This is a genomic window from Rhodococcus sp. GQ147 (assembly GCF_059759155.1).
The window spans coordinates 170,239-285,581 of record NZ_JCAXDU010000002.1 but is presented as its reverse complement, the minus strand read 5'-3'; the positions used below and the strand labels follow the sequence as shown (position 1 = coordinate 285,581).

Here is a 115,343-nt window from a genome sequence, read left to right as displayed (position 1 = left end):
CTGTGCGAAGGGGTCTCCGCGCCGGTCCTCGCGGCCCTCTACTCCGCCGAGAACGGTTTCCGGTACGGCCCGACCGCGCCGGTCTCGCCGGTCGGCGCCCGCGGCCCGGGACAGTTCATGCCCGGCACCTGGGACCAGTACGGCAAGGACGCCGACGGTGACGGCAAGGCCGACGTCCTCGGCATCGCCGACCCGGTCATGGCGTCGGGCAACCTCCTGTGCGACAACTACAAGCTCATCGACGACTGGAAGAAGCGCGGACTGGTCGAAGGCGACACCCTCGATCTGACCCTCGCGGCCTACAACGCCGGCGTCGGCGCGGTGAAGCGCTCGGGTGGCATGCCGTCCGGTCATCCCGACTACGAGAACCAGACGAAGCCCTACGTCGCGAAGATCCGCGCGACCGAGCACGTCTTCGCCCGCATGCTCTCGCCGTTCCTGGGTCTGGGCATCGGAGGCGGAGCCGGCGACGTCGGTAATCGCATCGTCGACCTTGCCTTCAAGTACCTCGGCCTGCCGTACGTCTGGGGTGGCGGCAATATCAACGGGCCGTCCGGCGGCGGTTTCGACTGCTCCGGCCTGACGTCGTACGCGGTCTTCGCCGCGACGGGCATCACGCTGCCGCGCACGTCCGAGACACAGTGGCACATCGGCACCGAGGTGCCGCTGTACGCGGCGCGCCCCGGCGACCTGCTGTTCGGCAACTGGCAGGCCGGCGGACCCGGTCACGTCGCCATCTACATCGGTGGCGGGCAGATGGTGCACGCACCCACCACCGGCGACGTCGTGCGGGTGGGGCCGGTCTTCCCCGACATGAAGGCGCGGCGCATCTTCTGACACCTTCCGTGAACACGCGAAAGGCCCGACCGAGAGAATCCGGTCGGGCCTTTCGGCTGCAGAGGGGACTGCCGCGGTGCGGCACTCGGCGATCAGCCGCGGTAAGGTTCCGCGCTCACCAGTGTCACCTTCATGGTGTTGCCGTTGGGCAGCGTGTACTCGCGGGTCTCGCCGACCTTCGCGTCGATCAGGGCGCCACCGAGGGGCGAGCTGGGGGAGTAGGTCTCGAGCTCGCTGTTGCGGGCACCTTCTTCGCGGGTCGCGATCAAGAACGTCTCCGTGTCGGTCTCGTCGCCGGCGTAGTAGACGGTGACGACGGAACCGGGGAGGGCCACGCCCGACTCGGTCGGAGCGACGCCGACCTTGGCGGTGCCCAGCAGCTCCTGGAGCTGACGGATACGGGCTTCCTGCTGGCCCTGCTCCTCGCGGGCCGCGTGGTAGCCGCCGTTCTCCTTGAGGTCGCCTTCCTCGCGACGCTCGTTGATCTCGGCGGCGATGACAGGACGATTCGCGATGAGCTGGTCCAGCTCGGCCTTGAGCCGGTCGTACGACTCCTGCGTCAGCCAGGTCACCTGGGTCTCGGTCATCCTCGATCACTTCCTTCGGGTTGGAGCCCCCGGCTCCGTGGACAAGTCGTGCACATGCAACGACCGCGACAGCACGACCCCCGTCGTCCCCCCTGGTTGTCAGGCTGAACGGAAGTCGTACTGTCTGTTGATGCTCTTATGCAGCAATACACGGCCCCAAAGGGTGGAACCGTGTATCCGGCTATTTTAGCATCACTATCGTCGCTGCTCCGGAAAAGCGCAGGAAGCCGCTGGTCGCGGTAGATTCCTAGGGTGCGCGGAGGTAGTCGGGAGCCTCGGTGCTGCAGCCGTAGGTATCGCCCATTCCGGGGCGTTGTGACGTCTTGACCGTGGATGTCAGCACGACCGTCTGCGAATCGGACGCCGGGATGAGGACCTCGCGCCGTCCGGTCTCGCTGCCGTCCTTCGACCGCGCCCGGATGATGCAGACAGCATCCTCGGACGGATCGTCCCGCGTGACCTTGAGCTGGATGTCGATGGTGCTGTCGTCGATGATCTCGAAGGCGAGGACCTCCGACTCGATCGGAGCCGAGTTGTTCTGGAACAGCACGAACGCCACGACGAGCCCGGCGAGCAGACCGGCGATGGTGAAACCCCAGCGCTTGCCGCGTGTCGACACGCGGGGCCCGGGGTACCGGGAGGAGGGGTACCGGTCGGTGGGCAGGGTGTTGCTCATCACTTTGCTTTCACAGCGGAACGATGGATCGGGCGTCGCCGCAGGGTCACGGCTGACGTCGGAATTATCAGGTGGAACTATAGAGGACGGATCCGTAGCGACCGCGACGCGGGCGCAGGGTCGGTTCCGGCGAAGCAGACGACGTGAGGTGGAGGAATACACGTGAGCGGACTACGGCTCATGGCCGTGCACGCCCATCCCGACGACGAGTCGAGCAAGGGCGCGGCCACGATGGCCCGGTACTCGGCCGAGGGACACGAGGTCCTGGTGGTCACGCTCACGGGCGGAGAGCGCGGCGACATCCTGAACCCCGCCATGGACGTGCCCGGCATTCGCGAACGCATGAGCGAGGTGCGTCAGGAGGAGATGGCCGAGGCCGCCCGCATCCTCGGGGTGCGGCACCAGTGGCTCGGCTTCGTCGACTCCGGACTGCCCGAGGGCGACCCCAAGCCTCCGCTGCCGGAGGGCTGCTTCGCTGCGATCCCGCTCGACGAACCGGTCCGCCGGCTCGTGCAGTCGGTGCGCGAGTTCCGCCCCCACGTCATGACCACCTACGACGAGAACGGTGGCTACCCGCATCCCGACCACATCCGGTGCCACGAGGTGTCGGTCGCGGCCTACGAAGCGGCCGCGGATCCGGATTTCCATCCCGAGCTGGGCGAGCCCTGGGCGGTGAGCAAGCTCTACTATTCGCACGGTTTCATCCGTAAGCGGCTCGAGCTGTTCCGCGAGGAGTACGAGCGTCGCGGGGAGCCGTTCCCGATGGAGCAGTGGCTCAACAAGTGGCGCACCGAGCAGGGCGACATCATGGGGCGCGTGACCACCCAGATCACCTGTGGCGACTACTTCCCGAAGCGCGACGACGCGCTGCGGGCCCACGCCACCCAGATCGACCCCAACGGATCCTTCTTCGCGGTGCCGTTGGACATCCAGCAGAAGGTGTGGCCGACCGAGGAGTTCGAGTTGGCCAAGACCCGCGTGAGCACGGTACTTCCCGAGACGGATCTGTTCGCGGGCATCGAGGACGGACAGGGCAAATGACGATAGGCACGCTCGCGGTCGATGTTCTGGCCGTCGAGATTCTGGCCCAGGAGCCGACCGGCCCCGAGTTCGGCAAGGCGTCTCCGCTCGGACTGGCCATCGTGGTGGTCCTGCTGGTCGCGACCGCTCTGCTGATCTGGAACATGAACAAGCGGCTGAAGAAGCTGCCCGAGAACTTCCAGCCGGAGCATCCCGAACCCGACCAGGCCGTGGACGACGGCACGCTGCCGGGTGCGATGCCCGGCGGAGCCGAGGAGAAGGCCGGCGGCACGAAGGCCACCGGTCCGGAACGTCCGGAACCCACCAAGGGAAGCTGACGACCGGCCGTCACCGGCGGTGCTCCTTCCGTAGCGTGGGGGCATGGCGAACCGACTGGCCGACGCCCTGAGCCCTTATCTGAGGCAGCACGCCGACAATCCGGTCCACTGGCAGGAATGGGGCGACGTCGCGCTCGCGGAGGCGCGCGAGCGCGACGTGCCGATCCTGCTGTCGATCGGGTACGCGGCCTGCCACTGGTGTCACGTCATGGCACACGAGTCGTTCGAGGACGAGGCCACGGCCGCTGTCATGAACGAGAACTTCGTGTGCATCAAGGTCGACCGTGAGGAACGGCCGGACATCGACGCGGTCTACATGAACGCGACCGTCGCCATGGCCGGTCAGGGCGGATGGCCGATGACCTGCTTCCTCACCCCCGACGGCTCGCCTTTCTACTGCGGCACGTATTACCCGAACACGCCGCGCGGCGGCATGCCGTCTTTCGTCCAACTTCTCGAGGCCATCACCCAGACCTGGCGCAACCGGCGCGATGAGGTCTCGCAGGCCGCCGACGCCGTGGCCACCGAACTCCGTCGCAGCAGCGGGGGACTGCCCGTCGGGGAGGCCGCTGTCGAGGCGGTCCTGCTCGACGCGGCGGCCGCTGCGATCGCCACCGACGAGGATCGCGAACACGGCGGCTTCGGGGGCGCACCCAAGTTCCCGCCGTCCAACCTGCTCGAGGGCCTGCTGCGCGGATACGAGCGCACGCGCTCCGCCGACACGCTCGGTCTCGTCGAGCGCACGACCGACGCGATGGCGCGAGGTGGGATCTACGACCAGCTCGGTGGCGGTTTCGCCCGCTACAGCGTCGACTCCGCCTGGACGGTGCCGCACTTCGAGAAGATGCTCTACGACAACGCGCTGCTCCTACGGCTGTACGCGCACCTCGCGCGGGTGACCGGCGCGGAACTGCCGACGCGGGTCACCCGGGAGACCGCCGAATTCCTGCTGCGCGACCTGCTCACCACCGACGGCGGATTCGCCTCGGCGCTCGACGCCGACACGGACGGGGTCGAGGGCCTGACCTACGTGTGGACCCCCGATCAGCTCGTCGAGGTGCTCGGCGCGGACGACGGCCGGTGGGCCGCGGAGGCCTTCACCGTCACTCCCGGCGGAACCTTCGAACACGGCACCTCGGTGTTGCAGCTGCTCGACGAGCCCGACGATCCGGCCCGTCTCGCCGACGTGCGGGCACGCCTGTTCGCGGCCCGGCAGGATCGCGCGCAACCCGGACGCGACGACAAGGTCGTCACCGCGTGGAACGGCTTCGCGATCACCGCACTGGCAGAGGCCGGCATCGCACTGGGCGAACCCGCCTGGATCGACGCGGCGGCGAGGTGCGCGCGGTTCCTGCTCGACCGGCACCTCGTCGATGGACGACTGCGCCGCGCGTCGCTCGGAGGTGTCGTCGGATCTCCGGTGGGCGTGCTCGAGGACTACGGAGCACTCGTCACCGCGCTGCTCGCCGTCCATCAGGGGACCGGGGATCGGAGCTGGGTCGAGCGCGCGCGAGAACTCGCCGACGTCGCGCTCACGCAGTTCGCGGATCCGGAACGTCCCGGGAGCTGGTTCGACACCGCGCACGACGCCGAATCGCTGGTCGCCCGGCCGCGCGATCCGGTCGACGGGGCGACGCCGTCGGGGGCGTCGCTGATCGCCGAGGCGTTGCTCGGTCTGTCCGCGCTGGTGCACGACGACCCCCGCTACGCCGATGCCGCCGCGCTGTCGCTGTCGGCGGCCTCGATCCTGCTCGAGAAAGCGCCGCGTGCCGGAGGGCACTGGCTGACCGTGGCCGAGGCGTCGGTGCGCGGTCCGCTGCAGGTCGCCGTCGCGGGTGGCGGCGCACTCCTCGACCTCGCGCGCCGGCTCGCACCGGGGGGAGCGATCGTGGTGGGCGGCGAACCCGACTCGTCGCCGCTGCTCGATGGTCGGCCGCTCGTCGACGGAGCATCCGCGGCCTACGTGTGCCGGGGCTTCGTGTGCGATCGGCCGGTGACGACGGAGACGGATCTGCGCGAGGTGCTCGCCGCGCCCTGACTCGTCGGGGCCAAGCGGTGCCAGGGGCGGTGAATCGGTGCGCTCGGTCCTCTACTTCGAGGGTCTAGCTGCTCACGGCGGCTGCGACCGCGACGTTCGGCGACTCGATGCCGTTCTGATCGAACGCCTCGAGCACCGCGCGGGTGAGACTGCGGCGGATCGCCCACTGCTTCCCGGCGCGCACGCGCACGGTCAGCCGCAGCGTCACCGCACCCGCCGTCACGGAGTTGACCCCGAGCAGTTCGGGCTTCTCCAGGACGTCGGGTGCGATGTCCTCGCGTTCGACGCCGTCGAGTACGGCCCGCAGGGCGATCTGGCAGGCGCGGTCGACATTGGAGGTCGGTGCGATGGGTACGTCGATCACGGAGACCGCGTGGCCCTGGCTCATGTTGCCGACGCGCAGGATCTCGCCGTTGCGGCAGAACCACAGGGTGCCGTCGATGTCGCGGACGGTCGTCACGCGCAGGCCGACCGACTCGACGGTGCCCACCGCGTCGCCGAGGTCCACCACGTCGCCCACACCGTACTGGTCCTCGAGCAGCATGAACATGCCCGAGATGAAGTCCCGCACGAGGTTCTGCGCACCGAAACCAAGAGCAACGCCGGCGATACCGGCCGAGGCGATGAACGGCGCGACGTTGAAGCCGAGCGTGTCGAGCGTCTGCAGCACCACCCAGACGAGCACGACGACCGACACACCGGACTTGAATACCGAGCCGATCGTCTGGGCACGCTGGATCCGGCGTTCGCGCGCGTAGGGATCACCGATGGCGCGTTCGGCGCGTTCCTGCAGCGGTGCGAGGAACGATCGGCGGGGCTTGCCGGATTTCTCACGCGGCTTCGTCATGCGGTCGATCAGTCGGTGGAGGACGAAGCGGAGCACGATCGCGACGACGATGTAACTCACGATCGCGAGCGGCCGGTGGATCAGCCAGTCCCTGTTGGTCTCGGTCAGTTCGAAGGCGAGCAACGGAATAGACATCCCCCGCGAGTCTACAAACGGGTGCCGGAGGCTTCAGGTGGTGTGAGAAGTTGCACGAAGCGGTCGGTGAGGTTTCAACCGAGAATCACGAGCCACACCGCTATCGCGTGACACAGTGCCGCGATGACCGTGGCCGCGTGAAAGAACTCGTGGTGCCCGAACGTCGCGGGCCACGGATCGGGCCAGCGGGTCGCGTAGAGGATCGCTCCTCCGCTGTAGAACAGCCCTCCGACCAGCAGGAGCAGCATGGGAGCGAGACCGACTTCGGCGACCAGCTGTCCGGCAACGGGCACGATGGCCCATCCGAGCAGCAGATACAGCGGCACACCGACCCAGCGCGGCGCCGTAGGCCACAGCATCTTCAGGGCCACGCCCGCCAGCGCGCCCGCCCACACGACGATCAGCAGCGGTCGCCCGGACTCCGGGGGCAGGGCGAGTGTCGCGAACGGGGTGTAGCTGCCGGCGATGAACACGAAGATCATCGAATGGTCGGCGCGCTTCATCCACACGCGGGACCGGGGCCCCCAGTTCAGGCGGTGGTAGAGCGCGCTGACGCCGAACACACCGCACACGGTGAGGCTGTAGATCGTCGCGGGGAGTACGGCGTCCGGGCGGTCGGCGAGGAAGGCGGCGGCCGAGACGAGGGTGACGCCGGCGATGACGGCCACACCGAAGGCCCAGGCGTGGATCCATCCGCGCATCCGCGGTTTGACGGGTAGTTCCTCGAGGCCGAGTGCCGTCATGCGTGCGCTCCTCTCGGTACCGATCAGTAACCTACGCACCCGTAGGTTTGTTCCGTCGTCACGTTACAGCCCGTGAGGGCGCTCCGGGAGACTCTGTGACCACCGACGCGACCGTCCGTACGCCTGGGCGTAATGTGACTCGCGTGGTGATGACGGGGTGAGCGTCCGCGGACTGCTGTACCGGCTCTACGAGCGCAGGCTGCTGAAGGAACTCGACGGAGCACGGCATCCGCGACACGTCGCGGTCATGTGCGACGGCAATCGGCGTTGGGCGCGCGAGAACGGCTTCACCGACGTCAGTCACGGCCACCGCGAAGGTGCCAAGAAGATCGCCGAGCTGCTGAGCTGGTGCGACGCGGCCGGTATCGAGACGGCGACGATCTACCTGCTGTCCACCGAGAACCTCCGGCGCGACCCGGAGGAGCTCGATGCTCTGCTCGAGATCATCTCCGACGTGGTGGAGGAGATCTCCGCGCCCGGCCAGAACTGGGGCGTGAAGATCGTCGGCACCACCGACCTGCTCCCGGCCGACCACGCCAAGCGGCTGCACGAGGCCGCGGCCGGCACCGCGGGCCGGACGGGCACGCACGTCAACGTCGCCGTCGGGTACGGCGGTCGCCAGGAGATCGTCGACGCGGTGCAGTCGCTCCTGCGGGTGCGCTACGCGCAGGGGTTGCGTGGCGAAGAGCTCGTCGAGTCCGTGACGGTCGACGGTGTCGACAGCCACCTCTACACGTCCGGTCAACCCGATCCGGACCTCGTGATCCGTACCTCCGGCGAGCAGCGACTGTCCGGATTCCTGCTCTGGCAGTCCGCCTACTCGGAGATCTGGTTCACCGAGGCGTACTGGCCCGAGTTCCGCCGGGTCGACTTCCTGCGCGCGCTGCGCGACTACGCCGCCCGGCACCGCCGGTTCGGCGCCTGACGGCACCCGCCGGTTCGGCGCCTGACGGCGCCCGCCGGTTCGGCGCCTGGAACAGGGCCGAGCGGCGGGGCGCGTCAGAGCTTGCGCAACCGGAGCCGGTTGATGGCGTGATCCGAGTCCTTGCGCAGGACCAGGGTCGCGCGGGGACGCGTCGGCAGGATGTTCTCCACCAGGTTCGGCAGGTTGATCGAGTGCCAGATCTCCTTCGCGGCACTCATCGCGTCCCGGTCCGACAGGTTCGCGTAGTGGTGGAAGTGCGCCTCGGGATCCGCGAAGGACGTCTTACGCAGCGCGAGAAAGCGTTCCACGTACCACTTCTCGATGTCCTCGATACGCGCGTCGACGTAGATCGAGAAGTCGAACAGGTCGGAGACCATCAACCGCGGACCGGTCTGCAGCACGTTCAGGCCCTCGATGATGAGGATGTCCGGCTGCCGCACGATGTGGTACTGACCCGGGATGATGTCGTACGAGATGTGGGAGTAGATCGGCGCCGCAACCTCTTTCGCTCCCGACTTGACCTCGGTGACGAACCGCAGCAGTTTGCGCCGGTCGTAGCTCTCGGGAAAACCCTTGCGGTGCATGATGTTGCGCCGCACCAGTTCCTTGGTGGGGTAGAGGAACCCGTCGGTGGTCACGAGATCCACCCGCGGGTGATGGTCCCAGCGTGCCAGCAACGCCTGCAGCACACGGGCCGTGGTGGACTTGCCGACCGCCACCGAACCGGCCACACCGATCACGAACGGCACCTGCTGGTCGGGATGCTTCTCCCCGAGGAAGGTCGCGGTCGCGGCGAACAACCGCTGCTTCGCTGCGACCTGCAGGTGGATCAACCGGGCGAGGGGGAGATACACCTCCGCGACCTCCGCGAGGTCGATCTGCTCGCCCAGGCCCCGAAGCCCGATGAGTTCGTCCTCGGTGAGGACGAGGGGAGTCGACTTCCGCAGCGTCCGCCACTGCTTGCGGTCGAACTCGACATACGGGCTCGGTTCGTTCAGACGAGCCATCGGCACGGCTTCCCGGTGGCGCGGCGGATGCGGCGTTGCATGTCCATGTAACGGATTGTGCTCGCTGACACAGGAGGATGCCTCCCCGGGGTCCCCACCCCGGCGGGTTCTCCCGTGTCGGGTCGCCGACGAGCGACTACGCTCGGCCGGTATGGGAGCCGACGACTTCGTGAACGAATATCTGCTGCTGGGCCTGGCTTTCGACCGGCTCGAGGACGGGTACGTCGACGCCTACACCGGCGATCCCGCGCTGCGGCGGAAGGTCGAGAACGCCCCGACCCCCGATTCCCGTGATCTATCACACACCGCGCGACGCCTGCGGGACGAACTTCCCGGTGCGGCACTGTCCGACGAGCGCACCCGTTTCCTCGACGTGCATCTGCGCGCCCTCGACTGCTCGGCCCGCAAGTTCGCGGGGGAGGAGATCGGTTTCGTCGACGAGGTCGAGGCATACTTCGACGTCCGCATCGCGCCCGGCGACGAGGACACCTACCGCGACGCGCACCGTCGCCTCGATGCGTTGCTGCCCGGCACCGGATCGCTCACCGAACGGATGCAGGCCCACCGCAAGTCCGATGTGATCCCCGCCGATCGTCTCGCCGAATGCGTCGACGCGTTCTCGAGCGCTCTACGGGAGAAGGTGCGGGCGGTCTACCCATTGCCCGACACCGAGCGTGTCGAGTACGAGATCGTCGGCGACAAGCCGTGGTCGGGCTTCAACTACTACCTCGGCGACTACCGTTCGCGGGTCGCGATCAACTCCGATCTCGAACAGACGATGGCGCACCTGCCGCGGCTGATCGCGCACGAGGCGTATCCCGGGCACCACACCGAGCACTGCCGCAAGGAGGCCGGTCTCGTCGCCGGCGGTCAGGCCGAGCAGACGTTGTTCCTCGTCAATACCCCGCAGTGCCTCATGGCGGAAGGGCTCGCCGATCTTGCGCTCGAAGCGATCGTCGGCCCGGGCTGGGGGGAGTGGGCGCAGGACATCTACGCCGATCTCGGGCTCCGGTTCGACGGCGAACTGGCCGAGCAACTGTCCGAGGCGTCCGAGCAGTTGCTCTCGGTGCGGCAGGACGCCGCGCTGCTGCTCCACGACCGCGGGCGCAGCCACGACGAGGTCGTGGAATTCCTGCAGCGCTGGTCGCTGTCGAGCCCCGAACGTGCCCGGCAGTCGCTGCGGTTCCTGTCGTCGCCGTTGTGGCGCGCCTATATCAGCACCTATGTGGAGGGCTACCGGCTCCTCGGCAGCTGGCTCGGGCAGGTTCCGGCCGGAGCCGAGCGCGCCGACCGTTTCCGGCGCCTGCTCGACGAACCCCTGGTGCCCAGCAGCCTGCGGTGAACCGCAGGTCGCTCGGGGACCGGCTTCCGGAGCGGTGGACGGCCTTCGTAGACTGGAGGACGTATCCCTGACGTCCTCTGCTTGGAGAAACCTCGATGACCGCTGCGCCCGGCGCCGACGTGAACACTGCCGCACTGAACGACCTCGATCCCGAGGTCGCCGAGGCCATGGCCGGCGAGCTGTCGCGTCAGCGCGACACGCTCGAGATGATCGCGTCGGAGAACTTCGTGCCGCGCGCCGTCCTCCAGGCCCAGGGCAGCGTCCTGACCAACAAGTACGCCGAGGGTTACCCCGGTCGTCGCTACTACGGCGGCTGCGAGAACGTCGACGTCGTCGAGGACCTCGCCCGTAACCGCGCCAAGGAGCTCTTCGGCGCCGATTTCGCGAACGTGCAGCCGCACTCGGGTGCGCAGGCGAACGCGGCGGTGCTCATGGCGCTGATGACCCCCGGCGAGAAGCTGCTCGGTCTCGACCTCGCGCACGGCGGCCACCTCACGCACGGCATGAAGCTCAACTTCTCCGGCAAGCTGTACGACGTCGCGTCCTACGGGGTCAGCAAGGACGACCACCGCATCGACATGGACGAGGTCCGCGACATCGCGCTGCGCGAGAAGCCGAAGGTCATCGTCGCCGGCTGGTCCGCCTACCCGCGCCACGAGGACTTCGCCGCTTTCCGCTCCATCGCCGACGAGGTCGGTGCCTACCTGTGGGTCGACATGGCGCACTTCGCCGGTCTGGTCGCCGCAGGCCTGCACCCGTCGCCGGTGCCCTACGCCGACGTCGTCTCCACCACCGTGCACAAGACCCTCGGTGGCCCGCGTTCCGGCCTGATCCTCGCCAAGCAGGAATGGGCGAAGAAGATCAACTCGGCCGTCTTCCCCGGTCAGCAGGGCGGACCGCTCATGCACGCGATCGCCGCGAAGGCCGTCGCGCTGAAGATCGCCGCGAGCGACGAGTTCAAGGACCGCCAGCGGCGCACCCTCTCCGGTGCCCGGATCATCGCCGACCGCCTGTCGCAGTCCGACGTCGCCGACAAGGGCATCTCGGTGCTCACCGGTGGCACCGACGTGCACCTGGTCCTGGTCGACCTGCGCAACTCGCAGCTCGACGGCCAGCAAGGTGAGGACGCCCTCCACGAGGTCGGCATCACCGTCAACCGCAACGCCGTGCCGTTCGATCCGCGTCCCCCGATGGTCACCTCGGGCCTGCGCATCGGCACCCCGGCGCTCGCGACCCGCGGTTTCGGCGACGAGCAGTTCACCGAGGTCGCCGAGATCATCGCGCAGACGCTCGTCGGTGGCGCCGACGCCGAGTCGCTGCGGACCCGCGTGAGCGCCCTGGCACAGTCCGTGCCGCTGTACGAGGGCCTCGAGGACTGGCGTCTGATCTGACGGCTTCCTACTGTCGCCGACCGGCCCGCACCGATCTCCGGTGCGGGCCGGTCGGCGTATCAGGGGTCGAGACATCCCACCGTAGGGCTGGTTAGGGTAGCCTACGCATGCCGACACTGTCGGTGCCCGCACGCGTACCCCGAACAGCAGAAGGAAGTCGCATGGCCATCCCGAGCATCGATCCGTACGAGTTGCCTACCAGCGACGAGATTCCCGCTGCTCGGGTGGACTGGATGATCGATACGTCCCGCTGTGCACTGCTGATCCACGACATGCAGAAGTACTTCATCGACGCCTACCGGCGCGATGCCGAACCCCTCGCGACCGTGGTGCCCAACATCGTCCGCCTCCGCGAGGCGTGCCTGGCCGCCGGTATCCCCGTCGTCTACACGATGCAGCCCGGCGACCAGCATCCGTCGCGTCGCGGCATCCTTGCCGACTTCTGGGGCGTCGGGCTGAGCACCGGCCGCGACACCGAGGTCATCGACGAACTGACCCCCGGCCCGGACGACATCCAGGTCACCAAGTGGCGCTACTCGGCGTTCCAGCGCACCGACTTCCGTCAGCTGCTCGCGCACAACGGCCGCGACCAGCTCATCGTCACCGGCGTCTACGCACACATGGGCTGTATGCTCAGCGCCGCCGACGCCTTCATGAGCGACGTCGCGCCGTTCATGGCCCTCGACGCCACCGCCGACTTCTCCCGCGACGAGCACCTCATGGCGCTCCAGTACGTCGCCAAGCGGGTCGGCCGGGTCGAGACCACGGACGCGCTGATCGAGTCGATTACCGCGTCAGCGCGTCGCCGCGACCGCGAGACCGAAGAACTCACCGCATCGCTGCGCTGACCGGCACGGTCCGAGAATCGGGAACTTCAGCACATGCAGCGAATTCTTCTGTCCGGCAAGATCCATCGCGCGACCGTCACCCACGCCGATCTGCACTACGTCGGATCGGTGACGATCGACCGCGACCAACTCTCACCGCGCTGACGCGGGAAGCGATTTCGGTGTTCTCGACGTCGCCGGGCGCTGTCGAGAACACCGAAATCGTCCGGATCGTCTAGGTGGTGCCGCGACGACGCGCCTCGAGCGTCTCGACGGCCTGCTCGCGCAGCAGCCGCAGGCGGGCCAGCGGGCGATCGGACTCGGGGCTGCGCCAGTAGCCCGACGCGTCGAGCATCGGCTTGGCGATGCCGAGTCGCTTCGACACGGCGCGCAGTTCCTTCACGATCGATGCCTCGCCGGCGATCCACATCCAGCCCTCACCGCCGCGCGGCGCACCCGACTCGACGGCCTCGGCGAGCACGGTGGCGTCGGAGACTCCGGGACGACGGTGCACCCACCTCACGCCCGCGAGATCGGACTGTTCCTCCTGCGGACCGTCGACCAGCGCGAAGACGTGCATCGGCACCGTGCCACCGTAGGTCTCGACGAAGCGCCCCAGTGCGGGTAGTGCGGTCTCGTCGCCGGCGAGCAGCCACCAGTCGGCGCCCTGCGGCGGGATGATCGCGACCTTGGGTCCCGCGAGGTGGAGCACGCTGCCGGGTTCGGCGGTGCGGGCCCAGTTACCGGCGGGGCCGTGTCCGTGCAGGACGAAGTCCAGATCGAGCTCCCCGGCCACGGGATCGAAGCGACGCACCGTGTAGGCGCGGGCCACGGGTGCGGGCTTGCGGGGCCAGTGCAGGTGCCCGTCGTGCTGTTCGGGCAGGGCAGGGGTCTCGCTGCCGGGTTCGGGCAGGAAGATCTTGACGTAGTCGTCGGCACCCTCGGTGGTGAACGCCGGGGCATCGTAGTCGCCGCTGCGGAAGGCACCGAGCTGCTCGCCGCCCAGGGTGATCCGACGCATCCGCGGTGTCACGTCCACCGCGCGGAGCACGGTCAGGCGCCGCAGGACGATGGGCAGGGAGACGCGGGTCGGGGGCGTCGTCACCGGCATGGTGAGCTCCTTCCGGACGGGACCGGCCGGACAATTCGGGCGGGCGCGTCGCTGCTGGTATGGTTAGGCGGCCCTAACTATATCCGGACGGAGGGGCGGATCCGAGGGGGCGGGTCCAGGAATGCCGAGGAGTACCCGTGGAATCGATCGTGCCTCTGCCGTTGACCGCTGCCCAGGCGGGAATGTGGTTCGCGCAGACGATCGACCCCTCGAACGCGACACTCGTCACCGGGCACTTCCTCGAGATCGACGGCGCCATGGATCCGGACGTGCTCGCCCGCGCCGTCCACACGGTCTTCGACGAATCCGCCGGACTGCGCGCCCGGATCGCCGTCGTCGACGAGGTGCCCGTCCAGTTCCCCGGTGCCCATCCGGCGCCGGAGATCGAGGTCACCGACCTCACCGCCGACGCCGATCCGCGGCGGACGGCCGTCGACACGATGCGCGCGATCCTGCGCGTGCCGATGGATCCGACGGCCGAAGCCGGCATCGGCGCCCGGGTGTTCGTCCTCGGACCGGACCGTGTCCTGCTGTTCCTGCGCGCCCACCACGCCTTGCTCGACGTCTACGGCTACAGCCTGATCGAACGCCGCATCGTCGCCGTGTACACCGCACTCGTGCGCGGCAAGGACGTCCCGCCCGCGACCTTCGGCTCCGTCGAGCAGGTCGTCGCCGAGGACGAGGAGTACCGCAGCGGCGAGCGCATCGTCGCCGACCGCGACTTCTGGACCGAGACGCTGCATGGTGCACCCGACGCGCTCGGCCTCGCGGAGACCGCGGTGCCGGCCGCGTCCTCGCTCGCCCGCGCGGTGGTCACCGAATCGGTGCAGGTCCCCGGGGACGTCGCCGAGGCGCTCGACGTAGCGGCACGCCGCGCCGGGGTGGGCTGGCCCGACCTCGTCACCGCCGCGACCGCCGCCTATCTCGGCCGGGTCACCGCGGTCCGCGACGTGGTGCTCGGCTTCCCGGCCATGAACCGGATGGGCAGCGTCGCCGCGAAGGTGCTCACCACCGCCGTCAATGTCGTGCCCCTCCGCATCGAGGTCGCTCCGGAGGCGAGTCTCGCGGCGCTCGCCGCCGACGTGCGCGCCACCGTCGCTGCGCAGGGACGCCACAGTCGCTACCGGGGCGAGGACATCCACCGCGACCTGCGTCTGCCCGCGACCAGTCCCGGTCCGGTGGGTCCGACGGTCAACATCAAGCCGTTCGGCGACACCGTGCGATTCGGCGACGCGACCGCCACCGTGCACTCGCTCGCGCGCGGTCCCGTCCACGACCTCGCGGTGGTCGCCCGTCGTGTCGACAGCACCCGCGCACTCGAACTGACCCTCGACGCCGACGCCGACCGGTACACCGCCGAGGAGGTCGCCGGTCACGCCGCGGCCATCGCGCGACTGCTCACCTTCGCCGCCCGGGAGGACGCGGACGAACGTCCTCTCGCCCACGCCGACCTGCTGAACCCGGATTTCCGCGCCGATCTCGAATCCCGTTGGCACGGAATCGTATCCGAGTCTGTCGCGCCCGACGCGATGGATCTGTTCGACGCGCAGGTGGCCGCCGCCGGTGCCGCACCCGCGCTCGTCGCGGGCGCCGACCGTCTCACCTACGCCGAACTCGACGCGCGCATCGGTGCCGTCGCAGGCGAACTCGCACGGGCTGGTGCGCGGTGCGAGGTGACGGTCGCGCTCGCCCTGCCACGCACCGCCGACATGGTGGTCGCGCTCCTCGCCGTGCTGCGGACGGGCGCGGCGTACCTGCCGCTCGATCCCGCCTTCCCCGCCGAGCGACTCGAGTACATGCTCGACGACGCGCGACCGGCGATCCTGCTCACCACCGACGACTTCGCCGACCGTCTCGGTGCATCGACCCCGGACGCCACGGCGGTCTTCCGTGACGGCGTCCTGCACTGGCGCGGCGACGTCCCCGTCGGCACCACGCCTTCCGAGCGAGTCGTGCCCGACCAGTCGGCATATGTCATCTACACCTCGGGTTCGACCGGCCGGCCGAAGGGTGTCGTGCTCTCGCGCGGCGCACTCGCCCGCTTCGTCGACGCCGCGACCGATCTCGCCGGAATCGGCACGCACACTCGGCTTCTCGCCCTGACCACCCTGTCGTTCGACATCTCGGTGCTCGAACTGATCGTGCCGCTGTGCCGCGGCGGGGCCGTCGTGCTCGCGGGCGACGACGAGGCGCGCGATCCGGCGGCCCTGGCCGCGCTCGCCGCCACCGAGTCGGTGGACTGCATCCAGGCCACCCCGTCGCTGTGGGGCGCGATCGTCGAACACGACGGTCTGGATCTCGCCGGTACGGGCGTGCTTGTGGGCGGCGAGGGCCTGCCCGCCGTCCTGGCCGGAACCCTCGCTGCGCGAGCGTGTTCGGTCGTCAACATGTACGGCCCCACCGAGGCGACGGTGTGGTGCACCTCCGCTCCGGTCGCGCCGGATCTGCCGTGGACCGGGTCGGTGGGCCGCCCCTATCCGGGAACCGGTGTGCGCGTGCTCGACCGGCAGTTGCAGCCCGTGCCGGTCGGCGCGGCCGGTGAGCTGTACGTCGTGGGGCAGCAGCTCGCGCGCGGCTACCGCGGCCGCCCCGACCTCACCGCGGCCCGCTTCGTCGCCGATCCCTTCGGCGCCGGCCGGATGTACCGCACGGGCGATCTCGTGCGCTGGACCGCCGACGGCACCCTGCAGTATCTCGGACGCGGCGACGACCAGGTCAAGGTCCGCGGACACCGCATCGAACTCGGTGAGATCGAGACCGCCGCAGCGCAATTCGCCGGCGTGGCGCAGGCCGTCGTGGTCGCCCGGCCCGACGCCACCGGTGCGGCCCGCCTCGTGGGCTACGTGACCGGCACCGACGTCGACACCGCAGCACTGCACGACTTCCTCCGCACACGTCTGCCCGAGTACATGGTGCCGTCGCTGACGGTCGTGCTCGACGAGTTCCCGCTCACCGCGAACCTCAAGGTCGACCGCAAGGCACTGCCCACCCCGGAGATCGGCGCCCCCGACACCGGTCGCGATCCCGAGACCGCCACCGAACACACCCTCGCCGGTGTCTTCGCCGACCTGCTCGGACTCCCGGCCGTCGGTGTCGACGCCGACTTCTTCACCCTCGGCGGAACGTCGCTGTCCGCCACCCGTCTCGTCGCCCGGATCCGCTCGGCGCTGGACGTCGAGGTGTCGCTGCGCGACGTCTTCGACGCTCCCACCGTGGCCGAATTGGCCGTGGTGGTCGACGGCGCGAGCCCGGCACGTCCCCGCTTCGTTGCAGGACCGCGACCGGCGCGGATCCCGCTGTCGTCGGCCCAGCAGCGCCTGTGGTTCCTCGACCGTGCCCAGGGACCGTCGCCGACCTACAACATCCCCTTCGCCCTCGAACTGCGCGGCCGGCTCGACGCCGTCCTGCTCGACCGTGCGCTGGTGCACGTCGTCGCCCGGCACGAGGTGCTGCGCACCGTCGTCGACGTCGTCGACGGTGAGCCCGTGCAGGTCGTCGCCGACACGCCGTCGACGGTCCTGCAGGTCGCGGAGGCGCGCGACGGGAATGCCACGGCACTTCTCGACGCGGCCGCGCGGGCATCCTTCGACCTCGGACAAGACCGTCCGTTCCGTGCGCATCTCGTGCGACGCGCACCGGATGACGCGGTGCTGCTGCTCGTCGTGCATCACATCGCCGGCGACGAGTGGTCGGCCGAGACGGTCTTCGCCGACCTCGCCGCCGCCTACGCCGATCTCTCGGCGGGTCGTGTGCCCGACGACGCGCCGCGTCCCCAGTACGCGGACTTCGCGGTGTGGCAGCGTGGTCTCGCCGACGACCCCGCCGCCGCCGTGCTCCGCGACCGCGACCTCGCGTTCTGGTGCTCCACCCTTGCCGGAGCACCGGAGGAACTCGCCCTGCCACACGACCGTCCGCGACCCGCGGTGCCGAACTACCGCGGTGGCGAGGTGCACGTGCAGGTGGATTCGGAACTGTCTGCGGCCCTGCGGGGTACGTGTTCCCGTTCCGGGACGAGCATGTTCATGCTCACCCACGCCGCCGTGGCCGTCCTGTTCACCGCGCTCGGGGCGGGCGACGACATCGTGCTCGGCGCGCCCGTCGCGGGTCGCGCCGACAGCGGACTCGAGGACGTCGTCGGATTCTTCGTCGACACCATCGCCCTGCGCACCGATCTGTCCGGCGATCCCGATACCGCCGAGATTCTGACGCGCGTACGGCACGCCGACCTCGCCGCCCTGGCCCACCAGGAGGTGCCCTTCGACGAGGTGGTCGACGCCGTCGGTGTCACCCCGTCGCTCGCGCGGCACCCGCTCTTCCAGACGGTGGTGCAGTACCGCACCGAACCGGTCGTCCCGCAGATCGGCGACACCACCGCGACCGTGTCGTATCTGTCCACCGGCACGTCGAAGTTCGATCTCACCGTCGACTTCGTCGACGCGGCCGACGGCCTGTCGATCCGCTTCGAGTACGCCGAGGACCTCTACGACCGTACGAGCGTACGGACCCTCGGGCAGCGTCTGCTGTCGGTGCTCGCGGCCTTCGCCGACCCCGAACCGCGACACCTCTCATCGATCGACGTGCGCACCGACGAAGAGCGCGCCGCCGACACCGTCGCGACGGTGCCCGCCACCACGCAGCTGCTGCCGGACCTGCTCGCGGCGGCCTTCGCCGCCCGCCCGGATCACCCGGCGCTCGTGTTCGGCACCGAGACGTCGAGCTATCGGGAATTCGGGGCGCGCGTGCACCGTTCGGCTCGCGCGCTCGCCGAACGGGGTGTCGGGCCCGGCAGTGTCGTCGCGGTCGCGGCGGCACGGTCCGACGCCGCCGTGGTGGCGCTGGCCGCCGTCGTGGTCTCCGGTGCCGCCTACCTGCCCGTCGACCTGTCGTACCCGCCGGCGCGCATCGAGTTCATGCTCACCGACGCCGCACCCGATCTCGTGCTTGTGGATACGGAAGGCGCCGTGCCCGGAGAGGCACCGGAGCTGACCCTCGCCGCACTGGCCGAAGCGGCGCAAGGCTACTCGGACGCACCGATCACCGACCTCGACCGCAGCCGCCCGCTGCATCCGGCGGACGGGTCGTACGTCGTATACACCTCCGGTTCGACGGGTGTGCCCAAGGGTGTCGTCGGAACCGCTGCGGCGCTGGCGAACCGGTTGGTCTGGCAGGCGGCACGCGTCCGCCCGGCCGGCGACGACGTGCGCCTGGCCAAGAGCTCGCTGAGCTTCATCGACGGATCCACCGAGCTGTTCGCCGGTCTGCTCTCCGGTGCGACGATGGTCCTCGCCGACGACGCCGCCTCCCGTGACGCCGAGGCCCTCGCCGATCTCGTCGTCCGGCACCGCGTCCGGATGCTCACCGCGGTGCCGAGCCTCGCCGAGACCCTCGCCGCCCTGCGCCCCGAGGCCGCGGAACTCGTCGACACGTGGTTCCTCAGTGGAGAACCCCTCGGCACGAGCGTGATCGCGGCACTGCCGGGCGCACGGGTGATCAACTCGTACGGTTCATCGGAGGTCGCCGGCGACGTCACGATCTGGACGGCGCCGGGCCCCGACGTCGACCGCGTCCGCATCGGTGCCCCAGTCGACGGCGTGACCGCGCGCATCCTCGACCGGCACCTGCGTCCCGTCCCGGACGGGGTGACCGGCGAACTCTACGTCGGGGGAGTGCAGTCCGCCCGCGGCTATCTCGGCCGCCCGGATCTGACCGCGGCGCGGTTCGTCGCCGACCCCACCGGCAGCGGCACCCGGCTCTTCCGCACCGGGGACCTGGTGCGGCGCAACGCCTCCGGAGAACTCGAGTTCGTCTCGCGCGCCGACCACCAGCTGAGCCTGCGCGGTTTCCGCATCGAACCCGGCGAGGTCGAAGACACATTGCTGCGGCACCCGGCGGTGACCGCGGCCCTCGTCACCGTGCGCCCGTCGGCGTCCGGGACCGATCTGCTCGTCGGTTACGTCGTCGCCGATCCGGCCGCGCCGCGTCCGGCGGCCATCGACCTGCAGGACCATCTGCGGACCGTGGTGCCGGACTACATGATTCCCGCGGTCTTCGACGTGCTCGACGCCATGCCGACCCTGCCCAACGGCAAGGTCGACTGCGCGGCTCTGCCCGATCCCGCACAGAGCCACAGCACGCGCGAGGCGACCGACGACGAACGCGTCGTGTGCGAGGTGCTCGCCGAACTCCTCGGTGTCCGCCAGGTGGGCCCCGACGACGACTTTTTCGCCCTCGGCGGCAATTCGCTCCTCGCGACACGTCTGTCCGCGGCGCTGCGCATGCGCACCGGCCGGAACCCGTCGATCCGCGACATCTTCGATCTGCGCACCCCCGCGCGACTCGCGGCGACGGTCCCGGCCACCGCCGTCGGACCCGAACTCGTGCGCCGCGACCACGCCGATCTCGTCCCGATGTCGGCGGCGCAGCGCCGGCTGTGGTTCCTCTTCCGCCTCGAGGGCGCGTCGGCGACCTACAACATCCCGTACACGATGCGGCTGCGCGGCGCGCTCGACGTCGACGCTCTGCGGGGTGCCCTGCAGCACCTGATCGCCGGGCACGACACGCTGCGCACGGTGTTCACCGAGCCGGACGAGGGCGACGTCGAGCAGATCGGCTACCAGCGGGTGCTGCCCGCCGAGGACTGCACCGTCGACCTGCGGATCGTCGACGCCGCCCCGGCGGATCTCGACGTGCTGCTCACCGAGGAGGCGGGCCGTCCGTTCGATCTCGCCCACGACCTGCCGATCCGCGCGACGCTCGTGCGCACCGCTCCCGACGACGCGCGCCTGTTGGTGCTCGTGCACCACATCGCCGCCGACGAGTGGTCCGCCACGCCGCTCGTCGCCGACCTGTCCGCCTGGTACGCGCACCTGACCACCGGGGCACCCGCGCCTGCGCCGCTGCCGGTGCAGTACCGGGACTTCACTCTCTGGCAGGACGAACGTCTCGGTACCGGGGACGAGTCTCTGCGTGAGGTCCAGACCGAGTACTGGGCACGCGTCCTCGACGGCGCACCCGAGGAACTCGCCGTTCCGCACGACCGGCCGCGCGGGGCCGTCAGCAGTTACCGCGGCGGCGCGGTCCCGTTCACCGTCGACCCGCGCACCCGGGAAGCACTCGCCGACATCGCCGCCGAATCCGGCGCGACGATGTTCATGCTCACCCACGCGGTCGTCGCAGTACTGCTGCGCGCGCACGGCGCCGGGGACGACATCGTCCTCGGCACTCCCGTCGCGGGTCGTCCCGACGCCGCCCTCGACCGGATCGTCGGCTTCTTCGTCAACACGCTCGTGCTGCGCACCGATCTGTCCGGCGACCCCACCCTCCGCGACCTGCTCACGCGGGTCCGGGAGGTGGACCTCGACGCCTATGCTCACCAGGACCTGCCGTTCGAGGTGCTCGTCGAACGACTCGCCCCGGCACGGTCGCTCGCACGCCAGCCGCTGTTCCAGATCATGGTGCAGTACCGCGACCGCCTCGACGAGATCCGCATGCCCGGACTCGACGCCGAACCGGTCTTCGTCGAGACCGGCACGTCGAAGTTCGACCTGACCTTCGACCTCGCCGAGACCGACGACGGCGGGATCCGCGGTCGCATCGAGTACGCGACCGACCTGTTCGACCGCGGCACCGTAGACGGATTCGTGCAGCGACTCACGGCTCTGCTGGCGGAGATCGCGGCGAATCCGGATGCCTCGCTGTCGCAGTTGAGCGTGCTCACCGTCGACGACCGGAAGGCATTGGTGGCAGCGGAGATCGGCACGGTCCGAGACGACGGTCCCGATCGCACGGTCCCCGAGCTGTTCTCGCAGCAGGTCGCTGCGACACCGGATGCCCTCGCGCTCGTCGACGACGCCACCGGACGGCGGTGGACCTACGCCGAACTCGACCGTGCCGTCGCCGCTCTGGCCGGGCATCTGCGTGCCGTTCCCGGAGTAGGAATGGATGCCGTCGTGGCCGTGGCGATTCCGCGCAGCACCGCTCTCGTGATCGCCCTCCTTGCGATCCACCGCGTCGGTGCGGCCTATCTGCCGCTCGACGAGAACTATCCCGCCGAGCGACTCGCGTACATGCTCTCCGACGCGCAGCCCGTCGCGGTCGTGGCGGCCGCCGGTGTGGCGATGACCTTCGACTCCGGTGTGCCGGTGCTCGAGGTCGACGAATCCGGTTCCGTCGGAACCGATCCCGCAGATCCGGTCGCAGCACCGACCGTGATGCCCCTCGACTGCGCGGCGTACGTGCTCTACACCTCCGGATCCACCGGAACCCCGAAGGGTGTCGTCGTCGGCCATCGCGCCGTGGCCAACCGGCTGCGGTGGATGCAGGACGAATACGGTCTCACCGCCGAGGATCGGGTGCTGCAGAAGACCCCGTCCGGATTCGACGTGTCGGTGTGGGAGTTCTTCTGGCCGCTGATCACCGGCGCCACGCTCGTCGTCGCGACCGCCGACGGTCACCGCGACCCGCATTATCTGCGCGATGTGATCGCCCGGCAGTCGATCACCACGGCGCACTTCGTGCCGTCGATGCTCGCGGCGTTGCTCGACGTGCTCGCCGCCGAGCAGGACCGGGCACTGCGCCTGACCCGGGTGATCTGCAGTGGTGAGGCGCTGACCGCCGACCATCGCGACCGCTTCCACACCCTCGTCGACGCCGAACTGCACAACCTCTACGGCCCCACCGAGGCGGCCGTCGACGTCACCGCGGCACCGATTCCGGCGCAGGACATTCCGTGGGTCCCGATCGGACGGCCGATCGACAACACCCGCGCCCTCGTCCTCGACGAGCGGCTCCGGTCCGTGGCGCCGGGCGTCGTCGGCGAGTTGTATCTCGGCGGTGTCCAGCTCGCCCGCGGCTACCACCGGCGCGCGGGCCTGACGGCGGGCCGGTTCGTCGCCGACCCCTACAGCGACGCGGGGGAGCGGCTCTACCGCACCGGCGACCTCGTGCGGTGGCGCGACCGGGGCGCGGGCCTCGAACTCGACTACATCGGCCGCGCCGACGGGCAGGTCAAACTCCGCGGCCTGCGCATCGAACTCGGGGAGATCGAGGCGACGCTGGTCGCGCATCCGAACGTCGCGCAGAGCGCCGTCGTGGTGCGCGACGGCATGCTCGCCGGCTACGTGGTGCCCCTGTCCGGGCGCACCGTCGAACCGGCCGATCTACTCGCGCACGCCGCGACCTCCCTGCCCGATCACATGGTCCCGGTGACCGTGACCGTGCTCGAGGTACTGCCGCTCGGACCGAACGGCAAACTCGATCGCAGGGCACTTCCCGATCCGCAACCGACCGCGACGACGCGCCGCGACCCGGAGACCCCCGCCGAGGCCACACTGTGTGAATTGTTCGAGGAGGCACTGCGTCTCGACGTCGTCGGACCGGACGACGACTTCTTCGCGCTCGGTGGCGACAGCATCGTCTCGATGCAGGTCGTCACGGCCGCGCGCCGCAAGGGCATCGAATTCGGCCCGCGCGAGATCTTCCGGTGGCGCACCCCGGCCGGTCTCGCCGCCGTCGCGCAGTTCGCCGAGGCGGCTGTTGCTCAATTCGCCGAGACGGCTGTTGCTCATTTCGCCGAGACGGCGGGGCAGCCGGCCGGTCTCGTGGACGATCGGGAGCCGGGCCCGGTGCCCGTGCCGCCGGCCGTGCACGCACTGCGAGAGATCGGTGCAGAGCCGGCCGGAGCCGCACTCGTGTTCGCCGTCGACACCCCGGCGGACGAGGAGAAGGCGACGGGTGCCGTGCGCACGGTGGTCGCCGCTCACGATGCGCTGCGCATGCGGCTCACCCGCGTGGCCTCGGTGCTGTGGTCGCTCGACACCCACCCCGCCGGCGACGAGGTACCGGTACGGGTCGTCGAGACCACCGACCTCGCAACAGCGCAGCAGCAGGCCCGCACCGAGGCCGCCGAGGCTCTCGACCCCGAGGCCGGACCGGTGCTCTCGGCCGTGTGGCTGACCACCGGGCAGACCGGTCGACTCGTGGTGGCGGTCCACCCGATCGTCGCCGACGGTGTCTCCGTCGGCGTGCTCGCCGCCGACCTGGCTGCGGCGGTCACCGGGGGACCGGTTGCCGTTCCCGCAGCCACCGCGCAGGGACTCGCGACCCGCATCAACGAGCGCGCGCAGGACCCGGCGCTGCTCGGGGAACTGGCGCACTGGGCGCAGGTCCTCGCCCCGGGCGCCGCGCTGAGCACCGCGGTGCTCCCCGTCGGCGATCCGGTCGAGATCGCCGCAGTCGAGGTCAACGCCGGTCCGTCCGGTGAACAGGACCTCGCTGTCGCGGCAGTGACCGCGTTGGCAGTCGCCGTCGGACGCGTCCGCGAGGCCGCGCCGGCACATTTGCTCGTCGAGATCGAACGCGACGCACGTGAATTCTCCGACGGCGAGCCGGACTGCACCCGGACCGTGGGTCCGTTCGCCGTCGGTGTGCCCGTGCGGGTTCCCGTCGCCGACGATCCGGACGCGGTGTCGACCGGTGTGGCCGCCGCCGTGGACGGGGTGCCCGGGGACGGGTCCGGTTACGCGCTGCTGCGGCACCTCAACGCCCAGGCCGCACCGGCCTTCATGGCACTGGCCCGGCCCGACGTCCTCGTCCGGATCGACACGGTGCCGACGGAGCGGCGGACCCCGTGCGGGCGCGCCCTCGAGCTGTCGGTGCGGATCGAGGAGAAAGCGGGCGGTCGTATATTCACAGCCACGATGCGGTCGGACGGACGAATTTCCTGCGAGGAGATCCGAGGGCTGTCCGAGGCCTGGACGACGGCGATGAACGCGCCGGTGGGAGCAGGTTTCAGCACCCCCTCGGGCGCCTAGTATGGTTAGCCTAACCATTAGCTAGTCGGTATGCGCCTGCGGTTCGTCGCGGCATCCGTGGGAGAGAGAAAATTCGATGCAGTCGGTGTATTCCGTCACGCGCGCGCAGCGGACCATCTATTTCGGTCATCAGCTCGACGCCACCGGGCACCTCTACAACACCGGCATGTACACCGAGACCATCGGTGACGACATCGACATCGACCGGATGATCACGGCGATCCACTCGGTCCTCGACGCCGCCGAGACCCTGCACGTCAACTTCGACGTCGACGCCGACGGCAATGTCGTCCAGATCCGGCGCGCGACCCGCGAGTGGGACCTGCCGGTCATCGACTTCCGCGGCGAGGACGACCCGGCCGCGGCGTCCGACCGCTGGATGCGCGCCACGATGAACGAACCGCAAGATCTAGCCCGCGACCTGCTGTTCCGATTCGCCATCCACCGCCTCTCCGACGACACCGTACGGCTGTACCAGCAGTACCACCACATAGTGAATGACGGCTACGGCATCAGTCTCGCGACCACCGCGATGACCAGGGCGTACGTCGAGGGCAAGGGTCCCGACCGCGCCACGGAGTGGACCCTGGAACGGTACGTGCGCGTCGACGAGGAGTACGTCGCGAGCGAACAACGCGAACTCGACCGCCGCTACTGGCTCGACGAACTCGCCGACCTCCCGCAGGTGACGCGCCTGCTCGGCTCTGGTCGCCTGTCGAGCCCCGGAGAACTCGTCGCCTGGTCGCACATCGACGCCGACGGACGCGGCCGGCTCGAGCGGTACGCCAAGGCCCACGGCACCCGGCCCGCCACCGTGCTCATCGCCCTCCTCGGCGCCTATCTGGCCCGGGCCACCCGCCGCCGTGACGTGGTGATCAGCCTGCCCACGACCGCGCGCGGCACCCGCGAACTGCGCACCGTGCCCGCGATGGTCGCCAGCGTCCTGCCCCTGCGCTTCGACGTTCCCGACGACGCGCGCCTGGCCGACGTCGCCGAGGTGATCGACGGCAAACTGCTCGGCCTGCTCAAACACGGCCGGTACCGCGGTGAGGATCTCGGTCGCGAACTCGCCGAGATCGACCCGGACTGGCGGCCCCCGACCGTCGGCGTGAACATCATGCCCGCAGCTGCCTCGCGGTACTCGGTCGGGCGGGAATCGCAGGCGCACATGCTGTCCTCCGGGCCGGTCGGCGAACTGGAATTCATCCTCGTGCTCGAGAAGGCCGGGCACCCGATCGAGATCGGACTGCGCGGTCATGCCGACGACGCACCGCTCGCGCAGCGCTGCGCCGCCGATCTCGACGACTTCCTCGCCGCGATCCTCGACGACCTCGACGCGCCGCTCGGCACCTTCGACGTCGCCCCGGCGCCGGCCCTCGGCGACAGCTCCGAGGCCGACCACGAGGACACCGCCGCCGGACCGCTCGCGCTGCTGCCGGCCACCGCGCGACGCCGCGACGCCGGACTCTCCGTGGACGCCGACCTGCGCGAATACCGCGTCCCGGCTCCGGAGGATCTCACCGACGACGCCGTGCTCGCCGCGGTCGCCGCCGTGGTCGAGCACCACCCGGCGCTGCGGACGACCCTCACCGCACCGGCCCCGGTGCTGTGGCTGCTGTCGGTGAACGACACCGCCGCCGTCGACGTCCGGACCCTCGTCGCGAACGCCGCCCTGCCGGTGGGAACCGCGACCGCCGACCTGCCCCTGCGCCCCGACGCCACCGCCGGCCGGGTCCTGACCGCGGTGCGGCTCACCGCTGCGGACGAGAGCGCCGGGGAACTGGTCTTCCTCGCCCCCGCCGGGCTCGTCGACGAGACGTCCTGGTCGATCGTCACCGCCGACCTGCACCGTGCCCTGCGCGCCGCCCGGCGCGGCACGCAGATCGTGCTGCCGCCCGTGCCCACCTCGCCCGCGACCCACGCCCGCGTCTTCACCGAGCAGGCCGCCTCCCCGCAGCGACTCGCCGAGCTTCCCGACTGGATGACCACCGTCGCACCCGGTGCCGAGTTCGCCGCAGCGGTGGCCACCGGCCGCACACGGACGCCTGTGACCCTCACCCTGACCGACGACGAATTCTCCATGGCGACCACCGCAGTGGCCGGTCTCGTCTCGGGCGTCTCGACCGATGTGTGGACCGCGGTGACCGCAGCCGCGGTCGCGAACACCCGCGAGAGCGGCGACGGTGAACTGCTCGTCGACATCGTCCGCGACGGCCGCATCGCACTGGCCCCCGACGCCGACCTCACCCGCACCGTCGGCGCGCTCGACTGGACGACGCCGGTGCGGATGGCGCTCGCCACCGATCCGCTCGACGCCCTGCGCACCGCGAAGGAACGCCTGCGCGCAGCCCCCGACCGGGGCATCGGCTGGCCGATGCTGCGTTACGCCAACGTCCAGGCCGGACCGGCCCTCGCGCCGCTCGGACAGCCGCAGGTGCTCGTGCGGAGCGGCGGAGACCGCATCGGCAACTACCTGCTCGATATCCACGTCGAACGGGGAACCGGCGGCGCCACGGTGCATCTCACCGCCGACGAGGCGCTCGACCCCGATCTCGTGGCCGGGCTCGCCGAGGCATGGCGCGCGGCATTCGACGATCTCCTCGGCCGCGCCGACGCAGCTTTGGGGCGGACCTCCCTCACTCCGTCCGATCTCGGGCACGTCACGCTCACGCAGACCGAGATCGACCGCGTCGCACGGATCGCGCCCGTGCGGATCGAGGACATCTGGCCGCTGTCGCCGCTGCAGCGCGGCCTGTACTTCCAGTCGGTCTTCGACTCGTCGAAGGACATCTACACCGCCCAGTTCTCGCTCGACTTCGGCCACCGCCTCGACGTCGAGCGCCTGCGCCGCGCCGCCGCACGTCTGATCGCCGAGAACCCCACCGTGCGTGCCGGTTTCACCGACGACGGTCTGGCCGATCCGGTGCAGTTCATCGGCGCGGCGGATCTCGAGGTGCCGTTCACCGAGGTCGACCTCACCGACCTCGACCCCGCCGAGCAGCAGGCCCGCGCCGAGAAACTCATCGAGGAGGATCGGCTGCAGCCGTTCGACCTCGCGTCCCCGCCGCTGTGGCGCATGCTGCTGCTGCACCTCGACGGCATCGACCGTCTCGTCGTCAACCGCGAATTCATCCTGTGGGACGGCTGGTCCGGTGCGCTGTTCGTCGACGAACTGCTCGCCCGCTACGCCGGTGACGAAATCGCGTCGCCCGAAGCGGGTTTCACCGACTACCTGCAGTGGCTCGCCGCCCGCGACCGCGCCGCCGCCGAGCAGGCCTGGCGCGACGAGTTCGCCGGTTTCGACAAGCCCACGCTGCTCGCCGGATCCACCCGCGACCGCGCCGCCATCGTGCCGCTGCGCATCGAGTCGTACATCGACGAGACGCTCACCGCGACACTGCGCGATCGGGCCCGCAGCACGGGCGTCACCCTCAACGCGTTGATGAACGCCGTCGTCGGCCTGCTGCTCGCCGCCGAATCCGGCAGCACCGACGTCGTGTTCGGCTCCACCGTCGCCGGGCGGCCCACCGAGATCGTCGGACTCGACCGCGTGGTCGGCATGTTCCTCAACACCGTCCCGGTGCGGGTGCGCCTGTCCGGCGCCGAGACCGTCGCGGACCTGCTGCGCCGCATGCAGGACGAGTACGCCGACCGCATGGAGTTCGAGTATCTCGGACTCGGCGACATCCTCCGCGCCGTCGGTCATTCCGAACTGTTCGACACCCTGTTCGTACTGCAGAACTTCAAGGACGCCGACGAGATGGCCCGGCAGTCCGCGCGGCACGACATCCTCGCCGAGGACAGCCTCGACCACACGCACTATCCCCTCGCGATCGTCGTGTCGCCGGGGCGGACCATGCACGTCAAGATCGACTACCGGCCCGACGTCGTCGACGGTGCGCGTGCCCGGGCCCTGCACGACCGCTTCGTGGCGCTGCTCGACTTCGTCGCCCGCGGAGTCGATCTGCCGGTCGCGTCCGTGCCCGCACTGACGGCCGCCGAACACACCGTCACCGACGCCCGGCTGCGCGCCGAGATCCCCGAGGTCGAGGACGTCACCGTCGCCGAGATGCTCATCGCCCGCGCCGCGACCGACGCCGACCGCATCGCCCTCGTCTCCGGTGAACAGAGCAGCACCTACGGCGAACTCGCCGGCCGCGTCGAAGCGCTCGCCCGCACCCTCATCGCCGGGGGAGCGGGACCCGAGACCATCGTGTGCCTCGGTCTGCCCCGCAGCATCGACACCGTCGTCGCGCTCTTCGCGATCCTGCGCACCGGTGCCGCCTACCTGCCGCTCGAACTCGACCAGCCCGACGAGCGTCTGCGCACCGTCATCGACGACGCGCTGCCGGCGCTGTTCCTCACCACGACCGCGGTGCAGAACCGTCTCGGCCTGCCCGCCGACCGCAGCATCCGCCTGGACGAGCCCCTCGCCGCGAGTACCGCGCCGTTGACCGACGCCGAACTCGGTGCCTTCGCCCCGGGTCGCCCGGGCCGGCTCGAGCACCCCGCCTACGTCATCTACACCTCGGGGTCCACCGGCAAGCCGAAGGGCGTGGTCACCCCCTATCGGGGCCTGACCAACATGCAGCGCAACCACCAGGACGAGATCTTCGATCCGGTGGTCTCGTCGGTGGACGGACGCCGGATGCGGGTCGCGCACACCGTGTCGTTCGCTTTCGACATGTCGTGGGAGGAACTGCTCTGGCTCGTCGAGGGCCACGAGGTGCACGTCTGCGACGAGGACCTGCGTCGCGACGCCACCGCGCTCGTCGAGTACTGCAACACCCACGCCATCGACGTCGTCAACGTCACCCCCACCTACGCGACGCAGCTGATCGCGGACGGCATGCTCGACGAGGGTCCGGGGCAGCACCGCCCGCCGCTCGTTCTGCTCGGCGGTGAGGCCGTGTCGGATTCGGTGTGGACGCGCCTGCGCGAGACCGATGGCACCCTCGGGTACAACCTGTACGGCCCCACCGAGTACACCATCAACACCCTCGGTGGCGGCACCGACGACAGCGCGACCCCCACGGTCGGCGTCCCCATCCGCGCGACCCGCGCCTACATCCTCGATCCGTGGCTGCGCCCCGTCGTCGACGGTGTCGTCGGCGAGTTGTACATCGCGGGTGTGGGTCTCGCGCGCGGCTATCTGAACCGTTTCGGGCTCACCTCCGACCGCTTCGTCGCCGATCCATGGTCGGCCGGTGGGCGCATGTACCGCACCGGCGACCTCATGCGCCGCCGCACCGACGGCAACCTCGACTATCTCGGCCGCGTCGACGACCAGGTCAAGATCCGCGGTTACCGCGTCGAACTGCACGAGATCGCGGCTGTGCTCGAGGAGCACCCCGCGGTCGGTACCGCGGCGGTGATCGCCGTCGACGACCCGCTCGTGCCCGGCACGAAACGACTTGCTGCCTACGCCGTTCCGGTCGGTGACGGTGACCCGTCCGACCTGTCGTCGCGGCTCGTCGCCCACCTGCGCGCCCAGTTGCCCGACTACATGGTCCCGGCCGGGGTACAGCTCATCGATTCCGTGCCGATGACCGTCAACGGCAAGCTCGACACCCGCGCCCTGCCCGAACCGCAGGCCGCCACGGGCCTCGGTGGACGCGCCCCGCGCACCGAGACCGAGAAGGTCCTGTGCGAGGTCTTCGCCGGCGTCCTCGGGGTCGACGAGGTCGGCGCCGACGACGACTTCTTCGAACTCGGCGGGCACTCGATGATCGCCATGCGGATCGTCGGCCGCATCCGCTCCGAACTCGGTGTGGACGTCACCATCCGCGACCTGTTCGAGGCTCGCAGCGTCGAGGAACTCGCCCGCCGCATCCCCGGCGCCGCAGCGGCGCTCCCGCCGATCACCGCGCGGACGCGCCCCGACCGGGTGCCGCTGTCGGCCGCCCAGGAACGCCTGTGGCTGCTCCAGCAGTTGCAGGACGATAGCCTCGCCTACCACTACGCGCACGTCGCCCGCCTCGACGGCGCGGTGGACGCCGATGCCCTCGTCGCGGCGGTCGCCGACGTCGTGGAACGTCATGAGAGCCTGCGCACCGTCGTCGATTCCGAGGACGGCACGCCCTACCAGCGGATCCTGGACACGCCCGAGGCCGTACGCTTCGAACTGCACGAGACAGAGTCCGAGGATGCCGTCCGGGCGCTGCTCACCGAGCGGCTCACCGCGTCGTTCGATCTGCACACCGACCCGCCGCTGCGCGTGGTGCTGGTGCGCGTCGCGCCCGACCGGCACGTCCTCGCAGTGGTGCTGCACCACATCGCGACCGACGAATGGTCGGATGCGCCGCTGCTCGGCGACCTCACCCGCGCCTACCAAGCCCGGTCGGCCGGCGCGACACCCGAATGGTCTCCGCTGCCCGTCCAGTACGCCGACTACACGCTGTGGCAGCGCGAACTGATCGAGGCCGGCCGGATCGACACCCAGATCGACTACTGGACCGACACTCTCGCGCAATTGCCCGACGAGATCGTCCTGCCCACCGACCGGCCCCGCCCCGCGCGGCCGACCGGAGCGGCGGGCAACACCACCGCGACGGTCCCCGCCGACATCGCCGCCCGCCTGCGCGCCGTCGCGGATGCCCGCGGCGGCACGATGTTCATGGCGCTGCACGCGGCCGTCGCGGCACTGCTCTCCCGGCTCGGCGCGGGCGACGACATCGTCGTCGGCACCCCCGTCTCGGGCCGTTCCGACACCGCACTCGACGAACTCGTCGGTTTCTTCGTCAACACCCTGGTGCTGCGCACCGATCTGTCCGGCGAGCCCACCTTCGCCGAACTCCTCGACCGGGTGCGCGAGACCGATCTCGCGGCGATGGCGCACCAGGAGGTGCCCTTCCAGCAGCTCGTCGAGCGACTCGCACCGCCGCGCGTCGAGGGACGGAACCCGCTGTTCCAGGTGATGATGAGCTACCTGCAGCGCCCCGCGCAGCTGCCCGACCTGCTCGGTGTGCCCACCCGCTGGGAACCGCTGAGCAACGTCCGCGCCAAGTTCGACCTCAACCTCACCTTCGTCGACGCCCCGGACACCGGCGAGGTCGCCGTATCGGTCGAGTACGCGACCGACCTGTTCGACGCCACCATGGCCGACACGCTTCTCGCCGCGCTGCTCACTCTGCTCGATCAGGTCGCGAGCGCACCCGCGGCCCGGATCGGCGACGTCGCGATCCTCGACGCCGACGAGGCCGCGGGACAACTCGCCGTCGGCACCGGCGAGCGCGTCGACTTCGCTCTCGCCCCGCTGAGCGAGGTGCTCGCCCGCAGCGCCGCCGAGCACGCCGAACGGCCGGCTCTCGTCGCGGCCGACCACACCCTCACCCATGCCGCCCTCGACGCCGCCTCGAACCGCCTCGCCCGCGAACTCGTCGCGCTCGGCGCCGGTCCGGGTGCGATCGTCGCGGTCGCGGTGCCCCGCTCCGTGGGGCAGGTCGTCGCGATCCACGCCGTCGTGAAGTCCGGTGCGGCCTACCAGCCGATCGACACCACGCTGCCCGAAACGCGCATCGAGTACCTGCTCGGCGATGCGCATCCGCGAGTCGTGCTGACGCGCAGCGACATCGAACTGCCCGGCGAGCATCCGCGACTCGACCTCGACGACACCGAGGTGCGTGCCCGTATCGACGCCCGCAGCCCGGAGTCGGTCACCGACACCGACCGGATCGCGCCGCTCACCCTCGACCACCCGCTCTACGTCATCTACACCTCGGGGTCGACGGGTCTGCCCAAGGGCGTCGCCGTGTCGCACCGCGCCGTGGCGAACCGGCTCGAATGGGTGCGCCGCGAACTGCCCGCCTCGCCCGACGACCGGGTGCTGCTGCGCACACCCGCGACCTTCGACGTGTCGGTGTGGGAGTTGTTCGCGCCGTTCGTCGACGGTGCGAGCGTCGTCGTCGGCGGACCCGACGCGCACCGCGATCCCGTCGAATCGGCGACCCTGCTGCGCGACGGGAACATCACCGTCGCCCACTTCGTGCCGTCGATGCTCGAGGAGACCCTCGCCGTGCCCGCCACCGCGGACGCCGCGAGCCTGCGCCGCATCGTGTGCAGCGGTGAAGCACTGTCGCCGCGCACCGTCGCACGCGCGGCGACGGTGCTCCCGCAGGTGAAGGTCCACAACCTGTACGGCCCGACCGAAGCCGCGGTGGAGGTGACCCTCGACGCCGACCCGGGTGCCCGGATCGGTTCGCCTACCCGCGGTTCCGTCATCGGGCGGCCGGGCGCGAACGTGTGCCTGTACGTGCTCGACCGGTATCTGCGCCCCGTGCCGGCCGGCACCCCCGGTGAGCTGTACATCGGGGGAGTACAGGTTGCGCAGGGCTACCTGCGGCGCCCGGCGCTCACCGCCCAGCGGTTCGTCGCCGACCCCTACGGCGATCCCGGCGACCGGCTCTACCGAACCGGCGACCTCGCACGCTGGGACGCCCACGGCGACCTCGAATATCTCGGCCGCGGCGACGACCAGATCAAGCTGCGCGGTCTGCGCATCGAACTCGGCGAACTCGAGGCGGCTCTCGATGCCGTCGACGGTGTCGCCCGTGCTGTGGCCGCGATCAAACCCCGTCCCGCAGGCGATTCGGTGCTCGTCGGATATATCGTTCCCGCAGCGGAAGTCGCGGTGGATCCGGTGGCGGTCCGTGACGCACTCGTCGGACGTGTGCCCGACTATCTGCTGCCCGCACGGGTTCTCGTGATCGACGCGGTCCCGACGACCTTCAACGGCAAACTCGATCGCGGTGCCCTTCCGGCACCGGAGTTCGACACCGGATCCGGACGGCAGCCGCGTACCGAACTCGAGGCGACGATCGCGACTCTGTTCGCCGACGCGCTGGGACTCGACGAGGTCGGTATCGACGTCGACTTCTTCGCACTCGGTGGGCATTCCCTCGCTGCGATCCGGCTCGTGAACGCGATCCGTTCGGAGCTCGGCGCGGATCTGGCCCTGCGCACGGTCTTCGACGCCCCGACGGTGGAGTCGCTCGCGCAGCGGTGCGCGGCCGCCGGGCAGGCGTCGCCGCGACCCGCGCTGGTGGCGGCCGACCCGCGACCTGCGATGGTGCCGCTGTCGTACGCGCAGCAACGCCTCTGGATTCTCGACCAGCTCGGGGCCCGCGGCGGCGTGTACAACGTGCCTGTCACGTGGCGGGTGCACGGGCGCGTCGACGTCCCGGCACTCGAAGCGGCCGTGCGCGACGTCGTCCTGCGTCACGAGTCGCTGCGCACGGTCTTCCCGAGCGCGGACGGACAGGCCTACCAGCAGGTGCTCGCGCCGGACGAGGTCCGCGTGGTCGTCGACCACCGCTCGGTCGCCGCGGCCGATGTCCACGATGCGCTGGCCGAGGCGATCGATCACCGCTTCGATCTGTCGGCCGAACTGCCGGTGCGGCTGTCGGTCCTCGACGCCGGGGACGGCACCGTGGTGGCGCTGGTGATTCACCACATCGCCGTCGACGAGTGGTCGACCAAGGCGCTGCTCACCGATCTGGCGACCGCCTACGCGCTGCGGGAGGTGGGGCAGGCACCGGAGTGGATGCAGCCCGCCGTGCAGTACGCCGACTTCACGCTGTGGCAGCGCGACCTGCTCGGCGACCCGGCGGATGCGGAGTCGCTCGCCGCGCGTCAGCGCGCCTACTGGCGCGACGCCCTCGCCGGCCTGCCCGAGGAACTGCCGCTGCCGACCGACCGGACCCGTCCGGCCCGCACCTCCTATCGCGGTGGCGCGGTGCCATTCGCGCTCGACGCGGAGGTCGTGCGCGCACTGCGGGAACTCGCACGCGCACACGACGTCTCGATGTTCATGGTCGTGCAGGCCGCCGTCGCGGTGCTGCTCGCCGCCTACGGCGGCGGCGAGGACATCCCCCTCGGCACCCCGGTCTCCGGACGCGGCGACGCGCAACTCGAGGATCTCGTCGGTTTCTTCCTCAACACCCTCGTGCTGCGCACCGACCTGTCCGGCGACCCCACCGTCGCCGAACTGCTCGACCGGATCCGCCGCACCGACCTCCAGGCGTTCGACCACCAGGACCTGCCCTTCGAGCAGGTCGTCGACGCGGTGCTCGGCTCCGACCGATCCGTCTCGCGCGCCCTGCACCCGCTGTTCCAGGTGATGATCGTCTATCTCGTCGAACCCGATCCGCGCAGTGCGGGTGGGCTCACGGCGGGTGTCACCCCCGAACCGCACCCGATGGAGACCTCGAAGTTCGACCTGTCGTTCGACCTCGTCGAGTATGTGGGCACCGACACCCTCGTCGGCGTCGTCGAGTACAGCTCCGACCTGTACGACCGCGGCACCGTCGAACGTCTCGTCGCCGGACTCGACCGGGTGCTGCGCACGCTGGCCGGGGGAGAGGCGCACCGGCGCCTGTCCGCGATCGACGTCCTGCCGGCCGACGAACGCGCCCGGCTCGAACAGTGGCGGGCCACACCGGCACCGGTCGCCGAAGCCGTCACCGTCGCGGACCTGTTCGACGACGCGGTCGCCCGTCACCCGCACGAGACCGCGCTCGTGGCAGTCGATCTCGAATGGAGTTTCGCCGACCTCGCGTCCCTGGTCCGCCGGTGGGCGCGACTGCTCGTCGACCACGGTGTCGCTCCCGAGACCCGCGTGGCGCTCGTGCTGCCCCGCACGGCCGACACGATCGCGGCGATGCTCGCGGTGCTCGTCTCCGGCGGTGCCTACGTCGCGCTCGAACCGCGCACTCCCACCGAGCGTCTCGCGACGATCCTCGGCACCGCGGAGCCGGCCGTCGTGCTCACCACCCGAGAACTCGCGTCGTCGCTGCCCGCGGTGGACGCGCCGGTGCTCGCGCTCGACGACGAGACGCTCGCGGCGCGGGTCGCCGGCTACGACGACGCCCCGCTGACCGACGCCGACCGGCTCGCACCGCTGCGCGCCGACCACCCGGCCTACGTCGTGTACACCTCCGGCTCCACCGGCACACCCAAGGCGGTCCTCGCCCTGCACCGCGGCCTGACCGCGCTGTTCCACAGCCACCGCGCCGACCTCTACGCGCCGACGCAGGCACGGACCGGACGCGACCGGCTCCGGGTCGGCCACGCGTGGTCGTTCGCCTTCGACGCGTCCTGGCAACCGCAGCTGTGGCTCTTCGACGGGCACGCGGTGCACGTCGTCGACGAGAAGGTCCAGCGCGATCCGGCCGAGATGGTCCGCGTCGCCCACGAATCCCGCTGGGACTTCGTCGAGGTCACCCCGTCGCACCTCGCGCAGCTGCTCGATCACGGACTCGCGGACGACGGACGGTGCCCGGCCTCGCTCGGCTTCGGCGGCGAGGCGGTCTCCCAACCGATGTGGGACCGGTTGCGCGGGCTGGACGGCGTGAGCGCCTACAACCTCTACGGGCCGAGCGAGAGCACCGTCGACGCGCTCGTCGCACGGGCTTCGGACGCCGAGGCGCCCGTTGCGGGCCGACCGGTCGCCGGCACCCGGGCCTACATCGTCGACCGGTGGATGCGTCCCGCGCCGATCGGTGTGGAGGGCGAGCTCTACCTCGCCGGTCGTGGACTGGCCCGCGGCTATCTCGCCGACCCGGGTCGCACCGCCGACCGTTTCGTCGCGGACACGATCGATCCGGAATTCCCCGGAGACCGCATGTACCGCACGGGTGACCGGGCCCTGTGGACGCCCGACGGACACATCCGCTACCGCGGACGCGGCGACGACCAGGTCAAGATCCGCGGATACCGGATCGAACCGGCCGAGATCGAGACCGTGCTCTCGTCGCGACCGGACGTCGCGACCGCAGTGGTGCTCGCCCGCACCGATCTCGGTGCGACGGCACGTCTCGTCGCCTACGTCGTCCCGGCCGCCGGGCACACCCTCGACGCCGAGACGCTGCGACGCGCGGTCGCGCGGGTGCTGCCCGACTACATGGTGCCGTCGGCGACGGTCGTGCTCGACGCCCTGCCCACGCTCGCCAACGGCAAGATCGACCGCGCAGCGCTGCCGCGACCGGAACTCGCCCCGCGAACGCACCGGGCACCGTCCGCACCGGCCGAAGAGCTGCTGTGCGCCCTCGCCTCCGAGGTCACCGGCGTCGAGCAGGTCGGCGTCGACGACGATCTGCTCGAACTCGGATGCGACAGCATCTCGGTGATGCGGATCCTCGGCGGACTGCGGGCGGCCGGATACGTGATCGACGCCGAGTCGATCTTCACCGCCGGGTCGATCGGCGAACTCGCCGCGACCCTCCGCGAGGACGAGATCCTCGGCGCCGGGAACGGACACCCGGACGACGGACCTACGAAGTGTTCTACAGCAGAGGAGAATCGATGAGGATCCACAAGCGACTGCGCCGGATCGGCGTCGCCCTCGCCGCCACCGCCATGCTGGTCGGTGTCACGGCGTGCGGCTCGGACACCGACAGCGGCAGCTCGTCCGGCAGCGCGACGGCGGCGAACGGCGAGTTCCCGGTCACCGTCTCCGGCAAGTTCGGCGACACGACCGTCGAGTCGGCCCCGACCCGCGCCCTGCCGCTGTCGCCGCAGGACGCCGACATCCTGCTGTCGTTGGGCGTCACCCCGCTCGCGCTCCCCGTCGATGCCCAGAACCTCGCGGCGACCGGCGGCACCGGCGTGTGGCCGTGGGAGGCCGAAGCACTCGGCGCCGACGTCCCGCCGCTGCTGAACATGGACGGCGGTGCCACGGTGATCGCCGAGCAGATCGCCGCGCTGCAGCCCGACATCATCGTCTCCACCGGCTTCTGGGGACTCGAACAGAACACCTACGACCAGCTCGCCGAACAGTTCCCCGTCGTCCACTTCGACTACCGCGCCAACGGTGAGCCGTGGCAGGACTCCACCCGCAAGATCGCCTCGGCCCTCGGCATCCCCGAGAAGGCCGAGGAGGTCATCGAGCAGGCCGAGGTCGATCTCGACGCCGCCAAGGAGCAGTACCCCGCACTCGAGGGCGCGACCTACAACGCGATCATCGGCGACACCGGTGGCCAGCTGTCGGTGCTCGCCGCCGACGACCGCGGCATCGGGCAGTTCCTGAACTCGCTCGGCCTCGAGCTCAGCGAGTACGCGAACACACTGCAGGTCGATGCGGACGGACGCGGTGTGCTGTCCTACGAGGAGATCTCGCAGCTCGACGCCGACCTGCTCGTGGTCGTCTCGCCCACCGGCGATCTCGGATACCTGACCAAGTTCGAGGCGTGGAACCGTCTTCCGGCCGTCGAGCGCGGCGCGGTCGTCTCGCTCGCCCGCAACACCGGCATGCCGAACGCCGTGGGCTTCCCGTCGGCGTTGTCGCTGAAGTGGGCCACCGACGAGATCGCTCCGATGCTCGCCGACGCCGCCGCGAAGTCCGAGTGACGGCCCGCCAATGAGCAACGGCGCCCTCTTCGATCTGCGGCCGCTGCGCGAGAGCGCGGCCTTCCGCCGGATCTTCATCGCTCGCACCATCTCGATCTTCGGTATCGGGATGCTCATGGTCGGCGTACCGATCCAGGTCTACGACCTGACCGGATCGTCGCCGATGGTGGGTCTGGTCTCCGCGCTCGAAGGGGGCGCTGCGATCGGCGGCATGCTGCTCGGCGGCATGCTCGCCGACCGCTACAACCGCAAGTTCCTGATCCTGTTCGCCCGCACCGTCTCCGGTCTCACCTTCGTCGGACTGGCCGTCAACGCCGGTCTGTCGTCGCCCTCGGTGCCGGCGATCATCGCCCTGACGGTCGTCAACGGCCTGATCGGGTCGATCAGCATCGCGGCTCTGCTGGCAGTCGTGCCCACGCTCGTCCCCAAGGACCAGCTCGTCGCCGTCGGTGCGCTCAACGTGCTCAGCGCCCGCGCGGGAGCCGTCCTGTCCCCGGCGCTCGGCGGACTCGTGATCGCGACGTTCTCGGTGGCGTGGAACTACTGGGTGGCCGCGATCGGCACCGCCGTGACCGTCACCCTGCTCTCGGGCCTGCCGGCGCTGAACCCACCGACGGCGGACGCCGGGCACGACGCCGACGCACCCGCGGAGACGGTGACCGGCTTCCTGCGCCGCGAACGCGTCGTCGGCGGGGTGATGATCGCCGGCGTCGTCGCGATGCTCGGCGGCGGTGTGCTCGTGCTCGTGCCGGCCTTTGCCGACGCGCGTTTCGAGGGCAATGCGGTCGCCATCGGCGTCATGTACGCGGCGATCGCGCTCGGCGCCGCCGCGGCCACGGTCACCAGTGGATGGCTCGGCCGTTCGGTGCGGCCCGGCCGCGTGCTGCTCACCGCCCTGGTCCTCGGATTCGTCGTCCAGGCACTGGTCGGCTTCACGTCCGTCCTGGCGCTCACCGTCGTGCTGCTCGTGATCGTCGGTGTGTTCGGGGCCGTGCAGGAGGTGCTGCGCTACTCGCTGATCCAGACGCACACGCCGCACACGCTGCTGGGCCGGGTGAACGGTCTGTGGTCCGCCCAGGAGGTCGCGGGCATGTCGGTCGGTGCGCTCGTCGCGGGTCTGTTCGGCGGCATCTTCGACGCCCCGGGCGCGGTCGTCTGGTACAGCGCCGCGATGGCCGTCCTCGCGCTGCTCGTGACCCTGGTGCTGCGACGACTGCGCGGCGCGACGGTGGAACCGAGCGCGCATCCGGTGACGGTCGAGTGACCGTACGCCGCGCGATCCACGGGTTCGCGTTCCTGACGCAGCGGAGCCGACCGTGTTTGCTGGGGTTCAGGGGTACTTATGAGGTGTCGTTAACGCGATCTTCACCGACACGCTTCCTCCGCCATCGAGCGAATCGCCCGTATCGGGGTTAGCGTCGGGGGTGTAGGCGGCGCAGGTGCCGTCTACACGGGAGGTCCCTGATCGTGTGGCTGACACAGTCCGAGCGAGGGGGCCGGCACCGGGCCTCCGTGGTCGTGACGACACCGGGGACCCACCGGCCCACCGAATACGTCCGGGCGGTGCCGTCCGGGCCGAGGAGCCCCACGTGAACGCAACACGCTCCGTCCCCACCCGCTCCGGCCACGCCTCCGGTACCGCCGCTGCGAAAGAATCCGCTGTACGCACCTACGTGCTGGACACTTCAGTGTTGCTCTCCGACCCTTGGGCGGTCACCAGGTTCGCCGAGCACGAAGTCGTCCTTCCGCTGGTCGTGATCGGCGAACTCGAAGGGAAACGGCACCACCACGAACTCGGCTGGTTCGCTCGCGAATCGCTGCGCCTGCTCGACGACCTGCGGCAGCGGCACGGACGCCTCGACCAGCCCATCCCTATCGGGGACGAGGGTGGCACCCTCCACGTGGAGCTCAATCACACCGACCCCATGGTCCTGCCCGCGGGATTCCGCACCGACACCAACGACTCCCGCATCCTCGCGTGCGCCCTGAACCTGGCCACCGAGGGACGCGACGTGGTGCTCGTCAGCAAGGACATCCCGTTGCGCGTCAAGGCCGGTGCCGTCGGCCTCGACGCCGACGAGTACCACGCCCAGGACGTGGTGATCTCGGGATGGACGGGCATGACCGAACTCGAGGTCGACCGGACCCTCATCGACGAGATGTTCACCGAGGGCATCGTCGACATCGACGATGCGCGGGATCTGCCGTGCCACACGGGGATCAGGCTTCTCGGTGGCTCCTCCAGCGCGCTCGGCCGGGTCACCGCCGACAAGCGGGTGCAGCTCGTCCGCGGCGACCGGGAGGCGTTCGGACTGCACGGGCGCTCCGCCGAACAGCGCGTCGCCCTCGACCTGCTGCTCGACGAATCCGTCGGCATCGTCTCCCTCGGCGGCAAGGCCGGAACCGGAAAGTCCGCGCTGGCACTGACGGCGGGACTCGAGGCCGTCCTGGAAAGACGAACCCACCGCAAGGTGGTGGTCTTCCGGCCGCTCTACGCGGTGGGTGGGCAGGAACTCGGCTACCTGCCGGGTACCGAGGCCGAGAAGATGAATCCGTGGGGGCAGGCGGTCTTCGACACCCTCGAAGGACTCGCCAGCCCGGCGGTGCTCGAGGAGGTGCTCAGTCGCGGAATGCTGGAAGTGCTGCCGCTCACGCACATTCGCGGCCGGTCGCTGCACGATTCGTTCGTCGTCGTCGACGAGGCACAGTCGCTCGAACGCAACGTGCTGCTCACCGTCCTGTCGCGGCTCGGTGCGGGATCGCGCGTCGTGCTCACCCACGACGTCGCCCAGCGCGACAACCTGCGTGTCGGCCGGCACGACGGTGTCGCGGCGGTCATCGAGAAGCTCAAGGGACATCCGCTGTTCGCGCACGTGACGCTCACCCGCAGTGAGCGGTCGCCGATCGCGGCGCTGGTGACGGAGATGCTCGAGGAGTTCGCTCCGGGCGCCTGACGCCCGAGCACGTCGATGCGGCGCGTCCGGCATCCGCCGGGCGCGCCGTCGTTGTCAGGCCTCGTCGGAGGCGTCGGTGTCCTCGGAGAGGGGGCCGAGTTCGGCCTCGAGCACTTCCTGGACCACGCGCATCGCAGCGAGTCCGGCGGGGGCGCCGCAGTACGCCGAGCAGTGGATGACGGATTCGACGATCTCTGTGCGGCCGAGCCCGTTGCGCAGGGCTCCACGGACGTGTCCGCGCAGCTCGTTCTCGGCGCGCAGCGCGATGAGCATGCCGAGGTTGAGCAGGCTGCGGCTGCGCCGGTCCAGGCCGGGACGCGACCACACGGCACCCCAGGCGTGCTCGGTCACGAACTCCTGCATCGCCTCGGAGTCGGTGCCACGGGAACGCTCGAACGCCCGCTCGACGAAGTCGTCACCCATCACTTCGCGCCGGATCTCCAGACCCGTCGTGAATCCCGGAGTGTGCTCGGCGTCGGACATGTCATCGCTCCCTGCTGATCCGTCGCCGAACGGTTCGGCGACGAACGGATTCTATGCGGGCGCCCTCAGGGGAGCGGTGGGGTGAGGATCGTCAGGAGCGACGCAGCACGGCGCGCAGGACGCCCACGACGGTTCCGCGGAGGAAGGTGAGGACGTCGAAGTGGTCGTCCCACAAGGCGATCCGCCCGTCGCGCAGTTCGAAGGTGCCGCACACCCAGAACTCGATGCGCACCGGCCCGAAGCGCAGGATGTCGGTGCGTTCGGTGAGCACGATGTCGCCCTCGGCTGCGATGTGGTGGACGACGACGCCGAAGCCTACCGACGGTCGCGCGAGACCGGCAAGGATCTTCCGGACCCGGGCGCCGCCGCGGACGGTGGGGAGCCAGGTGTTGTGCCACGCGATGTCGTCGGTGATCAGAGAGGCGGCGCGGTCGATGTCCTCGGCGGCCGTTGCCTCCAGGAAATCGGTCACCGTGGCGACGGCGTCGTGCGCGGTGACGGTCTGTGTGCTCATCGTTCTCCTCGGCGTCGGCTGCGTCGCATGGTAACGGCAGGAGACCTGGGGTGGGGCGGATTGGTGCACGGCACGGAATCACCGGAAACCGGGTTGTGTCGCCGAGGAGTCGGGCACCCTGAACTCAGGTACCCGTCCTCTCAGTGACAGGAGCGAACCGATGAATCGAATTCCCCGACGCAGAGCAGCGTTGGTGGCGGCCGCAGCGGCGATCGGACTGGTGGTCGCCGGTTGCAGCGACGACCAATCCGCGGAGGACACGGTGGGCAGCGCGACCAGCGCGGTCCAATCCGCCGCGGAGAGCGTGGCATCCGGGGCGGAGAGCGCCGTCGAATCGATCACGCAGGGCGACGATTCGCCCGAGGCCGACGAGCCCGCGGCGGATCGGTCCAGTGCGGTGCCGGGACCGGACGGCGAGCAGGTCGAACTCAGCGGGCCGATCCTGCAGAAGTACGCCGAGGTCGGCGGTGCGTCCAGCCCGCTCGGCGCCGCGACCGGCCAGCAGGAGGAAGTCGGCGACGGTTACGTCGCGGAGTTCGAGGGCGGCATCATCGCGTGGAGCCCCGACACCGATTCCCACATCGTGTGGGGTGAGATCCGCACGGCCTGGGAGGCCGCGGGTGGTGCCGGTGGCGACCTGGGCTTCCCGATCACCGACGAGGAACAGACCCCCGACGGTGCGCGAAGCAACTTCCAGTTCGGTTACATCACGTGGGCGCCCGGCGCCGGGACCGAGGTGGTCCAGGAGTGAGGTGACTCCCGGCTCGCTGAGCCCTCGCTATCCGCTCACGTTTTCGCCATCCGCTACAGCAATTGCTGTAGCGGATGGCGAAATTCGTAGCGGATGCAGGCGGGGGCCGGCCGGGACCCTGCGGGTCAGGACTTCTCGTCCACCCGCGTCATCGCCAGGACGTCGAGGCGGCGGTCCAGTTCCTCCTCGCTCAGGCGGTCGCCGACGAGGCCGCGGTCCACGACGGTCTGACGGATCGTCTTCTTCTCCTTCAGCGCCTCCTTGGCGACGGCGGCCGCCTCCTCGTATCCGATCGCGGAGTTGAGGGGAGTGACGATCGACGGCGACGACTCCGCCAGTGTGCGCAGATGTTCGACGTTCGCGACCAGCCCGGTGATGCAGCGATCGGCGAACAGTCGGGAGACGTTGGCGAGCAAACGAATCGACTCGAGGACGTTGCGGGCCATCACCGGGATGTAGACGTTGAGTTCGAACGCCCCGGCCGCGCCGCTCCACGCCACAGTGGTGTCGTTGCCCACCACCTGTGCGGCGACCTGCGTAACCGCTTCGGGAAGAACGGGATTGACCTTGCCCGGCATGATCGAACTACCGGGCTGCAGATCGGGGAGCTGGATCTCGGCCAGACCCGTGAGCGGACCGGACCCCATCCAGCGGATGTCGTTGGCGATCTTCGTCAGCGACACGGCGACGGTGCGCAGCGCCCCGGACACCTCGACCAGAGCGTCACGCGCGGCCTGAGCCTCGAAACTGTTGCGGGCCCCCTGCAACTCGTCGAGCCCCGTGGTCTCGACGAGCACGGCCACGACACGCGCCCCGAAATCCGCCGGTGCGTTGAGGCCCGTGCCCACCGCGGTACCGCCGATCGGCAGTTCGCCGAGGCGGGGGAGGGTCGCGCGGAGACGTTCGATCCCGGCCTCGATCTGGCGGGCGTAACCACCGAACTCCTGGCCCAGGGTCACCGGGACCGCATCCATCAGGTGCGTACGACCCGACTTGACGACCGTGCGCCACTCCTTCGCCTTCTCGGCGAGGGCACCGTGCAGGTGCTCGAGGGCGGGGATCAGATCCTTCACCGTCGCCTCGGTCGCGGCGACATGCGTCGCGGTGGGGAAAGTGTCGTTCGACGACTGCGACATGTTGACGTCGTCGTTGGGGTGGACCGTGACGCCGGCCTTCGCGGCGAGCGACGCGATGACCTCGTTGGTGTTCATGTTCGAGCTCGTGCCCGAACCGGTCTGGAAGACGTCGATCGGGAACTGGTCGTCGTACTCACCCGCGGCGATGGCATCGGCGGCCGCGACGATCGCGTCGGCCTTGTCGGGGTCGAGCAGACCCAGGTCCTTGTTCACCCGGGCGCAGGCGCTCTTGAGCAGACCCAGCGCGCGGATCTGTGCGCGTTCGAGTCCACGGCCCGAGATCGGGAAGTTCTCCACGGCGCGCTGCGTCTGGGCGCGCCACAAGGCGTCGACCGGAACCTGGACCTCGCCCATCGTGTCGCGTTCGATACGGAACTGCTGAGAAGACTGTTCGGTGTCGGTCATGTCCTCCACGTTATGCCGCCGGAACGAACGAGGAGGGGCACTGCACCAGAACTCGGTGCAGTGCCCCTCCTCGGAAGGATCGGTGACGATCAGGGCAGTGATGATCAGGGCAGTGATGATCAGGGCAGTGATGATCAGGGCAGTGATGATCAGGGCAGTGATGATCAGGGCATGGGCGGCGGGGAGCCGGCGACACCGTGGAAGTCGATGGACGAGAACTCGCTGAGCTTCTGCAGGCGGTGGTACGCCTCGATCATGCGGACCGTGCCCGACTTGCTGCGCATCACGATCGACTGCGTCTCCGCGCCCCCGGCGGAGTAGCGGACGCCGCGGAGCAGCTCACCGTCGGTGACGCCGGTCGCGCAGAAGAAGATGTTCTCGCCGGTGACGAGATCGGTGGTGGTGAGGACACGGTCGAGATCGTGTCCGGCGTCGATCGCCTTCTGGCGCTCGGCGTCGTCCTTCGGTGCCAGGCGACCCTGCAGCGCACCACCCATACAGCGCATGGCGGCCGCGGCGATGATGCCCTCGGGGGTACCGCCGATGCCGAGCAGCATGTCGACACCCGAACCCGGACGTGCAGCGGCAATCGCGCCGGCGACGTCGCCGTCGGAGATCAGACGGATGCGGGCACCCGCCTCGCGCACCTCCCTGATGATCTGCGCGTGGCGCGGACGGTCGAGGATCGTCACGGTCAGGTCGGCGTGCGCGATGTTCTTCGCCTTCGCGACACGGCGGATGTTCTCCGCGATCGGGGCGGTGATGTCGATGACGTCGGCGGCCTCGGGACCGACGGCGATCTTCTCCATGTAGAACACGGCGGACGGATCGAACATCGCGCCCCGCTCGGCCACGGCGAGCACCGCGATCGCGCCGGGAGCGCCCTTCGACATGAGGGTCGTGCCGTCGATGGGGTCGACCGCGACGTCGCACAGCGGACCGTCGCCGTTGCCGACCTCCTCGCCGTTGTACAGCATGGGCGCTTCGTCCTTCTCGCCCTCACCGATCACGACGACACCCTGCATCGACACGGAGCTGACCATGTGCCGCATCGCGTCGACGGCGGCGCCGTCGCCACCTTCCTTGTCGCCGCGTCCGACCCACCGGCCGGCCGCCATCGCCGCGGCCTCGGTGACGCGGACCAGTTCGAGCGCGAGGTTGCGGTCCGGAGCTTCGCGGCGTGGGGTGCTGGCCGTCATGGGCTACTGCCTCCTGGAGACTTTTCGGTCGACGCGGGTTGCGCCGGCAGAGGGAGCGGGCGCCGAGGGCGCCCGCACGATCCGTGTGTGTCGCGTGGCTATTGTCTCATCACGGCCGATGGTGTGGGCTGTCGGACCCGCCCGGCCTGAGCCTGCCCGTTTCGTAGCTGTCAGACTGGACGGGTGGCATCCAAGAAACCTCGCATCCTGCAAGACGGTCGAGATATGGCGTGGTCGCTGATCCCGCTGCTCGTGCTGATCCTCTTCATCGCGGCGATCGCCAGCCAGTGCGAGTTCAAGCCCGGCGGACCCACGGCGGGTCCCGTGCCGAGCTTCGACATCGATGCCGGCCTGAAGTACGACGCGGCGGAACTCGGATTCCCGATCCGCCACCCCGAGGTGCCCGAGGACTGGCAGCCCAACTCCGGTAGCCGCAGCATCGTTTCCGGTAACCAGGGCGGCGATTCGAGCACCGTCGGTTTCATCACTCCTGCAGGTCGCTACGTGCGCTTCACCCAATCGGATGCCGGTGAGGACGAACTGGTGCGATTCGTCGCCGGAGGTGCCCGCACCGCCACCGACACCAGGTCCGTCGAGGGCCACGACTGGGTGGTCTACGGCGGCGAGGGCGTCGAAGCGCTCTGGGTGTCGGACTTCGGCGACGTGCGCATCCTGATCGGTGGCTCCGGCGACGAGGCCGAGTTCACGACCCTGGCCACCGCCGCGGGCAGGGCCGAGCCCCTCGAACCCTGATCCGGGTCGGAGCGACCGAGCCCTGATCGTGAGCTCGGTCGAGGTCAGTCCTCGTCCTCGTACTCGTCGTCTTCGTCCTCGTCGTCCGCGAGGGAGAGCGCCTGCTCGACACGTTCGCGGGCGCCGGCGAGATGTTCCTCGCAGCGCTGCGCGAGTGCCTCGCCGCGCTCCCACAGCTGCAACGAGTCGTCGAGGTCGAGTCCGCCCTGCTCGAGCATCTTCACGACGTTGACGAGTTCGTCCCGAGCTCGCTCGTAGCCGAACTCCCGCACATCGGCGTTGGCGTCGTCGGTTCCCGCGTTCGTCACTGTCCTGATCTTCCTTGTCGTTCGTGTCCCATGACGGCGGCGCGGGCCGCGCCGTCCGCCACGCGCACTCGCAGCTGGGTGCCGATGGGCATCTCGTCGAGTGTGCGTACCACTTCGGGGGCGCTGCCCGGCACGATCCGCTGGACCACGGCGTAGCCACGCGCCAGGGTCGCCGCGGGCCCGAGGGTCGCCAACCGTGCCCGCAGGTGTTCGAGCGTCGACGATTGCGACGAGATCAATCGCGTGACGTCGCGTCGTGCCGCGTGCTGCAACCGCTCGATCTCCTCGTTCCGCCGGTCGAGATCGCGGAATGGATCGGCCAGGACGGGACGGTCGCGCAACTGTGCGATCACGTGTTCCTCGCGCCGGACCCAGTTGCGCAGCGCCGCCGCCGACCGTGCTCTCAGTTCGTCGACGAGATCGAGTTCGGCAACCGCATCGGGTACGACGCGCTTCGCGGCGTCGGTCGGGGTCGCGGCCCGCAGGTCGGCGACGTGATCACAGAGCGGACTGTCGGGCTCGTGGCCGATCGCGCTGACCACGGGCGTCGTACACGCGGCGATCGCGCGGCACAGCGCCTCGTCGGAGAAGGGCAGCAAATCCTCGACGCTGCCGCCGCCGCGGGCGAGGACGATCACCTCGACGTCCGGGTCCTTGTCGAGTGCTTCGATGGCGTCGATGAGTTGCGTGACCGCGGTCGGGCCCTGCACCGTCGCGTGGCGGACGTCGAACTGCACGGCCGGCCAGCGACGCTGCGCGACCGACAGCACGTCGCGTTCGGCCGCGCTGCCGCGGCTGGTGACCAGACCGACGCGGCGCGGCAGGAAGGGGAGGGGGCGCTTCAACCGCGGGTCGAACAGTCCCTCGGCCGCGAGCAACGCACGCAGTCGTTCGAGCCGCGCGAGCAGTTCACCGATACCGACGGCCCGGATCTCCGTGACTCGCAGCGCCAGACTGCCGCGGCCGGGCCAGAAGGTCATCTTCCCGAACATGATCACGCGGCTGCCCTCGGTGAGCGGCACCCCCGATCGCTGCAACAACTGGGGTGAACAGGTCACCTGCAGGGACATGTCCACCGACGGGTCGCGCAGGGTCAAAAACGCCGTCCGCGTCCCGGGGCGGGCGTTGATCTGCGTGATCTGCCCTTCGACCCAGATGGTGCCGAGCTTGTCGATCCACCCGGCGACCTTCTGCGCCACGGTGCGGACGGGCCAGGGCTGCTCCGCGGAGTTCGGGCGTGCCGCGTTCTGTCCGGCCGTCACTTGTTACGCGCGCTCGTGATCCGGTTCGACAGCATCGTCACGAACGGAGTACGCGCGGCGTGAGCATTCTCGTATTCGAGCACCGCTGTGAGCTCGTCCACCGACAGTGCGCGCAGGCGGGCACGCAGTTGGGCGAGGGTCAGCGAGTCGTAGTCGAGGTATTCGACGATCTCGGAACGATCGTCGGAGGCGACCTTCGTGTCCGTGGTCTCGCCGATCTTCGTGACCTCGGCGTCTGCGGACTTCGCGGCGGCCTTCTTCGGAGCAGACTTCTCGGCTGCCGTCTTCTTCGCGGGCCCCTTCGTCGTCGCGGTGCCGGCCTTTACCGGTGCGGCCTGCTCGGCCACGGGTGCGTCGGCTTCGTTGGCCGGCGGGATGGAGTACAGGGCGAACCGGCCGGGAGCGCCGTTCGCGGCGCTGTTCGTCGAGGTCGCGGTCTCGTCCGAAGGGGTCGAGCCGTCGTCGTCGAAGGTCGCCCACTGTGCGGTCTCGGCGGGCTCCGCTCCGAAGATCTCGAAGAACTGGTCGCCCTTGATGGCGAACGAGGTCATGACCTGCTGCACTCGCATCGTCGTCTGCAGGATCTGGCTCACCGTCGTCATCGGCAACGAAACGGCTGTGCTCGGCAGCTTGAGGGTCTCTTCGTACGCGGTGACAGCAACGCCGGCAGCCACCCGTGCCAGGAACGGTGGACGGATCATGCCCCAAGACTGCCCGATGATCGGCGTGATTGGTAGCCGGGGAGCACGTCGGCTGCGAGCTGGAAAGCCACACTCCGACGCGCCCCGTACTCTGGAGGTATGTCTGCGCCTGTTCCTCTCGAAGTCGGGATCACACGGTCCGCCGGTCTCTCCACCTCCGGAAAGCGCGTCCTGCTCGCCGAGCCGCGCGGCTACTGCGCCGGCGTCGACCGCGCCGTCGAGACCGTCGAGAAGGCGCTCGACAAGTACGGTGCGCCGATCTACGTCCGCAAGGAGATCGTGCACAACCGCCACGTCGTCGACACGCTCGCCGACCGCGGCGTGGTGTTCGTCGACGAGACCGACGAGGTGCCCGAGGGTGCCGTGCTCGTGTTCTCGGCGCACGGTGTGTCGCCCGCGGTCCACGAATCGGCCGCTGCCCGGCAGCTGCGCACCATCGACGCGACCTGCCCGCTGGTGACGAAGGTCCACCAGGAGGCCAAGCGCTTCGCCCGCGACGACTTCGACATCCTGCTCATCGGTCACGAGGGCCACGAGGAGGTCGAGGGCACCGCAGGTGAGGCCCCCGACCATGTGCAGCTCGTCGACGGTCCCGACGCCGTCGATTCGGTGACCGTGCGCGATCCGTCGAAGGTCATCTGGCTGTCCCAGACCACCCTGAGCGTCGACGAGACGATGCAGACCGTGCAGCGTCTGCGCCAGAAGTTCCCGCAGCTGCAGGATCCGCCGAGCGACGACATCTGCTACGCCACGCAGAACCGCCAGGTCGCGGTGAAGGCGATGGCGCCCGAGTGCGATCTGGTGATCGTCGTGGGGTCGCGGAACTCGTCGAACTCCGTGCGGCTCGTCGAGGTCGCCCTCGGTGCGGGTGCCCGGGCAGCGCACCTGGTCGACTACGCCAAGGAGATCGATCCGGCCTGGCTCGAGGGTGTCGAGACCGTCGGCATCACCTCCGGCGCGTCGGTCCCCGAGATCCTCGTTCAGGGCGTCGTCCAGTTCCTCGACGAGCGCGGTTTCCACGACGTGCAGTCGGTGACGACCGCCAACGAGACCCTGGTGTTCGCTCTCCCGCGCGAACTGCGCGCGTCGCGTCGCTGAACCGGGTAGTTCCGTAGAGCGAAGACGACCGGTCACCGCCGTGAATCGGCACGTGACCGGTCGTCTTCGTCGTGTGGGTCAGTCCTCGTAGCGGTCGCGGTACCGCACGCGCGGCGGCTCGTAGCCCTGCGTGGGTGCGGGGGAGGGCGCCGGTCGACCGGTGTCCGGCTCGGGTGCCGGACGGCGCCGCGGCTCGCGGACCTCCGGCTGCACCGGGTCCGCAGGTCGGGGAGCGCGGGTACGCCGGGGAGCGGGCTGCTCGGCGGTCGGGGATTCGGGACGGACGCGGCGACGGGATCGGGTGTCGGCGACCTCCCGGACCGACGCCTTCGCGGCCGGCGTCCCGCGGCCCGAAGCGGTGCGACGTGCATCCGCAGGGGTGGCCGTCGCCGGTCGCCCCCGGCCCGCACGCCTGGTCGGCCGGTCGTTTGCAGCGCGTGTCGGCCGGTCGCCCGCGGCGCGAGCGGGGCGGTCCTTCGCGGTTCCGGTCTTCGCTGCCCGCGGCTTCGCCCGCTCTCGCGGCGCACGGGCACGTACTCCCGTGTTCTGTCGGGTCACGAAGATCCGGAAACCGCCGATGGCCAGTGCCAGGAGTGTCGCCACCAGCATCGCCGGGAAGCGGTTCACCAGCGGATAGGCGACGTTGAGCGCGAGATCCTTCAATCCGCCGGTGCTGGCGGAGGAGACGATCTCCTGACCGATCGGCACCGCGAGGAGCAGCAGCAGAGGCGGCTGGGCCATGGCCGTGAACAGTCCGCGATAGCGCACCGCCACCACGGCCGCGACGCAGCCGAGCACGTAGAAGACAGTGAACGCAGAGGTCAGCTCGTTCCCGCGTGCGCTGTCGAGCAGCACCCCGAGAAGCGTCGTTCCGGCTGCGATCGCCACGGCACCCCACCAGGGCACACCGGGCACCGTAGGCACCAACGACCGCATGTCGAGCGGCACCGCCGAACGTGCACGTTGGGTTGCAGACACAACGTAGACATTAGCGTGGCGATGTCAGCTCGCTTCGTCGACAGGACCGTCCGCCACTGCTCTTTCTGCCAGAGTGCTGCGTCGCGGCCAAGCGTCGACACGCTGCACCTCGGGCACCTCACCGTCGAATATTTCCAGGTCGTGGAGCTTGCGGGCCGTCACGCCCACCCGGGTGTCCATCGACGAGACCGTCATGTTGAACGAATCGACGGCCTTGCCGAGCTGGTTGCCGAGCCGATCGAGGTGGGAACCGACCACACCGAGCCGTTGGTACAGTTCACGGCCCAATCGGTGGATGGTCGCGGCGTCGCGGGAGAGCGCCTCCTGCCGCCAGGTGTGTGCGATCGTGCGCAGCAACGCGACGAGCGTGGTCGGTGTGGCGAGGATGACGTTCCGGGCGAAAGCGTGCTCGAGCAGATCGGGATCGGCGCCGAGCGCGGCATCGAGGAACGGATCGCCGGGGACGAACAACACGACGAACTCGGGCGTCGGGTCGAACGACTCCCAGTAGGCCTTCGCCGCCAGTTGGTCGATGTGGGTGCGCAGTTGGCGTGCGTGGCGCGTGAGGTGCCGGTCGCGCTCGTCGGGCTCCTCGGCCTCGGCGGCATCCAGATAGGCGGCGAAGGGCACCTTCGCGTCGACGACGATCTGTTTGCCACCGGCGAGGTAGACGAGCAGGTCGGGGCGCACCCCGTCCTTGCTCACCTGGGTGTCGAAGTCGCAGTGCCGGACCATCCCGGCGAGCTCGACGACGCGTTCGAGCTGGATCTCGCCCCATCGTCCGCGGATCTGCGGCGCGCGCAGCGCGGTGACCAGCTGCTGGGTCCGCGTGGACAGCAGCTGCGACGCGCGGTGCATGCCCTCGACCTGCTCGCTCAGCCCGGCGTAGGCGTGCACGCGGTTGCGTTCGACGTGTTCGACCTGCCGGGCCAGCGCTCCGACGGCCTCGTTCAACGGGCCGACGAGCCGCGAGACCTGGTCGCCGATGGCACCGGACTGCCGGCGCGCGGCATCCTCGCTCACCGCTGCCAGCGACTGACGCAGCTGCTCCTCGTTGTCCCGCAGGGCTGCCAGCTGCGCCTCGGCACGGGCTGCGCGTTCGCCGTCGCGGGTGGCCCGCAACAGCCAGCCGAGCACCACCCCGAGACCGAGCGCGACGAGCAGGCCGAGTGCCGTGAGTGCTGTCATGTGGCGGATGATGCCTCATCGATGCGACATCCACCCGACATCCGGGGATGTCGGTCCTCTCCTCTACCGTCTGTCCCATGCGGATCCTGCACACCTCCGACTGGCACATCGGCCGCACCTTCCACGGTGTCGACCTGCTCGCCGACCAGGCGCGTGCGCTGCGGGCCATCGCCGATCTGGTGGCCGAACGCCGGATCGACGTGGTGGTCGTGCCGGGCGACGTGTACGACCGGTCGATCCCGAGTTCCGACGCGGTCGCCGTGTGCAACGCCGGCCTCGAGGCCATCCGTGAGGCAGGGGCGATCATCGTCGCCACCTCCGGCAACCACGACTCGCCGGTCCGGCTCGGTGCCGGCGCTGCCTTCGCGGCGCACGGGGGTCTGCACCTGATCACCCGCGTATCTCAGATCGACAGCCCTGTTGTCCTGCATGACGAGCACGGCCCGGTCCGCTTCTACGGCATCCCGTATCTCGAACCCGAGATCACCCGCGCCGAGCTCGGCGTGCCCGAGGCCCGTTCGCACCAGCAGATCCTCGACGCGGCGATGGAACGCGTGCGCGCCGATGTCGCGGATCGGCACGGCCGCACGGTCGTCCTGGCGCACGCCTTCGTCGTCGGTGGCGAGCCCAGCGACTCCGAGCGGTCCATCTCCGTCGGCGGGGTCGAGACGGTCGCCGCGTCGTCGTTCGACGGTGTCGACTACGTCGCGCTCGGTCACCTGCATTCCCCGCAGACGGTGAGCGAGACGGTCCGGTACTCGGGATCGCCGTTGCCGTACTCCTTCGGCGAGCGCTCGCACCGCAAGGCGGTCTTCGTCGTCGACCTCGACGCCTCGGGTGCGGCGTCCGTCGAGCGAGTCGATCTCCCGGTGATCCGCGAATTGACTCGTCTCGAAGGCGAACTGGACGATCTGCTCGCCGATCCGGCGCATGCCGCCGTCGAGGAGCACTACGTCTCCGCGGTGCTGACCGACGCGATCCGCCCGCTCGACGCCATGCGTCGCCTGCAGGAGCGGTTCCCGTACGCCGTGCACGTCGAATGGCAGCGACCGGCCGGGTCCACGGAGGGCAGCTACCGCGACAAGGTGCGCGGGCGCAGTGATCGCGACATCGCCGCGTCGTTCCTCACCGATGTGCGTTCCGAGCCGTCCGAACGCGAGCGCGGCTGGATCGACGAAGCGTTGAGGGAGGTCGACCGTCGTCGTGGCATCGGCGACGAGACCGACACGCAGTGGCGGACGGACGTGCCGGCATGAGACTGCACCACCTCGAGATCACGGCCTTCGGTCCGTTCGCCGACACCGTCGAGATCGACTTCGACGCGCTCGGCGCCGATGGGTTGTTCCTACTGCACGGGCAGACGGGCGCGGGCAAGACGTCGATCCTCGACGCGGTCGCGTTCGCGCTCTACGGCACCGTCCCCGGTGCTCGCTCCGAGGGGCGCCGGTTGCTGTCCGACCACGCACGGGTGGGTGCTGTGCCGACGGTCCGGCTCGAGGCGACCATCGCGGGTCGCCGTCTGGCCATCGAACGCAGCCCCGAGTTCGAACGCCCGAAGAAGCGCGGCACCGGCACGATCAAGCAGCAGGCCAAGGCGAATCTCACCTGGCTCGACGGGTCGGGGGAGAACCTGTCCCGCGCCCAGGAGATCGGCGACGTCGTCAAGTCGTTGCTCGGGATGAGCGCCGAACAGTTCTTCCAGGTGGTGCTCCTTCCGCAGGGCGACTTCGCCCGGTTCCTGCGTGCGAACAGCGAGGAGCGCGGCAGGCTGCTCGAGCGTCTGTTCGACACCACCCGTTTCGGCGACGTCGAGCAGTGGTTCCGCGATCGGCGCGGTGCCGGAACGAAACTGCTTGCCGAGCAACAGAAGAAGGTCGAAGTGCTCGCGGCGAAGGTGGCCGCGTCGGCCGGGATCGAGGCGGGAGCCGACGCCGATCCGGTGGAATGGGCGGGCCGCCTGCTCGCCGAGGCCGCCGAGAGCCGCAACGACGCCGCCGGAGCGCTTGCACGAGTCCGCGCCGTCGACGAGGTCAACCGGCGCAGGCTCGACGAGACCGTCGCTCTCGCCGACCGACTCCGCCGCCGCCGCGACGCCCTGAACATCCTTGCCGAACTCGAGCAGACGCAGACGCAGCGCGTCGCCGTGACAGCCGAACGCGACGCCGCGCATCGCGCGGTGAGCGTCGCGGTCGTCGATCGGGAGGCCGCCCGCCTCGCGCGCGAGGCTGATGCCGCCGTGGCGCGCGCCGAGACGGCCGCCGCGCCGCTCCGCAGCGACGACGAAGGACGCGAACTCCTCCAGGCTGTCGGGCCGATGTCGTCCGCCGCCGACCGCGACATCATCCGACCTCGATGCGAGGAATGGTCCTCGGAGGCAGCGCGACTCGACGTCCTACTCGATCGCCGTCGTCGTCTCACCGAGCTCGAGAACGAACGCGAGAAGTTCGCCGGACGTCGCCGTGCCCTCACCGACGAGCGTCGGCAGGTGATCGACGAGCGCGCCGCGCTGCCCGAACGATCGACCGCCGCTGCTGATGCGGTCGCCGAGACCGAACGCGCAGCCGCGATGCTCCTCGGCCTGTCCACCGCACGCGACCGTGCCGCCGACGCGCTCGACGCCGCCACCGAACTCGCTTCGCGCCGAAACGAACTCGAACGGCTCGAAGCCCGGGTACTGCAACTGCACTCCGAATACAACCACGCACGCGACGCGCACCTCGACGTCCGGCAGCGCCGGATCGACGGAATGGCAACCGAACTCGCCGCGCGTCTCACCGACGGCGAACCGTGCATGGTCTGCGGTTCCACCGAACATCCCGAGCCCGCGCGCCCGGCTCCCGACACTGCGACGAAGGCAGACGAGGAACGCGCCCACGCCGCCGAGCAACGCGCCGCCACCGCGCTGAGCGAAGCACGCGAGGCCGTCACCGAACTCTCCGGGATCGTCGCCGTCCTCCGACAGCGTTGCGGCGACGCCGAACTCGCCGAACTCACCACCGCCCACGCCGAGGCGGTCCGCGCCCACAACGAGGCCGCCACCGTCGCCGGTCGGCTCGACCATCTGCGCGCGACGGTCGAGGACCTGCGCAAACTCGACACGGTGCTGGCCGAACAGGAGAAGCGGCTCGACGCCGAACTGTCCGAACTCGCCCGCGAGGACGCGGTCCGCGCGGCCGAGATCACGGAGATCCGCGAGCGCATCGTCGAGGCCGTCGGCGACCTCGACCTGCTCGCCCCGCGACGGAGGACGGTCGCGGCACTGTCCGCCGCCGCCACCGCGCTGCTCGACGCCCGCACCGCCGCCCTGCAGGCGCGCACGGCCGCCGACGAACGCGCCGCCGACGCCCGCACCGCAGCCGCGGAGGCGGGCTTCACCGACCTCGACAGCGCCCGCGCAGCTGTCCGGACACCCGAGCGGCTCGCCGAGATCGACCGCGTCCTGCGCGCCGCCGACGACGAACGCGCGGTGGCTACCTCCACGCTGAACGACCCGGCGATCGCGGCCCTCACCGGCGACGAGGTCGCTGACGTGACGGCCGCGCGCGCAGCGGTGGACGACGGTGCCGCGGCGGTCGAGGCCGCCCTGAGCGCGGCCACCGAGGCCGAGCGCCGGCACCTCGACATCGAGAACTACTCCCGGCGACTCGAGCGTGCCTGCGCCGAACTCGTCCCGCTGCTCGACGAACACGCCGAACTCTCCGCGCTCGCCGACGTCGTCGCCGGAATGGGGTCGAACGCCAAGAAGATGTCGTTGCGCTCGTACGTGCTCGCGGCGCGACTCGAGGAGGTCGCCGACGCCGCCTCCGAACGCCTGCGCAGGATGTCCGGCGGTCGCTACGAGTTCGTGCACTCCGACGCGGCCGAGAGCCGGGGTCGTCGCGGCGGTCTCGGTCTCGACATCCACGACGAGTACACCGGGGCCGTGCGATCGACGAAGACGCTGTCGGGCGGCGAGTCCTTCCAGGCGTCCCTCGCCCTTGCCCTCGGCCTCGCCGACGTCGTCGCCGCCGAGGCCGGCGGGCTCGTGCTCGACACGATGTTCATCGACGAAGGGTTCGGTTCACTCGACGCCGACGCCCTCGAAGCGGTCATGGGGGTGCTCGACGAACTGCGCGCGGGAGGCCGCGTGGTGGGCGTGGTCAGTCACGTCGACGAGATGCGGCAGCGGATCCCGAGCAGGCTACACGTCATCCGTGGCCGCTCGGGATCCACCGTCCGCGTCGCGAGCTGACCGCCCCTCAGTCCTCGGAGGCGGCCGGTGCCGGAGAGGCCGGCTTCGGATCGGGCACCGAGGTGTCGCCCGGAGCCGGGAGTGCCTTCGTCTCGTCGTCCTCGCCTTCACTGGCGCGCTCGTCGATCTGTTCGCCGATGTAGCGGATGACCACCGCGGCCACCGCCGCGACCGGCACAGCCAGGAACGCACCGACGATCCCGAACAGCGACGAGCCGGCCGTCACCGCGAGCAGCACCACGGCCGCATGCAGGTTCATCGACCGCGACTGCAGCACCGGTTGCAGCACGTTCCCCTCGATCTGCTGCACCGCGATGATGAGGACCAGCACGATGATCGCGGTCGTGAAACCGTTGGCGACCAGCGCCACGAGGACTGCCAACGCACCCGCGACGAACGCACCGACGATGGGAATGAACCCGCCGATGAAGGTGAGGATCGCCAGCACGGGTGCGAGCGGGACTCCGAGGATCACCAGGCCGATGCCGATGAACAGCGCGTCGATGAAGCTCACCAGAGCCTGGGTGCGGATGAACCCGCCCAGCGTGTCCCACATGCGGCCGAGTACCGCTTCGAGGTGGCGGCCGGCGCGGCCGCCGCTCACACGGTGCAGCCACGGGAGGAAGCGCGGACCGTCCTTGATGAAGAAGAAGGTCAGCACGAGGACGAGAGCGAGCGTGACGAGCAGTGAGCCCGCCGTGCTGACACCGGAGAAGACGCCGCCCGCGATGGTGGCGGCACTGCCCTGCACTCGTTCGACCACGGCGTGGACGGCATTGTCGAGTTGCTCGTCGCGCAGGTTGATCGGGGGTCCCTTCACCCACTCCTGCACGGTGTTGATGCCTTCGGTGGCCTTGTTGGCCAGATCGGGCATCTGGGAGACCACCGACGGGACGATGCCGGCGATGATGCCACCGACGATCGCGAAGAACATCACGAGGGTCAGGCCGGCCGCAGCAGCCGGAGGAACACCGCGTTTGGTCATGAAGCGGGTGGGTGGCCACAGGATCGTGGAGACGACGATCGCGAGGGCGACCGGCAGCACGATCACCCACATCTTCTCGATGATCCAGCCGATCACCACCGCACCGGCGGCGATGACGACCAGGCAGGCCGACCACTTGGCGAGCCAGATTCCGCCCGTGCCCAGCAGGCTTCCGCGGTCGGGCTTCGCCGACGGCTTCCCACTGCTGTTTCCGCTGGGCGCGGTCTTCGATTCGGTCAACGACGGTCCTTCCGACATGTATCGAGCTCGATACCGATCGACAGTCGCCAATCTACGGTCACCGAGCGCCGCGCGTGGTCCGGACGACACGCCGGAAACGACGCTGAAGGGTCCCCGGCCGTGGCATCCTCGAAACGTGACGAACCGAACGAGCCCGACCCGACGCCTGCGTGTACCTGCGGCGGCCGTGGCGGTCGCAGCCGCCTTCGCGCTCACCGCGTGCAGCTCCGACGACACTTCCAGCGACGAGGACGTGCGGTCGTCGGCGGATGTCGCCGTTACGAGCGTTCAGGAGCAGGCCGAGGGCGCCATCTCGTCGGTGCAGAGCGTCGCGTCCAGCGCGGCCGAGCGGGCCGGCGACATCTTCGACGAGGCGAAGCTCGACGTCTTCGTCGCGGCCTTCCGCACCGGTTACCCGCAGCTGTCGGCCGACCGGGAGACGCAGGACATCGAGTCCATCGTCACCGAGACCTGTCCGCTCATCGACGAGGGTGCGTCCGACCAGGAAGTGAACGCGAAGGTCCAGGAGGTCGCGGCCAACGGATCGACCGTGCCCGACGAGGACCAGGCCGCGCGCATCGCGCAACTGGTGCGGGTGGCGTGCGGGTGAAGTGAGCGGCGGGCGGCCGCGTAGAATACCGATTCCGTGAGCCTTACCCTCGGAATCGTCGGTCTTCCCAACGTCGGCAAGTCGACGCTGTTCAATGCGCTGACCAAGAACGATGTGCTGGCAGCGAACTATCCGTTCGCCACCATCGAGCCCAATGTCGGCGTCGTCGAACTGCCCGATCCGCGACTGAACCGGCTCGCCGAGATCTTCGGTTCCGAGCGCATCCTCCCGGCCACGGTGTCGTTCGTCGACATCGCCGGCATCGTCAAGGGGGCCTCCGCCGGTGAGGGCATGGGCAACAAGTTCCTCGCCAACATCCGTGAGGCGGACGCCATCTGTCAGGTCGTGCGAGTGTTCGACGATCCCGACGTGGTCCACGTCGAGGGCAAGGTCGACCCGATGGCCGACATCGAGGTCATCGCGACCGAGCTGATCCTCGCCGACCTGGAGACGATCGAGCGGGCGCTGCCGCGGCTCGAGAAGGAGTCCCGGAAGAACAAGGAACTCGTCGCTCAGCTGGAGGAGACGAAGAAGGCGCAGGCGATCCTCGAGGACGGCCGCACCATCTTCTCCGCCCAGGCCGAGGTGAAGGGCGAGCTGCTGCGCGACCTGCACCTGCTCACCGCCAAGCCGTTCCTGTACGTCTTCAACGCCGACGAGGCCGTCCTCACCAACGAGGAGCGCAAGGAGGAGCTGCGCAAGGCCGTCGCACCGGCAGACGCCGTCTTCCTCGACGCCAAGGTCGAGTCCGAGCTCCTCGAGCTCGACGAGGACGAGGCGATGGAGCTGCTCGAATCCATCGGTCAGACCGAGGCAGGTCTGAAGCAGCTCGCGCGCGCCGGTTTCCACACCCTCGGTCTGCAGACCTACCTGACGGCGGGTCCGAAGGAATCGCGTGCCTGGACCATCCGCAAGGGCGACACCGCTCCCAAGGCGGCCGGCGTGATCCACACCGACTTCGAGCGCGGCTTCATCAAGGCCGAGATCGTCTCCTTCGCCGACCTCGACGCGGCCGGTTCGATGGCCGAGGCGAAGGCCAAGGGCAAGGTCCGCATGGAGGGCAAGGACTACGTCATGGCCGACGGCGACGTGGTGGAGTTCCGCTTCAACGTCTGACGGACGACATCGGGGCGGTCCTCCGTAGCCATCCGCATTTCGGTGTTCTCGACCCCGTATATCGAGGTCGGGAACACCGAAATCGTTATGCCGACGGAATCAACCGTGCCGGGCGACGTCCTCGCAGAGGATGCTCGGCCACTGCGCGAGATCGGCCGGGGTGTACGCGATCTCCAGCTTCGCGTGGGGGAGCAGACCCATCAGCGCCTCCGCTGTGGACACCGGATGGGCGGGGTCGTCGATCCATGCCAGCACCGTCACCGGAATATCGATGCCGGACACGGCCTCCGGATCGGGCAGGTCGCTCAGTGCGGCGCCCCGGAACAACGACGGCAGCAGTTCCTCGGTGACGTCGGGGACTGTGTCGGGCGCGTCGACGGTGGCCGGTGGTCGTGGTGCATTCAGGTCATGTGTGAGGAACGCCGCCAGTCCCTGCTGCTCGATGAGATCGGCGGCGGCCCGGTACTCGGCGGCCTTCGCGGCGCGGGTGGCCCAAGCGGTCGCCGGCACCAGCAGCGTGAGGCTGCTGAACCGCTCCGGATCCTTCACCGCCGCGTGCAACAGGGTCCCGGTGCCCATCGACGGCCCGACCCCGTGGACCCGTTCGCCGGGGAAGTAGTGGTCGAGCAGCCGCAGCAGGTCGTCGGCGAGCACCGGCCAGCGGTAGTCCTCCGGCACCGCACGCCCGGTCGAGTGGCCGTGCCCCCGTGCGTCGTAGCGCAGCAGCCTGGTGCCGCTGAGCCCGCGGCCCAGGTCGAGGTCCATGAGGCGGTCGCGGTGGCGGCTCGAGGTCAGTCCGTGGAGCTGGACGACCGGGTGACCACCCTCGTCGCTCAGCTCCACGTCGAGTTCGGCCCCCGGCACACTGAAGGTCGGCACGTCGTCTCCCGATGTCGGAAAGCAGTTGCTGGAGAAGGCGCCTAGGATACCCGGCATGCGGCTGACAAATGTGGCGCACCTGCGCCTGCCGTTCGGTCGACTGCTCGGCTACGACGTCACCGTCGCGGGGCTCGGCCGGGCGCTGCCCGTGTCGTTCGACCAGCGGCGGCACGTCGGCGCGGGTGATCGTCCCGGCTCCTGGATGGCTCTGTCCTTCCGTCTGTTCGAGCCGGTCTCGCCCGACGACCTCGCGGCAGCATGGCTGGCGGTGATTGCGCGGCACGGCACCCTGCGCTCGGTGTTCACTCACGGCGACGACGGTGAGCCGCGCCTGCACGAGGCCGAGATCCGCCCGGGCGGCTGGGTCGAACATCCGATCGGTCCCGGTCAGGCCGTCAACGACGCCCTCCGGGACGTCCTCGACAGCGCATGTTCGCCCTACAACCGGCCGTCGCACCGGCTGTGCGTGCTCGAGACCGCTACGGAACCGACCGTCGTGGTGGCTGCCGATCACTCGCACGTCGACATGTGGTCCATGCTGGTGATCGCCCGCGACCTGCTCGCCGCCCTCGCCGCCGTGCGCGCGGGACGGGAACCGTCCCTGCCGCCGACACCGGCCTTCGCGGAACACACCCGGGCACTGCAGGACCGTCCGGCCGCACCCGCCGAGGTCCACGAGCGCTGGGCAGAGGTGCTCGCTGCCAGCGGCGACGTGATGCCGCGCTTCCCGCTCTCCCTCGGAGTGGCGAGCCTCCAACGCGAACGCGTGGAGGTGCGCGACGTGCTCGACGTCGACGACAGCGCCGCCTTCTCCGCCCAGGCCAAGGACGACGGGGTCTCCACTCTCGCGTTGGTGGTCGTGGCCATGACCGAGGTGACCCTCGAACTGGCCGGATCCCCGTTACGGGCGGTGTTCCCGGTGCACAGCCGGTACGACGCCACCTGGCACGACTCCGTCGGCTGGTTCATCACCAATTCGGTGCTCGAATCGTCCGTCCCCGAACCTCGCGCGGCCGCGGACGCCGTCAAGGAGGCGGTCCGGCTCGGATCCTGGCCCCTCGAGGACATCCTGCGCCCGTGGGGCGGTATGCCGGAGGTCCCGGGCATGTTCGCGATCTCCTGGCTGGACCTGCGCAGGCTTCCCGTCCGGGTCGACGCCACCGGCCTCGAGGCGCAGTACGTCGGCGCGACCATCCGCACCGACGGGGTGATGCTGTGGTTCATCCTCGACGACTCGGGTCTGCACCTGCGGTGCCGCTATCCCGATACCGTCGAGGCTCGACGGCACGTCGGTGGCTGGCTGGACCTGCTCATCGCCCGGTTGCAGGCCCGCGCCCGCGAATCGGTCGGCGGGCAGATCCGGTTGGGCGACAGCAGCTATCGGGTGCAACGTGCCGGTCGATCCGACGTACCGGCGATCGTCGCATTGCTCTCCGACGACGAGCAGACCCCCTGCGACGGTGCGGAACTCGCCCGATACGAAGAGGCCTACGACGCCGTCGCTCGCGACCCCTCGCACTACCTCGCGGTGGTGCGCGACGAGGTCGGCCGGATCGTCGGCACGATGCAGTTGACGATCGTGCCGGGTCTGTTCCGTGGTGGTGCCACCCGCCTGCTCGTCGAAGGAATCCGGGTCGCCTCGTCCGAACGTTCCCGCGGCATCGGCACAGCCATGCTTGAGTGGGCCCACGATCACGGCCGGAACCGGGGTGCCACGCTCGCGCAGATCGCCGTGGACGCGTCCGACGAGCGGGCTCGGATGTTCGGGGCGCGGCTCGGCTACGGCTGCACCCAGGTTGGACTCGAACGGGCGCTCTGACGTCGGCCGACTCGATGGCCGAGGACTACGTCGTAGCCGACGGCGACGCGGTGGATCCGCTTCGTCGTGTAACGCGTCCTGTGCCGATCCGGATCCGTTCCGGGGGACGTGGGTGCGCCGTGTGCGACGAGGTGACGGACGACGTACTCCGCGTCCGCGCCGGCGCCGCCGACGAGCATCGACCGGAATGACGACTGGAAGCACAGACCGGTGAAGTACAAGCCGGGCACCGAGGGAACCACGCCGTGTTCCTCGCGCGGCCAGCCATCCGTGTCGAGCACCGGTAGGTCGATCCAGTCGTAGTTCTGACGGAATCCGGTGCACCACACAATATTCGTCACGTCGAGAATCCGGCCGTCGGACAGTGCGGGGCGGAGTTCGTCCACGCCGGTCACCCGCTCGGTGATCCGGGTGACGCCGCGCGCGGCCAGCTCCCGCCGGCGGATTCGCAGCAGCGGCGCGCCGTGATGCCGTTCGTCCTCGCGAGCACGTCGTCCCATCGGGGTGCGTACGGACAGTACATGTCCCCACACGAACCACAGGACCGGGAACAGCACGCGCATGGCGGGACTGTCCACACGCACCGGCAACTGCCCGGTGTCGCGTCCGCACAGGATCGTCGGATGGGACGCCGCCAGCTCGTAGGCGATCTCACTGCCGGAATGAGAGGCTCCCACCACGAGTACCGGACCGTCACGCAACTGCGACGGATCGTGATATCCACTCGAATGCAACTGCACGATTTCGGGATCCAGTTCGGAAGCGAAGTCGGGGACGCGTGGGGTTCGACCGAACGTGCCCGTGGCCACGATGACGTTGTTCGCCTCGATCCGCGTGTCGCCGCAGTCGAGGGCGAACCGGTCACCGTCGTGGGAGAGTCGGCGCACCCGGGTGTTGCCGAGCACGGGCAGGTCGAAGCGGGAGGCGTAGGACTCGAGGTAGTCGGCGAGCTCGTCCTTGGTGGGGGAGCGGTGCGGGTCGCCCGGGAACGACATGCCGGGCAGTCCGTCGTAGCCGGCGGGACTGTACAGGCGTAGCGAGTCCCAATGGCAGCGCCAGTTGTCGCCGATGCGTCCGTACGTGTCGACGATGAGGAACGGACGGCCACGACGGGCCAGATGGTAACCGGCGGACAGGCCTGCCTGACCTGCGCCGACGACGACGGTGTCGATCTGCTGGGGTGCGCTGTGGACGGTCATGACGACTCCCCGAGGTGAGGGAACTACACCGACGACGTTAGGCACTGCCGCCCCTCGGCCGCGTCGGGAGGAGTGTGCAATCGAAGGTGGCAGCGTATGGGCAGTTCTACCCAGTCAGAGCAGGCGATGCTCGTACGCGTAGGCCGTCGCTGCCGCTCGTGAGGACACCTCGAGCTTGGTGAATATGTTGCTCAGGTGCCGGGCCACCGTCTTCTCGCTGATGACGAACTCGTGGGCGATGGCTCGATTCGTCTTGCCCGTGGCAACGGCGCGCAACACCTGGACCTCCCGGGGCGTCAGCCCGTTCGGTGCGTCGGCGAGTTCGGGACCGCGGAGCTCACGCAGATCCGGCAACGCGTGCAGATCGTGGAAAACCGATGCTGCCGAGTCGAATTCGAGCCGGGCGTCATCGTCGTCGCCGAGTGCGGCGCAGCATCGACCCTGTAGCACTCGTACCCGGGCACGTTCGTAGGGTGCACCGAGGTCACGCCAGCGCCTGCCGGATCGCCGCAGCCGTTCGAGGGCGCCGCAGGGGTCACCTTCGGCGAGCAGGACCGAGCCCTGCGCGTGGTCGGCCATCGCTGCCAGTGCAGGGGCGTCCTGCGTCCGGGTCAGCGCCTCGAGTTCGTCGGTGCTGCGCCGGGCTGCGGCGACATCTCCGGTGGCGAGCGCGATCTCCGTGTGGGCGGCGAGCATCCGCGGCCGGTCGAGATTCGAGGCTTCGCCGAGACCCCGGAGGATTCCGGCGACCGCTGCGGTGGTGTCGCCCTGTCTCAGACGCAGCAGAGCAAGACCCGGCTGTACCTCCTGCCCGTACATGCCCGCTGACCTGTAGGCGGCTTCCGCCTCGGCGAACTCACCGCGTAGACGATGCAGTTCGCCCTGCTCGTACAGGGCCATTCCCATCGCGGGTTGACCGGGCGGATCCGACAGCCGCTGCAGTGCGAGGCGGGCGAGGTCCATCGCCTGCGACCAGTCGCCCTCGAGTTGCAGCATCTGGGCGCGATGGACCAGGCACTGTCCCCGGAAGGGCACGAGTCCGGACTGATCGTCGCACCAGCGGCCGAGGGCCCGAGTCCACTCTTTCGCCCGTTGCAGATGATATGTGCCGTAGCAGGTCTCGATGACCGCGCAGTACACCAGGCCGGAGACGACGGGCGAGACCTCGCCCAATCCGACGGCGACGAGCACCTCGTCGAGTGTCCGCAGCCCGCCGTCGACGTCGCCGAGCAGGACTCGGCACTGTCCGATGCCCAGTGAGCCGAGAGCGAGAAGGTCGGCGTCGTGGCAGGCCCGTCCGATGCGCTGAGCTGCGGTGAAGATCGGCAGTGCCTCGGTCGGCCGGTTCGCGTACATCTGCTGTACTGCTCCGGGGATCATCAGGAAGCCGCTGGTCGCGCAGTCCGGTCGGTCCGGGACACCCGACTGTCGGGCTCGCTCCAGCCAACCTCCGGCCCGTGCTACTTCACCGCGTCCCATCAACAGGAAGCACAACCAGAAGGCGCTGATACCCGCGCTCTCGGTTTCGCCGGCTTCGAGATGTGCGGCGAAGGCGCGCTCGTACAGTGCGACGCTGTCGTCGTCGTGGCCCGCGAGGTACGCGGCTCGGGCGAACAGATCGAGGTCGTCCGCGGACAGGGCAGCGAGTGTGTCGGCGCTGCGGAATCCGTCCAGGGCACGCGGCCACTCGCGCGCGCGGTACGCTGCCCGCGCGTGGTCCAGGACCGCCGACCTGCCCATGTTCGCTCCCGCGATCGAGCGCCGCCGACACCGGCTGATTGCGATCCTACGCCCGCAGATACGCAGGGTCGTCGGTGCGCGCGGCTCACGACGGTCGCATGCCCGCCAGAACGATCGACACCAATCGTGGAACGAGATCCGGTGTCACCGCACGGATCGCGTCGGGTAAGGGGCGGGTGATCAGGCCGATCGCCAGGACCAGTTCCAGCGCGTCGAGGTCGGGGCGCACGATGCCGGCGGATCGCACCGCGTCGAGCAGCTCCTCGACCCCGGCGAGCGTCTGCGCCTGGGCGTCGCGCACCGATTCGGAGATCTCGTCGGTCACGAATTCGGCGAGGGTGGCCGAGAGTGCACCCAGGTCGAGTTCGACCAGCCGTTGCACGTAGCCCACCCAGGCGTCCTCGGGTGAGGAGCCGACGCGCTCCAGGGCCTCGGTGCCCGCTGCGCGCATGTCGGCGAGGATCGTCAGCGCGACCTCGTCGGCCAGCGCGGTCCGGGACTCGAAGTTCCGGTAGAGGGTAGCGATGCCGACTCCGGCGGCCTCCGCGACCGCCTCGAGTGCGACGTCGCTGCCGTGGACGGCGAACAGCCGGCGCGCCTCCTGGACGATCAGCTGACGACGCTTCGCGGCATCGGCACGCACCGGTTGCCTTCCTTCCGGAGTGGGCTGTGAGGAACTTCGCTTGACATGTCCATCCTAACCGGAGGATTATTCTCCGATATAAGTGGAGGAAAATCATCCACTTAGCGAGGGTTCGGACAAGGAAGACGCGATGGCAGGCGCCGCTACGACGACAGTTCCCGGCGAGGGTGACTCCACCGCGCGCAAGCGTCATCCCGTGCTGTCGCTGCTGGGAATGACGTGCGGGCTCGGGGTGATCCTGGTGCTGATGCTGCTGGTCTTCATCATGCCGTCGCTGAAGAGCGGACCGCACGACCTGCAGGTCGGTATCGTCGGGACCTCCGCAGCGGCAGAAGAATTCGAGACGTCGCTCGCGACGGCCGCCCCCGACGCATACACCTCGCAGCGATTCGCCTTCGAGCAGGAACTGCGCGACGCCATCCACGACCGCGACGTCATCGGAGGGTTCGTCGTCGACGAGTCGGGCGTCCGCACGCTGGTCGCCGGCGCGGGCTCGACCGCCATCTCCGGTTCGCTCGCCGGAACCTCGCAGGCGGTCGGCGGAGCACTCGGGGCCGATGTGAGCGTCGAGGACGTCGTCCCGCTGCCGGAATCCGACCCCACCGGTATCGGCATCGGTGGTCTCGCCTTCCCGCTCGTCTTCGGTGGCATCGTCCCGGTCGTCGCATTCCGGAAGATCCTGCCGCCCAGCGACGCCTGGTACCTGACCGGCCTGTTCGTCTTCGCTGCCGTCGGTGGCATCGTCGTCGCGTCCATCCTCACCTTCGCGTTCGGAAGCATCGAATCGACCTTCTGGCCGGTCGCGGGATCCATGGCCCTCGGTATCGCCGCCCTTGCACTCCCGTTGGCCGGACTCCAGAAGGCCTTCGGCGCCAAAGGGTTCACCATCGGTGCGATGGCCATGATGTTCCTCGGCAATCCGCTGGCCGGTATCGCGACGACGTCGGCATGGCTGCCGTCCGGACTCGGTACCTTCGGTCAGCTCCTTCCCCCGGGGGCTGCCGGAACCCTCGTGCGCTCCGCGGCATACTTCGACGGTGCCGGCGGATTCGTCGCGCTGTCGACCCTCGCCGCGTGGATCGTCGTGGGACTCGTGCTCTACGTGGTGGGCATGCGACGTGCGGCGGGTGAGGAAGCGACAGAGCGCCCTTCGGCGCAGGTCGCGGCCTAGCGGACCACGTCGAGCGGTCCTTCCTCGGGCGTCGGCGGCTCGAACCGCTCGAAGTACTCCGTCGCCGTCCGTTCGGTCAGCGGCCAATCGTCCGCCCACCTCCCGTGCCGGTCGCCGACCCGGCTCAGGATGGTCTCGAGATCCGTCGCGATGTACACGGTCTCCGGCACGATGCCGTGCGGTGCGAGCAGTGCGCGGAACTCGTCACGTTGTCGCCGGAACCAGAATCCGAAGTCGAGCACGACATCGTTCCCGGCTGCCACATGGCGCAGCAAACGCGCCTTCAGGTCTGCTGATACCTCGGCCACCACGTCGGCGGAGGGCATGGTCGTGATCCCGCGATCCCAGAACTCCACCTCGTACGACAGACGCGTCCAACCCTCGCGCTCCAGGCGCTTGGCATAGGTGGTCTTACCGGCACCGGCCGGGCCGCACATCATCACGACGCGAGACACTCGGGTCCTGTTCGCTGCCACCGGCCCGACGGTACACACCGCCACCGAGATCGAGACCGATAATGCTCATCGCTGATCCGAATCGAATCGGGCCCGATCCGCACCCCTGGGCGCCAGGGCACCGCGTCACGTGGAGGCCTTCTCGGTCTTCGGTGAGAGTCTGCCGATCACGGCGCTGCCGATGATGCCGACGACGATCATGCCGATCCCGACCGCGTCCGGTATCGAGTCGGTGACCCACCCGAAGATCCCCGCGACCAGCACGAACGTCGGTATCCAGTCGATCAGCTTCAGGAGCGACGGCGCGGGTTCGGACTCGCCCTGTGACGCCGCGAACTTCGCACCGGCGTAGTCCGGATAGAACTCGGTGAAGGAGACTGCGAAGAAGATCGCCGCGAGCTGGAGCACCCAACCGGTCCAGAAGTTGCCCGGGTCGTGCATCACGGCGTCGCCGATGAATCCGACGATGGCGGAGAAGGTGAACGCACCGGCCCAGACCGCGGAGATCACGTAGTTGATCTTCATGAACAGGGGAGACGTCCAGTATTCCTGGGGCGTGTCCTCTTTCGCGTAGGGGAGTGTGAACGGTCTGCGCGCGATCAGGGTGGCGACGACGAACACCGCGAGCGCGATGTTGGTGAGTTCACCCGCCCAGATCTCCATCCAGTCGATGACACCGTCCGACGCGATGAGGCCCACCGCGGCCAGCACGACGAAGAACGCCGCGCCGAACACGTCGAGGGCGTGTATCTTGATGCCGCGTCGCGCGCCCACCCACATCGTCAGCAGGACGAGGCCGAGAGCGAAACACACCGCTTCCTCGAACCGTCCCGGGGCCGACAGGACGGACATGAGGATCCACGGTGCGATGCCCGACAGTGGCGACCGGAGGTAACCGTCGACGACCTTGGTCATGCCTACCAGCGTATTTCGTGGAGCCGGGCATGTCGGAGTTTTCGGAGGATCGACCAGGATCCGCTCGGGCGCACTCAGTCCTGCGTGGTCGGTGCTTCGGCCAGGCTGCGCCGGGTGGCGAAGCGACGCTCGACCCCCGACAAGGGGTCGACGAATTCGAGTTCCCGCGCGAGCAATTGGAGAGGAAGCGAATGGTCGTCCGGTGTCTCGGGCAGCAGCACGGGATACCAGTGGTCGCCGAGGATCCCGATACCGAGCGCCGCCAGGTGCACTCGCAGCTGATGCATCCGACCGGTGTGCGGGCGCAGCAGGGTGTGCAGAACGGCCCGTCCCGACCCGCTCACCCCGGATCCGAGCACCTCGATCAGGGTCTCGGAGTTGGGTTCGCGGGTGTCGTCGGCGACGACGCGCAACTCACCGCGTCGCGCCTCGATGTGATTGCGGTACAGCACGGGGACCGGACGTCCGGCGATCTGCGGCGCTGCCGGATCCCACTCCGCCGGCAGTGCGGACACCGCCTCGTACACCTTGGTGACCCGGCGCTTCTCGAACAACGACTGGTAGGCGCCGCGCGTCTCGGGCCGGGCCGAGAACATCACGAGCCCGGCGGTCGCCCGGTCGAGCCGGTGGATCGGTGTCAGATCGGGGTTGTCGAGGCGGGTCCGCAGACGGACCAGTGCCGATTCGCGCAGGTAGCGCCCGCCCGGAGTGGTGGGCAGGAAGTGCGGTTTGTCGACCACGACGAGGTCGTCGTCGATATGCAGGATCTCCTCGTGGAACGGCACCGGTTCCTCGACGGGCAGATCGCGGTAGTACCAGACGAACCGGTGCGCTCCGAGTTCGGTGCCGCGACCGATGGGTTCTCCGTCGATCCCCACGATCTCGCCGGCGTCGAAGCGGCGGTAGAGATCGTCGGCGTCGAGATGGTCGAAGCGTGCGACGACGTACTCGGCGACCGTCGACCACGGACCGGAGGTCGGAACACGCAGTCGCGTGGGCCCGACCCCGTTCCTGACGGGCAACGGTGAGGGCATCGGCACGGGCACCATCCTCCCATCGGCCGCGACGTGAGCTGCGCCTCGGGTGATCGGCGGTGGCGCGATCGGAGAGCGAGGCGCGGTTCACAGATGCTCGTCGGGGACGGCCGACACCGTTCTGCCACCATGTCCGCATGACTGCACCGGCCCGGCTCGGCATCCCGACCGGCACGCTCGCGCTGCTGGCTGCTCTGTACTTCGCGCAGGGCCTGCCGTACGGGTTCTTCACCCAGGCGCTTCCGGTGGTGCTCCGCGAGTCCGGCTTCTCGCTGATCGCGATCAGCGCGACGGGTGTGCTGTTCGCACCGTGGGCGCTGAAGTTCCTGTGGGCGCCGTACGTCGACCACTACGGAACGCGGCGGCAGTGGTTGCTCTCGCTCCAGCTCGCGGCGTCGGCGGTGTCGTTGATCCTGGCGTGCCTCGACCTGTCGTCGACGCTGCGGTGGCTGCTCGTCGGCATCGCGGTGGTCAACGCCCTCTCGGCAACGCAGGACGTCGCGACCGACGGTCTGGCCGTGCAACTGCTCGGACCGACACAGCGCGGGCTGGGGAACGGCATCCAGGTCGGCGCGTATCGCATCGGCATGATCGTCGGCGGAGGAGCGCTGCTGTGGGTGTTCTCCCTCGCGGGTTGGCGCAGCCTGTTCCTCGCGATGGCGTTCCTGCTGGTGCTGACGACGATCCCGGTGTGGCGACTGCCGCGCACGGAGCGACGAGCCACGACGGATCGGGAACCGCGAAGCGCGACCCGCATGACGGTCGCGTGGTGGACGCGTCTGCGCCGCCCCGGGATGCTCGCGTTCATCCTGCTCATCGGCGGCTTCAAGTTCGGTGACTCGATGGGCTCGGCGATGGTCGGTCCGTTCATGTCCGACTCGGGACTCACCCTCGGGCAGATCGCGCTGGTCAAGGGTGTGCTGTCCTCGGCAGGCGCTCTCGGCGGTGCCGCCCTCGGTGGGTGGCTGTGCTTCCGTCGCGGTCGTCGGCAAGCCCTGCTGATCGGTGGCGTGACCCAGACGGCGAGCCTCGCCTTGTACGTCGTCGCGTCGCTCGGCTACGGCGGGTTCGGGCTCATCGTCTCCGCGAGCCTGGCCGAACACGTCCTCGGCGGTGCCGCGACGGTCGCGGTGTTCACGCTCATGATGGACGCCGCGGACAGGGACCACGCCGGCAGCGACTACACCCTGCTCGCGTGCGCGATCGTCGTGGTGCAGGGCATCGCGGGCTTCACCGCCGGTGTGGTCGGAGACGTGTTCGGTTATCCCGCGCTGTTCGGCACGAGCCTGGTGCTGTCGGGAATCGGATGTGCCGTCCTGCTGCTCGCTCTTGATCGAGGCATCGGGCCGAGCGGGGTGCACGGTGTGTGGCAGAGCGGCGCGGGGCGGGCGGCCTCGCGTCCCCGGTGATCACCGGTACCGCCGATCACTGCGACCAGTACTGCAGCATCGGCTCCTCGGCGAGCACCGTCGACCCCTCGGAGATGACTAGAGCGCGCGACGAGATGCTGTACTGCACACCGGCGTTCGTGGCGGTGAAACCGTCGCCCGAGGGCACGGGGTCGTCGATCTCGATCGCCGCACCGTCGTTCGTACGAACGCCCTTGTAGTAGTACCGGCCGGCCCCGGTCTCGCACACCACGACGAGCGAGTCGGCCGTCTGGCCGATGGCGACGGCGGGATTCGTGTGGTTGCACCGCGCCTCGGGGATGCCGACGAAACCCTGGGGGTCGGTGTCCTCGGAGGCCGACACGGGCGGTAGTGGACGTGCGGGTCCGGTCGCGGGCGCGGGATTGCCGGTTGCTGTGAGTTCGAGATCCTCGATCCGCAGGGCCAGGTCGCCCGGCAGCACGGTGACGTAGCTGTTGCCCTGCACGATGCTGTTGGCCGTGATGCACTCGAAGTCGCCCATGAGGCACGACAGCCGTTCCCAGTAGCCGCCGAGCGAATCCGTCGGGCGTAGCGCGTATTCGCCGGGGGTGATGTCGACTCCGACCTTCAGGGTGCCGTTGGTCGGGAAGCCGCTCGGGGTGGCAGGCCGGCTCGTCTGCGCTCGCGGGGTGGGCGGATCCACCTCGGTCTGCGGGGCTGCGGATGGCGACACGGTGACCGTCACGGTCGACGGGGACGGGCTCGCGGCGACGGCGCTCTCCGATCCCGGATCGGACGAGCGGGTCAGGACGACGACCAGGGCGGCGACTGCGGCGACGACGGCGACGAGCAGGGCACCGCCCACGAGCCACGGCCACTTCGGTCGTCGCGGCGGGGTCGGGGTGGGCCGGGGTGGCGGGGGAGCGCCGTAGCCGTAGCCGTATCCGTCCGGCGGAGGCTGCATCGACATTCGGGTCCCTTCGCTGTCGCGGTGTTACGCCTCCTGATATCGCTGCCGATGTCTGCTGCTGTTACGTCATGCGGGGTGGGATCACCCGGTTTGCTGCAGGTCGTCACAGGGAAGGGTCAGTTCGGCCAGATCGTCGAGGGAGACGGGCAGCACCCGTGCGAGGGCGGCGATCGTCGCGAAGGCCGGCGTCGCCAGTCGTCCGGTCTCGATCTTCCGAAGGGTCTCCGGCGAGATGTCGGCGGCCTGAGCCACCTCGGTGAGCGTCCTGCTGCCTCGGGCATCGCGCAGCCGTCCACCCAGGCGTTTGCCGGCGGCCAGCTGTTCCGGGGTCAGGGGGAGTCGCACCATGACCCGCAGTCTAACCGCGTCGGTATGAAAATACCGATCGTCGCGATAGAGTGGTATTTAAATACCGTCTCGTGATCCTGAGGAGTGCCCACGTGTTGGAACTGAAGACCCCCGGTGAGATCGCGGCAATGGATGTGACCGGTACATTCATCGCCGAGTTGCTCGACGACCTGACGGGCCGCGCCCGTCCCGGCGTGAACCTGCTCGACCTCGAACAGCGCGCACGGGACATGATCGAGGAACGTGGCGCGGTCTCGTGCTACTGGGATTACGCGCCGTCGTTCGGGAGCGGACCGTTCCGCAACGTCATCTGCCTGTCCGTCAACGACGCAGTGCTGCACGGACTCCCGCACGACTACGTGCTCCGGGACGGTGACCTGCTCAGCATGGACATCGCGGTCTCGATCGACGGCTGGGTCGCCGATTCGGCGCGCAGCATCATCGTCGGCGCGGAGCGTCCCGAGGACCGGCATCTCGTCGAGGCGACCGAGGTGGCGCTGGCCGCGGGTATCGCCGTCGCGCTCCCCGGCAACCGCCTGGGCGACATCTCCGCGGCGATCGGCGCCGTCGCCGCCGAGTACGGCTATCCCGTCAACACCGAATTCGGTGGTCACGGTCTCGGCCGCACCATGCACGAGGATCCGCACGTGGCGAACACCGGGCGTAAGGGGCGTGGGCTCGTGCTGCGTCCCGGCTTGACGCTCGCCCTCGAACCGTGGTTCGCGGCGGGGACGGACAAGATCGTCTACGACCCGGACGGCTGGACCATCCGCTCCGCCGACGGCTCGCGTACCGCGCACAGCGAACACACGATCGCGATCACCGAAGGTGAACCGCTGGTGCTGACGAAACGGGAGCGCGTCACCGAATAGGTCCGGACGGCAGGAAGATTCGGAGTAGACACGCGGGTTTCCGCTCGGTCCGTTATGGTCGGTGCACCGACGCGCGAGAGGCGATGCAGATGCCGCTGTACGAGTTCCGATGTGCCGACTGCGGGCCCTTCGACGTCTCCGTTCCCATGAGCGAAGTCTCCGCATCGGCTCCGTGCCCGCGGTGCGAGCAACAGTCTCGTCGCTCTCTCACCCCACCGCGTCTCGGTCGGGGAGATTCGGCAGCGATGCGCCTGCACGACGCGACGGCCCGTACCGCTTCCGAGCCCGACGTCGTCTCGGGTCTCCTCCCAGGCGTGTCGAGGCGTCCGTCGCGGCCGGTCACGACCGATCCCCGACATCGAACGTTGCCCCGCCCGTGATCCGACACCGCCCGTAATCAGACACCGCTACAGGAGGTCCCGTGCCCGACGTCGTGTTCCCCCTCGATTCGACCCGCCGGTTCACCGATCAGGACAAGATCGGCCACAACCGTTGGCACCCGGACATCCCGCCCGTCGCGATGCTGAAACCGGGGGATTCCTTCCGCGTGCACTGCCGCGAATGGTTCGACGGCGAGATCCACAACGACGACTCCGCCGACGACATCCGCAATGCCCCGCTGCACATCGTGCACGCGTTGTCGGGACCGTTCGCAGTGGAGGGTGCCAAGCCCGGCGACCTGCTGATCGTCGACATCCTCGACCTCGGCCCGATTCCGCAGGAGGACTCGGGTCCGCTCGCCGGGCAGGGCTGGGGCTACACGGGCATCTTCGCGAAGACGAACGGCGGGGGATTCCTCACCGACCAGTTCCCCGACGCCTACAAGGCGATCTGGGACTTCTCCGGGCAGAAAGCGACGAGCCGCCACGTGCCCCACGTGTCGTTCACCGGCATCGTGCATCCCGGCCTGATGGGCACGGCGCCGTCGCACGAACTGCTGTCGACGTGGAACACTCGGGAAGCTGCTTTGATCGCGACGGATCCCGACCGCGAGCCGGCGCTGGCGCTGCCGCCCGAGCCGAACGGCGCGATTCTCGGCAGCCTGTCGGGCGCCGATTTCGACCGGGTCGCGGCCGAAGCGGCGCGCACCGCTCCACCGCGGGAGAACGGCGGCAACCAGGACATCAAGAACCTCACGAAGGGAAGCCGGATCTTCTATCCGGTCTTCGTCGACGGCGCGAATCTGTCGGTCGGCGACCTGCACTTCTCGCAGGGTGACGGCGAGATCACCTTCTGCGGTGCCATCGAAATGGGCGGGTTCATCGACCTGCGCGTCGATCTGATCCCCGGCGGTATGGAGACCTATGGGGTGAGCGAGAACGCCATCTTCATGCCGGGCAACACCGACCCGCAGTATTCCGAGTGGCTCGCGTTCTCCGGCACGTCCGTGACGCTCGACGGCGAACAGCGGTATCTGGATTCGCAATTGGCGTACCAGCGGGCGTGTCTGCACGCCATCGACTATCTGACGAAATTCGGATACAGCCCCGAGCAGGCGTATCTCCTGCTCGGGGCCGCACCCATCGAGGGACGTTTGTCGGGTGTCGTGGACATCCCGAATTCGTGTGCCACGGTGTATCTTCCGACGGCGATCTTCGACTTCCCGGTCGCGCCCACCGCATCCGGTCCGGTGACGATCGATCCGGGTATCGGAGCACCGCGTTCGTCGGCGTGAGGGCCGCGAAAATCGTTTGCCCGGTGTGAGCGGTGCGCGTACCGTCCTCGGGTCGGTACATACGCGAACGAAAGGTGGTCCCCGCCATGGACCCGCTCACCGAACGGGACATTCGAACATCCTTCGTCAACTGCTCCAAGGGTGATGCGAAGCGGCTTCCGGTGCCGCGCGATCTCGACGACCGGCCGTGGGACGAACTCGACTTCCTCGGCTGGACCGACCCGTCGTTCCCCGGTCGCGGCTACATCGTGGTCCCCCGCGACGGCGAACTCGTGGGTGTCGCCATGCGGTTCGAACAGCAGGGCTCGGGCAAGACGCAGATGTGCACGATCTGCTTCACCACCCACACCCGGGGTGGCATCGCTTTGATGACGGCGAACAAGGTCGGCGATGCGGGTCGAGCGGGCAACGCGGTCGGAACCTACATGTGCATCGACCTGCAGTGCTCGCTGTACGCGCGCGGCAAGAAGAAGCCCGCACTGGGCAGCCGGTACCGCGAGGATCTCGAGCCGGAGGAGAAGGCCGAGCGCGTCCGCGAGAATCTCGGCGCGTTCGTCGATCGCCTGTACGCCTGACGGGCGAACCCGGCCCTTTCAGTGCGGTGCGGGGTTGCGCAGGTGCGCACGCTCCCCGTTCTGATCGAGGATCGTGAGGATCTCCACCGGTCCGTCGTGCGCGCTGATGGCGTGCGGTGTCATCGTCGAGAACTCGGCTGCGTTGCCCTCCTGGATGAGGATCGTCCGTTCGCCGAGTTGGAGCCGGGCGGTGCCGGTCAGGACGGTGAACCATTCGTGCCCCGGGTGCACGGGGAGCGTGTCGGCCAGCACCGGCTCCTGCTTCGTGATCCGCATCTTGGCGATGGTGACGCCGCCCAGTGATCGTTCCCGCGACAATAGCCAGGTCGTGTACCCCGGGGTGTCGCACGCCTGGGGCCTGATCACCACGTCCTGGTCCTCGCCGGATTCGACAAGCTGGTCGATCGTGGTGTCGAGTGCCCGCGCGATGGGAACGAGCTGGTCGAGTGCGATCCTGCGACGGCCCGTCTCGATGCGGCTCAGGTTGGACGGGCTGATGTGGCACCGGCCTGCGAGAGTGTCGAGGGTCCACCCCCGCGCGAGCCGCAGGCTGCGGATGCGCTGACGGATGAGTTGGTCCAGATCGGACGATTCTTGCTCCATAGGCAAGAGTATATGCCGAAACTGGATGACGCGCCCTAACGTGGAGTCATGCACCACCACGCCCACCACGCACCGCACGACCACGCGCACGACGAGTCGATGGCCGAGGTGCTCGACCTCGACGCCGCGATGAACCGGCCCTACTTCGAGTCGTTGCTCGACCGGGTCGCCGGACAGCTCGAGCGCGAACCGCGCACCGTCGTCGACATCGGCGCCGGCACAGGAACAGGCACACTCGCCCTGGCGCGCCGGTTCCCCCACGCGCAGCTCGTCGCTCTCGACCGGTCCGCCGGGATGCTCGAACGACTCCGGAAGACCGCCGCGTACAACGGGTTCGGTGATCGGATCCGGACCGTCGAGGCCGACCTCGATGCAGGACTTCCGGCCGTCGGTGCGATCGACCTCGCCTGGGCGGCGCTGTCCCTGCACCACATCGAGGATCCGGATGCAACGCTCCGGCAACTCGCCGAGGCGATGGCACCCGGGGGGACGGTGGTCGTCACCGAGATGGAGTCGCAACCACGATTCCTGCCCGACGACATCGGTATCGGTACACCGGGACTCGAAGCGAGATGTCACGAGGCCGCGGCGTCCCGAGGGTGGAACAGGTGGCCCGACTGGAGCGACAACCTGCGTCGCGCCGGGTTCGGGATGGTCGAGATGCGCCGCGACGAACTCGGTGCCGACGTCGACGACACCGCACGCCGATACGCCCACGCGGTGCTGAGCCGGATGCGGACCGGCCTCGACAACGCCGTGTCCGACGAGGATCTCGACACGCTCGATCGACTCGTCGGCGACGGTCCCGACTCGGTGCTGCACCGGGCAGATCTGGTGGTGCGTGGATCCCGAACCGTGTGGATCGCACAGGCAATCAAGGAGGAGAACCGATGAACACCCAGGAGAACCCCACACAGGACGGTTACGACGTCGTCGTGATCGGCGGCGGCTCCGCCGGACTGAGTGCCGCCACAGCGCTGGCACGCTCACGCCGCTCGGTGCTTGTCGTCGATGCCGGAGAACCGCGCAACGCCCCTGCCGCGGCCGCGCACAACGTGATCGGACACGAAGGCATCGCGCCGACCGAACTGCTGGCTCTCGGACGGAAGGAGGCCGCCGGATACGGCGCCGAAATCCTGTCCGCACGAGCAGAATCCGCTCGTCGCAGCGACACGGGATTCGAGATCGGTCTCTCCGGCGGCACCACCGTGCAGGCACGTCGACTGATCCTCGCGACGGGACTGGTCGACGAGCTGCCCGACCTGCCCGGAGTCCGCGAACTGTGGGGGAAGAGTGTCCTGCACTGCCCGTACTGTCACGGCTGGGAGGTTCGGGACCGGCGCGTCGGCGTGATCTCGTCGGGGCCGATGAGCGTGCACCAGGCCCTGTTGTTCCGTCAGCTCAGCGACGACGTCACCTTCTTCACCCACTCGGCGCCCGCCCTGGAGAGCGAGGCCCGCGACCAGCTCGAGGCGCGCGACGTGCGGATCGTCGACGGCACCGTCGCGGAACTGCGAGCGGACGGCGAGGAGGTCCGTGCCGTGGTGCTCGAGGACGGCACCGAGGTCGAGGTCGACGCCGTGGTGGTCGCACCGCGTTTCGTCGCCCGCGCCGACCTGTACGAGCAGCTCGGCGGAACGGTCACCGACCATCCCGTGGGGACCCTCATCGAGACCGATCCGACGGGGAAGACCGCTCTGCCCGGCGTATGGGCGGCGGGCAACTCCGCCGACCTCTCCGCGGTGGTCGTGGTCGCTGCAGGCGCCGGCGTGATGACAGGGGCGGCCGTGAACGCCGACCTGATCGCGGAGGAGACGGCCGCGGCGGTGGAGGAACGAGCCGCCCGCGGACTCACCTTCGCCGAATAGTCCTGTCGGGCATACGAGAACGGCCGGGCGAGCACACGCTCGCCCGGCCGATTCGCGATCTGCGTCAGAACGGGTAGGGCGCGATGTCGGGACGCACCGTGACCCACTGGGTCTCGGTGAACGCCTCGATGTTCGCGGCCGGACCGCCGAAACGGGAACCGGTGCCGGATGCCCCGACCCCGCCGAAGGGAGCGTTGGCCTCGTCGGCGACGGTCATCTCGTTGATGTGGATCTTGCCCGAGTGGATCCGGTCGGCGATCTTCATCGCTTGTCCCACGTCGCCGACGATGCTCACCGACAGGCCGTACTCGGACGCATTGGCCAGTTCGACGGCCTCGTCCGGGTCGGAGAACTTCAGCACCGGCGCGACGGGCCCGAAGATCTCCTGGCCCCAGGCGGGCATCTCGGTGGTCAGATCGGTCAGGACGGTGGGCCGGTAGAACAACCCCTCGTGCGTGCCTCCGGCAGCGAGAGTGCCGCCCGCGGCGACGGTGTCCTGCACGATCGTGTCGATGTTCGCCAGCTGACGCTCGTCGATGATCGGGCCCAGGTGAACCGGGCCGCCTGCGGGATCGCCGACGACGAGCGCATCCGCCTTCGCGGCGAGGGCGCGCACGTAGTCGTCGTAGACGGACTCGTGCACCAGGTGCCGGCCGGTGGTCATGCAGATCTGGCCCTGGTGGAAGAACGATCCCATCGCTCCGACACCGGCAGCGAGATCGACGTCGGCGCCGGGGAGCACGATCATCGCGTTGTTGCCGCCGAGTTCGAGGTGGGTGCGCTTGAGATGTTCCGCGCCGGCCTTGCCGACGTGGCGTCCGGCGGCGGTGGATCCGGTGAACGAGACCACCCGCACCTCGGGAGCATCGACGGTTGCGGCGCCGACGTCACCACCACCGGGCAGCACCTGCAGCACACCGGCGGGTAGTCCGGCCTCCTCGAAGATCCGGGCCACGGCGACACCACCGATGACGGTGGTCCGCGGATCCGGCTTGAGCAGCACCGCATTGCCGAGGGCGAGAGCCGGGGCAACCGAGCGCATCGCGAGCAGCAACGGGAAGTTGAACGGTGCGATCACCGAGACGACGCCGGCGGGCAGGCGGCGCGCGATGGACCAGTGACCGCTGTCCGACGGCAGGTACTCACCGTGCGGATAGGTGGGCAGCGCCGACGCCTCGAAGCACTCGGTGGCGGAACCGAACACCTCCATGGCGGCCTTGTCCGGAATGGACCCGGCCTCGCGGAGTCCCCAGCCGATGAGTTCGTCGGCGTGCTCACGGAACTTCTCGCCGGCGCGACGGAGGATCTCCGCACGCTCGGACGGCGCCGTGGCGGCCCAGGACTTCTGTGCGGCGGCGGCAGCGCGGGCGGCGGCGTAGACGTCATCGGGGTCGGCCAGGCCGATCTCGGCGATTTGTTCCCCGGTCGAGGGGTTGGTGACCTTCGTGGTGCCGCCGTTGCCGGGGCGCCAGCCGTCGAGATGGATCTTTCCCGTCCACAGGGCTTCGTCGAGCAAGGCCATAGGGTTCTCCTCAGCGTGGTCGTCGCCGTCCCGCGCGCGTGGGACACCGATGTGTTCCACGAGTGTGGGAGCGATGACGGCTTGTAGGATCGATTCTTCTCATTCAACGAGAAAGCCCGCGATATCCGTCTACGCACGACGAACACCACGTGCACCGCTCCGCGGCCGAAGGGTCATGAGCGAGCACAATGATCCGAATGGAACTGGCCCTCATGGCAGTGGTCGGCATCGCCGGCACCGTGAGCATCGCGGCTGTACTCGGCCGCGCTGAGCATGCCGGCCCAGGACTTCCCCCGGAACCTACAGTTCGCAGACGCTCGGTGCGGCCCAGCGCCGCCTCGACCTCGAGGAGACCCGATTGCAGGCGCTGAGCGAACAACCCTGACGGTCGTCTCGCGGCGCGGACGCCCCGCCCGAGAACCCGCATCCCGCCGCACTGTTTGACATGATCGTTCGGTCCGGATCCGCCCGGGCGCGTCGTGACCCGGGTAGGAGTGACAGGTGTCGGAGGGCAGTACGGACAGAGCGCCGCGTCGGCGCGTCGGTCGATGGATCCTGATCGTCTTCGTCGTGGTGCTCATCGTCGTGGCGGCGGCGTTCGCCCTCACCCCCGTGCCGGGATCACTGGTGGTGCGGAAGGTGTTCGAACGCGACGCGCGGGAGCAGACCGCGAAGCTCGCGGTGGACGCTCCGGAGACGGACTTCGTCGCCGACCTCCACTATCGGGAGGACGACCCGGACGCCTATCTCGACGTGTACACACCGCCGGGGACCACCGAGGCGCTGCCGACGATCGTGTGGACGCACGGTGGCGCGTGGTTGTCGGGTAACCGCACCAACTACGCGGGCTACTACAGGCGTCTCGCGGCCGCCGGATTCACCGTGGTGTCGGTCGGCTACTCGCTCGCACCGGGCCACCGCTATCCGACCCCGGTGCGGCAACTCGTCGATGCACAGCGCTACTTGCTCGAGCACGCCGACGAACTGCACATCGACACCGAGCGGATCGTGCTCGCCGGTGACTCGGCCGGGGCGCAACTGTCCGCGCAGATCGCCGCGGCGATCACCGACCCCGACTACGCCGCGACCCTCGGTGTCGACCCGGCGTTCACTCGGGAGAACGTTCGCGGTGTCGTGCTCAACTGCGGCATCTACGACGTGTCCGCGATCGGTGGGAGCGGCGGGCTGACCGGATGGGGCGTGGAGCAGGCGATGTGGGCCTACACCGGCGCCCGGGAGTTCGCCACTTCGGATGCGGCGGGCCAGATGTCGGTATTGAACTCGGTCACCGAGAACTTCCCGGCCACCTATATCTCCGGTGGCAACGCCGATCCGCTCACCGCCACCCAGTCCGAGAGGCTCGCGCAGCGGCTCACCGGACTGGGTGTGCAGGTGGATGCGTTGTTCTATCCGGACGACCACACACCGGAACTGGCACACGAGTACCAGTTCGATCTGTCGACACCGGATGCGCGTGCCGCGCTCGAGCGGACGATCGATTTCGTCCGCAAGGTCACGACGTAGCGCGCGCGGGGATCTCGGCGACGATGCGTTCGGCGAGCGGCCGCGAGGAGGCCGGGTTCTGGCCCGTGTACAGGACGCGGTCGACCACCACGTGCGGCTGCCAGGCGTCCGTGGACGAGAAGACGGCCCCGGCCTCCTGCAGGCGGTCCTGCAGCAACCAGGGTGCCTTGTCGGCCAGTCCCGCCTGGACCTCCTCGACGTTCGTGAACGCCGTCAGGCTGTAACCCTCGAACAACCAGCGACCGCCGGACTCGTGGGCGGGAAGCAGGGCAGCCGGGGCGTGGCACACCATCGCGACCACTTTGTCGGCCTCGACGAAGTGCCGGACGAGTTCACCGAACCGCTCGTCGACGGCCAGATCCTCCATCGGGGCGTGGCCACCGGGCACGAACAGCAGGTCGAAGTCCTCGGCCCGCTGGTCCTCGAGCACCGCCGCACCGGTGAGTACCGGCTGCAGCTTCTCGAGCGACGACTTCAACTCGGCCACGCGGTCCTCACCGCCTGCGGCGTCGGGTTCGAGGCTGGCCTGGTCCACGACGGGCGTGCGGCCGCCCGGAGTGGCAACGGTGATGTCGTAGCCGGCTTCGTCGAAGACGGTGTACGGCTCGACGAGTTCCTCCGCCCAGAAGCCCGTGGGATGGCGGGTGCCGTCCTGCAACGTCCAATGATCGGCGGAGCTGACGACGAACAGGATGCGGGTCATGGTGTGTCCTCTCTGATGAACGCAGAGGCCGGGTACCCGCTGTGAGCGGGACCGACACCGGCGGTGACGACGATTGCCGGGCCCACGAGGGACCCGGCGATCGTGTGACGTGACTGGGGTGCGGCGGATCAGATGCCGACCACCTCCTGCGCGATGGCGGCCAGACGGGTCTGAGCCGCGGAGATAACACCGTGTCGTGCCTTGTGCGCTTCCTCGTAGGCGACGATCGCCCGGATGTCCGCGGGCTCGGTCAGTTCCTTGACCGCCGCCACGGCCTTCGGGACGGTGAGATCGTCGTAGTTCCGGATCGGCAACTCCTCCTCGGTGAGGACACCCGAGGCGCTGCGTGCCTTGTGTAGAGCGTCGGCGGTACCGTCGGCGCCTTCACGACGGCTCACGCGCTCGGCCGTCTCGAGAGCCGCATCGCGCGAGGCACCGATGGTCTTGGCTGCGACGTCACCGGCATGCGCGCCGCGCGAGAGCAGCGACTCGATGCGGGGACGCGTCGAGCGGGCGACATCGATCGCTCGATCGATGCTGCGCGCCGACCAGGTGACCGGCGTGTTGACCAGGCGCACCGCTGCGCCGGCCGCGGCCTGCAGAGGAGTGCGACGCAGAGCGGCAGGACCACCGAGCGCCTCCTCCGCGATGACGGTGGTGAGCCACTCGACCGTCGCCGTGTGAGCCGTGATCAGACGGTCCGCCAGCGACACGATCGACTTGTGTCCGCCCGCGATGGCCAGTGCCTTCACGTAGCGGGCACGGTCGAGGAGCTGATGTTCGAGGGCGAGGTCCGACAGCAGTGCTTCGTCGAACGGCTGCGCCTGCTCGGTGAGGGTCTTCACCATGATGGCGGCGCGGCCGATGAACGGCCCGACCATATCGGGAAGTCCGCCCAGATCGCGGATCGCCTCTTCGATCGCCACCGCACGGATGCGGCAGTTCTCGGCGTTCTCGGTCAGCTCCTTGCGTACCGCTTCGGTTCGGGCCTGCGCGACACGCGTTTCGGCGACCTGGGTCTCTGCATGGGTCAGTTCGTGGAGAGTGCGCAACTGGGTGAGCAACGCGGGAGTTCGGTTCTCGGTCATTGTGCGTTCGCCTCCTTCGCACTGGAAGAGTCGGTGATCTACCGACGAATTCACATCCATCGAGAAATGACGTGACAACTGTCGGCTACCCGACCCCCGTAACTGCTAACGTCTATGTGATCCATAACACACCCTCTGGTCGGGTTCGTTGCTGCAGTGACCACTCGGCGCACGCGAGTCGCACGGGTCTCGGTTTGAGCCGGTTACTCGCGGGGAAACTTCGGAGCACACCTTGACGTGAGAGATCGAGGCCGGGACGAGACGCGGTCCGCCTGACTCCTCAGGTGATCGGCGACCGTGAGACGGCCGCAAGCAGCACAAAGGAAAGCGGGGACGACACGATGACCACGGCAGCACCCGTCATGCCCACGGACGTGATCACCGCTCCGGCGACGGTTGCTCCGTCGCAGTCGGCCGACATTCCGGCGCAGACGATCGACGCGCGGTCCGTCGAGGCCCCGCCGTCGGCCGCCGTGGCGTCGAGGGAGGTGGAACCTCCGGTGACGGAGGAGATGCCGGCCCTGCTCGAGCACCCGATCGCGGGCATGCTGATGTTCGTCGTCCTCGCCGTCTGCGGATTCGCAGCCGCCGCGGTGGTCGCAGGATCCCTGGCGGCCGGGCTCGCTCTGGTGGGTGTCGTCGGAGGAGCGGCGGCGACCCTCGTCGCTGTTCTCTGACGTGGCAGAACGACACCGGTAGGCCCGTTTCGTCCAGATCCGAGCGGGAGGATATCGTCTCCGGTCATGTCCAAGGAATTCGTTTTCACGTCCACGCTCGACCACAGCGTCGAACGCGTCCACGGCGCTTTGACCAGCGAGGACTTCTGGAACAGCCGACTGGCTGCGAGCCAGACCGGCGTGGCGCAGCTCGAGGTCGGCTCCGGTCCCGGGACCTTCCGCGCGAAGGTCTCCGACCAGATCGACACCTCCGCGCTGCCCGCGGTCGTCCGGGGCGTGGTGCGAGGACCTCTGATCATCGAGCGCACCGACGAATGGGGCGGACTCGAGGACGGTACGGCGCAGGGAACCCTCGCCGGCAGCACGTCGGGGCTGCCGATCACGATCGCGGCCCATTCGGAGCTTCGTGGCAACGCGGACGGCGGTACCGAGATCGAGGTGCGTGGCGAGGCCACCGTCAAGGTTCCCGTCGTCGGTGGGCAGATCGAGGGCCTCATCGTCCAGCTCGTCGAGAACATCGTCCAGAACGATCGGATCGACCTCGACAAGTGGCTCACGGAGAACTGATTCGCAGGGGCGCCCGATCGATCGGCTTCCGATCCACGGATCATCTGGTCCGATGCCGTCGTTCCTCTTCCGAGGTACGGCGGCATCGTCGTTCTCGCCGGATTCGTCGGCGACACACCGGGTCAGGTCGTTGAAGAGGGGGTGTGACCCAGGCCACCATCGGATCATGTCGATGCCGTGGGACGAGGACGGCGGCTACGCGTGGGAACGCCGCGAGGCCGGATACACCTGGGAGCAGATCGGCAGCGAACTCGGTTGCCCTGCCCATGTCGCACAGAATCTGGGGGAGCGCTACCGCGCGGATATCACTGCCGAGATGACGAGGAACCAGTTGTCGTTGTTCGATATCTCGACCGAGACCTGAATCTCGGCCGCCGGTGTTCGCCGTGTGTTCATCGGATGTGCACCCGCACGGACCCCGTGTGAGGAGGCATCGTCGCCTCCGGAGGGGACCGTAGGTGTCATGGAGGCACTCGTGCGCGACTCCCTGTTCGGTTTCCTCCAGGAGAGCGGACTGGCCGGCTCGGGCGGTGAAGCGGCGGCGCTGCTCATGGAAGGTCTCGTCCGCGTCAATCATCGCCAGGTCCGCAGTCCCCGTACTCCACTTCGTGCCGGGGACGTCGTCTCGATCGCGGGTACGCGATCGATGGCGGTCTTCGGAGTCTCTCCCGGCGGGGTTCGTCCCGTCCTGTAGCTCGTCCGTCGCACGGAGCGCCCGCAACCTCCGGCACGGAGCACTCGCGACCTGCGACGCAGTCGCCTGTCCGGGCGGTGTGATAAGCCGTACCGGACGGGAACGAGCGACGACGAGGGGGAGCGACGCGTGCTGATACTGCACCGTGCCGAGCGCACCGGCATCCTGGCGGATGCGCTGGCCGAGGTGCTCGCCGAGCCCCTCGACGATCCGTTCGCGCGGGAGGTCGTCGCGGTGCCCGCGCGCGGTGTCGAAAGATGGCTCACCCAGCGGTTGTCGGGAATGCTCGGTTCCTCCGCCGGCGACGGGGTGGCCGCCAACATCGACTTCCCGTCCCCGTCCCGCCTCGTCGACGAAGCGCTCGCCGCGGCCTCCGGCATCACCGCCGACGACGATCCGTGGCATCCCTCCCGCATGTTGTGGTCGCTGCTCAGGGTGATCGACGAGTGCGTCGGCGAACCGTGGTGCGCCACCCTCGCGCGGCATCTCGGTCACGGCGCCGACGACCACCGGGCCGGACGCCGGTACGCCACCGCAGCGCATCTCACCGGCCTTCTTCGCAGTTACGGACTCCAGCGCCCCGGGATGATCTCCCAGTGGGCGGCGGGGAACGATACCGACGGCACGGGTGCGCCTCTCGACGACCATCTGCGTTGGCAAGCCGAGCTGTGGCGACGGCTGCGCGCCCGCATCGGCGTCGACAGCCCGTCGCAGCGACTCGACGAACTGTGCGGCCGGCTGCGAGACGACCCCGACGTCGTCGACCTGCCCGAACGACTCTCGATCTTCGGTCCCACCCGCCTCGACACCGTCCTCGTCGAGGTGCTGACCGCGCTCGGGCACCACCGCGACGTGCACATCTGGCTTCCGCATCCGAGCCCGGTGATGTGGGACGGACTGACCCGGCGTCCGGAGTCGATGCGTCGCGCCGACGACCACAGCGCTCTCGGGGTGCAGCACCCGCTGCTGGCCGCGCTCGGCCGCGACGTGCGCGAACTTCAGAGCCGGCTCTCCGGCCTCGAGTGCACCGACCTTCCGCATCCCTCACCCCGGCCGCCGGCGACGCTCCTCGGCCGGTTGCAGGCCGATCTCCGCGACGACCGCGCCCCCGCACACGGATCGGCCGCGCCCGACGGGACCGTGATGATCCATGCCTGCCACGGCCCGACCCGGCAGGTCGAGGTGCTCCGAGAGTGCCTGCTGCACCTGTTCCGCGATGACCCCACGCTCGAACCGCGCGACGTCGTCGTCATGTGCCCCGACGTCGAGACGTACGCGCCGCTCGTCCATGCCGCCTTCGGTGCCGGGGTCGGCGAGCATCCCGGCCACACGCTGCGGGTCCGTCTCGCCGATCGCGGCCTGCGCCGCACCGATTCGATCCTTGCGGTGGTGTCCGAACTGCTCGCGCTCGCCGACGGCCGGGTCACCGCCAGCGAGGTTCTCGACCTCGCCGCGTCGGCTCCGGTGCGCCGGAAGTTCGGATTCGACGACGATCAACTCGAGCGCCTGCAGGAGTGGACCACCGAGACCGGTGCCCGCTGGGGTCTCGGGCCGTGGCAGCGCAAGAGCTTCGGCCTCGGCGACTTCATGCAGAACACTTTCGGCGCGGCACTCGACCGTATCCTGCTCGGTGTCGCCGCAGACGGCGCGGACGGAGAGTGGCTGTCCCTGTCGTTGCCCCTCGACGACGTCGACAGCAACGACATCGACCTCGCCGGGCGGTTCGCCGAGTTCATCGACCGGTTGACGGTGGTGCTGCTCCGGTTGCGCGGCCCGCACCCGGCGGCGCGGTGGTCGGACGAACTCGGTTACGGCATCGACCTGCTCGCCGACGTTCCCGCCGCCGACGCATGGCAGCTCACCCGCGCGCGTCGCGAGATCGGCGAGGCCGTCGAGCATGCCGGCGACACGCAGTTGTCCCTGAGCGATGTCCGGTCCATGCTCGGCTCCCGGCTCGCCGGGCGTCCGTCGCGCTCGAACTTCCGTACCGGCGAACTGACCGTGTGCACGATGGTGCCGATGCGCTCGGTGCCCCATCGCGTGGTGGTTCTCCTCGGTCTCGACGACGACGTCTTCCCTCGCACGGCCCACATCGACGGCGACGATGTCCTGACCCAGAATCCCTGTGTGGGAGAGCGTGATCCGCGCAGCGAGGACCGGCAGCTGCTGCTCGACGCGCTGATGGCCGCGGAGGAGCGTGTGCTGTTGTTCCACACCGGCGCCGACGCCGTCACCGGAGCACTGCGCCCACCGGCGATTCCGCTCACCGAGGTGCGCGACGTGGTGTCGACGATGACGGGAGTCGACGTCGACGACGAGCGCATCGTGCGGCGACATCCCCTGCAGCCCTTCGATCCGCGCAATTTCCGGGCCGACGACCCGTTCGGGTTCGGTGTCACCGCACTCGCGGGAGCCCGTGCCGGACAAGGAGGTTCGGTGGAGCGCGACCGGTCGGGTGCGCTCCTCGTCGACGACCTTCCGGCCCCGGCACGCACCGATGTCGATCTCGACGAACTCGTTTCCTTCCTGACACATCCGACGCAGGGATTCCTCCGGCAGCGACTCGGTCTGCGGATCCCCGACACCGACGAGGGCATCGCCGACGCACTCGACGTCGAACTCGACGGTCTCGCCCAGTGGCAACTGGGCGACCGCATGCTCGAAGCGCGATTGGCGGGCATGTCCGCGGGTGCCTTCCAGGACGCGGAATGGCGTCGCGGCACGCTCCCGCCGTTCGCGCTCGGCCGCAGGACCCTCGACGCGGTGAGCGACAACGTCGACCGCCTCGTGCACGCCTGCGCCGGTGTGCACACCGGGCAGGCCCGCACCGTCGACATCCGCGTCGATCTCGGCGACGGTCGTCGGCTCACCGGCACCGTCGGAGGTGTACACGGCGAGGTACTGGCCCGCAGCACCTATTCCAAGCTGTCCCCGAAACACCGGCTGGAAGCATGGATCCGGTTGCTCGCCGTCGTCGCCTCGGGTCATCCCGGACAGTGGCGTGCGGTGACCACCGGGCGCAGCCGTTCGCGCTCGTATCCGGCCTGGCGCTCGACCCTTCTGGCTCCCGCCGATCCCGTCGCGCTGCTCGCCGCACTCGTCGATCTGCGCGATCGTGGACTGTGCCGGCCGCTGCCGCTCGTGACGGGCGCGTCGGCCGAGTACGCCGATCGCCGCCACCGCGGTGATTCCGTGGAGATGGCACTGTCGGCCGCCGGGAAGGCGTTCGGTGGCGCGTTCGGCGACGGCAAGGACCGTCACGTGCAGTATCTGTACGGGCCCGACGTCACGTTCGGGCAGCTCACCGCCGACGCACCGGAGGGTGTCGAGGCCGGCTGGTTCGACGACCCCACCCGTTTCGGTGTGCTCGCCCGACGGTTGTGGGAACCCCTGCTCGCCTCCGAGAACCAGGGACGCCCGTGAGAGAAGGACGCAGCGTGCCCGATACCGCCATCACCGATCCGCGCGCCGCGGGCGGTCCGCCGCCGGCAGGCTTCGATCTGCTCGGCCGGCTCCCGAGCGGCACCACCGTTCTCGAGGCCAGCGCGGGAACGGGGAAGACGTACGCGATCGTCGGGCTCGCCACCCGGTTCGTCGCCGAAGGGCGCGCCCACCTGTCGGATCTGCTGCTCGTCACCTTCAGCCGGGCTGCGACGCAGGAACTGCGCGAACGTACCCGGAACCGGTTCGCGCAGGTCGCCACCGCCCTCGCCGATCCCGAGAGTGCGCGGGCGAGCACCGACATGCTCGTCCGTCATCTCGCGAGCGAGGACGTCGACGCGCGGCGGGCCCGCCTACGACAGGCGTTGTCCGACTTCGACTCCGGCACCATTTCCACCACGCACGGCTTCTGCCGCCGCATGCTCGACGAACTCGGGATCGCCGGTGAACGCGAACCCGACGTCACGGTCGTCGAGGACGTCGACGACCTGCGGGTGGAGGTCGTCGACGATCTCTACCTGCGGCGCTACGGCAGGGGACAGGCCCCCATCACCTACGCCGAGGCGGCCGTCGCCGCGAAGGAGGCGATCTTCGACCCGCAGGCCGAACTCGCACCGAACGACGCCGACGGCACCGCGGCAGGCGAGCGTGTGGAATTCGCGCGTGCGGTCCGCGAGGAGGTCGAACGGCGCAAGCGCCGGCTCGGACTGCGCGACTTCGACGACCAGTTGTCCCTACTGCACGCGGTGCTCGGCGATCCGGAGCACGGCGACGCCGCCTGCCGGCGGATGCGTGCGCGCTTCTCCGTCGTCCTCGTCGACGAGTTCCAGGACACCGACCCCAAGCAGTGGGAGATCCTGCGCCGGGCGTTCCACGGGCACAGCACGCTCGTGCTCGTCGGCGACCCGAAACAGGCGATCTACGCCTTCCGCGGCGCGGAGGTGCTCAGCTATCTCGACGCCGTCTCCGAATCCGACACCTACTGCGAGCTGACCACCAATTGGCGCAGCGACGGCGATCTCGTCCGGGCGCTCGAACACGTCCATCTCGGTGCGGCTCTCGGTGATCCCCGCATCGTGGTGAACCCGGTGAAGGCGGCAGCCGCCGATTCCCGGCTCTCGGGTATCGCGTCCCTGCGGGTGCGTCACCTGCCCCGCGCCGGTGCCGGTCCGCTCAACGACTGGGGTTTCCCGCAGAACCTCGACGGCTTACGTGGGCGGGTCGCTCGCGACGTGGCGGCCGACATCGTGCGCCTGCTCGACGACGAGAACGTCACCGTCGACCTCGGTTCCGGTCCCGAGCGTGTGCAACCCGGGCACATCGCGGTCCTCGTGCGCAAACACAAACAGGTGACGCTCGTCCACGACGCGCTGACGAAGGCGAACGTGCCGTGCGTGGTCGCCGGGGGCACGAGTGTGTTCGCCACACCGTCCGCACAGCACTGGCTGTGGGTTCTCTATGCGCTCGAGCAGCCCCATCGCGCCGATCGCGTCCGGCTCGCCGCGCTCACCCCGCTGCTCGGCCGCACGATGACCGACATCGATTCGGAGGGCGAAGCGCTGGTCGTGGAGGTCGGCGGACTGCTCCGCGAACTGAACGACGTCTACGCCCGCACCGGCTTCGCCGCCGTCTTCGAACGCCTCGCGTCCTTCGGTTCGGTCGAGGCCCGCCTCCTCGATCAGCCGTCCGGGGAACGCACCCTCACAGACATCCGGCACGTCGCACAGCTGCTCGAGGACGTCGCCTCGGCACAGTCGCTGGGGCTGGCCGCACTCACCCGCTGGCTCGAGGATCGCATCAACGACCCCGACCGAGGTGGAGCCGACCGGATCCGGCGCCTCGACAGCGACGCCGCGGCGGTCCAGATCCTCACCGTGCACGGCAGCAAGGGACTCGAATTCCCCGTCGTCCACGTCCCGTACGGGTGGGATGCCGCGAAGAACCCCGAGCCCGACAAGCTGCTGCTGCACGAGAACGGCCGACGCATCCTCGATGTGGGCGGCAAGAGCGGTCCCGGTTATGTCGCGCGGCGGCGTCAGCACGAACTCGAGGAGGCGGGAGAGGAACTGCGCCTGCTGTACGTGGCGGTGACGCGCGCGCAGTGTGCGCTCACCCTCTGGTGGGCGCCGTCCACCCCCACCTCGCGGTCTCCGCTGCACCGGTTGCTGTTCGCCCGCGATCCCGGTTCGGCAGAGGTCTCCGCGGAAGGCCGGATCGGCCACGACGAGGCCATGGCCGAGGAATTCGACCGGTGGGCCGCGCGCGCCGACGGGGTCATCGCCGCCGAAGCGGTCGGGCCGCACCCGATTCCGGTGTTGCGCTGGACCCGCCCCCGCGTGGAGACCGGCCCACTCGCCGCCGCGCGCTTCGATCGGGTCGTCGACGAGAACTGGCGCAGGACCTCCTATTCGGCGCTCACCGCCTCGGTGCACGATGCGCCCGTGGTGAGCGGTGAGGTGGAGGAACCGGTGACGACCGACGAGCCTGCCGAGCCTCCGCTGAGCGCACCGGAAGCGGCGCGCGAAGGCATTCCGTCACCGATGAACGGACTGCCCGGCGGCACGATCTTCGGCACGCTGGTGCACGCCGTCCTCGAGGTCGTCGACACCTCCGCCGCCGACCTCGAGGCCGAACTACTCGACTGCTGCCACGAGACGGTGCGACGCCAGATGTCGCCGATCGACCCCGTCCAGCTCGCGGCGGCGTTGCTCCCGGTGATGCGCACCCCACTCGGGCCACTCGGCCGGACCCTCGCCGACTTCACGCCGTCCGACCGGCTCTCCGAACTCGACTTCGAGTTGCCGCTCACCGGAGGCGACAGCCCGGTGCCCGTCACCGTCACCCTCGACGCGGTCGGTGGGTTGCTGCGCCGGCACCTGCCCGCCGACGATCCGATGGCGACCTACGCCGATCTGGTGCGCACCCTCGAGTCCGTGCCGCTGCGGGGTTACCTCAACGGCAGTATCGACGCCGTGCTGCGCACCGACGGTCCGCGATTCGTCGTCGTCGACTACAAGACCAACCGGCTCGCGCCCGTCGACGAACTGACCACCGCCCACTACACCCGCGAGTCGATGGCGGCGGAGATGCTCCGCGCGCACTATCCGATGCAGGCTCTGCTCTATTCCGTTGCCCTGCACCGTTATCTGCGGTGGCGGATGCGCGACTACGACCCGCACGTCCACCTCGGTGGTGTGCAGTACCTGTTCGTCCGCGGCATGGCCGGACCGGACAGTCCACCCGGCAGCGGCGTGTTCGACTGGCATCCGCCGGCCGATCTCGTCACCGACCTGTCCGACCTCCTCGCCGGAAAGGCCATGATTTCGTGATCGAGTCCATGACCGACGTTCGGATCGCCCAGCGCGGCAAGGGCGCTCTGCGGCAGTTCAACGAGGTGGGCGCACTCTCCGCCGCCGACGTGCACGTCGCCCTGCGACTCGCGGCGCTCGGCGGCGAGGACGACCCGCACGTGCATCTCGCCACCGCGCTGGCAGTGCGTGCCGTGCGATCCGGGTCGGTGTGCCTCGACCTCACCCGTTTCCGCGAGGTCACGGTCGACGAGGACGCGGACGGCCATCCCGTCGTCGACCCCGCGAGCCTGCCGTGGCCTCGCGACGAGGACGTGCTCGCGGCGCTGCGTCGCAGCCCCCTCGTGGTCGGTGGCGACCGCGGACCTCTGCGTCCGCTGCGTCTCGTCGATACCGCGGAAGGTCCGCTGCTGTATCTCGACCGGTACTTCCGGCAGGAGCAGACGATCCGCCGGGTGCTCGCCGAGCGCACGGCGACGTTCCCCGACCTCGACGAGGAGCGCATCGCGGCGACACTCGACGAGCTGTTCCACCATCCCGACGATCCCTCCCGGCCCGCGCCGGCACCCGATCGTCAGCGCGTCGCGGCGGCACTCGCCGCCACCCGACCGACCACGGTGATCGCGGGCGGGCCGGGCACCGGCAAGACCCACACCGTGGCGCGGATCCTCGCGCTGCTCACCCGCCTGTACGGACACGAACTGCGCATCGGCCTGGCCGCTCCCACCGGCAAGGCCGCTGCGCGCCTCCAGGAATCGGTGCGCGAGCAGGAGACCGAGCTGGGTCTGCCGCCGAATCTCACCGCCATGACCGTGCACCGGATGCTCGGCTGGCAGCGCGGCCGCACCCGCTTCCGCTACCACGCGGGCAACCACCTGCCGTACGACGTGATCGTCGTCGACGAGACGTCGATGGTGTCGCTGACGATGATGTGCCGCCTGCTCGAGGCGGTGCGGCCCGACACCCGGCTCGTCCTCGTGGGCGACCCCGACCAGCTCGCCTCGGTCGACGCCGGTGCTGTGCTTGCCGACCTCGTGGGGCGCCCGGTCAGCGGCACCCTCGATCCGGTCTTCGAACGGGTCGTCGCCCGCGATGTGGCGGCCGCCGACGACCCCGCCGAGGCGGCCTTCACTCCGGCCCAACGCGCCCGGCTCGGTGGCGGTGTCGTGCGGCTGAGTCGCGGCCGCCGCTTCGGTGGTGCGATCGCCGAGCTGGCGGTGGCCGTCCGTAAGGGCGCCGGCGACGAGGTGCTCGACATCCTGCGCAGGGGCGACCCGGAGGTCTCGTTCGTGGCCCCCTCCGACCTCGACGCCCTACGCGACGACATCGTCCGCTCCGCCGCCGAGGTCACCAAGTCCGCCGAGACGGGGGACGTCGAGACGGCGCTGAAGCGGTTCGAGGAACATCGGTTGCTGTGCGCGCACCGCGACGGCCCGGCCGGCGTGCAGTGGTGGGCGCGGCAGGCCGCCGAGTGGATCGGGGAGGCCGCGGGGCAGCGACTCGATCCCGAGAGCTGGTATCCGGGCCGGCCGTTGCTCGTCACCGCGAACGACCATGACATGCAGATCTACAACGGCGACACCGGCGTGGTCGTGCGGCGCGGCGACGAACTCGTCGCGGCGTTCGCACGCGGCGAGACGCCGTTCGAACTGCGCCCGAGTCAGCTCCCGGCGGTGAGCACCGTCTACGCGATGACGATCCACCGCAGCCAGGGCAGTCAGTACGGCACCGTCTCGGTGGTGCTGCCCGATTCGGGATCGGCGCTGCTCACCCGCGAACTGCTGTACACCGCGATCACGCGTGCGCGGTCGCACGTGCGGATCATCGGGACCGAGGATGCGGTACGCGCGGGCGTGGCACGGCAGGTGCTCCGAGCGAGTGGGCTGCGGCGGGAGATCCGCGTGTAGCCGGTCGGTCTCCGCACCCGTATCGAGTGAGGACGAGGCCCGATCCCGTCGACCCATCGTCGCAACACTGTCTCCGTCGGCGAACCGGACGTGGCATGCTCGAGATGGCGCGCACGACAGACGACGAACGAGCCGAGCGATGGACTGGTTGGACGCGGACGGGTACACGATCGGGCGGCTGCTGGTCACCCGTGGACTCGCGGTGCTGTACGCCGTGGCTTTCCTCGCGGCCCTGCTGCAGTTCCGGGCGCTGATCGGCGAACGCGGCATCCTTCCCGCCCCGCGCTTCCTGGCGCTCACATCGTTCCGGCAGTCGCCGAGCCTGTTCCACTGGAGATACTCCGACGCTCTGTTCACCGCGGTTGCCGCGGTGGGTCTCGTGTTGTCGGTGGTGACGGTGCTCGGTGTCACCGAGCAGTTGCCGCTCGTGGTCTGCATGCTCGTGTGGTTCGTGATGTGGCTGCTGTACCTGTCGATCGTCAACGTCGGCCAGGTCTGGTACTCGTTCGGCTGGGAGTCGCTGCTGCTCGAGGGCGGTGTGCTCGCGATCTTCCTGGGCAACGCCGATACCGCGCCTCCGCTGCTCGTGCTGATCCTGCTGCGCTGGTTGCTGTTTCGCCTGGAGTTCGGTGCCGGACTGATCAAGATGCGCGGCGACCGGTGCTGGCGCGATCTGACGTGCCTGTACTACCACCACGAAACCCAGCCGATGCCCGGCCCGCTCAGCCGCTACTTCCACCTGATACCGCGGCCGCTGCACAAGGTGGAGGTGGCGGGTAACCACTTCACCCAGCTCGTCGTGCCGTTCGGATTGTTCCTGCCGCAACCGGTCGCCGGGATCGCCGCACTGATCATGATCGTCACGCAGTTGTGGCTGGTGACGAGCGGCAATTTCGCGTGGCTCAACTGGATCACCATCGTCATCGCGCTGTCGGTGGTGCCCGACAGCTTCTACGGGTTGCTGATCGACTCCACCACGACCTACGGTCCGACACCGATCGCGTTCACCGTCGCCGTGGTGGCGCTGACCGTGCTGGTCGCGGTGCTCAGCTACTGGCCGGTGTCGAATCTGATGTCGCATCGGCAGGCGATGAACGCCTCGTTCAACAAGTGGCACTTCGTGAACACCTACGGCGCGTTCGGCACCGTCACACGCACCCGGCGGGAAGTGATCGTCGAAGGCACCACCGATGCGGTGGTGACACCGGCGACGGAGTGGCGCGAGTACGAGTTCAAGGGCAAACCGGGCGACGTATATCGCAGGCCTCGTCAGTACGCGCCGTACCACCTGCGTCTGGACTGGTTGATGTGGTTCGCGGGGATCTCGCGCGACTACGCCGCGGGGTGGTTCCCGCGGTTCGCGGGAAAACTGCTGGAGAACGATCCGGCCACCGTGAAGTTGCTCCGGCACAACCCGTTCCCGGACGAACCGCCCCGTCTGGTGCGGGCCCGCCCGTTCCGCTACCGCTTCGCCACGCGCGCCGAACGACGCGCGACGCGCCAGTGGTGGATGCGGGACGAGATCGGCGATTTCATGATGCCGATGGCGCGGGACGACCTGCCCTGACCGCGCTCCTTGATCGCCGATGCGGTCACCACACCTCGCCACCGGTCTCCGACACGGTGAAGCCATGGGTGTCCGTCTCGCACGTGACAGCGGTCTTCTCGTCGACGGTGCACGTGAACGGATCAACGGTGAGAGTGCTGCCGTGGGGCAGCGTATTCGGGGCACCTCCGAGATCCGTGAACGCGATGTCGCCGATGCTGACCCACTCTCCGGGGCCGTCCCCTTCGAGCATCAGGGCGTTCGCGGGCACCAGCACGTCGGGCGCGCCGCTGCCGGGGACCCGGGGTGCACTCGCCGGCATCGTGCCCTGGCAGCCCGTCAGGGGAGCGGTGTGGACGAGGATGGCGCATCCGAACTGCCCGCCCGGCGAGGCGAAGTAGTACACGCCCTCGCTGGTCGCCGCGTAGTCGTCGGGGTCGACCGGCTTCGGTGCGGCCGTGGCGGTCGCGGTCGTGGTCGGCGCCGACGAGGTCGCCGTGGTGCTCGACGGCTCGGGGGGTGCTTCGGATGCGGTGGCCTCACCCTCCACGCTGCGCGAACACCCTGCCGCGACGAGTGCCGCACCCGCGACGACGACGAAGCTGACGAGGCGTGCGCGGCGACTGATCATGCGGGGCAGCATAGCGAGCGTCGGGATCGACGCAAGTTCCGCTCCGATCGACTCGGAGGCGGTGGCTTCGATCGGCTCAGAGCCGGCGCGTCACCCGAGCAGGTACGCCCGTCGCCACGACGTTCGGCGGCAGGTCGCGGGTGACCACCGCGCCGGCTCCCACGACCGTGTTCTCGCCGATCGTGACGCCCGGTCCGACGATTGCGCCACCGCCGAGCCACACGTTGTCGCCGATCGTGATGGGTTGCGCCGATTCCCACTTCGCGCGGCGGAGATCGGGATCGAGGGGATGAGTGGGGGTGAGGAGTTGCACGTTCGGGCCGATCTGCACGTCCGAGCCGATCGTGATCGGCGCGACGTCGAGCATGATCGCGCCGAAGTTGACGAATGTCCCGTCCCCCACGGTGATCCGATACCCGTAGTCCACCTGCAGTGGCGGCCGGATCTCCACGTCGTCACCGATCGCGTCGAACAACTCCTCGAGGAGTGCGCGACGCGCATCCGTATCCGCTGCACTCGACGCGTTGTACTTCTCGGTCAGCAGCGCTGCCCGCAGCGCGTCGGCGGCGAGTTCGGGGTCGTCGGCGATGTAGAGTTCGCCGGCCAGCATCCGTTCCTTCTGCTCGCCCACTGAGGATCCTTCCGTCGCCGGGTCAGTCGCCCACTCGCTCTCCGGTGTCGACGTGGAACAGGTGCACCGTACCTTCGCGCTTGCGCAGGTGCACGGTGTCGGCGAGGCGTGCGGGGGTGCGGACGAGGGCCCGCGCGACCACCTGATTGCCGGTGCCGGGCACCCGCGTGTACAGGTACGACTCGCTGCCGAGTTCCTCGACGAGTTCGACGACGGCTTCGACGCCCTCGTCGGCGATCTCGAAGTCCTCCGGCCGGATCCCGGCGGTGACCTCCTCGATGCCTGCGGAGTGCAGTCGCGCGATGCGGTCGCGTTCGACGGGGATGACGGTGCTGCCCACGACGACTCCGTCGTCGACGACCTTCGCGCGGAGCAGGTTCATCGACGGTGAGCCGATGAAACCGGCGACGAACGCGTTGGCGGGACGGTCGTAGAGTTCGGTGGGGCTGGAGAACTGCTGCAGCACCCCGTTCTTCAGGACGGCGACGCGATCGCCCATCGTCATCGCCTCGACCTGGTCGTGGGTGACGTAGACGGTGGTGGTGCCGAGACGGCGTTGCAGCGCCGCGATCTCGGTGCGAGTCTGCACGCGCAGCTTCGCATCGAGGTTCGACAACGGCTCGTCCATGCAGAACACCTGTGGCTCGCGCACGATCGCGCGTCCCATCGCGACGCGCTGGCGCTGACCACCGGACAGCTTGGCGGGCTTGCGGTCGAGGAACTGGGTCAGGTCCAGGATCTTCGCCGCTTCCTCGACCTTGCGGCGACGCTCGTCCGCGCTCACACCGCGCATCTTCAGAGCGAAGCCCATGTTCTCGGCGACCGTCTTGTTCGGGTACAGCGCGTAGTTCTGGAAGACCATCGCGATGTCGCGGTCCTTCGACGGCACACCGGTCATGTCCTTGCCGCCGATGGAGATCGACCCCTCGTCGATGTCCTCGAGCCCGGCGAGCATGCGCAGCGCGGTGCTCTTGCCGGATCCGGACGGTCCGACGAGGACCACGAACTCACCGTCCTCGATGTCGAGGTTCAGCGAATCGACCGCAAAGGTGTCGGAGTTCTCGTAGATGCACGAGGCGTTGCGGTAGGTGATGTCGGCCATGATGGAAGTCCTTGCTGGTAAAAGGAATCGGGTCTACTTGATGGCGCCGAACGACAGGCCGCGCACGAGCTTGTTCTGGGCGAGCCAGCCCGCGAGCACGACGGGCAGCGCCGCCATCGTCGCGGCGGCGGACAGCCGGGCCCAGTACAGGCCCTCACCGGTGATGAAGCCGACGAGGAAGACGGGAATTGTCTGCGCCTGAACAGCGGTCAGGTTGACGGCGAAGAAGAACTCGTTCCACGAGAAGATCACGCAGATCAGGGCGGTCGCAGCGATGCCGGGGGAGACGAGCGGCAGGATCAGCTCGCGCACCGCCGTCCACAGGCTCGCGCCGTCCATGCTCGCCGCCTCGAGCAGCTCGCCCGGGACCTCGAGGAAGAACGACCGCATCATCCACACCGCGATGGGCAGGTTCATCGCCGTGTACAGGATGATCAGGGCCCAGATGTTGTCGAGCAGGCCGACGTTCGCGACGATCACGTACAGCGGGATGATCGCCGCGACGATGGGCAGCATCTTCGTGCTGATGAAGAAGAACAGCACGTCCTTCGTCTTCTTCACCGGCCGCAGCGACAGCGCGAAGGCCGCCGGCACGCCGAGCAGCAGGACCAGCACCGTCGAGACGATCGTGGCGAAGGCCGAGTTGAGCAGGGCCGTGCCCACTCCGGTCTCGAACACCGCCCGGAACTGGTCGAGGGTGGGGGTGAAGAAGAACTTCGGTGGATCGGAGTAGGCGTCGGCCTCCTGCTTGAAGGCGGTGAGCACCATCCAGAAGACCGGGAAGAAGAATCCGATGGCGGCGATCCACGCGACCACACCCCAGGGATTGAACTTGCGGTTCTTGCGCTTCCGGGCCGTGCGCATGACACGGCCGGTGGGTGCCGTGGTGTCCGAAGCCTGCGGCTGCGTGGCCGTGGTGCTCATGCCGCTTCCTCCTTGCCGGTGAACGATGTGAAGATCAGGCGCAGCGCGAAGGTGGCGATGACGATCGTGCCGATGACGACCACGACACCCATTGCCGCGGCCTGGCCGATGTCGAAGCCGAGGAACGCGCGCTGGTAGATGTAGAACGGCAGGTTGGAGCTGGCCGTGCCGGGTCCGCCCTGGGTCATCATGTAGATCGCGTCGAACGTGTTCACCAGGTAGATCGCGCCGAGAACGGTGCCGAGTTCGATGAACCGGCGCAGATGCGGCAGCGTCAGTTCGCGGAACAGTGCGAAGGCTCCGGCGCCGTCGACGCGGCCGGCCTCGAGGATGTCGCGGGGCATCGACTGCAGGCCGGCGAGGATGAGCAGCATCATGAACGGCGTCCACTGCCACACCAGCGCGACCATCACGGCCGGGAGCGGGAACCGGCTGATCCAGTCCACCTCTCCCAATCCGAAGGGGGAGAGAACGAAGTTGACGATGCCGAAAACGGGATCGAACATCGACGTCTTCCAGATCAGTGCACTGGCGACCGGGGTGACGAGGAACGGCGTGATGAGCAGGGTCCGTGCGATACCGCGGCCGAGGAACGCCCGGTCGAGCAGGAGCGCAAGAAGCAGTCCGAGTATCACGGAGATCAGGACCGTGCCGACGATGAGGATCACCGTGTTCAGGGTGACCTGCCAGAACTGGCTGTCCTGGAAGACGTCGACGTAGTTCTGGAGTCCGACGAACCGGCGGGAGCCGGGGCTGACGAGGTTCCAGGACTGGGTCGAGTAGTACAGCGTGAACAGGAACGGGATCTGTGTGACAACGATCGTGAAGATCAGGGCCGGGAGCAGGGGGCCGCGCCGGCGCCATCCCTCGGCGCGGGAGATCTGCTCCTCCTTCGCTTCCCGTACGGCGCGGATGCGCTCGTCGGCGTCCGGTGCGGGACGCTGCGCTGCAGGTGCGGTCATGACGTCTTCTCCCGGTAGGTCGCGCCGACGGCCTCGGCGTACTTCTGTGCCTGGTCGAGGGCGTCCTCGACGCTCTGCCGTCCGGCGATGGCGGCGCTGATCTGCTGGCTGACCCGGGTGCCGAGATCTTGGAACTCGGGGATGGCCACGAACTGGACGCCCGTGTACGGGACGGGGTCGACCGTGGGGTTCTGCTGGTCGGCTCCCTCGATGGATTCGAGGGTGATCGGGCCGTAGGCCGCGGCGGCCTCGGCGTATTCGGGGATCTCGTAGGTCGACAGTCGGCTGCCCGGCGGCACCCGCTCCCAGCCGAGTTGCTCGCCGACGGTGCGCAGGTACTGCTGGTCGGTCATCCACGAGATGAACTTCCAGGCGTCCTCGGTGTGTTCGCTGCTCGCGGGGATGCCGAGCGACCAGGTGTAGAGCCAGCCCGAGCGGTCCTTCTCCTGGACGGGCGCGGCCGCGTAGCCGATCTTCCCGACGACGTTGCTCGACGCGGGATCCTCGAGGGTCGAGACGGCGGAGGTGGAGTCGTACCACATGGCGACCCGGCCCTGCGCGAGTTGCGTGGCGCACTCGCTGAATCCGCTCGTCGCGGCACCGGGCTGACCGTACTCGCGGACGAGGTCGACATAGAACTGCACCGCTTCGCGTACCTCGGGACTGTTCAGCTGTGCGTTCCAGTTCTCGTCGAACCACCGTCCGCCGAAGGTGTTGATGACGGTGTCGAGCGGTGCGAGCAGCTCACCCCAGCCGGGCTTGCCGCGCAGGCAGATACCGTTGATGTCGGGGCTGTCGAGCTGCGCTGCGGCCTCGGCGACCTCGGTCCAGGTCGGCGGGTCGGACAGCGTGATGCCGGCCTGTTCGAACAGGTCCTTGCGATACATGAGGAACGACGATTCGCCGTAGAAGGGCACCGAGTACAGATCGCCCTCGTACGAGAGTGCTTCGCGCAGCGAGGGAATGATGTCGTCGGCGTCGTAGCCGTCGGTCTGCTCGATGTACGGTGACAGATTCGTGAGCCAGCCGTACTCCGCCCACTGGGGAGTCTCGTAGTTGCTGATCATCACGACGTCGAACTCGCCACCGCCCATCGCCGTGGACGCGGTGATCTTGGCGCGGGCCTGGTTCTCGGAGAGGGTGACGAACTTCAGGTCGATCTCCGGGTTCTCGGCCTCGAACTGCGACGCGAGTTGCTGTGCGTCCTGCATCTGGGAGTTCGACACCATCGCGATGGTGACGGTGCGGCCGGACGTACCGATTGATCCTGCACCGGCACAACCGGTCAGTGCGACGCTCAGGGCCACGGCTCCTGCCGCGGCCGCGCGGATGGATCTTCTTGCTGTAGGCACGATGGTCTACCTCATTTCGGTGGTGCCTCGTCCTTCGGGGTGCCGTTCTCGAGGGCGTTGGTCGGGATGGTCGAGCAGGTACTGGGCGCACGCGATGTCGCAGACGAGCATGTTCGCGAGACCGCCTCGGAGAGCACCGAGTACAGCGCGGTGCTTGGACTGTCCGCCGGTGACGAGAATCGTGGCGGGGCAGTCGCGGACGTCGTCGAGAGGTACCGACATGGTGCGGCTTTCGAGTTCGCCGTGCACGGCGGTGCCGTCGGCACGGAAGAACCGGCCGCCGATCTCACCGACCGCACCGAGGCCGTCGAGTTCGTGGAGCATCGTGGTGTCGAGGAAGCTGCCCTCGAACAGGGTGGTCGAGGTCGACACGGCGCCCACACCGAAGATCATCGCCTCCGCGCGGCGCCCGACCTCGAGCGTGCGGGAGATCAACGAGTCGGCGCGCATCGACGCGACCGTGGACGGATCGGCGTACAGCGGTGTGGGAAGCCGGAGCGGTTGCGCCCGAAGCTGTTCTGCGCAGCGGCCGAGGACGAACTCGGTGCCGGTCTGGTAGGCGCTCGTGGAGAGGGAGCCGTCGAGTTGGACGATCGTGGCGCAACTGGCGACACCCGACGGGATGGCCTGTGCCACGGCGACGGTCTCCGGACCCCACGTGAATCCGAGGGTGTCGGAGGGGTGGAGACGGCGGGTGAGCAGGCCGGCGGCGGCGCGCCCGAGGGCGGTGAAGCTTGCGGAGTCCTCGATCGGACCCGCGTCGTCGACCCGGCGCCCGACCACCACGGCCTCGACGAGCCCGTATCGCTCTTCGAGTGCCCGTTCGGTCTCGGCGTGCAGGTCGTCGCGCCAGGCGGGTGGCACGGTGACCTCGATGCGCACCAGGCCCTGGGCGCGAGCGCGCGCGACGAGCCGGCCGGCGGTGGGACGGGAGACGCCGAGACGCTGCGCCACCTCGGCCTGCGTGAGTCCGTCGAGGTAGTAGAGCGTTGCGGCCCGCACGGCGAGACGGAGATCATCGGTGGATACCGGGCTCTCCGTGTCCGGGATGTTGGTGGGGCCGGGGGCGGTCACGAGCTCTCCTTGGTGTGAGCAGTATTCGGACGCTCCGTGAGCATCTGCTCAGGGGTGCGTGCATCTGCTCAGTACGTTAGCATCACAGTGTGACCCACACAACAGTTCGCCCGCCGCTCCCGGACACGATGCGTGCCGCCGTACTTCTCGAACCGGGCCGCATCGAGATGCAGGAAAGGCCACTACCTGCACCGGAGCCCGGCGACGTCCTCGTCCGGGTGACCACCGTAGGGGTGTGCGGTTCGGACGCGCACTACTACCGCGAAGGACGTATCGGCGAGTTCGTCGTGACCGATCCGATCGTGCTCGGCCACGAGGCTTCCGGGGTCGTGGTCGCGGTCGGGGACGGTGTTCCGCAGAGCCGGATCGGCGAGCGGGTCTCGATCGAACCGCAACGCCCCGACCCGCTCACCGAGGAGACGCGCCGCGGCGACTACAACCTGTGCCCGCACATGCGCTTCTTCGCCACACCGCCCGTCGACGGCGCGCTGTGCGAGTACGTCACCATCGGGGCGGCCTTCGCGCATCCCGTTCCGGACACCGTGTCCGACGATGCCGCCGCCCTGTGCGAGCCGCTGTCGGTCGGTATCGCGGCCGTCCGGAAGGCCCGTGTCACCGCCGGCTCACGAGTCCTCGTCACCGGTGCCGGGCCCGTGGGCATCGTCGTCGCACAGGTCGCGCGCGCCTTCGGTGCGGTCGAGGTCGTCGTCACCGACCTCGACGAGCGACGACGCGAGACCGCACTGTCGTTCGGGGCGAGCGCTGCGCTCGATCCCAGCGTCGACGACCCGTCGGCCCTGCGCGTGGACGCCTACGTCGACGCGTCCGGCGCCCCCGCCGCCGTCGATTCGGGCATCCGCGCGGTCCGTCCCGGCGGCACCGTCGTCCTCGTCGGATCCGGCGCCGAGACGATGACCCTGCCGGTGCAGTGGGTCCAGAACCGCGAACTGATCCTGACCGGCGTGTTCCGTTACGCGAACACGTGGCCGACCGCGCTCGCGCTCCTCGGGGCGGGACGGGTCGATCTCGACTCGATGGTCACCGCCCGGTTCCCCCTCGACAAGACCGCCGACGCACTCGAATCCGATCGGACACCCGGAAACATCAAGGCCGTCGTGGACGTGACCGATCCGGCGGGAAAGGACTGAAGATCCATGCACGTGAACGAGCAGACGCTTCCCGAGTTGGGTGTGCCCGTCCCGACCTACCGTCGGGACGACGTCTCCGTCGGCATCGTGCACTTCGGTGTGGGCGGATTCCACCGCGCGCACCAGGCGATGTACGTAGACCGGCTCCTCGAACAGGGGAAGGCGAAGGAATGGGGTATCTGCGGCGTCGGGGTGCTCCCCGGTGATCGCCGTATGCAGGAGGCGCTCGCCGTCCAGGACCACCTGTACACGCTGGTGCTCACCCACCCCGACGGCACCTGGGAGCCGCGGGTGATCGGCTCCATCGTCGACTATCGTTACGCCCCAGACGATCCCGAGGCGGTCGTCGAGCTCCTCGCGGCCCCGACCACCCGGATCATCTCGCTGACCGTCACCGAGGGCGGTTACAACATCCGTCACGACACCGGTGAGTTCGACGTCGACGATCCGGCCGTGCAACACGATCTGCGGTCCGGCGAACCCCCGGCCACCGTCTTCGGTCTCGTCACCGAGGCTCTCGCCCGGCGCCGGGAGCGAGGACTGCGCGCTCCGACGGTGATGTCGTGCGACAACATCGAGGGCAACGGAACCGTCGCGCGTCGCGTCTTCAGCGAATACGCGCGCCTTCTGAATCCCGATCTCGCAGAATGGATCACCGAGCACGTCCGTTTCCCCAACTCGATGGTCGACCGGATCACCCCGGTGACCACCGACGAGGTGGTCTCGGCGCTCTCCGAACGCTTCGACGTGCAGGACCGCTGGCCGGTCGCCGCCGAACCCTTCACCTCCTGGGTGCTCGAGGAGGACTTCGCCGACGGGCGACCGCCCTTCGAGGATGCGGGAGTCCAGATCGTCGACGACGTCGCTCCCTACGAGCTGATGAAGTTGCGTCTGCTCAACGCCGGTCACCAGGGACTCTGCTATTTCGCGTATCTCATGGGATACCGCCTCGTCCACGAGGCCGCGCAGGATCCGCTCCTCGCCGGATTCGTCCGTGCGTACATGGACACCGAAGCGACACCGACCCTGAAACCGGTGCCGGGCATCGATCTCGACGAGTACAAGACCACCCTGATCGAGAGGTTCGCGAACCCCGAGATCCGGGACACGATCGCACGCCTGTGCGCCGAGTCGTCCGATCGCATTCCGAAGTGGCTGGTGCCCGTGATCCGGGAGAACCTTGCCGCCAATGGGCACGTGCGGTTGTCCGCGGCGATCGTCGCTTCGTGGGCGCGCTACGCCGAAGGCATCGACGAACAGGGACAACCGATCGAGGTGGTCGACCGGCTCGCCGACACGCTCGTCCCGATCGCGCGAGGACAACTCACGCATCCCACCGCCTTCATCGAGAACGCCGAGGTCTTCGGTGATCTCGCGCAGAACCACCGTTTCGTCGACGCCTACACCTGGGCGCTCAACGCCCTGCACAGCGACGGCGCACGCGCCACCCTGAAGGAACTTCCGGGGGAGCCGGAATGAACGGCCACGCCCTCGTCGTCGGAGAAGCCCTCGTCGACATCGTCCACCGCGGCGGCGCCGAACCCGTCGAGCACGTGGGCGGGAGTCCGCTCAACGTCGCGCTCGGTCTGGGCCGGCTCGGCCGGCCCGTGCAGTTCACGACACGCGTCGGCACCGACGCCCGCGGACGGCGGATAGTCGATCACCTCGCGGCCTCCGGGGTGTCGCTGACGCCGGGGAGCGCAGCAGCCGAGCGCACGGCGACCGCGCAGGCGGAGATCGACGAGAAGGGTTCCGCGACGTACGAATTCGACATCGTCTGGGATCCTGTCGAGCCGCCGCCGTCGGTGGACGCCGTGCTCGTGCACACCGGGTCCATCGCGACGGTGCTCGAACCCGGCTGCGATCTCGTCGCCGAACTCGTTGCGCAGCAGGCAGGAACATCCACGGTGAGCTTCGATCCGAACGTCCGACCGGCGCTGATCGACGACCCGGCGCGCGGACGGGAACGGATCGAACGTCTGGTCTCGCTCGCCGACGTGGTCAAGGCCAGCGACGAGGACCTGACGTGGTTCGCGCCCGATCGTAATCCCCTCGACACCGCGCGGGATTGGCTCTCGCGAGGGCCGGCGATCGTTGCGGTGACCCGTGGAGAACAAGGTGCGGTGGCGCTGTGCGCGGCCGGGACTGTCGAGGTACCCGCCGTGCGGGTCGAGGTGGTCGACACGGTCGGCGCCGGCGACGCCTTCACCACCGGTCTGCTCGACGGATTGTGGACCTGCGGTCTCCTCGGGGCCGACCGTCGGGAACGACTGCGTGGCATTGGGATCGACGATGTGCGCGATGTGTTCGACATCGCCGCGTGGACGTCCGGTCTGACGGTGGCCCGCGCCGGTGCCGACCTGCCCACGCTGGCCGACCGCACCGCGGCCCGGGAGGCGGCGCGATGACGCTCGTCGCCGGGATCGATTCGTCCACCCAGTCCTGCAAGGTCGTCGTGTGCGACGCCGACACCGGGGCCGTCGTGCGCGAGGGTCGCGCTCCCCATCCGTCCGGCACCGCGGTCGACCCGCTGGAGTGGCGTGCTGCCTTCGAGCGGGCGTGTTCGGAAGCGGGCGGACTCGACGACGTCTCGGCGATCTCGGTGGGAGCGCAGCAGCACGGCATGGTGTGCCTCGACGAGCGCGGCGACGTGGTCCGCGACGCGTTGTTGTGGAACGACACGAGATCCGCAGCGGCAGCGACCGATCTCGTCGACGAGGCCGGTGGCGCGGGCGCGTGGGCCGAGGCCGTGGGGGTGGTCCCGCTTGCCGCGATCACCGTCGCGAAGGCACGCTGGCTCGCCGACCACGAACCCGGCAATGCCGACCGCACGGCGGCGTTGTGCCTGCCGCACGACTGGCTGACGTGGACGATGCGCACCGACCGTGACCTCGACCGGCTCGCCACCGATCGCAGTGACGCGAGCGGCACCGGCTACTTCGACGCATCCACCGACACCTACCGACACGATCTGCTCGAACAGGCCCTGCGCCGGCCGAGCCCATTCCTCCCGCGGGTCGCCGGGCCGGCCGAGAGTGTCGGGGAGACGGTCGCCGGTGCCCTGCTCGGTCCGGGGGCCGGCGACAATGCGGCGAGCGCGCTGGCTCTCGACGTCCGCGAAGGCGATGTGGTCGTCTCGATCGGCACGTCGGGCGTGGTGTGCGCCGTGTCCACGACACCGGCACGCGACGCAGACGGTTACGTCGCGGGATTCGCCGACGCGACCGGCCGGCATCTGCCACTGGTGTGCACGCTCAACGGGGCCCGGGTACTGGACGCCACCGCGACGATGCTCGGGGTCGACCACACCGAGCTCACGCGGCTCGCATTCTCGGCGCCGGCGGGCAGCGACGGACTCGTGCTGGTCCCGTATCTGGAAGGGGAGCGTACCCCGAACCGTCCCGGCGCGACGGGCGCCCTGCACGGGCTGCGGCTCGGAACGGCGACGCCCGCGCATGTCGCCCGCGCGGCGTTCGAGGGCCTGCTGTGTTCGCTGGCCGACGGCATCGACCACATCCGGGCGCAGGGCACGGAGGTCCGGCGGGTGCTGCTCGTCGGCGGTGGGGCGCGCTCGCAGGCGGTGTGCGAGATGGCGCCGGCGGTGCTGGGCATGCCTGTCGACGTTCCCGAACCGGGGGAGTATGTGGCGCGGGGCGCCGCCAGGCAGGCGGCGTGGGTGCTGCGCGGAGGCGACGAGCCCCCGGCGTGGGAATCCGGCGCGACACGCCGCTACGAGGCCGACCCGACCCCGCACGTGCGGGAGCGCTACGCGGAGGTGCGGGACCTGACGGACGGTTCGGACATCGCCCTGGAATCACGCTCGGTGGGATGAGAACACTCGCTCGGCACCGGGGTCATGCGATCGGATCGGTGAGCAGGTCGAGGAAGAGTCTCGCGGCCCTACTGGGGGACGCGTTGGTGCGTCCGACGAGTGCGAGAGTGCGGCACCGGTTTTCGGTGTTCATGCGAATCCGCCGAAGCCCGCTGCGCTGCGCGATCGGTTCGGGCACGACCGCCACTCCGAGGCCGTAGCGGACCAGTTCGAGGAGCCGGTCCATGTCGCCGACCCGGAACGTGATGTGCCGGTGCACTCCCGCAGCCGCGAACAACGACTCGATCGTGGTCTGCAGACCGGTGCCCGCGTGGAAATCGACGAACGAACAGGACTGCAGGTCGTGCATCTCGATGTCCGTCACCGCAGCGAGCGGATGATCCGGGGCCGCGACGACGGTCAGTTCCTCACGGTAGGTCCGGAGGGCGGTCAGCCCCGACCTGAGCGGGCGTGCATCGAGTGCGACGAATGCCAGGTCCAGCTCCGCTGTGGTCACGGCATCGAAGAGTTCGTCCGTGGTCGCTTCTCTCAGCGTCACTCCGATTCCCGGAAACCTGCCGTGCAGGCGCGCCAGCAGTGCGGGGAGGTCCACTGCGGTGAACGTCTGCACCGTCCCCAGCGTCAGTGTGCCCAGTTCTCCGGTCCGCAACCGGTCGACGGCGGCCACCGCGTCCTGTGCTTCCCCGAGCATTCTCTGCGCATAGGGATAGAGCACCTTGCCGGCATCGGTCGGGACCACCGAGCGGGTGGTGCGTTCGAACAACGGTGTTCCCAGCTCGTTCTCCAGCGCGCGGACGGAGGCGCTGAGGGCCGACTGGGACAGGTGCACGGATTCGGCGGCACGGGTGAAGTGACCGTGCTCGACGACCGCCAGGAAATGGCGGAGCTGACGAAACTCCATTGATCGATTCTACTTCTGGGATCGATCAATTTATCCCGTTGGACAGATCGGTGGACGGCGTTCGACGATCGGATCCATGTCACGCACCGATATCTCGACGCCTCGCATGGATCGCCGACTCGTCGCGGTGATGGCCTTTGCCTCGGGGTTGGTGGTGGCCAACAGCTATTACGCGCAACCGCTGGTCGGCGCCATCGCCGAGACCTTCGACGCCTCCACTGCCGAGGTCGGGCTCGTGGTCACGGCCGGACAGATCGGGTACGCGCTCGGCCTGGCGTTCCTCGTTCCCGTCGGGGACATGGTCGAACGACGGACACTCCTGCGCTGGATGCTCCTCGTCACCGCTGCCGGTTTGCTGGTCATGGCGTGGTCGCCGGACTGGCGGATCCTGGCGGCGTGCGCCGTCCTGGTCGGTACGGGATCGGTCGTGGGCCAGGTGCTGGTGCCTTTCGCGGCGAGTCTCGCCCGCGACGACGAGCGTGGACGTGTCATCGGCAACGTCATGACCGGTCTGTTGCTGGGCATCCTGCTGTCCCGCGTGGTGGCAGGACTGATCGCCGAGGTGGCAGGCTGGCGGGCGGTGTTCGTATGCGCAGCGGTGCTGATGCTGCTCACCGTGCTGTTGATCCGCATCCTGCCGGAGTCGGTCCCCACCACCGATGCCGGGTACCGTGCGGTGCTGGCCTCGGTACTCCGACTGATGTCCGCCGAAGCCGTTCTGCGGCAACGGATCGCGTACGGCGCACTGACGTACGCGTCGTTCGGGGTGTTCTGGACGAGCGTGGGATTCCTCCTCGCCGGACCGGGATACGAGTGGTCCGATGCGCGCATCGGGATGTTCACCCTCTTCGGGGTCGCGGGTGCGTTGGCCGCCCGTGTGGCGGGTGCTCTCGCCGACCGGGGATATGCGCGTCGCCAGACCGGATTCTTCGTCGCCGTCACCGCGGCGAGTTTCGTGCTGCTCGCCGTCGGGGAGCGTCACGTCGTCGCGCTGGCGATCGGGGTCGCACTGCTCGATCTGGGGATCCAGGGAACACACATCAGCAACCAGAGTCTGATCTACCCGCTTCGGTCCGACGCTCGAAGTCGCCTCAACACCGCCTACATGACCTGCTACTTCCTCGCAGGATCGCTCGGGAGTGTGCTGTCCACCCTCGCGTACTTCGGTGGAGGCTGGAAAGCGGTGTGCGTGCTGGGGGCAGTCTTCCCCACCTGTGGTCTCGGGCTCTGGATTCGCGAGATGCAGGGCGTGAGGCGTGCGCGGACATGCGTTCCCGTCGAGCAGGCCGGGAACGCCTGACACCGCAGTGATCCCCCCGAGATTCCGGACGTGCGGCCGGCGGGTCTAGTGTTCGGCGATGTGAGTAGACGCACCGAAGTGGTGTCCGCGCCGATCCGGCGCCTCGCGAACCGGTTGACGCACAGCCCGGCCAGGGTGGTGGCGCTGGGCTTCGCCGCAGCGATCGCGGTGGGCACGGTGCTGCTGCTGACCCCGGCCGCGACGCAGTCGGGTACCGGAGCAGGCGTGATGGCGGCGCTGTTCACCGCGACCTCCGCGACGTGCCTGACCGGCCTGATCGTCGTGGACACGCCCACCCACTGGTCCGGATTCGGGCAGGGTGTGATCGTCGGGCTGATCCAGGTGGGTGGACTCGGCATCATGACGATGGCCTCGTTGATCGGTTTGGTGCTGGCCGACCGGATCGGCCTGAAGGCCCGGCTCAACGCTGCGGCGGAGGTTCGTACGTCCGGACTCGGCGACGTCCGCAGTGTCGTCGTCGGTGTGGTGCGTACCAGCGTGCTCATCGAAACCGTCGTGGCGTCGGCCCTGGCGCTCCGTTTCGCCGTGGGCTACGACGAAACCCCGGCCCGAGCGGTGTGGCTGGGGGTCTTCCACGCGATCTCGGCGTTCAACAACGCGGGGTTCGCTCTCTACAGCGACAACATCGTCGGGTTCGCCGCCGATCCGTGGATCTGTGTGCCGTTGATGATCGCGGTGATCCTCGGTGGCATCGGGTTTCCGGTGCTGTTCGAACTCGGCAGGCACCTGAGAGGACACCGGAAGCGCTGGTCGCTGCATACCCGGTTGACGGTGGTGGTGACCGCGGTGCTTCTGGTGGTGGGCCCGCTGCTGGTCCTGGCGCTCGAATGGAATCACACTCTGCAGGGGCACGATTGGGGCGCGAAGCTTCTCACGGCCACCTTCCAGGGCGTCATGCCGCGCACCGCGGGGTTCAACAGCGTCGACTACGCCCAGGTGGACAACGCGACATTGCTGGTGACCGATGTACTGATGTTCATCGGAGGCGGGAGCGGCGGCACCGCCGGCGGTATCAAGGTCACGACGTTCGCCCTGCTGATGTTCGTCATCGCCGCCGAGGTCCGGGGCGAGAAGTCCGTGACGGTGTTCGATCGGCGCATCGATCCGCGTCTCCAACGCCAGGCCCTGGCGGTGGCGTTGATCGGTGTGGCGCTGGTGATGGTGCCGACACTCGTGCTTCTCGCCGGTACCGCATTCGACCTCGACGTACTGCTGTTCGAGGTCACCTCGGCGTTCGCGACCGTGGGGCTGTCCACCGGCATCACCGCTCAGTTGCCGTCCTGGGGACAACTGATCCTGGTGGCGCTGATGTATCTGGGCCGGATCGGACCCATCACGCTCGTCAGTGCATTGGCGGCCCGAGACCGTGGTCGCCGCTACGAACTACCCACAGAAAGGCCCTTCATTGGCTAGGAAACCGGCCGCCGATGTCGTCGTCGTCCTGGGGCTCGGACGATTCGGCAAATCGCTTGCGCTCGAACTGATGGCTCAGGGCACCGAGGTGCTCGGTATCGATGCGAGCGAAGCGGTGATCGAGAAGGTGTCGGGCCGGCTCACACACGCCGCCGTCGCCGACACCACCGACGAGGAATCACTTCGGCAGTTGTCGGTGCACGAATACGGCCGGGCGGTCGTGGGGATCGGGTCCGACCTCGAGGCGAGCCTCCTCACGGCCTCGGCGTTGATCAACATGGCGGTACCGAACGTGTGGGCCAAGGCGATCAGCAACGCGCACGCCCGGATCCTCACCCAGATCGGTGTGCATCACGTCGTGCGACCCGAGCACGACATGGGCAAACGCGTTGCGCACCTGGTGCGTGGGCGGATGATGGACTACATCGAGTTCGACGACGGCTTCGCCATGGTCAAGACGGTCGCACCGGCATTCGCCGTAGGAAAGCCTTTGTCGCAGACGACGATCCGAAGCCGCTACGGCGTGACGGTGGTGGCGATCAAGCGACCGGGGGAGGGATTCACCTACGCCACGGCCGACACCGTGATCTCTCCCGGCGACACGATCATCGTCTCCGGGCAGGCGCGCGACACCGAACGGTTCGCCGAACTGGCGTGAGGTCGGATCGGGCGACGGGAAAGGGTGTCGGCCGTCACACCCCCACGTGTCATACTTTTGGTATGACGCCGGGTAACGCCTACGTTCACCACGATGTGGTCGTCATCGGTGCCGGTATCTCCGGTCTCGGTGCCGCGGTCCACTCGCGCCGACACGGTATCGACTTCGTCGTCCTCGAGAAGGCCGACGCGATCGCCGGAACCTGGCGGGACAACACCTACCCCGGCTGTGCATGCGATGTGCCGTCGGCGCTCTATTCCTACTCCTTCGCGCCCAACCGCGAGTGGTCCCGCTTGTTCGCCGGACAGGCCGAGATCCGGCGGTACATCGAAGGCGTGGCCGAGACGAACGGAGTGCTCCCGCACATTCCCGGGCTCGACACCTTTCCCGGTGAGGTGTTCCACTCCTCCCGATGGAACCATCGGTACGACCTGCGCGGAAAACGCGTCGCGGTGGTCGGGACCGGCGCGTCCGCGGTGCAGTTCGTTCCCGAGATCCAGCCGGACGTTGCCGAACTGCACCTGTATCAGCGCACCGCCCAATGGGTGCTGCCGAAACCCGACTATCCCCTCCGGCGTCTCGAACGTGCCGTCCTGCGCCGAGTGCCGGGTGCCCACGAAATGTTGCGACGATCCGAGTACGCGATCATGGAAATGCTGGGGCTCGGCTTCCGGAACCCGGTGTTCATGAAGGCGCTGCAGCAGGTCGGCCGGGCATGGTTGCGTCTGCAGGTGCACGACCGGCGACTACGCGACCTCCTCACACCGGAGTACACGCCGGGTTGCAAACGCATGCTGTTCTCCAACACCTACTACCGATCCCTGACCCGGTCGAACGTCGAAGTACATCCCACCGCCGTGGCGTCGGTGCGGGGAAATGTGGTGATCGGCGGCGACGGTGTCGAACGCGAGGTGGACGCCGTCATCTTCGGTACGGGTTTCCACATCCTGGACATGCCGATCGCCGGGCGGATCGTCGACGGGCAGGGTCGTAGCCTCGACGATCACTGGAGTGGCAGCCCCCAGGCGTATCTCGGAACGACGGTCGCCGGTTTCCCCAATGCCTTCGTGCTGCTCGGCCCCTCGTTGGGCACCGGACACACGTCCGCCTTCACGATCCTGGAAGCGCAACTGGGATACGTCATGCAGGCGCTGATCCGAGCGCGGCAGGAGGGATGGACCCGGATGGAGCCGCGACGGGCCGTGCAGGATGCCTTCAGCCGGACGGTGCAGGACGCACTCGACGGGACGGTGTACAACGCCGGCGGTTGTCGTAGTTACTTCTTCGATGTCAACGGCCGCAACAGTTTCAACTGGCCGTGGTCCACGGACCGGATGCTGCGGGAGCTGTCGACGTTCGACGAGGCGGCGTTCGATGTCTCCTCGGTCCCACCCGTACGAATGTGATCGGTCGGGCGGGGAATCGTCCTCAGGAGGGGTCTTCGATGCGCAGACCGAGATGAGCGGCGAAGTGTCCTGCCAGTTCGACGGCCTGATGGGCGCTGATCGTCGCACCCTTCATACCGCCCATGTTGCGGATCGTGTCGATCCGCAGGCCGCGCAGATCCACCTGGTCGAGGGTTGCGCGGTCGACGTCGAGGACGCCGACGGAACAGTCCTCGAAGGCGACGCGGGTGAACGTGCCGCCTCCCAGATCCAGTTCGTCGAGGATGCAGCCGCGGAAGAGCACGTCGCGTCCCGTGGCGGCCCGCAGATTGACCAGGCCGAGTTTCGAATCCGCGATCGTGACGCTGCGCAGATCCGCGTCGAAGAGGTCCAGCGCACCGATCCGGCTGTCCCGGATGTGCACGCGGTGCAGGCCGCTGCGCGGCGCGAACAGATTCGGTGCCTGCATGCGCTCGACCAGAGTGTCGCGCAGGCGTGCGCTCGTGAGGTCGCTGTCGGCGACGATCGGTGCGACGAGCGAACATTCGGACAGGATGATCCCGGCCAGATCACGACCCGTCAGGTCGGTGTCGGTGTAGCGGCTGTTCTCGAAGATTCCGTGCGCGAGCAACTCGTCGCCGTCCGCGTCGGTGAGGACGCCGAGGTCCGGGGCGTCGATCCTCGGCGGGCGGGTGGTGGAACGAGCAGCCATGGTTCTCGGGGCCTCCGGATCGGTGGGGTGTCTGCGGTCCAGCTTCCCAACCCGTCGGGTTCGCGGGAACGTGGGGGACAGGCCCGTTCCCGATTGCGATGTGCTACTCGGGCTATGCGGGTCGACGCTGCTGGGCCGCTCGCGCTCGGTGCCGGCGCACTGCAGCGCGGTTCGCGCAGCGCACGGAGCAGTACTGCTGGCGGCCGTTGCGGGTGATGTCGACGACCACGGCCGAGCACGGGTTGGTCGGGATGTCCGCTGCGGCGCACCGGTGGAGGCGGTGCATTCCACGAGTGGTGAGGTGCAGTGCCGTGCCGACGCTGATCACCGCGCGCAGTACGTCGGGGAGCGGTTGGACCTCGTCGCGGTAGTGCAGGTGCCACCCCTCGCCGTCGTGATCGGTCAGCCGGGGATAAGCCGCTGCGGCGGCCATCTGCTCGTTGAGCAGGCGCGCACGTTCCCTGGGGTCGGACGCGTCGACGACGGCGAGCCAGTCGTCTATGACCTCACGGGTGCGCTGATGGTCGTCGGGCGCGGTCGGGAAGTCCATGGTCATGCCCACCTCGCGCGTACGGGCCATGATGCCGGCCCGATCGTCGGGCCAGTCGCCGGCCAGCGACGCCGCGAGGAGGACCGCATACTCGCCGTAAGGGTTGAGATGCTTAAGGGCATTACATCATGGCGGTGGGCATGACCGCCATCGAAGCTCGGAACCCACAGGAATGCCCGACCTCGACCCGTCCTCACGAACACGCATGGAGTGTGGAGTCGAGCCACGCCACGTCGATCGGACAGGTGCTGTACGTGCGCTGTGTCGGGTGCGGGACTCGGCGTGTCGATCTCGGCGCGGCCCCGTTCGTTCCGCCGTCCACGATGAGTGCCGAAGTGTCCCAGCATGATTGAAACATCGTTCGAGAACCGGGTATGCGCCGGTGCTCGTCAGAAGTCGCCCTCGGCGACCTGGAAGCACACCAGTCCCATCCGTCGCCACATGCGCACCACCTGATCGCGATCGTCGAGCACCGCGATGATGCGATAGCGGTGCCGGATGTGACGGTCGAACAGCTCGGCCTTGACGATCGAATCCTTCCGGTTGTCGCCGGCCGGACGCATGTACAGCTCGTCGTAGGGGATGTCGTGCCGGGCGAGCCACTCCTCGGTTTCCGGTCGGCACACGCCGTCGCGTCCCGAGAGCAGCGCGATCGCCGCCCTGTCGGGTGCGGCGGCGAACCCTCGCACCGCGGCCTCGACCGCCGGGGAGACGGTGTCCTCGCCCACCCTGTGCCAGTGGAAGGGACTCCGGTCGCTCATGTGCGCGAGCGTTCCGTCGATGTCGACGAGCCAGGCCGCCGGCAGCGTCGGATCCTCGACGTATCGCGCCGGTGGTGGGGGCGCGGTGCTCGGCGGCCGGTGCCGTTGCCGCCCCGGTTTCCTGCGATCGCGCGTCTTCTTCGTCACGGACGATGTATACCCACTCCGACGACTACGTGTGCATGCGCCCGGCCCGCGAGAGGGACGAAGATCGTGCCGCCGGACCGGCGGGTCCCGGAGACGACCGGCGAGGCGGCATCGCGGATCCGTCGGCTCGGCGCCACGGCCACGCGACCGAATGCGAAATGTTCTGTCGGACAACACGTGCCATGATTCCTGGGCGCATCAATGCCGATGGGGGATCCAGCAGTCCGGACACCCGAGCGAACGCTGTGCCCACCTTCGTGTCGTATGCGGCTGCCGCGTGCACCATCGGTACGTATGCATTGCCGATCCTCGTCTTCGGATCCCGCCGGCCCTCGACACCGGGGAACGCGAGATCGCCACCGGTGGACATCGCCCAGGCATCGTCGACGACACGTGCGAGCTTCCGCTGAACGGCAGCGGACGGCCCGTGGTCGTCGAGGAGGCGGCCCATTGCGGTGGCTTCGAGGGCGGCGACCGCCATCCCCTGGGCATAGATCGGATCGAAACTGCAGAACGCGTCGCCGAGGACGAGGAATCCGTCGGGAAATCGGTCGAGAAGGTCGTAGCGATGCCACGTGCTCGCCCGGAAGCGATACCGGACGACATCCTCGACCCATTCGGCATCCGCGATCGCGTCGTACACGTCCGGGTACCTCAGGGACCGTGCGAATTCGAGATAGTCCCTCCGGGTCGCCGGCACGGTTTCGCCGCGGACCCCGATCAGGGCCACCATGCACCGATCTGATTCGAGGGTGAGCAGGGCGGCACCGCGTGGATGTTCGGGCGTGGGCGCCATGACGATGCCCCGGTCGCTGCCGAGTGCAACCGAAGACGCACGGAACACCGCGGTGGCGTAGCCGACATCGAGTTCGACGGTGTCGACCCGGGGCTGCGGGCAGCCCTGTCTCCCGAGCCATTCGGAGGCGCGGGATCCGCGTCCGGTCGCATCGACGACGAGGTCGGTATCGAGCACCTGCTCGGCGCTTCCGTCGGCATGGCGGATGATCCGCGCACCGACCACCCGGCTGCGGTCCGCGGTCGCGACGAGACCCGCGGCATCACACCGTTCGACGATCTCGACGTTCGCCAACGCGGCCACACGGTCACGAATCCGGCGCTCCAGCAGCGAACGGCCGGCTGCCAGTACTCGAAGACCGCTCGGCCCCTGACGAATCCGGTGACCACTGAGAATCCACCGTACGTCGCCCAGGTGGTCGAGGGTGGGAACGCCTGCAGCGGTCAGCTCCTGTGACAACCCGGGGAACATCTCCTCGAGGAGTTGCTGTCCCCGTGAGATCAGCACGTGGATGTGCCGTCCCTGGGGCACCCCACGGCGTGGTTCGTCCGTGGACGGCAGCCGGTCACGATCGATCACCGTCACCTCGGCGAACCTGTCCGACAGGACACGGGCCGCCGACAATCCGCTCATGCTCGCGCCGAGAACCACGGCGCGCTCTCCGATCGGCATGATCACACCTCCTCCTCGGAATCGATCGTCGCTGCGGAAGGTGCTCGGTCGACAGGCCGGAACCTGCTCACATGTGCTCACGGCCGGACGGTGCCTCGCCGTACACCTCCAGATCCCACAGCCATCCGACGACGCGGGTGACGCCGCGGGTCAGATGTCGGCGGTACGTACTGAACGGCAGCCCGAGTCTGGCTGCCGCTGCTTCCTGTGTTGCTGCGCCGCGCACGTACGTGCGGTCCACCGCGCGGAAGAGTTTGTCGTCCCGAGGGTCGCTCGCCAAGGAATCGATCGCCTCACGAAGGAGCGCGCGCAGCACCACCGGATCGGGATCGTCGGGAGAGGACCGTTTGTGGAGGACCCTCGTGTG

Annotated in this window: 88 protein-coding genes and 1 pseudogene (2 of these 89 only partly in view); 47 read left to right on the top strand and 42 right to left on the bottom strand. The window is 69.1% G+C overall.

The genetic code is table 11. The features are described 5' to 3' along the window. A protein-coding gene (locus AC6CID_RS03700; RefSeq protein WP_498353591.1) for a C40 family peptidase crosses the window boundary here: on the top strand, positions 1 to 837 show its 3' portion. 525 nt of this gene lie to the left of the window's left edge; 837 of the gene's 1,362 nt are visible here — the last part of the coding sequence; its start codon lies off the left edge, out of view; its stop codon occupies positions 835 to 837. 92 nt (positions 838 to 929) lie between these two features. Here AC6CID_RS03700 and greA read toward each other — a convergent pair whose 3' ends face one another. Both greA and AC6CID_RS03690 read right to left on the bottom strand, forming a co-directional pair. After that, complete coding sequence (greA, locus tag AC6CID_RS03695) at positions 930 to 1,424, bottom strand: transcription elongation factor GreA (protein ID WP_006553878.1); 495 nt, start codon at positions 1,422 to 1,424, stop codon at positions 930 to 932. A 247-nt stretch (positions 1,425 to 1,671) separates the two neighbouring features. Next, a complete protein-coding gene (locus AC6CID_RS03690) occupies positions 1,672 to 2,100 on the bottom strand; it encodes a DUF4307 domain-containing protein (RefSeq protein ID WP_039584586.1) in 429 nt (142 codons plus the stop codon). 162 nt (positions 2,101 to 2,262) lie between these two features. Between AC6CID_RS03690 and mca the strand changes: the two genes are divergently transcribed. Genes mca through AC6CID_RS03675 form a run of 3 tightly spaced genes read left to right on the top strand, consistent with a single transcriptional unit; the run spans position 2,263 to position 5,496 of the window. Continuing rightward, the gene (gene mca, locus AC6CID_RS03685) at positions 2,263 to 3,141 is read left to right on the top strand and encodes a mycothiol conjugate amidase Mca (protein WP_006553880.1); all 879 of its coding nucleotides are present in this window, start codon (positions 2,263 to 2,265) and stop codon (positions 3,139 to 3,141) included. Then, positions 3,138 to 3,458 carry a hypothetical protein gene (locus AC6CID_RS03680; protein WP_006553881.1) on the top strand — a complete coding sequence of 107 codons (321 nt, stop codon included), beginning with the start codon at positions 3,138 to 3,140 and terminating at the stop codon, positions 3,456 to 3,458. Before mca ends, AC6CID_RS03680 begins: the two co-directional genes overlap by 4 nt. A gap of 43 nt (positions 3,459 to 3,501) precedes the next feature. Further along, positions 3,502 to 5,496 carry a thioredoxin domain-containing protein gene (locus AC6CID_RS03675; RefSeq protein ID WP_498353590.1) on the top strand — a complete coding sequence of 665 codons (1,995 nt, stop codon included), beginning with the start codon at positions 3,502 to 3,504 and terminating at the stop codon, positions 5,494 to 5,496. Positions 5,497 to 5,560: 64 nt separating this feature from the next. On the opposite strand, the gene AC6CID_RS03670 is transcribed toward AC6CID_RS03675, so the two are convergent. Continuing rightward, complete coding sequence (locus AC6CID_RS03670) at positions 5,561 to 6,478, bottom strand: mechanosensitive ion channel family protein (protein ID WP_033097237.1); 918 nt, start codon at positions 6,476 to 6,478, stop codon at positions 5,561 to 5,563. A 74-nt stretch (positions 6,479 to 6,552) separates the two neighbouring features. Then, positions 6,553 to 7,221: a PAQR family membrane homeostasis protein TrhA gene (trhA, locus tag AC6CID_RS03665; protein ID WP_498353589.1), complete on the bottom strand. Its 669-nt coding sequence runs from the start codon at positions 7,219 to 7,221 to the stop codon at positions 6,553 to 6,555. A 157-nt stretch (positions 7,222 to 7,378) separates the two neighbouring features. Here trhA and AC6CID_RS03660 point away from each other — a divergent pair, with 157 nt between their 5' ends. Then, positions 7,379 to 8,146 (top strand): isoprenyl transferase, encoded by a 768-nt coding sequence (locus tag AC6CID_RS03660; RefSeq protein ID WP_006553884.1) that lies wholly within the window; start codon positions 7,379 to 7,381, stop codon positions 8,144 to 8,146. Between the two features lie 74 nt (positions 8,147 to 8,220). On the opposite strand, the gene coaA is transcribed toward AC6CID_RS03660, so the two are convergent. Further along, positions 8,221 to 9,153: a type I pantothenate kinase gene (gene coaA, locus AC6CID_RS03655; RefSeq protein ID WP_006553885.1), complete on the bottom strand. Its 933-nt coding sequence runs from the start codon at positions 9,151 to 9,153 to the stop codon at positions 8,221 to 8,223. Between the two features lie 151 nt (positions 9,154 to 9,304). On the opposite strand from coaA, the gene AC6CID_RS03650 reads away from it, so the two are divergent. The 4 genes and pseudogenes from AC6CID_RS03650 to AC6CID_RS03635 all read left to right on the top strand — a co-directional run. Further along, a complete protein-coding gene (locus AC6CID_RS03650; protein ID WP_498353588.1) occupies positions 9,305 to 10,495 on the top strand; it encodes a DUF885 domain-containing protein in 1,191 nt (396 codons plus the stop codon). Positions 10,496 to 10,590: 95 nt separating this feature from the next. After that, complete coding sequence (gene glyA, locus AC6CID_RS03645; RefSeq protein ID WP_006553887.1) at positions 10,591 to 11,886, top strand: serine hydroxymethyltransferase; 1,296 nt, start codon at positions 10,591 to 10,593, stop codon at positions 11,884 to 11,886. A gap of 161 nt (positions 11,887 to 12,047) precedes the next feature. Beyond that, entirely contained in the window at positions 12,048 to 12,734 is a 687-nt protein-coding gene (locus tag AC6CID_RS03640) for an isochorismatase family protein (protein ID WP_064060077.1), read from the top strand. 33 nt (positions 12,735 to 12,767) lie between these two features. After that, a pseudogene (locus tag AC6CID_RS03635) lies at positions 12,768 to 12,869 on the top strand (aspartate 1-decarboxylase); the annotation flags it as partial. Positions 12,870 to 12,948: 79 nt separating this feature from the next. Here AC6CID_RS03635 and AC6CID_RS03630 read toward each other — a convergent pair. Next, the gene (locus tag AC6CID_RS03630; protein ID WP_019288729.1) at positions 12,949 to 13,824 is read right to left on the bottom strand and encodes a siderophore-interacting protein; all 876 of its coding nucleotides are present in this window, start codon (positions 13,822 to 13,824) and stop codon (positions 12,949 to 12,951) included. 137 nt (positions 13,825 to 13,961) lie between these two features. Between AC6CID_RS03630 and AC6CID_RS03625 the strand changes: the two genes are divergently transcribed. The 5 genes from AC6CID_RS03625 (at position 13,962) to phoH2 (ending at position 40,933) form a co-directional block, all read left to right on the top strand. Then, on the top strand, positions 13,962 to 24,635 hold the full coding sequence (locus tag AC6CID_RS03625) for an amino acid adenylation domain-containing protein (RefSeq protein ID WP_498353587.1): 10,674 nt from the start codon (positions 13,962 to 13,964) through the stop codon (positions 24,633 to 24,635). A 76-nt stretch (positions 24,636 to 24,711) separates the two neighbouring features. Further along, positions 24,712 to 36,939 (top strand): amino acid adenylation domain-containing protein, encoded by a 12,228-nt coding sequence (locus tag AC6CID_RS03620; RefSeq protein WP_498353586.1) that lies wholly within the window; start codon positions 24,712 to 24,714, stop codon positions 36,937 to 36,939. After that, the gene (locus AC6CID_RS03615; RefSeq protein ID WP_006553897.1) at positions 36,936 to 37,979 is read left to right on the top strand and encodes an ABC transporter substrate-binding protein; all 1,044 of its coding nucleotides are present in this window, start codon (positions 36,936 to 36,938) and stop codon (positions 37,977 to 37,979) included. Before AC6CID_RS03620 ends, AC6CID_RS03615 begins: the two co-directional genes overlap by 4 nt. A 10-nt stretch (positions 37,980 to 37,989) precedes the next feature. Beyond that, on the top strand, positions 37,990 to 39,243 hold the full coding sequence (entS, locus tag AC6CID_RS03610; protein WP_498353585.1) for an enterobactin transporter EntS: 1,254 nt from the start codon (positions 37,990 to 37,992) through the stop codon (positions 39,241 to 39,243). A gap of 325 nt (positions 39,244 to 39,568) precedes the next feature. Continuing rightward, positions 39,569 to 40,933 carry an RNA 5'-3' helicase PhoH2 gene (gene phoH2, locus AC6CID_RS03605; RefSeq protein WP_024103276.1) on the top strand — a complete coding sequence of 455 codons (1,365 nt, stop codon included), beginning with the start codon at positions 39,569 to 39,571 and terminating at the stop codon, positions 40,931 to 40,933. Between the two features lie 54 nt (positions 40,934 to 40,987). On the opposite strand, the gene AC6CID_RS03600 is transcribed toward phoH2, so the two are convergent. Together AC6CID_RS03600 and AC6CID_RS03595 are read right to left on the bottom strand one after the other, a co-directional pair. Next, positions 40,988 to 41,416: a carboxymuconolactone decarboxylase family protein gene (locus AC6CID_RS03600; RefSeq protein ID WP_120281767.1), complete on the bottom strand. Its 429-nt coding sequence runs from the start codon at positions 41,414 to 41,416 to the stop codon at positions 40,988 to 40,990. A 91-nt stretch (positions 41,417 to 41,507) separates the two neighbouring features. Then, positions 41,508 to 41,930 carry a limonene-1,2-epoxide hydrolase family protein gene (locus AC6CID_RS03595; RefSeq protein ID WP_019288723.1) on the bottom strand — a complete coding sequence of 141 codons (423 nt, stop codon included), beginning with the start codon at positions 41,928 to 41,930 and terminating at the stop codon, positions 41,508 to 41,510. 160 nt (positions 41,931 to 42,090) lie between these two features. Here AC6CID_RS03595 and AC6CID_RS03590 point away from each other — a divergent pair, with 160 nt between their 5' ends. Further along, a complete protein-coding gene (locus tag AC6CID_RS03590; protein ID WP_232238033.1) occupies positions 42,091 to 42,681 on the top strand; it encodes an LGFP repeat-containing protein in 591 nt (196 codons plus the stop codon). A 125-nt stretch (positions 42,682 to 42,806) separates the two neighbouring features. Here AC6CID_RS03590 and AC6CID_RS03585 read toward each other — a convergent pair whose 3' ends face one another. Both AC6CID_RS03585 and glpX read right to left on the bottom strand, forming a co-directional pair. Then, positions 42,807 to 44,222, bottom strand: a complete 1,416-nt coding sequence (locus AC6CID_RS03585; RefSeq protein ID WP_006553903.1) for a class II fumarate hydratase — start codon at positions 44,220 to 44,222, stop codon at positions 42,807 to 42,809. A 164-nt stretch (positions 44,223 to 44,386) separates the two neighbouring features. Next, positions 44,387 to 45,421 (bottom strand): class II fructose-bisphosphatase, encoded by a 1,035-nt coding sequence (gene glpX, locus AC6CID_RS03580; protein WP_006553904.1) that lies wholly within the window; start codon positions 45,419 to 45,421, stop codon positions 44,387 to 44,389. A gap of 183 nt (positions 45,422 to 45,604) precedes the next feature. Between glpX and AC6CID_RS03575 the strand changes: the two genes are divergently transcribed. Further along, on the top strand, positions 45,605 to 46,174 hold the full coding sequence (locus AC6CID_RS03575; protein ID WP_024103281.1) for a DUF4245 domain-containing protein: 570 nt from the start codon (positions 45,605 to 45,607) through the stop codon (positions 46,172 to 46,174). A 44-nt stretch (positions 46,175 to 46,218) separates the two neighbouring features. Here AC6CID_RS03575 and AC6CID_RS03570 read toward each other — a convergent pair whose 3' ends face one another. From AC6CID_RS03570 to AC6CID_RS03560, 3 genes are read right to left on the bottom strand one after another with little or no spacing between them, the layout of a single operon-like run. Continuing rightward, entirely contained in the window at positions 46,219 to 46,482 is a 264-nt protein-coding gene (locus AC6CID_RS03570) for an exodeoxyribonuclease VII small subunit (protein ID WP_033097244.1), read from the bottom strand. After that, positions 46,479 to 47,744, bottom strand: coding sequence for an exodeoxyribonuclease VII large subunit (xseA, locus tag AC6CID_RS03565; protein WP_498353584.1), 1,266 nt, complete (start codon positions 47,742 to 47,744; stop codon positions 46,479 to 46,481). Before xseA ends, AC6CID_RS03570 begins: the two co-directional genes overlap by 4 nt. Next, positions 47,741 to 48,445 carry a lipid droplet-associated protein gene (locus AC6CID_RS03560; protein ID WP_498353583.1) on the bottom strand — a complete coding sequence of 235 codons (705 nt, stop codon included), beginning with the start codon at positions 48,443 to 48,445 and terminating at the stop codon, positions 47,741 to 47,743. The genes xseA and AC6CID_RS03560 overlap by 4 nt, the downstream gene beginning before the upstream one ends. 99 nt (positions 48,446 to 48,544) lie before the next feature. On the opposite strand from AC6CID_RS03560, the gene AC6CID_RS03555 reads away from it, so the two are divergent. Further along, positions 48,545 to 49,543, top strand: coding sequence for a 4-hydroxy-3-methylbut-2-enyl diphosphate reductase (locus AC6CID_RS03555; RefSeq protein ID WP_006553909.1), 999 nt, complete (start codon positions 48,545 to 48,547; stop codon positions 49,541 to 49,543). Positions 49,544 to 49,621: 78 nt separating this feature from the next. Here AC6CID_RS03555 and AC6CID_RS03550 read toward each other — a convergent pair whose 3' ends face one another. Next, a complete protein-coding gene (locus AC6CID_RS03550; RefSeq protein WP_232238034.1) occupies positions 49,622 to 50,521 on the bottom strand; it encodes a DUF6542 domain-containing protein in 900 nt (299 codons plus the stop codon). Between the two features lie 24 nt (positions 50,522 to 50,545). Next, a complete protein-coding gene (locus AC6CID_RS03545) occupies positions 50,546 to 51,709 on the bottom strand; it encodes a DNA recombination protein RmuC (protein WP_006553911.1) in 1,164 nt (387 codons plus the stop codon). Positions 51,710 to 51,786: 77 nt separating this feature from the next. On the opposite strand from AC6CID_RS03545, the gene AC6CID_RS03540 reads away from it, so the two are divergent. Both AC6CID_RS03540 and AC6CID_RS03535 read left to right on the top strand, forming a co-directional pair. Further along, positions 51,787 to 52,965 (top strand): exonuclease SbcCD subunit D, encoded by a 1,179-nt coding sequence (locus AC6CID_RS03540; RefSeq protein WP_006553912.1) that lies wholly within the window; start codon positions 51,787 to 51,789, stop codon positions 52,963 to 52,965. Then, positions 52,962 to 55,940 (top strand): AAA family ATPase, encoded by a 2,979-nt coding sequence (locus tag AC6CID_RS03535; protein ID WP_498353582.1) that lies wholly within the window; start codon positions 52,962 to 52,964, stop codon positions 55,938 to 55,940. The genes AC6CID_RS03540 and AC6CID_RS03535 overlap by 4 nt, the downstream gene beginning before the upstream one ends. Positions 55,941 to 55,947: 7 nt before the next feature. On the opposite strand, the gene AC6CID_RS03530 is transcribed toward AC6CID_RS03535, so the two are convergent. Continuing rightward, positions 55,948 to 57,165, bottom strand: a complete 1,218-nt coding sequence (locus AC6CID_RS03530) for an AI-2E family transporter (protein ID WP_498353581.1) — start codon at positions 57,163 to 57,165, stop codon at positions 55,948 to 55,950. 136 nt (positions 57,166 to 57,301) lie between these two features. Between AC6CID_RS03530 and AC6CID_RS03525 the strand changes: the two genes are divergently transcribed. Together AC6CID_RS03525 and ychF are read left to right on the top strand one after the other, a co-directional pair. After that, positions 57,302 to 57,775 carry a hypothetical protein gene (locus AC6CID_RS03525; protein WP_498353580.1) on the top strand — a complete coding sequence of 158 codons (474 nt, stop codon included), beginning with the start codon at positions 57,302 to 57,304 and terminating at the stop codon, positions 57,773 to 57,775. Positions 57,776 to 57,811: 36 nt separating this feature from the next. Next, entirely contained in the window at positions 57,812 to 58,891 is a 1,080-nt protein-coding gene (ychF, locus tag AC6CID_RS03520) for a redox-regulated ATPase YchF (RefSeq protein ID WP_016693933.1), read from the top strand. A gap of 99 nt (positions 58,892 to 58,990) precedes the next feature. On the opposite strand, the gene AC6CID_RS03515 is transcribed toward ychF, so the two are convergent. Next, a complete protein-coding gene (locus AC6CID_RS03515; protein WP_024103289.1) occupies positions 58,991 to 59,770 on the bottom strand; it encodes an alpha/beta fold hydrolase in 780 nt (259 codons plus the stop codon). Positions 59,771 to 59,825: 55 nt separating this feature from the next. Between AC6CID_RS03515 and AC6CID_RS03510 the strand changes: the two genes are divergently transcribed. Continuing rightward, complete coding sequence (locus AC6CID_RS03510; protein WP_498353579.1) at positions 59,826 to 61,589, top strand: GNAT family N-acetyltransferase; 1,764 nt, start codon at positions 59,826 to 59,828, stop codon at positions 61,587 to 61,589. On the opposite strand, the gene AC6CID_RS03505 is transcribed toward AC6CID_RS03510, so the two are convergent. The 3 genes from AC6CID_RS03505 to AC6CID_RS03495 form a co-directional block, all read right to left on the bottom strand. Next, the gene (locus tag AC6CID_RS03505; protein WP_498353578.1) at positions 61,550 to 62,788 is read right to left on the bottom strand and encodes a flavin-containing monooxygenase; all 1,239 of its coding nucleotides are present in this window, start codon (positions 62,786 to 62,788) and stop codon (positions 61,550 to 61,552) included. The two genes, AC6CID_RS03510 and AC6CID_RS03505, sit on opposite strands and share 40 nt — an antisense overlap. A 114-nt stretch (positions 62,789 to 62,902) precedes the next feature. After that, entirely contained in the window at positions 62,903 to 64,528 is a 1,626-nt protein-coding gene (locus AC6CID_RS03500) for a LuxR C-terminal-related transcriptional regulator (RefSeq protein WP_498353577.1), read from the bottom strand. A gap of 85 nt (positions 64,529 to 64,613) precedes the next feature. Continuing rightward, positions 64,614 to 65,171 carry a TetR/AcrR family transcriptional regulator gene (locus AC6CID_RS03495; RefSeq protein WP_498353576.1) on the bottom strand — a complete coding sequence of 186 codons (558 nt, stop codon included), beginning with the start codon at positions 65,169 to 65,171 and terminating at the stop codon, positions 64,614 to 64,616. A 130-nt stretch (positions 65,172 to 65,301) separates the two neighbouring features. Here AC6CID_RS03495 and AC6CID_RS03490 point away from each other — a divergent pair, with 130 nt between their 5' ends. Beyond that, the gene (locus tag AC6CID_RS03490; protein WP_498353575.1) at positions 65,302 to 66,342 is read left to right on the top strand and encodes an ABC transporter permease; all 1,041 of its coding nucleotides are present in this window, start codon (positions 65,302 to 65,304) and stop codon (positions 66,340 to 66,342) included. Here the strand turns inward: AC6CID_RS03490 and AC6CID_RS03485 are convergent. From AC6CID_RS03485 to AC6CID_RS03475, 3 genes are all read right to left on the bottom strand, one after another. After that, complete coding sequence (locus AC6CID_RS03485; protein ID WP_498353574.1) at positions 66,339 to 66,818, bottom strand: P-loop nucleotide/nucleoside kinase family protein; 480 nt, start codon at positions 66,816 to 66,818, stop codon at positions 66,339 to 66,341. The genes AC6CID_RS03490 and AC6CID_RS03485 overlap by 4 nt on opposite strands. Before the next feature lie 105 nt (positions 66,819 to 66,923). Next, positions 66,924 to 67,712, bottom strand: a complete 789-nt coding sequence (locus AC6CID_RS03480; RefSeq protein ID WP_064060515.1) for a DUF3159 domain-containing protein — start codon at positions 67,710 to 67,712, stop codon at positions 66,924 to 66,926. A gap of 74 nt (positions 67,713 to 67,786) precedes the next feature. After that, positions 67,787 to 68,761, bottom strand: a complete 975-nt coding sequence (locus AC6CID_RS03475; RefSeq protein ID WP_019287979.1) for a pseudouridine synthase — start codon at positions 68,759 to 68,761, stop codon at positions 67,787 to 67,789. 122 nt (positions 68,762 to 68,883) lie between these two features. Here AC6CID_RS03475 and AC6CID_RS03470 point away from each other — a divergent pair, with 122 nt between their 5' ends. Beyond that, on the top strand, positions 68,884 to 70,155 hold the full coding sequence (locus AC6CID_RS03470; protein ID WP_033097258.1) for an MFS transporter: 1,272 nt from the start codon (positions 68,884 to 68,886) through the stop codon (positions 70,153 to 70,155). 16 nt (positions 70,156 to 70,171) lie between these two features. Here the strand turns inward: AC6CID_RS03470 and AC6CID_RS03465 are convergent, their stop codons facing one another. Beyond that, positions 70,172 to 71,086: an Rv1352/Rv1906c domain-containing protein gene (locus AC6CID_RS03465; RefSeq protein ID WP_498353573.1), complete on the bottom strand. Its 915-nt coding sequence runs from the start codon at positions 71,084 to 71,086 to the stop codon at positions 70,172 to 70,174. A gap of 81 nt (positions 71,087 to 71,167) precedes the next feature. Further along, a complete protein-coding gene (locus tag AC6CID_RS03460) occupies positions 71,168 to 71,434 on the bottom strand; it encodes a helix-turn-helix domain-containing protein (protein WP_006550664.1) in 267 nt (88 codons plus the stop codon). 92 nt (positions 71,435 to 71,526) lie between these two features. On the opposite strand from AC6CID_RS03460, the gene map reads away from it, so the two are divergent. The 4 genes from map (at position 71,527) to AC6CID_RS03440 (ending at position 74,556) form a co-directional block, all read left to right on the top strand. Then, positions 71,527 to 72,306: a type I methionyl aminopeptidase gene (map, locus tag AC6CID_RS03455; protein ID WP_498353572.1), complete on the top strand. Its 780-nt coding sequence runs from the start codon at positions 71,527 to 71,529 to the stop codon at positions 72,304 to 72,306. Positions 72,307 to 72,389: 83 nt separating this feature from the next. Continuing rightward, positions 72,390 to 72,686: an FmdB family zinc ribbon protein gene (locus tag AC6CID_RS03450; protein WP_498353571.1), complete on the top strand. Its 297-nt coding sequence runs from the start codon at positions 72,390 to 72,392 to the stop codon at positions 72,684 to 72,686. A 41-nt stretch (positions 72,687 to 72,727) separates the two neighbouring features. Continuing rightward, positions 72,728 to 73,981 (top strand): formamidase, encoded by a 1,254-nt coding sequence (gene fmdA, locus AC6CID_RS03445; RefSeq protein WP_006550661.1) that lies wholly within the window; start codon positions 72,728 to 72,730, stop codon positions 73,979 to 73,981. A gap of 86 nt (positions 73,982 to 74,067) precedes the next feature. Next, complete coding sequence (locus AC6CID_RS03440) at positions 74,068 to 74,556, top strand: FBP domain-containing protein (RefSeq protein ID WP_217580042.1); 489 nt, start codon at positions 74,068 to 74,070, stop codon at positions 74,554 to 74,556. 18 nt (positions 74,557 to 74,574) lie between these two features. Here AC6CID_RS03440 and AC6CID_RS03435 read toward each other — a convergent pair whose 3' ends face one another. Next, positions 74,575 to 75,159, bottom strand: a complete 585-nt coding sequence (locus tag AC6CID_RS03435; RefSeq protein ID WP_498353570.1) for a helix-turn-helix domain-containing protein — start codon at positions 75,157 to 75,159, stop codon at positions 74,575 to 74,577. Between the two features lie 48 nt (positions 75,160 to 75,207). Here AC6CID_RS03435 and AC6CID_RS03430 point away from each other — a divergent pair, with 48 nt between their 5' ends. Next, positions 75,208 to 76,053, top strand: a complete 846-nt coding sequence (locus AC6CID_RS03430; RefSeq protein ID WP_019287985.1) for a class I SAM-dependent methyltransferase — start codon at positions 75,208 to 75,210, stop codon at positions 76,051 to 76,053. Beyond that, complete coding sequence (locus AC6CID_RS03425; RefSeq protein WP_498353569.1) at positions 76,050 to 77,027, top strand: NAD(P)/FAD-dependent oxidoreductase; 978 nt, start codon at positions 76,050 to 76,052, stop codon at positions 77,025 to 77,027. The genes AC6CID_RS03430 and AC6CID_RS03425 overlap by 4 nt, the downstream gene beginning before the upstream one ends. A gap of 64 nt (positions 77,028 to 77,091) precedes the next feature. On the opposite strand, the gene AC6CID_RS03420 is transcribed toward AC6CID_RS03425, so the two are convergent. Then, on the bottom strand, positions 77,092 to 78,549 hold the full coding sequence (locus AC6CID_RS03420) for a benzaldehyde dehydrogenase (RefSeq protein WP_498353568.1): 1,458 nt from the start codon (positions 78,547 to 78,549) through the stop codon (positions 77,092 to 77,094). A gap of 501 nt (positions 78,550 to 79,050) precedes the next feature. Between AC6CID_RS03420 and AC6CID_RS03415 the strand changes: the two genes are divergently transcribed. Continuing rightward, positions 79,051 to 80,073, top strand: coding sequence for an alpha/beta hydrolase (locus AC6CID_RS03415; RefSeq protein WP_498353567.1), 1,023 nt, complete (start codon positions 79,051 to 79,053; stop codon positions 80,071 to 80,073). Here AC6CID_RS03415 and AC6CID_RS03410 read toward each other — a convergent pair. Beyond that, positions 80,063 to 80,776, bottom strand: coding sequence for a type 1 glutamine amidotransferase domain-containing protein (locus AC6CID_RS03410; RefSeq protein WP_006550654.1), 714 nt, complete (start codon positions 80,774 to 80,776; stop codon positions 80,063 to 80,065). The genes AC6CID_RS03415 and AC6CID_RS03410 overlap by 11 nt on opposite strands. Positions 80,777 to 80,904: 128 nt before the next feature. Then, the gene (locus AC6CID_RS03405; RefSeq protein WP_175427919.1) at positions 80,905 to 81,864 is read right to left on the bottom strand and encodes a ferritin-like domain-containing protein; all 960 of its coding nucleotides are present in this window, start codon (positions 81,862 to 81,864) and stop codon (positions 80,905 to 80,907) included. Between the two features lie 341 nt (positions 81,865 to 82,205). Here AC6CID_RS03405 and AC6CID_RS03400 point away from each other — a divergent pair, with 341 nt between their 5' ends. The 8 genes from AC6CID_RS03400 (at position 82,206) to AC6CID_RS03365 (ending at position 94,025) form a co-directional block, all read left to right on the top strand. Continuing rightward, positions 82,206 to 82,541: a hypothetical protein gene (locus tag AC6CID_RS03400; RefSeq protein WP_006550652.1), complete on the top strand. Its 336-nt coding sequence runs from the start codon at positions 82,206 to 82,208 to the stop codon at positions 82,539 to 82,541. A gap of 66 nt (positions 82,542 to 82,607) precedes the next feature. Beyond that, positions 82,608 to 83,108, top strand: a complete 501-nt coding sequence (locus AC6CID_RS03395) for a DUF2505 domain-containing protein (RefSeq protein WP_064060509.1) — start codon at positions 82,608 to 82,610, stop codon at positions 83,106 to 83,108. 166 nt (positions 83,109 to 83,274) lie between these two features. Beyond that, positions 83,275 to 83,472, top strand: coding sequence for a hypothetical protein (locus tag AC6CID_RS03390; RefSeq protein WP_019287992.1), 198 nt, complete (start codon positions 83,275 to 83,277; stop codon positions 83,470 to 83,472). A 99-nt stretch (positions 83,473 to 83,571) separates the two neighbouring features. After that, the gene (locus AC6CID_RS03385; RefSeq protein WP_019287993.1) at positions 83,572 to 83,802 is read left to right on the top strand and encodes an RNA-binding S4 domain-containing protein; all 231 of its coding nucleotides are present in this window, start codon (positions 83,572 to 83,574) and stop codon (positions 83,800 to 83,802) included. A gap of 129 nt (positions 83,803 to 83,931) precedes the next feature. Continuing rightward, on the top strand, positions 83,932 to 87,225 hold the full coding sequence (recC, locus tag AC6CID_RS03380; protein WP_220666046.1) for an exodeoxyribonuclease V subunit gamma: 3,294 nt from the start codon (positions 83,932 to 83,934) through the stop codon (positions 87,223 to 87,225). A 14-nt stretch (positions 87,226 to 87,239) separates the two neighbouring features. After that, positions 87,240 to 90,572, top strand: a complete 3,333-nt coding sequence (locus tag AC6CID_RS03375; protein WP_064255787.1) for a UvrD-helicase domain-containing protein — start codon at positions 87,240 to 87,242, stop codon at positions 90,570 to 90,572. Positions 90,573 to 90,580: 8 nt separating this feature from the next. Then, positions 90,581 to 92,458: an exodeoxyribonuclease V subunit alpha gene (gene recD / locus AC6CID_RS03370; RefSeq protein WP_024103308.1), complete on the top strand. Its 1,878-nt coding sequence runs from the start codon at positions 90,581 to 90,583 to the stop codon at positions 92,456 to 92,458. Positions 92,459 to 92,597: 139 nt separating this feature from the next. Further along, the gene (locus AC6CID_RS03365) at positions 92,598 to 94,025 is read left to right on the top strand and encodes a lipase maturation factor family protein (RefSeq protein WP_220666045.1); all 1,428 of its coding nucleotides are present in this window, start codon (positions 92,598 to 92,600) and stop codon (positions 94,023 to 94,025) included. A 25-nt stretch (positions 94,026 to 94,050) separates the two neighbouring features. On the opposite strand, the gene AC6CID_RS03360 is transcribed toward AC6CID_RS03365, so the two are convergent. The 7 genes from AC6CID_RS03360 to AC6CID_RS03330 all read right to left on the bottom strand — a co-directional run bounded on the left by AC6CID_RS03360 (position 94,051) and on the right by AC6CID_RS03330 (position 100,680). Then, a complete protein-coding gene (locus AC6CID_RS03360) occupies positions 94,051 to 94,635 on the bottom strand; it encodes a hypothetical protein (RefSeq protein WP_254707568.1) in 585 nt (194 codons plus the stop codon). A gap of 76 nt (positions 94,636 to 94,711) precedes the next feature. Further along, positions 94,712 to 95,266 (bottom strand): sugar O-acetyltransferase, encoded by a 555-nt coding sequence (locus tag AC6CID_RS03355; RefSeq protein ID WP_064060669.1) that lies wholly within the window; start codon positions 95,264 to 95,266, stop codon positions 94,712 to 94,714. Between the two features lie 22 nt (positions 95,267 to 95,288). Beyond that, a complete protein-coding gene (locus tag AC6CID_RS03350) occupies positions 95,289 to 96,368 on the bottom strand; it encodes an ABC transporter ATP-binding protein (protein WP_016693896.1) in 1,080 nt (359 codons plus the stop codon). 33 nt (positions 96,369 to 96,401) lie between these two features. Beyond that, a complete protein-coding gene (locus tag AC6CID_RS03345; protein ID WP_006550641.1) occupies positions 96,402 to 97,292 on the bottom strand; it encodes a carbohydrate ABC transporter permease in 891 nt (296 codons plus the stop codon). Next, positions 97,289 to 98,254, bottom strand: coding sequence for a carbohydrate ABC transporter permease (locus AC6CID_RS03340; RefSeq protein WP_006550640.1), 966 nt, complete (start codon positions 98,252 to 98,254; stop codon positions 97,289 to 97,291). Before AC6CID_RS03340 ends, AC6CID_RS03345 begins: the two co-directional genes overlap by 4 nt. Continuing rightward, positions 98,251 to 99,606 (bottom strand): ABC transporter substrate-binding protein, encoded by a 1,356-nt coding sequence (locus tag AC6CID_RS03335; protein ID WP_498353566.1) that lies wholly within the window; start codon positions 99,604 to 99,606, stop codon positions 98,251 to 98,253. The genes AC6CID_RS03340 and AC6CID_RS03335 overlap by 4 nt, the downstream gene beginning before the upstream one ends. 6 nt (positions 99,607 to 99,612) lie before the next feature. After that, positions 99,613 to 100,680 (bottom strand): sugar-binding transcriptional regulator, encoded by a 1,068-nt coding sequence (locus tag AC6CID_RS03330; RefSeq protein WP_498353565.1) that lies wholly within the window; start codon positions 100,678 to 100,680, stop codon positions 99,613 to 99,615. Positions 100,681 to 100,808: 128 nt separating this feature from the next. Between AC6CID_RS03330 and AC6CID_RS03325 the strand changes: the two genes are divergently transcribed. The 4 genes from AC6CID_RS03325 to AC6CID_RS03310 are packed head-to-tail and all read left to right on the top strand — an operon-like array spanning position 100,809 to position 105,660. Continuing rightward, positions 100,809 to 101,828: an NAD(P)-dependent alcohol dehydrogenase gene (locus AC6CID_RS03325; protein ID WP_064060667.1), complete on the top strand. Its 1,020-nt coding sequence runs from the start codon at positions 100,809 to 100,811 to the stop codon at positions 101,826 to 101,828. A gap of 6 nt (positions 101,829 to 101,834) precedes the next feature. Next, complete coding sequence (locus AC6CID_RS03320; protein WP_064060666.1) at positions 101,835 to 103,307, top strand: mannitol dehydrogenase family protein; 1,473 nt, start codon at positions 101,835 to 101,837, stop codon at positions 103,305 to 103,307. Further along, entirely contained in the window at positions 103,304 to 104,236 is a 933-nt protein-coding gene (locus tag AC6CID_RS03315; protein ID WP_064060665.1) for a carbohydrate kinase family protein, read from the top strand. Before AC6CID_RS03320 ends, AC6CID_RS03315 begins: the two co-directional genes overlap by 4 nt. Next, entirely contained in the window at positions 104,233 to 105,660 is a 1,428-nt protein-coding gene (locus AC6CID_RS03310; protein ID WP_064060664.1) for a xylulokinase, read from the top strand. Before AC6CID_RS03315 ends, AC6CID_RS03310 begins: the two co-directional genes overlap by 4 nt. A 22-nt stretch (positions 105,661 to 105,682) precedes the next feature. Here AC6CID_RS03310 and AC6CID_RS03305 read toward each other — a convergent pair whose 3' ends face one another. After that, positions 105,683 to 106,561: a LysR family transcriptional regulator gene (locus AC6CID_RS03305; protein ID WP_094980817.1), complete on the bottom strand. Its 879-nt coding sequence runs from the start codon at positions 106,559 to 106,561 to the stop codon at positions 105,683 to 105,685. Between the two features lie 76 nt (positions 106,562 to 106,637). Here AC6CID_RS03305 and AC6CID_RS03300 point away from each other — a divergent pair, with 76 nt between their 5' ends. From AC6CID_RS03300 to AC6CID_RS03285, 4 genes are all read left to right on the top strand, one after another. Next, a complete protein-coding gene (locus tag AC6CID_RS03300) occupies positions 106,638 to 107,861 on the top strand; it encodes an MFS transporter (protein ID WP_232512380.1) in 1,224 nt (407 codons plus the stop codon). Between the two features lie 78 nt (positions 107,862 to 107,939). Continuing rightward, positions 107,940 to 109,295 (top strand): TrkH family potassium uptake protein, encoded by a 1,356-nt coding sequence (locus AC6CID_RS03295; protein ID WP_498353626.1) that lies wholly within the window; start codon positions 107,940 to 107,942, stop codon positions 109,293 to 109,295. Beyond that, the gene (locus AC6CID_RS03290) at positions 109,288 to 109,953 is read left to right on the top strand and encodes a potassium channel family protein (protein ID WP_138842128.1); all 666 of its coding nucleotides are present in this window, start codon (positions 109,288 to 109,290) and stop codon (positions 109,951 to 109,953) included. The genes AC6CID_RS03295 and AC6CID_RS03290 overlap by 8 nt, the downstream gene beginning before the upstream one ends. Positions 109,954 to 110,015: 62 nt before the next feature. Further along, entirely contained in the window at positions 110,016 to 111,359 is a 1,344-nt protein-coding gene (locus AC6CID_RS03285; protein ID WP_498353564.1) for a flavin-containing monooxygenase, read from the top strand. Positions 111,360 to 111,381: 22 nt separating this feature from the next. Here the strand turns inward: AC6CID_RS03285 and AC6CID_RS03280 are convergent, their stop codons facing one another. From AC6CID_RS03280 to AC6CID_RS03260, 5 genes are all read right to left on the bottom strand, one after another. Further along, positions 111,382 to 112,050 (bottom strand): pentapeptide repeat-containing protein, encoded by a 669-nt coding sequence (locus AC6CID_RS03280; RefSeq protein ID WP_064060660.1) that lies wholly within the window; start codon positions 112,048 to 112,050, stop codon positions 111,382 to 111,384. 112 nt (positions 112,051 to 112,162) lie between these two features. Next, positions 112,163 to 112,630, bottom strand: coding sequence for a CGNR zinc finger domain-containing protein (locus tag AC6CID_RS03275; protein ID WP_498353563.1), 468 nt, complete (start codon positions 112,628 to 112,630; stop codon positions 112,163 to 112,165). A gap of 359 nt (positions 112,631 to 112,989) precedes the next feature. Further along, complete coding sequence (locus AC6CID_RS03270; RefSeq protein WP_498353562.1) at positions 112,990 to 113,508, bottom strand: phosphatase domain-containing protein; 519 nt, start codon at positions 113,506 to 113,508, stop codon at positions 112,990 to 112,992. A gap of 25 nt (positions 113,509 to 113,533) precedes the next feature. After that, entirely contained in the window at positions 113,534 to 114,976 is a 1,443-nt protein-coding gene (locus tag AC6CID_RS03265) for an FAD-dependent oxidoreductase (RefSeq protein WP_498353561.1), read from the bottom strand. A 150-nt stretch (positions 114,977 to 115,126) separates the two neighbouring features. Continuing rightward, a protein-coding gene (locus tag AC6CID_RS03260) for an ATP-binding protein (protein ID WP_498353560.1) crosses the window boundary here: on the bottom strand, positions 115,127 to 115,343 show its 3' end. 1,769 nt of this gene lie beyond the right edge of the window; the window shows 217 of its 1,986 coding nt (coding positions 1,770-1,986); its start codon lies off the right edge, out of view; its stop codon occupies positions 115,127 to 115,129.

Bases quoted from the DNA above. Each gene is read 5' to 3' on its own strand.
- greA (WP_006553878.1), bottom strand. From the start codon at position 1,424: ATGACCGAGACCCAGGTGACCTGGCTGACGCAGGAGTCGTACGACCGG.
- AC6CID_RS03690 (WP_039584586.1), bottom strand. From the start codon at position 2,100: ATGAGCAACACCCTGCCCACCGACCGGTACCCCTCCTCCCGGTACCCC.
- AC6CID_RS03680 (WP_006553881.1), top strand. From the start codon at position 3,138: ATGACGATAGGCACGCTCGCGGTCGATGTTCTGGCCGTCGAGATTCTG.
- AC6CID_RS03675 (WP_498353590.1), top strand. From the start codon at position 3,502: ATGGCGAACCGACTGGCCGACGCCCTGAGCCCTTATCTGAGGCAGCAC.
- AC6CID_RS03670 (WP_033097237.1), bottom strand. From the start codon at position 6,478: ATGTCTATTCCGTTGCTCGCCTTCGAACTGACCGAGACCAACAGGGAC.
- trhA (WP_498353589.1), bottom strand. From the start codon at position 7,221: ATGACGGCACTCGGCCTCGAGGAACTACCCGTCAAACCGCGGATGCGC.
- coaA (WP_006553885.1), bottom strand. From the start codon at position 9,153: ATGGCTCGTCTGAACGAACCGAGCCCGTATGTCGAGTTCGACCGCAAG.
- AC6CID_RS03650 (WP_498353588.1), top strand. From the start codon at position 9,305: ATGGGAGCCGACGACTTCGTGAACGAATATCTGCTGCTGGGCCTGGCT.
- glyA (WP_006553887.1), top strand. From the start codon at position 10,591: ATGACCGCTGCGCCCGGCGCCGACGTGAACACTGCCGCACTGAACGAC.
- AC6CID_RS03640 (WP_064060077.1), top strand. From the start codon at position 12,048: ATGGCCATCCCGAGCATCGATCCGTACGAGTTGCCTACCAGCGACGAG.
- AC6CID_RS03630 (WP_019288729.1), bottom strand. From the start codon at position 13,824: ATGCCGGTGACGACGCCCCCGACCCGCGTCTCCCTGCCCATCGTCCTG.
- AC6CID_RS03620 (WP_498353586.1), top strand. From the start codon at position 24,712: ATGCAGTCGGTGTATTCCGTCACGCGCGCGCAGCGGACCATCTATTTC.
- AC6CID_RS03615 (WP_006553897.1), top strand. From the start codon at position 36,936: ATGAGGATCCACAAGCGACTGCGCCGGATCGGCGTCGCCCTCGCCGCC.
- entS (WP_498353585.1), top strand. From the start codon at position 37,990: ATGAGCAACGGCGCCCTCTTCGATCTGCGGCCGCTGCGCGAGAGCGCG.
- AC6CID_RS03600 (WP_120281767.1), bottom strand. From the start codon at position 41,416: ATGTCCGACGCCGAGCACACTCCGGGATTCACGACGGGTCTGGAGATC.
- AC6CID_RS03595 (WP_019288723.1), bottom strand. From the start codon at position 41,930: ATGAGCACACAGACCGTCACCGCGCACGACGCCGTCGCCACGGTGACC.
- AC6CID_RS03590 (WP_232238033.1), top strand. From the start codon at position 42,091: ATGAATCGAATTCCCCGACGCAGAGCAGCGTTGGTGGCGGCCGCAGCG.
- AC6CID_RS03585 (WP_006553903.1), bottom strand. From the start codon at position 44,222: ATGACCGACACCGAACAGTCTTCTCAGCAGTTCCGTATCGAACGCGAC.
- glpX (WP_006553904.1), bottom strand. From the start codon at position 45,421: ATGACGGCCAGCACCCCACGCCGCGAAGCTCCGGACCGCAACCTCGCG.
- AC6CID_RS03560 (WP_498353583.1), bottom strand. From the start codon at position 48,445: ATGATCCGTCCACCGTTCCTGGCACGGGTGGCTGCCGGCGTTGCTGTC.
- AC6CID_RS03555 (WP_006553909.1), top strand. From the start codon at position 48,545: ATGTCTGCGCCTGTTCCTCTCGAAGTCGGGATCACACGGTCCGCCGGT.
- AC6CID_RS03545 (WP_006553911.1), bottom strand. From the start codon at position 51,709: ATGACAGCACTCACGGCACTCGGCCTGCTCGTCGCGCTCGGTCTCGGG.
- AC6CID_RS03540 (WP_006553912.1), top strand. From the start codon at position 51,787: ATGCGGATCCTGCACACCTCCGACTGGCACATCGGCCGCACCTTCCAC.
- AC6CID_RS03535 (WP_498353582.1), top strand. From the start codon at position 52,962: ATGAGACTGCACCACCTCGAGATCACGGCCTTCGGTCCGTTCGCCGAC.
- AC6CID_RS03510 (WP_498353579.1), top strand. From the start codon at position 59,826: ATGCGGCTGACAAATGTGGCGCACCTGCGCCTGCCGTTCGGTCGACTG.
- AC6CID_RS03505 (WP_498353578.1), bottom strand. From the start codon at position 62,788: ATGACCGTCCACAGCGCACCCCAGCAGATCGACACCGTCGTCGTCGGC.
- AC6CID_RS03500 (WP_498353577.1), bottom strand. From the start codon at position 64,528: ATGGGCAGGTCGGCGGTCCTGGACCACGCGCGGGCAGCGTACCGCGCG.
- AC6CID_RS03490 (WP_498353575.1), top strand. From the start codon at position 65,302: ATGGCAGGCGCCGCTACGACGACAGTTCCCGGCGAGGGTGACTCCACC.
- AC6CID_RS03480 (WP_064060515.1), bottom strand. From the start codon at position 67,712: ATGACCAAGGTCGTCGACGGTTACCTCCGGTCGCCACTGTCGGGCATC.
- AC6CID_RS03475 (WP_019287979.1), bottom strand. From the start codon at position 68,761: ATGGTGCCCGTGCCGATGCCCTCACCGTTGCCCGTCAGGAACGGGGTC.
- AC6CID_RS03470 (WP_033097258.1), top strand. From the start codon at position 68,884: ATGACTGCACCGGCCCGGCTCGGCATCCCGACCGGCACGCTCGCGCTG.
- AC6CID_RS03465 (WP_498353573.1), bottom strand. From the start codon at position 71,086: ATGTCGATGCAGCCTCCGCCGGACGGATACGGCTACGGCTACGGCGCT.
- AC6CID_RS03460 (WP_006550664.1), bottom strand. From the start codon at position 71,434: ATGGTGCGACTCCCCCTGACCCCGGAACAGCTGGCCGCCGGCAAACGC.
- AC6CID_RS03450 (WP_498353571.1), top strand. From the start codon at position 72,390: ATGCAGATGCCGCTGTACGAGTTCCGATGTGCCGACTGCGGGCCCTTC.
- AC6CID_RS03440 (WP_217580042.1), top strand. From the start codon at position 74,068: ATGGACCCGCTCACCGAACGGGACATTCGAACATCCTTCGTCAACTGC.
- AC6CID_RS03435 (WP_498353570.1), bottom strand. From the start codon at position 75,159: ATGGAGCAAGAATCGTCCGATCTGGACCAACTCATCCGTCAGCGCATC.
- AC6CID_RS03430 (WP_019287985.1), top strand. From the start codon at position 75,208: ATGCACCACCACGCCCACCACGCACCGCACGACCACGCGCACGACGAG.
- AC6CID_RS03425 (WP_498353569.1), top strand. From the start codon at position 76,050: ATGAACACCCAGGAGAACCCCACACAGGACGGTTACGACGTCGTCGTG.
- AC6CID_RS03420 (WP_498353568.1), bottom strand. From the start codon at position 78,549: ATGGCCTTGCTCGACGAAGCCCTGTGGACGGGAAAGATCCATCTCGAC.
- AC6CID_RS03410 (WP_006550654.1), bottom strand. From the start codon at position 80,776: ATGACCCGCATCCTGTTCGTCGTCAGCTCCGCCGATCATTGGACGTTG.
- AC6CID_RS03405 (WP_175427919.1), bottom strand. From the start codon at position 81,864: ATGACCGAGAACCGAACTCCCGCGTTGCTCACCCAGTTGCGCACTCTC.
- AC6CID_RS03400 (WP_006550652.1), top strand. From the start codon at position 82,206: ATGACCACGGCAGCACCCGTCATGCCCACGGACGTGATCACCGCTCCG.
- AC6CID_RS03395 (WP_064060509.1), top strand. From the start codon at position 82,608: ATGTCCAAGGAATTCGTTTTCACGTCCACGCTCGACCACAGCGTCGAA.
- AC6CID_RS03390 (WP_019287992.1), top strand. From the start codon at position 83,275: ATGTCGATGCCGTGGGACGAGGACGGCGGCTACGCGTGGGAACGCCGC.
- AC6CID_RS03385 (WP_019287993.1), top strand. From the start codon at position 83,572: ATGGAGGCACTCGTGCGCGACTCCCTGTTCGGTTTCCTCCAGGAGAGC.
- recD (WP_024103308.1), top strand. From the start codon at position 90,581: ATGACCGACGTTCGGATCGCCCAGCGCGGCAAGGGCGCTCTGCGGCAG.
- AC6CID_RS03365 (WP_220666045.1), top strand. From the start codon at position 92,598: ATGGACTGGTTGGACGCGGACGGGTACACGATCGGGCGGCTGCTGGTC.
- AC6CID_RS03360 (WP_254707568.1), bottom strand. From the start codon at position 94,635: ATGATCAGTCGCCGCGCACGCCTCGTCAGCTTCGTCGTCGTCGCGGGT.
- AC6CID_RS03350 (WP_016693896.1), bottom strand. From the start codon at position 96,368: ATGGCCGACATCACCTACCGCAACGCCTCGTGCATCTACGAGAACTCC.
- AC6CID_RS03345 (WP_006550641.1), bottom strand. From the start codon at position 97,292: ATGAGCACCACGGCCACGCAGCCGCAGGCTTCGGACACCACGGCACCC.
- AC6CID_RS03340 (WP_006550640.1), bottom strand. From the start codon at position 98,254: ATGACCGCACCTGCAGCGCAGCGTCCCGCACCGGACGCCGACGAGCGC.
- AC6CID_RS03325 (WP_064060667.1), top strand. From the start codon at position 100,809: ATGCGTGCCGCCGTACTTCTCGAACCGGGCCGCATCGAGATGCAGGAA.
- AC6CID_RS03320 (WP_064060666.1), top strand. From the start codon at position 101,835: ATGCACGTGAACGAGCAGACGCTTCCCGAGTTGGGTGTGCCCGTCCCG.
- AC6CID_RS03315 (WP_064060665.1), top strand. From the start codon at position 103,304: ATGAACGGCCACGCCCTCGTCGTCGGAGAAGCCCTCGTCGACATCGTC.
- AC6CID_RS03310 (WP_064060664.1), top strand. From the start codon at position 104,233: ATGACGCTCGTCGCCGGGATCGATTCGTCCACCCAGTCCTGCAAGGTC.
- AC6CID_RS03305 (WP_094980817.1), bottom strand. From the start codon at position 106,561: ATGGAGTTTCGTCAGCTCCGCCATTTCCTGGCGGTCGTCGAGCACGGT.
- AC6CID_RS03300 (WP_232512380.1), top strand. From the start codon at position 106,638: ATGTCACGCACCGATATCTCGACGCCTCGCATGGATCGCCGACTCGTC.
- AC6CID_RS03285 (WP_498353564.1), top strand. From the start codon at position 110,016: ATGACGCCGGGTAACGCCTACGTTCACCACGATGTGGTCGTCATCGGT.
- AC6CID_RS03280 (WP_064060660.1), bottom strand. From the start codon at position 112,050: ATGGCTGCTCGTTCCACCACCCGCCCGCCGAGGATCGACGCCCCGGAC.
- AC6CID_RS03275 (WP_498353563.1), bottom strand. From the start codon at position 112,630: ATGGCCCGTACGCGCGAGGTGGGCATGACCATGGACTTCCCGACCGCG.
- AC6CID_RS03265 (WP_498353561.1), bottom strand. From the start codon at position 114,976: ATGCCGATCGGAGAGCGCGCCGTGGTTCTCGGCGCGAGCATGAGCGGA.